The following is a 115,343-nucleotide window of genomic DNA, read 5'->3' on the forward strand; positions in this document are numbered from 1 at the left end:
CTGATCCCCGCCATGACCGATGCTGCCCCGAACAGGGCCGCACCAATCGCCATCTGTTCGGGCGTTCTGGCAAAGAACCGTGCACTGGCGGCAGGCACAATCAAAAGGGCCGTGATCAGAAGAACCCCGACAATCTTGATCGCCATGCCAATCACAAGCGCCATCAGCAACATGAAAACCAGACGCAGCCTCTCAACCGGAATGCTCTCAGCCGCGGCAATTTCCGGGCTGACGGTAAGCGCGAGTAACGGCCGCCACATCCAGACCAGAACGGCCAACGCCAATCCACCGCCCAGCCCCAAAAGCCAGATATCGGCAACATTGACCGCCAGAATATCGCCAAACAGATAAGCCATCAGGTCAACCGCAATCCCCTGCACAAAGGCAAGGGCGACCATGCCTAGCGCCAGTGTCGAATGCGCCAGCATCCCCAGAACCGTATCACTGCCAAGGCGGCTTTGGCGTTGCCCGATGGCAAGGATCAGGGCGGCGGCAAGGCAGGTGGCAATCATCCCGATCCGGACATCAACCCCGACCAGAAGCCCGAGTGCAACACCCAGCAACGCCGAATGCGCCAGCGTATCGCCAAAAAACGCCATCCGCCGCCAGACGATAAACGCCCCGAACGGCCCGCAGACAAATGCCAGCAAAATCCCGCCGATCACCGCACGGGTCAGAAAATCATCCATCATTGCGGCCGCCATATCCGATCTTTTTCGTCGATTTCTTCTTCATGATGATGCCCATGCGTGCATCCCGGCCCATGCACGTGCCCGTTATGGTTATGCCCATGATCATGATGATGATCATGCCCGCCCTCGACAATATGCCCGGCAAGGTCATGTTCGTGATCATGCGCATGGGTATAAATGCCAATCGCATCCGCCGCCTGATTGCCAAACAGGGATCTGTATTCAGGATGCTGGCGCACGGTTTCAGGAATGCCCGAACAACAGACATGCCGGTTAAAGCACACCACCTGATCGGTTTTCGCCATCACCAGATGCAGGTCATGCGATATCATCAAAACCGCACAATTAAGTTCCGCCCGGATATCATCGATCAGGCGGTAAAGTTCCGCCTGCCCGGTCACATCCACACCCTGGGTCGGCTCGTCAAGCACCAGCAATTCCGGGCGCAGCAACAATGTCCGCGCCAGCATCACGCGCTGCGTCTCGCCGCCTGAAAGGCTGCTCATCTGAGTATCGATCACATGGCTTGCACCGACCTGATCCAGAACCTTCTGGCAGTCGCTACGCGATGCCGACCGGGTCAGTGTCAGGAACCGCTTCACCGTCATCGGCAAAACCTGATCAATCGCAAGCTTTTGCGGCACATAGCCAATACGAAGGCCCGGCTTGCGGATCACCTCGCCCTGATCGGCGCTCTGAAGCCCCAGAAGGGTTTTGACCAGTGTTGATTTACCCGCCCCGTTTGGCCCGATCAGGGTCATGATCTCGCCCGCATTGATCGAAAGCGTCACGTTATCAAGCACCCGTTCATTGCCAAAGGACAGGATCAGTCCCCGCCCTTCAATGAGTGGTGCAGTCATGGCACAGGCCCTTGATTTCAACAGTGGTGGCTTCGATTTTAAATCCGACCTGTCTCGCCGCCTTGCGGACCGCGATGCTCACATCCTCATCCACCGTTTCGGCAACCCGGCCACATCGGGTGCAAATGAAATACTGCCCCAGATGATCGCAATCAGGCTGATCACAGCCGAAATAGGCATTAAGCGACTCAATACGATGCACCAGCCCAAGATCGGTCAGGAATTCCAGCGCCCGATAAACCGTGGGCGGCTGCACCCGCTGCCCCTCGGCCTGAAGCGCATCCAGCAGCTCATAGGCGGTCACCGCCTTGTGCGATTGCCAGATCAGGCTGAACACCTTGCGGCGCATATCGGTAAAACGCGCATTTTCCGCCTCGCAGACTTTCTCTGCCTGCGCGATTGCGCTATCGATACATCTGTCGTGATCGTGGCCCTTTTTCGGGAAAAGATCGGTCATGTCGCACATCCGAAGTCACGGCGGGCTATTTGCATTAATCTGCAAAAAGCCATGGCACAGGGTGATATGTTATAATATATCATTTCTTGACGCCACTGCCGCGAAAAGTCAACAACCATCGACCGGAGCCTTCGATGACCGAGACCACAACTGCCGCCAATTCAAAGATTGCCGACAAACTGAAATTCAATGAAAGCGGCCTGATCCCGGCAATCGCCCAGCAGCATGACAGCGGCGAGGTTCTGATGATGGCCTGGATGAACCGCGATGCGGTAATCGAAACGCTTGCAACCGGCCGGGTCTGCTATTACTCGCGCTCACGCGGCAAGCTCTGGCGCAAGGGTGAAAGCTCCGGCCAGGTGCAGAAACTGGTCGATTTCCGCTATGACTGCGATCAGGACACGGTTCTGATACAGGTCGATCAGCTTGGCGTTGCCTGCCACACGGGGCGTCGCAACTGTTTCTATTTCGCCGCCCGCGATGGCGAGGAAGTGGTGATTTCCCAACCCGAAATCGCCGTCGAAGACCTTTACGGCAAAAAGTAAGCATCAGACATGGCGATTTCCGACGAACAGTTTGACCGCGTTGCCACCACCGTTATCACGGGCTTCCTTGGCAGTGGCAAAACAACCCTTCTCAATGCCCTTCTCGCACAGGACGGCATGGCAAAGACCGCCGTTCTGATCAATGAATTTGGCGAAATCGGGCTTGATCACCTTCTGGTGCGCGAGGTGTCCGAGGATGTCGTGCTGCTGAATTCCGGCTGCATCTGCTGTTCGGTGCGCGGTGATCTGATTTCGGGCTTGCGCGATCTGTTTGTCAAACGCACCCGTGGCGAGGTACCGGAATTCGACCGCGTGATCATTGAAACCACCGGTCTGGCCGACCCCGCCCCGATCCTGCATACCCTGATGACCGATCCGTTGCTGACCGCCAAATTCCGCCTTGATAGTGTGGTCACCACCGTCGATGCCCTGCATGGCGCGGGGCAGCTTGATGACCATCCCGAAAGTGTAAAGCAATCCGCCGTTGCCGACCGCATCCTGATCACCAAATCCGATCTGGCCGACGCCGAAACGCTTGCTACCCTTGAATCCCGCCTGCGCCACCTTAACCCCGCCGCCCCGATCCATGCCGTCACCATGGGCGATATTGACCCGGCCAAGCTGTTCAATGCCGGGCTGTATGACCCGACGACCAAAAGCATGGATGTGCAGAAATGGCTGCGCGACGAGGCCTACGAGCAGCACGGCGACAATCATCAGGATCATCACGACGGGCATGATCACGCGCATGACCACCATGACCACGATCACGGCCATGATCACCACCACCACGCGCATTCCCACGACGTCAACCGGCATGACGACCATATCCGGTCCTTCTGCATCACCTTTGACGAACCGCTGCATTGGGATGCGTTTGTCACCTGGGCGGAAATCTTCACCCAGATGCGCGGCGAAAGCCTTTTGCGCGTCAAGGGCATCCTGAACCTTGTTGGTGAAAGCAACCCGGTTGCGATCCATGCCGTGCAGCATGTTTTTCATCCACCCGCCACCCTGCCCGCATGGCCTGACGAGGATCGCCGATCAAAAATCGTCTTCATCACCAAGGATCTCGGGCCGCAGGTCATCCGGGAATCGCTCTATCACCTCAATGCCGCCGTCTCGGAAACGACTGAGAATACCTGAAATCTTTCGGCATTTGAGCCACATCAAGGCATTCAACCCGAAATTGGATCAGATTGGGTCTTGGCTTGATACAGCCTCACTCTAAGTCCTGAACTTCGGGCGATCCCACATGTGGTGATCGCCCTTTTTCTTGCCGTTTTTCATCGGCATTCTATCCCCTCGCCAAACCGAAGGACAGCATCCACCATCCAACCGTACAGGTTGCGCTGCTGTTGCGCTGCACTAAATCTGGCGCAGGTTGGCAAAGCTGTCCTCAGTTTTCCGAAACTCTCAAAACAATCAATCAAATCAAATCGAAGGGGGTAGAACATCATGATTTTCCGGAACTGGCAGGGTACGAAAATCCCCGCACTTGGCTTTGGAACATACGAGCTCGATAACGCAAGTGCTGAACATATGGTGGCCGAAGCCGCCAAGATCGGTTACCGCCATTTCGATACCGCCCAGATGTATCATAACGAGGAAGGGGTTGGCCGCGGGCTCAAGGCATCCGGCCTTTCACGTGATGACTACTTCCTCACCACCAAAATCTGGCCCGACAATTTCCAAAGCGGCGATCTGCAAACCTCCGTGGTCGAAAGCCTGCGCAAGCTTGACCTTGATCATGTCGATCTGCTGCTGCTCCATTGGCCAAATGATGAAATCCCGCTGCGCGAAACCATCGCGGCCCTGAACGAGGTCAAAAATCTCGGCATGACGCGCCTGATCGGAATTTCCAATTTCCCGACCGCCCTGATCGAACGCGCCGTCGGCCACAGCAACCTTCCCCTTGCGGTCAATCAGGTCGAATATCACCCCTATCTTGATCAGTCCAAGGTGCTTGAATGCGTGCGCAGCCATGACATGCTGCTGACCGCCTATTGCCCGCTGGCACGTGCCAAGGTGATGAATGATGAAACGCTGGTTGCCATCGGCAAGGCCTATGGCAAATCGCCGGCACAGGTCACCTTGCGCTGGCTGCTGCAACAGGATGGCGTCATGGCGATCCCGAAATCCGGCTCACCCAAAAACGCCAAGGCCAATTTCGATATCTTTGATTTCGAACTCTCCGATACCGACATGGCCGACATCCACGAACTCGCCAAGCCCGATGGCCGCCTGATCGATCCCGATTTCGCCCCCGAATGGGATCAGGCCGCCTGAACCAGCGGCATAACGCATAAAACCATCAAGACCGGCCCCCGACAGGCCGGTCTTTTGCGTTAAATCCCCCCGCCCCGCCAAAAACCGCCGAATTTCCCCCGGTCACCACCCCCGGCTTGTTTCGCACATGCGAAAAGCGTAATTTGATAGCCTGTTCAATCCGTAACCGGCGATTCCTTCATGACCAGCACCACAACCAACACCGCCGAAACCACCAAACCCGATCTCGGCCACCGCCTGTACGAGGATGTGCTGGCGCTTCTGCTTGGCACCATGGTCGTATCGCTTGGGGTGATGCTCTATAGCGAAAGCGTGCTGGTCACCGGCAGCACGGCGGGCGCGGCCCTTCTGATCGAACATGCCACCGGCCTTGGCTTTGGCGTGATCTTCTTTGCGATCAATCTGCCGTTTTACGGGCTGGCCTTCAAACGCATGGGCCTTGCTTTCACGATCAAGACCTTCATCGCGGTCGGGCTTGTCTCGCTGTTTTCAAAACTGATGCCGATGTGGATCGATTTCTCGATGCTCAACCCGATCTTCGCCGCGATTTCTGGCGGTGCGCTGATGGGGATCGGTCTTCTGATGCTGTTTCGCCATCGCGCGGGGCTCGGCGGGATCAATATCCTCGCCCTCTATCTGCAAGAACATCTCGGCATCCGCGCGGGTTATTTCCAGCTCACCGTCGATCTGGTCATCCTCGCCTGCGCCTTCCTGACCCTGCCCTTTGACAAGGTCCTGCTCTCGATCCTCGGCGCGGTCGTGCTCAACCTGATCATCGCACTTAATCACCGCCCGGGTCGATATCTGGCGGCACGCTAACCCGTCCAAACGTCACCTTACTGATATTTCCACCGCCGGAAGTCCGGAAGATCAGCTGGCGCAAGCTTGTACCATTCGCTGTCCACAACGGCAGTTGCATTGTGATAAGCTCCAAGAACATTGGGGAATGGGGGAGAGTAAAACAGTATGAAATCTGGGGACTGGAATACGATATTACTGATCGTATTTGGCTGCCTTCTTGGTTTTGCGGGCTGCGTCATTTTCTTCCCGGGCTTCCCTCCCATGCCCGACGGCTGGGGAAGCATTTTAGGATCAACCCTTGGCGTTGCGGGTGCGTTCCTTGTCGCGAACTGGACCTTTACTCGCCGACAAAAGGCCGAAGATGCCAAATCTTGGCGACCGTTCCATCAGCGCTGCGAACTTGCAATGTACATGTTGCCCAAGGCCGAAACGCGGCTCCATGAGGCCACTGAATCCCTCAAAGAGCTTTATGACTTAGTGGCAAAGGCAAACTCCCATAGACCGTTACCATATCTTTTTGCCCCAAAAACTGTGGGGGAAATGAAGAAAGGTGCGTTAAACATTGAATTGCCAACACTGAAGAAAATTCATGAGGATAACGAGGAAATTCAAGATAAATTCCAGAAATTCTCTTATGATTCTTTAGACAATGCGATTTATAGCCTTCGAAGTGTTGGCGAAGCACTAGAATGGATAACAAAAAACATGGAGGAAACACTTCCTCCTATTCATATGTTTTCGATAAAAAATGCACTTCAAAATGTTCAATGGGCAAGGCACAATGCAGAGAGAGCACGAACTGGTCCTATGAACTGGTTTCTTTATACTAGCGACGAAAAAATTGATGAGAGAGAAGCTAAGGCTGTCTTCCTCGATGCACCAAATGCCGCATTTTTTGATATACAAAAAGCCATTGAAATTTTGTCAAAAATCAATTTACGCACTTAATTATTACCTCTGGAAAAAGGGGATAGTCCCCTTTTTGGTCGTTTCGGGAAACTGGCGCATCACCTTTACATGGGACGGCAAGGATATCGTGATCCTTGATCTGGAGGATTATCACTGATGAACGCACCCCGACCGCTTCGCCGCAATCGCCGCCCGACCCATCCGGGCGTGATCCTGCGCGAACATTACCTTGTCCCGCGCAAAATCCTGCAAAAGCATTTCGCCGATGATGTCGAAATCAGCGAAAAACACCTGAGCCGTATCATCAACGGCCATGCCCGTATTGACGCCCCACTGGCCGCACGCATCGCCAAAACCCTTGGCACCACCACACTCTTTTGGGTGAACCTTCAGGCATCGATTGACGCCTGGGACGGCGAACAGGCCGAAGCCGACTGGCAACCACAAACTGTGTATCCGCCGGAGCGGGCGGCGAGTTGACCATAGTGAAATTGTACACTCAAAAACTCAAAAAGTGGTGGCCTTTACCCGCCGCCTTCATTGCGAGCGCCGCTTTCTCCGCCGCTGGACTGATTATCGATCAATCATGTAGACCAATTGGCAATATGTTCTGCTCCATGTGGGTCAAATTTCAATGGGAGACGGTTTTGGCGGGCGGATTGGGGCTCATGGGCGGTATATTTGTTATTTTGTCGACCCGCGAACATATTCAGGCAAATCGCGAGGACGCCGTTAATCGCGAACTCGACCCTGTGGACAGGCTTTTGCGCGTTACTGACAGAACCATCAAAGACGCACAGGAACATATTGGAAAAGCACGCAAGACACTCTTAGCAACTCCTTACGCCGAAAGCGGCAAAGTCGAGAACAACTGGAACAACATCAGAGTTGACGTCAAAGGGGCTGTCTCTCACAGCAATCAAGCACAGACCATCGCGGCCAATACCGATTTTCCTAGATCGCTGCGAGATGCCGCAAAGGAAATCGTCGAGAAAACAAAGCCGCTTGGTGAACAAAAATACACCACTACTACTTCCCCCGCCGAAACCCTGGAAGCAATTGAGAATATTGCAAACAGCTTGATTGCTGCGAATGAAGAGCTGCGTAGCGAACGTCAGGCATATGCCAGTATACTGTTGAACAGATAAAGACACCGCATTGCCCACAGCCCCCAAGGGCTAGCCGTTTGACGCAGCGGCCTTTGTGCAAATTCATGCGGGCCGCCATCGCACCACCAACCTCATCAAAGATTCCCCCATGACGGGAGCATCCCGCGATAACGCGCCTGCGCGAAATGGAACCATGAATGGATCGAAATCGGCGCGATCACCGGCCATGAGGCCGGCGCAGCAGCCAAAGTGACTAGCGACCCCAATCCACAAAGACAGGAAAACTCGCAACACACTGAAAAACATAAAGAAAAATGGCGATCCCTGCAGGACTCGAACCTGCAACCTACAGATTAGAAGTCTGTTGCTCTATCCAGTTGAGCTAAGGGACCGCTGTGGGGGCCGGTTGGTGCCCCGGGGCAAAGCATTGGACGCCTGCCCGGCATGATAGAATATCTTTTCAGTCTTTAACGTCTTCTGTCAGACGAACGGGGCGGAAACCGCCCCGATGATGGTGATCGGCCGTCTTGATGGCCGAGGGATCAGACGACGCGTTTGAACGCGAAGTTATCGGCATAGGCCTGCACCCGGCGGACGCGCGATTTCGGCTGTTCGATATCGGCAATCAGCTTGTGACGGGCGGCAAATGCCTGTGCTTCCTCAAGACTATCGAAATACATGCGCACCTGACCACGGGTATCGGTCGAACCGATCCAGCCCATAAGCTGATCAGCAACCTTCTTTGCACCCGGTTCAAATTCCATCACCCAGTGTTTGGTCGCCGCACGACCGGACTGCATGGCGTTTTTGGCAGGTTTGTAAACACGGACCTTCATCGGGACCCTCGTCTTGACCGTCGGATAAGATGACATGAATGCGGGGCTCTCTAACACCCGCTGTCTCGTCATCTTTTACACCTTTTGCCGGCACATGAAAACGTGTCCGTATGGCAAAAGGGAAAAATGGTCGGGAAGGCGAGATTCGAACTCGCGACCCCCTGCTCCCAAAGCAGGTACGCTACCAGACTGCGCTACTCCCCGACGCGGATGTGGATTTAGCACCATAATTCCGCACGGGCAAGACCGCATTATGCGTTTTTTGCCCGGATTGGAAATAAAATGCAGCCCAAAAACCAAAGGCCGCAGAAATCATCCGCGGCCTTGCTATTGCTGATTGAGGATCACGTGGCCGCAACGGGCCTGTCACGATTGCTGTTACTATGTCTTAGCGCGGCAGCCCTTCGACCTTCTCGCCAACTTCAAATCCCAACCGGTCCGCCGAACCGCCATTAAGCTCCAGAACAAAGCGTACCGGCTTTGGCCCCGGAATGATGGTTTCGGATTTCGGCACCGTGCGTTTTTCAATCCCGACAATCACGCCATTCTTGTCGATAAACAGCATATCAAGCGAGATGAAGGTATTCTTCATCCACATTGAAATGTCGCTGGCGCGGCCAAAATCAAACAGCATCCCGGCATCTTCGGCCATTTCGGTGCGGAACATCAATCCGCGCGACCGTTCATCGGGTGTAACCGCCATTTCAACATTGAAAACCTTGCCATCCACCAGCAGGCGCGATCGTTCAAACCCCGTCGCCTTTGCATTCAGTCCCGCCATCACGGCAGCACTGATAAAGCAAACGACCAAGGTCATTTGAATGAACGACTTCATAACCCATACCCCTTCAGTCTTTGGACGCGTGTCCTGACTTCGTCACGTATGTCCCCGCCGCGCCACGGATCTTTAATGCTGGTCAGCATTTTTTCGTCCGGCTGCTTTCCACGGCTATGCGTCCATTTTACGGCACGCAGGATATTTTCCGCTGTGATGGTTAACACAGGTGGTATTTCGATTTCGTTTACAACCGCCCACACCCCGGACCAACAGCGCGCAACCCCATAAGGGTTATATCCTCCGCCCCCCAGTACCAGACACCTGGGTGCCATTTTGATCATGGCCCCGACCACGTCCCAAATGGCCTGATTGCCAAGCATCTGTCTGGATAATGGATCTTCTGCTAATATATCACATCCACATTGCAAAACAATGGCTTGTGGTGAGAACTTCTGCGCAAGCGGCATGAAATATTCATGAAGGACATAACGCATCTCGTCATCATGCATGCCACTTGGCATCGGCAGGTTCCGCGCCATTCCCCCGGCGACATCATCAATCGTCCCGGTGCGCGGCCATAACCCTTCTTCATGCATCGAAACCGTCAAAACACGGTCATCATCGGCAAAGGCAATCTGCACACCATCCCCGTGATGGGCATCAATATCAAGGTAAAGCACCCGATCCAGCCCCGAATCGAGCAGTTCAAGAATGCCCAGAACCGGGTCGTTGAAGTAGCAAAACCCCGATGCCCGATCACGCAATCCATGATGCGTGCCCCCTGCCGGGTGGTGGATGATTCCGCCATCGGCAATCAGCCGGGCGGCCATGATCGATGATCCGGCCGCCGTCGCCGGACGCCGGAAAATTTCCGGATAGATCGGATTGCCGTTTTTACCCAACCCGTATCTGACCATCATGTCCTCGGGCAGCATCTGGTCGCGTTCGGCCTGTGCCACGGCGGCGATATAGTCGGGATCGTGAAAGCGTGCCAATTGTGCCGGCGTCGCCACCGGCCCGGTCAAATAGTTTTCCCCATCGACCCAGCCCATCGCATGCACCATATCCACCACCAGCGATACCCGCGGGATCGACAGGGGGTGTTTGGGCCCGTAACTCGACCCGCGATAAATCTCGGCCGCGATCATGCGCGGACGAATATCGTGGCGGCGATGATCGGGATAATTCAGAACAGGTTCATCAGATGGCATCATGACCGATCATGCTTCATTCGGGCTGGGCTCATTGGGGCATCGCAGGATTGACGCGCAAACGCATCCGCGTAACTCTGCTCCCGGAACACTTTCTCTTTTCTTAAACGTCCTTTTCTTAAACAACAGGCCGCCCCATGCCGATCAAAAACTATGCCTTTCTGATCAAGGCCGACGGATATCCGGTACGTGGCACACAAACCACCCTGCCCGGCGATGGCTTCACCACCCATATCTTTGCCGCGTCAAATATCGCGGCCCTGATCGTTGCGGCGCAAAACTTTGCCCAAAACGGGATAGAGGTCATTGAAACCTGTGGCGGTTTTTCCGATACGGATTTTGATGCGGTCAAAAACGCACTTGATGGCCGCGTCGCCCTTGGCCGGGTCACGTTTGACACCGCCAATCAGGCCCTTCTGACCCGTTTCATGACATCGCCCTGATCGCTCTCAATCCATCGTCATCACCAACCCGTCGGAGCCCCGCCCGTGCCCCACAAAACCTCAAAACGCCACCGCCTTTTCGCGGGGCTTGCGATCCTGATCATCGTTATTGTCATTTTCGGCGGTTTTGCCCTTTCGGGGCTTGCCGATTTTGATCTTGAAGGCCGCAATACCCGCCTTGTCGAATTTGACGATCACGGCAACCGGCTTTCGGGCACCCTGATCCTGCCCGATGGTGCGGCGGCCGACACGGCCCCCATTGTCCTTCTGATCCATGGCGACGGCCCGCAGGACCGCTTTTCGCATGACGGTTACCTGCCGCTGATCAACAGCCTGCTTGATGACGGGATCGGTGTGTATAGCTGGGACAAGGCGGGTATCGGCAACAGCACGGGAAACTGGCTTGATCAATCCATGAATGATCGCGCCAACGAGGCGATGGCCGCCTTCGCCGCCCTTCGCAACCTTGATGGCAATCAAAACCGCAAAATCGGCTTTCTGGGGTTTTCGCAGGCCGGCTGGGTCATCCCCGATATCGCCAATCGCCTGCCCGATGCCGCCTTTCACATCCTGATCGGCGCGGCAGTCAATTGGCAGCATCAGGGCACCTATTACATGCGAACGCGCTTGGAAGCCCTTGGCACCCGGCCCGATGAAATCGCCATGCGCATTGAAACCGCCCACAACATGGATAACCGGATTTTCGGCCCCAACAGCACCTATCAGGACTATCTGGCCATCCCCCATGATCAGGAAGTCATGTCACAGGACCGCTATGAATTTGTGAAACGCAATATCGGATCAGACGCAGCACAGCAGCTTGAAACAGTCACATCGCCCCTGCTTGCCATATGGGGCGAAGATGATCTGAATGTTGATGCGGCTTATAATGCAACGATCTATCGCAAACTTGCCCTGCCGAACAATCGTGCAAACAGGGTCATCACCCTTCCCGATGCGACGCACGGGCTGCTGCGCAGCCACCTGTTTAATTATCAGCTTGCCGATCAGATGCCCGACATCGTCAAACTGGCCTTTGTCGTGATGGGGCGGCATGCCTATGCCCCGGGCGCGATGGATCACATCACCACCTGGATCAAACAGATCACGCAAAGCCCATAGCCCTAGCCCGGCGCGCTAAAGCGTTTTGTGTTTAATCCGCATCAAACCGGCAACATCATTGTCGTTGCCGTGCGAAACCCGAACAGATGGCAAAGCAGGCCAAGCTCCTGCACCTCGCCCGCCACAAAGCCGCATCGTTCATAAAGGGCACGGGCGCGCGGATTGGTATCGATCACGTCAAGCCGCACCTGCGCCAGATTGCGCGCCCGGGCTTCATGTGCAATCCCGTCCAGAAGTGCCGTGCCAACACCTTTGCCGCGCGCATCAGAATCAACAAAAATGCCGTCCATCAACAGCACTCCCTCGGACAAATCCCGTTCAAGGATATCGATCAAAACCCCGCGCCACAATCCGCCCCACGCGCCATAAATCGCGCAGATATCCGATAGCGTCCCGCCAATAAACGCCCCCGCGGGCGTTTTGAAACCGGCAATGCCCAGCAGATCACCATCGGGCGACACCGCACTGATCGCATGTGCCGGATCAACAACCCGTCTCAGGAACTGCAACGCCTTGTCCTCCGGCTTCAACACCGGGGCAAGCTTCTGGCGAAACGCCTGCCAGAAAAGATCAAGTGCCTTGTCGATATGGCCATCTTCGATGCCATGACAAATGGAAAAAGGCTGCCGGTCCTGCATCTGTACCTTCCGCGATCCTGTCGATCCGAAAAAGATAACCGGACGGCCTGATTTCACAAGCCAGGGATGTGATACCGATCACGATCCCGACTTGGATTTGTGCTCCGGCTTGCCCTTGCGCTGGCCCGATGCCAGTTCCTCAAGCTCCTCCTCGGACATGCTTTCTGCCATCTCGCGCGCAGCCCCGGTCAGTTCGCCCTTTTTCTGCTCGCCACGCTTGACCGAAAGCGCCAGACCGGCGGCTTTCTGCTGGGATTTCGATTTTGCCGGCATTGTCTCGTCCTTCGTTGCCGTTTGCCCTGTTTATCAAACAAACCAGACCGGCACGTGTTCCGAAAAGTCGACAAAAACGCGCACGCATGCTGCAACGCCCCAAACCGTCACTCCCGCGAACGCGGGAGTCCATCGCGCCGCAAATTCAATGCCCCCAAGACCACCACATGCCCACACCCTCACCCGGCCACAGCCGCCCGCGGCCGAATGATCTTGCCGCTTTGGCGCTGCTCGAACAGATGCGCGATCCAGCCTGCCATGCGGCCCACCGCAAAAACGCCAAGCCCCGCCCCCTTGGGGAGATCCAGTTCGCGTTCCAATAACGCCAGCCCGAAATCAAGGCTGGGATATTGCCCGGTTTCATCCGTCACCCGGTTCGCAATCCGCGCCCAGAACGCATCGCCGACCTGCCCGCAGGATTGCATGATCGCGCGCGTGCGCGGATCACCATCGGGATAAAGCGGATGCCCGAAACCGGGCGGCACACCATCGCGTACCGGATCGATATTTCGCCGTTCCACCCGGTCCATCCATGCCCGGCAACGCGGCGTTAACCCGCCATGCCGACTGCCCGATAATGTCGCCAACCCGGCCAGAAGGGATGCCGGGACACTCGCGCCTGCCGATGCTGCCACCCGCACCGCATAGGCCGACGCATTCAATTCATGATCGGCACACAGCACAAGTGCGCGGCGCAGCAAATCCACGGCCTCTGGCCTCTTTGACCACGCACGCGCCAGCATCACATGGATCGGACTTTCACCGTCATCGCGCATACCGGCCGCCGCCAAAGCCGCAAGCCGCATCAGCTTCGCCGCAACCGGGCGGCCATCCCCGGCAGGATGGTTTGTCACCTCGCCCGCCATCATCGCAATCATCCGGTCAAACGGGGTGGCGTAATCGGCCGGGATGAAATCCGGGGCGCAACACCGATCCTGATCGACCCGCAATCCCGCCAGAAGAAGCGCGGCATCTTCAAGCGTCATGGTCTCGGAAAGCCCCACCGCATCCCTGCCGCGATAGAAAAACCGGCCATCGGCAATGCGGGTGATTTTCGACACCAGAATGGGCTCACCCCAGTCAATCGTCGATGCCGCCACCGATTGCCGCGACCGGCCGCGTTTTTTGCCCTCGATGATTTTGCGCACATCGCGATGGTCATACAGGCTTTTGCGTGCATCACCGGGATGGGCAATGGCGCGCACGATCCCGCGGCTGACATAGGCATAAAGCGTATCGCGCGATATGCCGGTCGCCGCACAGACTTCCTGTGCCGACAGCGTGAAAAATGCGGTTTCATTCATCGGATCATCAAGATTTTTCATATTGATTATCTTGATCAAGATTGACGATTTGTCCAGCCCCGCGTGATCCTTGGGTGATCAATCCCCGCCCCGCGCCACCAGTGCGGAAAAAGGAGCCACCAACATGACCGCCATGACCAACAAGCCCAACCCGTTCATCACCCCGATTACCGATGCCCTTAACGCCGCCCTTGATCTTCCGGGCGGCACAAACGCCCTGCCCGATATCAAAATCACCGGCACGGACGCCCTGCCATCCTTCTTTGCCGTCACCGATCTTGCAACCGCGTCCATCGGCATCGCAGCCGCCATGATCTCGCGCTATCGCTGTTTGGCGACTGGCGATCTGGCGGACATCACTATTGATCAAAGGCTGACATCAAAATGGTTTGATATGACGATCCGCCCGATGGGCTGGGAATTGCCGCCGGTCTGGGACGCGATTGCCGGTGACTATCAAACCGCTGATGGCTGGATACGGCTTCACACCAACGCCCCGCATCACCGTGCGGCCGCCCTGTCGGTTCTGGGCGATTACACGGACCGCGAAGCCCTCGCCCCGATTGTCGCAAACTGGAAATCCGATGACCTCGAAACCGCAATCATTGCGGCGGGCGGCTGTGCCGCCACCATGCGTAGCCTGGGTGACTGGCAATCCCACCCGCAAGGGGTTGCGATTGCGGCCGAACCGCTGATCGGCTGGCAGCATCACGGCATCACCGCAAAATCCCGCCACGTTATCCGGCCGAACCGGCCTTTGGCCGGGATCCGCGTGCTTGACCTGACCCGCGTTCTGGCCGGCCCCGTCGCCGGGCGGTTTCTGGCGGCCTATGGCGCGGATGTCTTGCGCATCGATCCGCCCCACTGGGACGAGGGCGCGGTAATCCCCGAAATCACCCTTGGCAAACGCTGTGCCGGGCTTGACCTCAAAAGCACCGAGGATCGCAAAACATTCGAAAGCCTTCTGGCCGGTGCCGATATCCTGCTGCATGGCTACCGCCCCGATGCCCTGCCCGGCCTTGGCTATGGCGCGGACGAACTTCGCCGCATCAATCCCGGCCTGATAGATGTGACACTCTGCGCCTATGGCTGGACCGGCCCGTGGGCCAAACGGCGCGGCTTTGACAGCTTGGTCCAAATGAGCTGCGGCATCGCCGATTTCGGCATGAAACAGGCCGATGCGCCAAAACCAACGCCCCTTCCGGTGCAGGCCCTTGACCACGCAACCGGCTATCTGATGGCGGCAAGCACCATCCACGCACTGTTGCTCCGCAGCCAGACCGGCCAGATCACCACCGCCCGCCATTCGCTGGCCCGCACCGCCCACCTGCTCTGCCAGACTGCGCAACCAACCCGACCCCAAACCATCGCCCCCGAAACCGAAAACGACATCGCCCCGCATCTCGAAACCACAAGCTGGGGCAAGGCCCGGCGCGTTCGGTTCCCGGCCACGATTGATGGCGTCGCACATGGATGGGATCACCCGGCAGGCAAGCTTCGAACGGCCGATCCGGCGTGGTGATGCTGTTCCAAAAGGAACATGCTGGTCAGGTCCCCAAAATCAGTAATATCAATATCGCCGCCGCTTTCGACTGCGGCCCCGGCAATGACGATATTACCACCGACCGTGATCGCAGAAACTTTTGAAGGTCCCTAAAAGTTGGAACGGTGGCTGTAAATCAATCAGACTTTGCGTACTTTTTGTGGAGTTTGTCGAAGGAGATTTCACCGCGACGTAGCGCCAAAAACTCTTCCTCCGTTATCTTAGCGTTGGCAAATTTAGTCGCAAAGTGCCCGCTATCAAACTGGAAGAAATATGCACCATCTGCATAAAAAGCCTTGCAGTGTATTCCCAAAAGCTCGGTCTCGTTCCCTTGTGCATTGCAGAAATAATACTCGCCGTCCCTCAGATCTAGGTGTCGATCTCTTTTCGAAGTATCAATCTTCAAAGGCTTAAGGTTCACAATAACCTCCACTAGAATTCAATTTCGATAAGCGGTGCGTTTCTCAAGTCAACAACTGCCTCGGCAGTTCCACCCGATGCAAGTCCACCTGGCACCCACTGATTATTGGCTCCGCTCTCGTTTCCACTTGGGCCCGTAATTCCATCAAGATTTTGCGGTGGAATATATAGAGCGACTGCATCGCCATTTGAAAGTGCACCTGCATCTTGCCCCAATCTTTACCCGACCACTCCCATATTTCCACCAGTCTCATACTCGGTCTGTGCAACATCCCCCTAACGGGTCGTACTATTGCCGCCAAGCTAATGACCTCGGAATCCGGACGGGTGCAACGGCCCGGCACTCAGCCGCAAGCCACACTTCCCGCAACCGGAAAAAGAACAAACCTCGGGCTTTCGCAAGCCTCATCATCAGACAGCCTTCAGGCTCATCGCTCCCACCGGCTCCACCAACGGATATCCCAACGACCACCCACGGCCTTGTTGCCCGCCCCTCCCCCATCCGACAATGTCATGACCACCGAAGCCCGAACACACCTCGGGCCTCCAGCAACCTCGCCAACTGACGCCCCACGGACCGCCCGGCTGCTCATTGCCCGCCCCGGCCACGGCGACAACTTGCCATTCCAACATCCAGACACACCTCGGACCGCCGCCATTTTCACCCGCAGACGGATTTCGGGCGCACTGCGCCCAACCTGTCCACCACCGACGGGCCGCAATCCGATGCCGCCGCTGCTGCCATTGCTGCCGCTTCCGGCAAATTCGGGGTCCGTTCCCCGACAAGACGCACCTCTCCCGTCATGACAAACAAGCGCATTAAAAGCATATTAGAACCGGCGCGGAATGCCGCCGTAATGGCTCCGCCATCCGCCGACGCATATCCTGCGGGGTGCCCAGCCGCCCTGCCTCAATCCTTGCCGCTGCATCCTGATCCCCTCTTTGATCTGGTCCCAAACGCAAAAACCCGCGAGGCACAAGGCCTTGCGGGTTTCGGTCCGGGTACATTTCTCCCGTTGACTTTGTCTTTATGCCACAAATAAAAGAACAAATCAAGAACTTTTTTTTTAGGAAATATGAAAACCGCATACAGATCCAAAGGGACAGACTTTTTATACTTTAGGTTGCCCCAACCGGCCAAGATCACCAGATTGTTAAACGCCATGACAGCAAGCTTGCTTTAGGCAATAGGCCTAAAACCCGACATTGATGCCGATTGAAGAGCATTACAGCCTGTGCCCAAATTAAATCTGTCCCCTTTTTCTAAAGACTTTCACGTCTTTCGCACTATCTGAGACATGTCACGCCACTTTATCTCTTTGGGGAACGGTTCAGACTCAAAAAATGCTTTGAAAACCGCCACAACATCTTCAACGAACAACACCTCATCAGGCTCCATCGTCATGTGGCCGCCACCAAACATAAGAGTCTGCTGCCCTTTGAACGGGACCTTTGCCACCTCAAGATGTGCTCGCCAATGCCTATCGCTTGGCTTTTCACGCATTTCCAGTACGCAATTAACTCGACCGCCAGCAACTTGTAAGTAGGATCCATCCGGTTTCGTCAAGCTAGCATAGGATTGTGGCCCATAGCTTTTCAAAGCGCGAAGCGCTTTTTCGACCTTTGAAAACTCGTGAACTTGCGCAGGCTTTTTCTTTTCTACTTCAAGGAGCATTTTCATGGCAGATATATCGTAATGTTTCCGACTACAGTTTCACCAGCCAATTGTCCGACACCGTCAGCACCGAACTGGTTGATGTACATGTCATTGAAGTCTTGCTGAGGCGTTTTAGTTGCCCCGCCACTCTTGTATTCTATTCCCCATAATTCGCCACTGTCCGTACGAACGACTGCATCATAGCGCCGGTTTCCAACAGCTCCCCTGACAGTCAGCTCTTCACCCACTACATCGAATCCGTTGTCACGCAAATACTGGGTATATTCCTGAGCAGATTTCGTTCCCGGAGAAGGTAGCCCTCCCTGACTTGCAAATTTCCCGTCCGGCGTCCTAAAGCTTCCATCGGGGTACTCACGAATTGGAACACCATCTGCCGTATTTGGGGAATTTATACCACCATTCTTATGGTTTGCAATCTGCCGGGCAATATCGTCAACCTTATCGGTCAACCCAGCCTTGCGAGCAAGTTCATAGGACTTCTCAAGAATCTTGAGCTTGCCCACCGAAACATCAATGACCGCATTGAGGCCAGCCTCCAGAAGGGCATCTTCAAACTGCTCGTCGGTCAGTTCGCCATTGGCATAAGCAGTAACCAATTCATATGCGGTTGTCGCATTGTCATAAAGCTCATAAGCCGTCCATGCGATCATTGCCCCCTGAACCAGAAGAATGACAGCAGGAAGGATATTGTCCTCTGCAACACTCTGGCCCGCATCGGCCCCGATATAGACCTCGTTGCCGCTTGTCGCGATCAAGGCTGCCGATGCCGCACCAACCAGACGCCCAACATCAACCCCGTTCTGACGCCACTCTGCAAACATGGCATTCATGGTGTCGCGTTGTTCTGGCGTGATTTCGTCGGGTTTCTCCAAGTCAATTCCTGTAAAGTTCTGAATGTCTTGAAGGGTGCTCTCTTCAGTCATCCACTGATAGAGCTCGGCTGATACCGCACCGCCGACACCGCCTGCGGCCCCCGCCGCACAGCCGCCGGACTGCGAAATCTCGCCACGCGCACAGCCCAGTGCCGCATGGGCAACCTTGTGCCAAAGCCAGGTTCCCGGATCGACACTGGTTGTGCCGTCGGCATTGGTCGTCATCATAGAGTTGTATTCGGCACCGATTTCAGCCGCCAGCGACGCGCCTATCGTGCTGGCAGCCGCCAGACGCAGATTACCAATCAGACTGTCGCTAAAGTCTTCGCCGGTAATGGCGCTACCGATCCCACTACGGATAACACCATCAATGCTGTTATCCAGAAGTGTTGTCACAAATTCGGGAGACTTGCCCAAGTCCTCAAATCCGAAAGTATCGAGATTAATGGATTGCGTCGCACCCGCGGTCAGGGCACCTACAACAATGTTGCGCAAAGTATTGCTGGAGAATATTGACTGGAAAGCACCACGCATGTCGCCTGACACAGCACCGTTGGCAACAGAGGTGGTAACAGTGGTTGCAACTCCCGCCAACGCTGCGTTGATCATCGTCATCGCGGTGATCTGGGCAACCGATCCAGCATAGGTGACACCGGCAATCGTTACCGAAGCCGCACCGGCACCACCTGCAGTGGCACCGGTCATTGCCGCAGCCAACCCTGCCGTTGCCCCCGCTGTCAGAATGGCCGTCGCAATCGCGATAAGCGCCATCGCACCGCCGCCAAGGCCGGAGCTTTGGTCGTACCAGGTGCGATAGATTTCCTCCACACCCTGCCAGTCGACATTGTCCATGCCTTGCAGGTCGGCAAGATATTCAAGGCCGGGCGCCTCGGCCAACTGGGCGATGTCGGTGGCAAAATCGCCGGTAGAGCGGTATTCAACCACCACCCCGCCCGGGCTTTCGATGACGAAATCACCGCCCGATTCAAGGATGGCATGACGGACCACTTCCTTCTCGTGGCCATATTCCGTCATCGTCCACTTGAGCGTGCCGCCCTCATATTCCGAAACCGACAGGTAATCGCGTTCCTTGTCGGTCAGAAGCCAGAGCTTGGCATCCGGATCGGCAAACGGGCCCTTGCCAACACTGATGTTCAAATCGCCCCCGGCCGAAACCCGGCTGGCACGAATGGTGGTGTCCGATCCCGACTGGGTGGTCAGATCAGCAAGCGAGGTGACCTCGGCCCCCTTGATTTCCGTCAGATCATGGATTTCCGTGCGCGAGCTGGATCCCCCGAACATTCCGCCCAAACGCCCGGTTTTCTCGACCTTGTGTTCACGGTGATGCTGTTCCTGAAGGGATGTAATCGTCAGCCCGCCAAAGGCGGTAATGTCAATATCGCCACCGCTTTCGACTTCGGACCCGGCAATGGCGATATTGCCCATGGCATTGAGCGACATGTCATCGCCGCTCGACAGCACACTTTCCTGATAAGTCAGGTGGCTCTCGTTAAGGCTTTCGGATTTCTTCTTGCCAAAGAAACCGCCGCCGCCAGAGCTCGACTTGGAGGAATAGCTTGAATTTTCAGCACCCGCCACAATCGACAGGTCGTTAAACGCCATGACATCAAGCTTGCCATCGGCGGAAACCGTCGATGCCTCGATCCCGACATTGGTGCCTGAAAGATTGACATCACCACCGGCAACAATCGCCGAGGTCACCAGATCTTCGGAATGGGCCTTGGACGATGACTTGCCGCTAGTTTGGGAATAATCATGCACATTACGGGCGGAACCGATCAAAAGATCGCCAGAAGCCGAAAGGCTGACATCACCACCAACTTCCGCCTTGGTGCCAATCACGGCCACATCTTTAGCAGCCTCGATCTTAAGGTTACCGCCAACATCAAGCGCCCCGCCCTGATGGGTGACAGCCGTGCCTTTGCCACTGCCGGTTTTGACGCGCTTGGTTGTGAACTGTTCGCAATCTCCGTCCGAACCACAGCCAGGATTTCGGGTTGTCACATCGGAATAGAATTCGCGGGTGAATTCAGTCCGCTCTTCAATTGTCTCGATCCGGACATCACCGCTAGCACTGTTGATCGTGACATCATTACCGGCCGAAACATCGACAGCAGCAAGACGCACTTCCTGATCACCGGAAAGCGAGATATCGCCACCAGACTTAAGATCGCCGCGTTCAAGATCGATCGTATCGGCAACAATTGTGGTTTCGCTGTCGCTTGTGATCTGGCCACCGGCGATCTGCTTCACCTCTCCCGCGACGATATCAACCTTGTCTGCAGAAATCAGGGCACCGTTACGCTTGTCAAGAAACGCCGTCACAGAAGACAGGGGCTTTGCGCCATTATCCGTGGACGACGGAAGAGCAAGAGCAAGCTCAAGCTGCTCGCTGATCAAATCGTTTCGTGCCTGGGCCGCACCATTGCCGCCAAGAACCTGCGCATTGCGAATTTGCTGTGTTGCCCATGCCTGACGTACCGTCGGGTCGTTTGAGGCAAGAACTTCAAATGCCCGTAATTCATTCTGTTCAATCAGCGGTTCGAAATCGAGACGACTGAACAGGTATGGCGAGGACATGAATGCATCGAGCTCGCCAGTTGCGGGGGTCTCAAAATTCTCGTGCGCAACCTCAAGGACCTCTTCCAGCTCCTGCTTGAGATTATCAAGGGTCGATGTTGCTGCGCCGGGTGTCGAGATTTCCGCCGTAGGCGCGATGGTGCTTTTGGAGGGTTTTGGAACTTCCGCGGTCAGGCGATTGCTGGTGCTTTGCAGATGCACACCAATATCAGCCAACAGCTGCGCCGCACTGCGACTGCCGATTGTCATATTGTTCAAGGAATCGGTAACCGAAATATTCAGGTCACCATGGGCCTGTATCACCCCACCGAAAGTATCGGCAAAATCAAGAACCCCTTCATGACAGGTAAAGCATCCGCGTTTGTGCACTTCGTGGCGTGTCTGGCTGGCCCCGAACGAAGTGTTCGTAAGGTTTTCAGCGGTAATATCAAGATTTTCACCCGCCTGAATCGCGCCGTAGATATTGTTAATGTTTTTCGCTTCAAGGCGAATATTTCGCCCGGCCTTCAATTCAGCCAGAACACCATCATCGTTCAACGTGTCCTGGGTAATCGTGACCAAGATGGTATAATTTTCGCCCGATCCCGAACGGATCGATTTCCAGAGATTGCTGATTTCCGGCAGGATGGCCCCGTCCTTCACATAAGACGGGTTCAGGGCCGCAAGTGTTTCGGCACTGATAGCCTGCCCAGACGACAGGCTTTCCCAAAGGGCCAGATATTGCGGAAGATATTCCGCCTTGATGGAACCAGGCTCTGCCCCTCCGGTAACTGGCTCCGGAGCTTCAGGCGCTTCAGGCGCACCTTCCCCGCCTTCGGGAGAAGAAGGTTCTTCTGGCGCAACAACGGGTTCTGGCACACGCGCAGAGTCCGCCATCATGTCGCGCATGAATTCTACAATCGAAGGAACGCCTGCTTCGGATGCTTTACTGCTCAGACGACCGAAATAAGTAACCCAAGACGAGCCAAGCGTATTTCCACCACTTCCGATTGCCGATGATTGCAGCAGGGCCAGAATTTCCGGCTCAAGCTGCGTTGCATTTGTCAGGTCTCCAGAAAACAGCTGCTCCCAAAGTAAAGCATAGTCTTCTGTGTATTCCGTTTTCAGAGAACCATCTGCATTAAAGAACGTCGCAGAAACCAATCGACTGCGAATATCGCCATTTGGATTAACCGGCCCCGGCGTTTCGTAAAACTGATAGATATTCTCTTTGATATTGGCTGTCGGTGCAGTGCCTTGGTTGACAATATTCTGAGCCTTGATTTCAAGGTCACCGCTATAGGCTTCAATACGCCCGTTCCGGTTCAGAACATAATTGGCCCGACCATCATCTGCGGCGGCATATCCGATCTGGACATTATCATTGGCCCAAAGAATGCCGCCTTCATTCCTTACATCCGGCGCATCAATAGCGAGGTCACCATATGCGGCCACAACACCGCTGTTTTGTATGTTCTGACCGGCTGTAAGGGCTGTATCCCCGCTTGAACGGATCATGCCGGTGCTGCCAGATGCTATCGTCTCTTGGGCTGTCAGGCTTACATTGGCGTCCGAGTTCAGCTGTCCGCTGTTTTCAATATTTTTTGCCGACACAGAAAGTTCTTTGGCACTTTTCAGACTTCCCGCATTTTCAAAGTCGTCCGTCGTATTGATGGTCGTCGCCTCTCCGGACGAAACGACAGCCGATCCGCCAAGACTGATCTTGCCATTGGCATCAAGAGCAAGATTTCCCGCCGACGCGACAGCACCATTCATATTCACGCCAACCCCGTCATCCGTCGCGATGAGGTGAATATAATCAGCGTACATTCCGCCAAGTGCGGCAACGTCTATGGCAACTTCCGGAACGGCACCGCTTCCGGAAATCTCGCCGGTGCTCAAAGACGCGTAATCAACCGCATTGCTGCCCGCAATGACGTTAAGTTGTTTCGCCCTGACTTTGGCAGCGTCGCGAATGGCGATGGTTCGGGCAATCAGGTCAATCTGGTCGTTTGCCTGGTTGCCGCTAATGGCATCCAGCCCATTTCCGTTAATCAGAATATCGCCACGCGTAACGTCAAAACCCGCCAGATCACCAGAAGCATTGATATTTGCTTGCCCGGTGGAAAGGGTTGCCCTGCTCGTGTTGATGAAACCGCAACCATTACAGGTAATCCCATTTTCGTTCACGATAACGACCTGGGCTTTCTTGCCTGCAACCTCAAGCAGACCATTCATCTGAGAGCGGGAACCACCGATGATCTGGTGAAGGATCGTCGATGCTTCCTGTCCGGCGCGAAGGTTGGGGTTACCCTCGATATAACCCTTTTCAAGCTGCGAATAGGCAATCGTTGCCGAATTGTTATCGATTGCGCCCTGATTGGGGATATTAAAGCTGCTGTGAATGTTGTTCGACAGCCCTTTGGAGTTGGGCGTGTTGATATTGTAAATCGTAAGCCCGTTTCTCGACTGATCAACAGAAGAGCGGTCTGTATTTGCTGCTTGCTGGGCTCCTGCCACTACAGGAGAAAGCGTATAAAGCACTGCGGCAAGCAGTGCTGCGCTTTTCTGAATACCAGGAAACAATTTGCCAAGATAATCCATGACTTAATCCCCAACTCTGCAGCTAAAACGACAGAGACGCTTGCGCGTATTTGATTATTCCGGAATCCGTAAAGGCCTCGGGTCTGCGAAGAGCCCGGGCAACGACCAGATCAAGATTGAAAGCACCCAAAAAGTTGACCCGCAGCCCAAGTGACGTCCCGACAAGCAAGGGGGCGTCATAGGTTTCGCGATCATCTTTGCTTAGTTCGACATAACCGGCGTCCAGTCCCCAGACGACGTCGGCACTCGCGTCATTGTCTTGAAAAATGCGATAGCTGAGATCGTTGCGTGTCGATATTCCGGACCTTCCGGACAAACTGTCTTCTCTGAAACCGCGGATGCTGAAATACCCGCCACCAATTGCAAACTTGTCAGAACTCGCGAGATTATCTTCAGAGTATTGAGCATTGATTTGGTGACCAAGACGCACCTGTCCCTCTGCAAAACTGGCTTGAAGCGCAGAACTTGCAGTGAACAACAGGGGTTCAGGATTGATATCCGGATCAAGTGGCGGCTCTGCACCAAGCGCATCCAATCCGCGGATCGCGTTAACAGACCAATCGTGATAGCCATTTTCGAAATTCAGGCGCCCGCTTAGTCCAAATTTTGACTTGGTTGCGAAACGCCTCTGAACAACGACTTCAAAATCATCAAGGAAATTTCTGGATCGCGAAGTTTCAAGCCCGGCAACGGCATAAAATTTGGCCTTTTCTCCGCGCCAAATTAAGCGTTGAATATCCGTCGAAACCCAATGGCTTCGACCATAAACCGGCAGATTCTGATTGATGGCGGGCAGGATAAAACCGTATTCGCTGTATCCTGCTCCAACATTGAAACTCCAGTTTCCAAAAGGAACAAAATAGCTGCCGCTTGTACTTCTGGAATAGGTATCGCTGGACGTGAGCCCTTTAACAGTAGAGGACGCGCTTATCTGGATCGTGTCATTCAGGTTAAGAAGGTTGTCGTAATAAAGACTTCCCCCGGTTTTCTGGCGCCCTGTGTTTTTATAGCCGAAATTATTAAAAGTGATATTTCCGCCAAAGGGCAGTTCATTTGCCGCCGACAGACGAATTATCGAAGTACCCTGCTGCGCGCCCGGATATAGCTTGAACTGCCCTGATTGAGATCGCGGTGAATTAAAGTTTTCTAATGCCTGCTCAATATCCCGGAGATTAACGATATCCCCCTCCTTGAGCGGGAATGCCGAATAAATCCGAGAGTCGGCGGGCTCTCCGCCTTCATAATCAAATCCTTCAACTCTACCGGGAATTATTAGTATCTTCAGAATACCGGTTGAAAGATCCTGCTCTGGCAAATAAACACGTGTCGTTATATATCCGCGATCCGCATAAAATGCGTTCATCTCGTTCAGATAATCGTTCAGATCATTCAATCGAATACATTCGCCGTTCAGGCGGTCGAAAGTATCCGGCACAAGATCCAAACCCTCCAGCCCTTCTATTTCCGTAGTCTCGATAGGGAAACACGGCCCTACAGGCTGCCCCTCATCTTTGGATTTGGGTACAGGTGCATCCAACCTGATATCGGGCCTGCTTTGTGGCTGCGTATTGAAATCCCAATCGCGCTGCTGCTGACGGATTTGCTCTTGCTCTATTGATTTTTGGACGGCTTCAGGCACCTGTTGCGCATAAGACTTATCCGCATAGAAAGCCAGCAATCCGCACATCACTAAGGCACACCGGATACGCATCAGCTTTTCCGGACTTCTGCATAGCGCACAGCCGCACAAGCATGTTCTTCGCAGTTCGGCGCACCGAAAAGATCAGCGCCCGACGCAAATATTCCTAAAAACTCATTTACAACAAAGTTCAATGAAACCATATCAAAGCACGACGCCAATGAATCCCACCAACATTCATTTGCTTTGATTACAGTCATTAATCCTTTTAATGAGTGACAACCGTCACACATTAGAACACATACTTTAAAAAAATTTCTTATTACTTATACTCTGAAATATTAACCTCCACTTTTGAGCACCATGGCATAGGATAGTCCTATAAACTTTGGTATATATTTCGCTTGTCCCATTACGCGGATATCAACATTCAACAACGATACTTGACGTCCCGCCATGATCTGCGCATAGTCCCGTCATCTCCAGGGGGGCCGATCGTGAATCGGCTGAGAGGTTCGGTGTTGCCGGACGACCCTTTGAACCTGAACCGGTTAAGACCGGCGTAGGAAGGATCGCATGCGCAAGACAGAACCAGCGCCGACCCCGGCAACATCCCCAAATCCCCCCGTCATGCCGGGCAACGCAACGCCGTTTGATATTCATCTGCGCGGTGGTCGCGTGGCCTTTAACGGCGACGATATTTTCCATGATCTTGACCTGACCCTGCCCGCCAACAGCGTCACCTGCCTGCTGGGCCCATCGGGTGTCGGCAAAAGCACATTGTTGCGTTATCTCGCAGGGCTGGTCGATGGCGAGGCTGGCGGGGATATTTCCTGCTCGGATGGCAAGCCGCTTTTGGGCCGGGTTGCCTATATGGCGCAGCAGGATTTGCTTCTGCCGTGGCGGAACGTCCGGGAAAATGTGGTGCTGGGGGCGGTGCTTCGCAATCAGCGTCCCGACCTTGCGCGCGCCGATGCGCTGATTGCCAAGGTCGGGTTATCCGATGCCGCCCACCTGCGCCCGGCCGAACTTTCGGGCGGCATGAAGCAACGCGCCGCCTTGGCCCGCACCCTGATGGAAGATCGCCCGGTTGTCCTCATGGATGAACCCTTTTCTGCCCTTGATCCGCTTAACCGCATGCGCCTTCAGGACCTTGCCGCACGGGTATTGCGCGGCAAAACGGTTTTGCTGGTCACCCATGATCCGCTCGAAGCCCTTCGGATTGGCGACCGGGTTCATGTCCTGCGTGGTACCCCCGCGGTCCTGAGTGACGCCATGCTTCCGGCGGGCACAATCCCGCGCGATGTCACCGATCCGGAAATACTCCGCCATCAGGCCGAACTGCTCCGTCAACTTGGCGCCACCGCCGAGGAACTCAACCGGGCGGAGGATCTGGCATGACCAACCGAACAACGCCCCGCCCCCCGCTGACCGAACGGCGTCTGCTGAAACTCGCCCGGCCTTTCATCATCATTGCCGCCCTGATCGCGACATGGCAGATTGTTGTGTCTGTGACCGGCGCACCGAAATATATGCTGCCTGCCCCTTATGAAGTCTGGCTGACCCTGATCAAGCGTCATGACGTGTTGCTTGACCACGCCAGATACACGATTGCCGAAACAGTGATCGGGCTTTTTGCCGGGGCGTCACTGGGGGCCTTGGCGGCCCTGCCGATGGCACTTTTTGCACCCGTCCGGTTCTGGCTGATGCCGATCCTGCTGGTGTCGCAGGCGATCCCGTTTTTTGCGCTGGCACCGCTTCTGGTATTATGGCTGGGCTTTGGTCTGGGCTCAAAAATCGCGATGGCGGCCTTGATCATTTTCTTCCCCGTCACGGTCGCGTTTTTTGACGGGTTATCACGCACCGAACCGGGCTTCCTCGACCTTGCCCGCACCATGGGTGCCAGCCGCTGGCGGTTGCTGACCCATGTGCGCCTCCCCGCCGCATTGCCTTCATTTGCCTCTGGTTTTCGGGTCGCGACCGCGGTTGCCCCCATCGGGGCGGTGATCGGCGAATGGGTCGGATCAAGTCATGGCCTTGGCTATCTGATGCTGCATGCCAATGCACGGGTTCAGATCGACATGGTCTTTGCCTGCCTTCTGATCCTGTGCGCCTTTTCGATCACGCAATATTTCCTTGTCGACCGCGCCTTACGTGCGGCCTTGCCATGGCAGCCCGACAGCCTGAAACCGGCAAAATAAACCGAATTCCCCGCCCGAAACTGCGGGGCAGAACATCAAAAATATTCCGATATCCGATAGGAGGTTCATCCATGTCACGCCTGAAATCCATGATCACCGCGGCCACGATTGGCGCGGTTGCGATGGGAATGACCAGCCCGGCCTTTGCCGCCGACAAGCTCACCATACTGCTGGACTGGTTCGTCAATCCCGATCACGCGCCCCTGATTGTCGCCAAGGAAAAGGGCTTTTTTGCCAAGCATGATCTGGATGTTGAACTGATCGAACCGGCCGATCCATCCGCCCCCCCGCGTCTTGTTGCCGCCGGTCAGGGCGATGTTGCCGTCAACTATCAGCCGCAGCTTCACGTGCAGGCCGCCGAAGGCCTGCCGCTAACACGCATCGGTACGCTGGTCGCAACCCCGCTTAATAGCCTGATTGTCCTCAAAGACGGTCCGATCAAGGAAATTGCCGATCTGAAAGGCAAGAAAATCGGTTATTCGCTGGCCGGTTTCGAAGATGCGTTACTCGGCACGATGCTTGGCAAATACGGGGTTTCGATTGACGATGTCGAGCTGGTGAATGTCAATTTCTCGCTCTCGCCCTCGCTGTATTCCGGGCAGGTCGATGCGATCATCGGCGGCTATCGCAATTTCGAGCTCAACCAGATGGAAATCGAAGGCAAACCGGGCAAGGCATTTTATGTCGAGGAAGAAGGCGTTCCGCCCTATGACGAGCTGATCCTGACCGTGCGCAACGACAAAACCGATGATCCGCGCTTTGCCCGCATGCTGGCCGCGCTTGAAGAGGGCGTTCAGTATCTGGTCAATCATCCCGATGACAGCTGGCAGGCCTTTATCGCGGCCTATCCGAACCTGGATGACGAGCTTAACATCAAGGCATGGGCCGATACCCTGCCGCGCTTTGCGCTCCGTCCGGCTGCTGTTGACCGCACCCGTTATGCCCGCTTTGCCGATTATCTCAAGGATCAGGGCATTATCGAAACCGTTCCACCGCTTGACAGCTACGTGACCGTGATCGAATAGACCGATGGAAACGCAGGCCGGAACCTGCCCGGGTTCCGGCCTTTTCCATTGATCAGCCCGCACTTGCACAATTCCCGATCCGCGACACATTCATAAGATCGAAAACAACAATCAGCCGATCAGGGGATTTGACCGCGTGACTGACGAAAAACGCCCAACGCACCACACAGCATTCGGATTTGAAAACCGCTATCCCCTGCCGGAAACCGGCAAAAGATCATTCTGGCGCTTCCTGAAGCGGCGTTATTTCGGCTCTGAAAACTGGCCAAAAGCCAAACACCAGCACGGCAAAATCCCGACCGAGGCCCCGGATATGGACGCGATCCACAATCCCGATCCGGCGCGCCTGCAAGTCACATGGATCGGCCATGCAACGGCTCTGGTGCAATATGGCGGGCTCAATATCCTAACCGACCCGGTCTTTGCCAAACGGGCATCGCCGTTCCGATATGTCGGCCCCAAACGATACAGCCAGCCGGGATTGCGGATCGATCAGTTGCCGACGCTTGATCTGGTGCTGCTGTCGCACAATCATTACGACCATTTCGATGTCGAAAGCCTTGGAAAGATTGGCAATGGCCCGCGCTATATCCTGCCGCTGAAAAACGGAACTCTTCTGGAAAAGGCCGGAATCTCCCCCGACCAGTACGAAGAACTCGACTGGGACCAAAGCCTTTCGCATGGCGGCATTACCATCACCCATGTGCCCAGCAATCACTGGTCGGCGCGCACCACCAAGGACCGCAAGGAAATGCTGTGGGGCGGATATATCCTTGAATTCGCAGATGGCTATCGTTTCTATTTCGTCGGTGATACCGGCTGGAACGAACGGCTGTTTACCGAAATGGGCGAACAATATGGCGGGATCGATTTCGGCCTGATCCCGATCGGGGCTTACGAGCCCAGCGATTTCATGCGCAACGCCCACACCAACCCTGAAGAAGCCATTCAGATCATGCAGGTAATGGGCATCAAGCAGGCGCTTGCCATTCATTGGGGGACTTTTGTCCTGACCGCAGAACCGGTTGACGAACCGCCGGTGCGATTGGCATCGGCACGCAAGGATGCCGACATTGGCGAGAATGACTTTATTGCCGCCCCGATTGGGGCAACACGGTTTTTTGACGGCAAAACCAATCATCAGACGAATGATTTACCCGAAACCAAAGCCGCGCAATAGAGCATAACAGATAGGTGAAGACCGGCAACGTGCAGATCGTTGCCGGTCTTCGAAAGCCGAAACCCTGGCCGCAATGTTTGGGAGAACTGCGATCATGGTCCCAGCTTTAGGCGATTTGTGCTGCACCGAAAAGAGCCAGACCAACACCGGCGACCGATGCAAATTTCATCATGAGCCTCAAATTAAAAGTTACGTTATAACATAACATTTAATTGCATGACAGATACCCTGCGTCAAGACCGTTTGAAAACGATCCCGACGCCAGATTATTCCTCATACAAAAAGATCAGACCCGCGTGCGCGGTTTGCGGATGGTGCCGTCCTCAAACCGTGAAAGCGCCATCCCGGCAAGCGTAATGGATGGCTGTCCGGTCGTGATCCAGTCCGCCAGCACCTTGCCGACCACTGGCCCCATGGCAAATCCGTGGCCGGAAAAACCGGTGGCGACAAAGAAATGTTTTGGATTGTCGAACTGATCGATCACCGGTATGGCATCCGGGGTGACATCGATATCGCCCGCCCATTTATCAACAATACCCACCTGCTTGATTTGCGGAAAAACCTTTTGCAGGTTCGCCATCGCGTTTTTGACGCGCACCTCGTAAGGCTGCGCTTGATTTTCCCGCCGCCCGATCAGTAGTTGTTTCGATGCCGCCGATCCCGGCAAACGATCAACAAGGTCATCTATGAACCGTTTGTTCAGATGGAATTTGAAGGTGGCCCAATTGGCAAACAGGCCCGGTGCAAAATCGCGGGCATATTTGAACCGGCCCAATGTTAAATCCAGATCGGTCATGAATTCGTCAGCGATATTCATCGAGCCATCGGCACGTTGACGAAACGCCAGACCGGCGGCCAATGTACCGGCGGCTGAAATTTCCGGCACCGGGGTGGTGCGGATCACCGTGCCGCGCGTGGTTTGCTGCGGCAGGCGACGGCCGAATTTGGCAACGAATTTATGCGTCGCGGCCCCAGCGGCACAGATCACGTATTTGCATTTGATCTCGCCACGTTCGGATATGACCGAACTGATTGCACCGCCACTCGTTTCAATGCCAATGGCACCGCAACCTTCGGCAATAAAGGCGCCGAGTTCACCGGCACGTTTTGCGATTGCCGGGGCGGCCTTTTTCGGTTCGGCCTGCCCGTCAGACGGGGTATAAATCCCGCCAACGCCGGGGCGCGTGATGCCCGGTGCGATCCTGGCAACCCCCTTGGGATCAAGCACCTGCGTTTCGATATCAAATCCTTTGGCGTCTTCGATCCATTGCTCAAATTCCGCCATTTCGGCATCATCGCGCGCAACGAACATGACCCCGCCCTGCCGCCATTCCAGATCAGCATTCAGTTCCTGTTCAAGCCCCTGCCAGATGCGGTTGCATTCGATCATCAGGGGCAGTTCAACCGGATCGCGGCCCTGCTGACGCACGAACCCCCACGCCCGCCCCGACTGATGCGAGGCAATGGTGTCCTTTTCCAGAAGGACAACCTTCATGCCCGCCTTGGCAAGGTAGTACGCGCTGCTGGCACCATGGATACCGCCGCCGATAACGACAACATCGCATTCTTTGGGAAGGTCGAATTGGGGATCGTTCGTGATATGGGGCATCTGAATCAGTCGTTCTTTTGTTTTCGTTTTGGGATGTGGCGTGTTCCACGTTATGTTGCGCGGCAATAAATGACAACAAAATCAGGTGCCACCATGTCTGCCGATAACAAGAAACAGAACCCCGCAACCATCACGGCTCAGGCCCTGGGCTGGGTCGAGGAAACCACCCGTTCGGTCACCCCGCCGATCTATCCGTCGACCACGTTCGAACGCAATACCGATCTTAGCTATCACGATGGCCGATGCTATACTCGCACCGACAACCCGACCTATGATCAGGCCTGTGCAGTTCTTGACGCGCTCGAAGGTGGCACACAGACGCGGCTTTTCGCATCGGGCATGGCCGCCGCCGTTGCGTTGCTGCATGCCTTATCACCAGGCGATCATGTGGTCGCGCCAAAGGTAATGTATTGGGCACTGCGCAGCTTCATGCTCGATAGCGGTGTGCGCGCCGGTCTGACATTTGATTTTGTTGATAATGGCGACACGGCCCAGTGGGTGAAACATATCCAGCCTGGCAAAACCAGAATGGTCTGGCTGGAAACGCCCGCCAACCCGGACTGGCAGATCACCGATATCGCCGCCGTTGCCGATGCCGCGCACAAGGCCGGGGCGATTGTTGCGGTTGACAATACGGTTGCCACACCGCTTCTGACCCGCCCGATTGAACTGGGTGCAGATATCGTCATGCATTCGGCAACCAAGTATCTTAACGGACATAGTGATGTTCTGGCCGGCACACTTACCACTGCAAACAAGGACAGCGAATTCTGGCAACGCGTTTGCAAACAGCATGCAGGCGGCGGCGGTGTTCTGGGTGTGTTCGAAGCATGGCTGCTTTTGCGTGGTATGCGTACCCTGTCAATCCGGGTCGAACGGGCCAGTGCCAATGCCATGGCAATCGCCCGCCATTTCGAAAACCACCCTGAAATCGCGCAGGTCCAGTATCCCGGCCTTGAAAGCCATATCGGCCATGACATTGCCAAACGCCAGATGACCGGCGGATTTGGCGGCATGATGTCGATCCGGGTCAAGGGCGGCGGCAAACGGGCCGTGGATTTCCACAATCAGTGCAAACTGTTCAAACGCGCGACGTCACTTGGCGGGGTCGAAAGTCTGATTGAACACAGATCATCGGTCGAAGGCCCAACAAGCCCTGTGCCCGATGATCTGTTGCGTTTGTCCGTCGGTATCGAAGATGCCCACGATTTGATCCATGATATTGAAACCGCCCTGAATTTGAGTAAATAAAGTCGGAATGAAAATCGGCCAATCAACGGACTGGAAATTCCACGCGTGATGAAAACTGTGTTTCGTGCCCGCACACGATCTTGTTTCAAACAATCACTTTCGCTGTGTCTTGCTTTTGCAGCAATGATCGCGGCGACGGAATTTCCGGTTCGTTCGGCGCAGGCGCAAGCCCGCACCTCAAGCCAACCGGCAGGCATGCGTGATATTCCCGATGCCAATTCCCTGCCCCCGGCACCGGGACTGATTTTCGATATGGCCGGGCAGCGCTATATCATGTTTGACGACTTGGTTTCGCATCTTGCCGGGACGCGTTTTATCCTGATCGGGGAAAAACACGACAATCCGATCCATCATCATCATCAGGCACAATTGGTCCGCGCGCTAAGCAAACGCGAAGGCACCAAGCGTGCAGTTGTCTGGGAAATGTTTAATCGCGACCAGCAGGAAAGCCTTGATCTGGCTTGGCAGGCTGTACCGCCCGAGGAACTTGGCAGTGAAATGAAGTGGGGCGAAAGTGGTTGGCCATCATGGCATGACTATGCCCCGATTGCCGAGGCGGCAAAGGAAAACGGGCTGCCGATGGTTGCAGGCAATCTGCCCCGGGATGTCCTGCGGCCCATGATCAACGAAGGTATCAGCGCCCTGCCGACCGAGCTTGCGCAAAAGCTCTCCCTGCCGGCGCTACCCGATGATATTGCCGCACGATTTGATCAGGAAATTGCAGTCGGTCATTGCAACATGTTACCCAAATCGCAATTACCTGACTTTTCGCTTGTGCAGTTTGCCCGCGATGCGTCGCTTGCGCGCGCGATGATTGATGCGAACAAAACCATTAGCCCGGATGGCGCATTCCTGATTGCCGGTGCCATGCATGTGCGTGATGACATTGCGGTACCCTACCATCTGCGGCGTTATGCACCTGATATCGACGATAACGACATTGCAGTTGTCATTCTGGTCGAGGCAGATGACCCGGGTGAAGACCTTCCTGGTGTGCGTGATTATGCGCTTCGGATGGGATCAGAAAATGTGGCGGATTTCATGTGGTTCACAAATGATCTGCCACGTGCCGATCCGTGCGAAGACATTCAGATTGGACAATAGGTCCGAGCAAAAACCGAAAATTATTTGATTCGACGGGGCAACCAATCGGTGGTCGCAACCGGTTTGCCCTTATGCGAACGCATGACACGCGGGCGGACAACTTCTTTTGCCTCAGGCGTGGTGGCACTTTTACGGACCGAGGCATAGAAATCCACCATCACCTGAAACGGGATCACTGTCCCCGGCCCCTGTTTATATGCATCAAGATAAGGCGGATGATTGCGCACGGTTTCGCTAAGATGTTCGACAGAGTGATGACCAAACTGCGACCAGATACTTTCGATAAAATGCTGCGTTTTGGGATCAACCGATTTAAGCCGCACATCCGGACGACTTTCTTCCATGACGGCATAGACGTTCGGTTCAATCGGACCAATATCATCTGCGATGAAAACAGCGGGCATCAACATGCGACCGTGATAATTGGCCCCGTAATAGGCCTGCGCCAGATACAGCAGACGATGAAGCTTTTGCGGTTGCAGATATTCGTTGTCGTTTAATGCATGATCAATCAGGCGAAAAACGGCTTCGAATACGGAATTGAGGACCGGCTTGTTCTGCATATCTGCCCCAGCAAACGAAACGCATGGCGGATCACGATCATAATGCCGCTTGGGCACGACAACAAGGACCGGAACGGAATGTATTCACTTTTCAGGGAAATCCGGCAGGCGATCAGATCAAAGCATCAACCCGTGTGCCGCGAATACCCGCACCATGCACAACAGCATTAACCACCGCATAGAATGATGTTCCGCTATTCGCGCTTAGATCGAATGGAATTTCCGGATCAAGAAGGCTTACGAAATCGATATCGCTTTCGGGTGAAATCGCACCTTCGCGGTCGCTTGCCCGACGAGCCGCCGACAGACGGCTTTGTTCGGCGCGCTGGTCTTTCTGATCACCCGCACTTCCCTGCCCGGATTGCTGTTTGCCTTTGCCATCGATATAGGCATTGAACAGGATACCGTCATTATCCGGGTCATAAGTGTAATGTTCGCTGGGAGCCTGAATCTGGCTATTGCGGTCAACCGTCGCCACACCGCGCGCACCAGCAGCCGCAAGTCGGCCATACTGGCTGACCTGGCTTATGGACTGGTTGTTGACGACAGGTACGACCATTTTCCTCTCTCCAGCCGAAACCGGAACATGCTACAGCATTATTCAACCGTAAGATTATATCCGAATTACGGCTCAAAAGAGACAAGAATCGTCATTTTCAGTGGGTATCGAGCTATTTTGAAGCATTAGTCGCCGTCAAATTCGACCAGATGGAAGACATTGACACCGCGATCACGGATTTTTTGTGCCCCGCCAATATCAGGAAGATCGATAATAAAGGCACAACCGGCAACTTCGCCGCCTGCCTTTTCGATCAGATCAATCGCGGCAAGAGCCGTGCCACCGGTTGCGATCAGATCATCCATCACCAGAACACGCTGTCCGGGCTTGATCGCATCGGTGTGCATTTCGATCACATCCGATCCATATTCCAGTTCATATTCGACTTCGATGGTTTCAGCAGGAAGTTTGCCGCGTTTGCGGATCGGAACAAAACCGACACCAAGGGCTACGGCGACCGCCGGGCCGATGATAAAACCGCGCGCCTCAATCCCGACGATCACGTCGATCTGTTTATCCTGAAATTCGGCAGCAAAACTGTCGATCACATCACGCAAACCATCTGCATCGGCAAACAGGGTCGTGATATCGCGAAACATGATCCCCTTTTTCGGGTAATCGGGAATGGTACGGATCAGCGACTTGATCGACATGGGAGAACTCCGGCCGGGGTTAACCTGAAAAACAAAACCGCCATCTTTAACACCAGATGGCGGTTTAAAATCAAGCGTTCCCGAATATTGGCAGCAAATCGGCTTTGCCGCCTGCAATCGCAGCTAGGCCGCGTGCGCCGTGTTTCGATGCATTACGGCGTTGTTTGCCGTGACAAAGTCATTTGCAAGTTTCTTGCTGATTTCAGCACGTGTACCACGCGGCAAACCGGTCCCGGCGGCCTGCCGGTTACCCCATACTGCGCGATAAAGGCGGTAATCATGGTCATTGATCTGACCAAATACTTTTTCGACTTCCATCAAGGTCTGGACATAACTTTTGTTCATGTCAGCCATCCTGTTGCTCGTGATGTTCCGAATGACAATCCCCTTCGGAATAACGACGCCCGGCTTTGCCAGCGCATCGTCAAGCAGCGATATAATCCCCTAAAGGCCGCCTCTCAACGGCAGGACGGTGACAAGATCGGGAATATTTTGTGACACCTCGCCTTAATCGGAAAAAATGCAATCAGAACAAACTGCTATCAGACAGAAAAAAGACGCCAAACGGTGAATAGCCAGCCCGGTTCAGTGCATCTTTTTCTGGGCTTCGGCCTGACGCGCTTCTTCATCAAACTTCTTTTGCAGCGCATCGGCATATTCGCCGTAGATACGGCCTTCGATCGACAGCTCCAGAAACCGGATATAGTCCTGCTGGTTGTCGATTTTGGCGCGTGCAACCGGGATCACATCAAACGGACTTTCAGCATCCAGACCATATTTTCGGATCAGCTCCAGCATTTCGGTTGTGATCTGTTCGAGCTTTTTCTGCGCGTCCGAGAATGAAATGCTCATGATGTTTCCTGTTCTGATATGACAACCACGCGCCTTATGCCCTGCCAGTTACCAGATGACAAGTTTCCGCCCCCGCGAACTATACCGGCGCGCCCTTACCTATCCGAATGATCCAGCCATTTTGCCATCCGACTTGAGACAAATCAAAGACCTGCATCCCGCATGGTCCGATGCTGCATTCGGGACAGTTTGATACGGACCATCAGTGGATCATTGATGGTCTGTGCGCGTGCATTTGCATAATCCATTCGGGGATCAGTGATGAAGTTGTTATCGGCTTTCAATGCCATGGGCATTCGCAAACGCTTTATGTGGGCGTCGGCCTTCGGCGTTACTTCCACGGTGATCATCGCACTTGCCATGATGATGTTTGCCGAAGAAAAGGCAATGGATGCCAAGCTTAATCAGCTAAGCCAGAATGAACTGACATCGCTTCATGCGCTGATTGTAAATGTGATGGCCGCCCGTCCTGATGACTCTGATGACATCGGTATTGATGTTTTCAACAACTGGTTTGAAAGCCGAAATCTGGATTATCCCGGCGAATTATGGTCGGCATGGGGCCCGACCACGCTGGCCTATATGAAGGAATATGGCGACAAGGACCTGAAAACGCCGCGCGATGCGATTGATCAGGAAGCCATTGAAACCGGTCAAACCATTGGACGTTATACCGACGAAGGCACCTATCGCCTGTCGATGCCAATTGTTCTTGGTGTGACCAAAGGTGCCGAACGCGAGGTTTGCTTTAGCTGCCATGGCGCAATGGAAGCCGAAAAGGGCGACGTGATTGCAGTTCTGTCATCAAGTCTTTCGGTTGCCCCCGAACAGGCGAAAACCAATCAGATCCTGATCGGTATTGTGATTGGCGGCATCGTCATTGCACTTGCCACCATCTTTGGCATGCGGTTGCTGCTGTCGAAAATCGTTACCGAACCGCTTAGCAAGCTGGGTTCGGTGATGACCGAACTTGCCGATGGCAAAACCGACCTGATCATCCATGACCTTGACCGCAAGGACGAAATCGGTCGCATGGCACAATCGGTCGATGTGTTCCGCACCAATGCGATTGCAAAAAAACGCATGGAAGTCGAACAGGAAGCGGCATCGCGCAAGCGCGAAAAACGCATGAAAACGCTTGAAAAACACATTGGCGGGTTCGAAGGGGTAATTGCCAATATTGTCGGTTCGGTTTCCACATCGGCCGACCGGATGCAAAGCACGGCCCGTGCCTTGGTCGGTGCCGCCGATCTGGCAAGCAAAAGTGCCACAACCGTTGCTGCCGCCTCCGAAGAAGCCACGGTTAATGTCCGCACCGTGGCCGACGCAGCGGAAAATCTGTCGCATTCGATCACCCAGATCGGCAATCAGGCGCATCATTCAACCGAAATCACCGCCGAAGCATCGCGCGAAGCCGAAGTTTCCAGCAAGACCGTCGCCGGACTTTCAGAAGCCGCCGGTCGCATTGGCGAGATTGTCGAACTGATCAGTGACATTGCTGGTCAAACCAACCTTCTGGCGCTTAACGCAACCATCGAGGCCGCCCGCGCAGGCGAAGCAGGTAAAGGTTTTGCCGTTGTTGCCGCAGAGGTCAAAAACCTTGCCAACCAGACGGCACGCGCAACCAGCGAAATTTCCGAACAGATTTTGGCCATCCAGGAAGAAACCGGCAAAACGGTCCAGTCAATGGACGACATTTCCAACGTTATTTCGCGGATTACCGACATCACAAACACGATTTCCGATGCAGTTCGTGAACAGGCCGATGCCACCGGCGAAATTGCACAGAATGTCGAACAGGCCGCTATTGGCACGCAGGAAGTCAGCAGCAATATCGAACGCGTCAGCGATACGGTGGCCGAAACCGATCAGGCCGCCCACCAGGTCCTGAATGTGGCTGAAGAACTGGGGCAACTTTCGACAGAACTTCGCCGAGAGGTCGATAGTTTCCTGATCAGTATCCGGTCGGCTTGATCCTGAAATTTTCCGGAACTGCATTTTGTGCCTCGCACCATTTCTGGTGGTGCGGGGCTTGTTTTTTTGGTGTACAGCAATTCCCCGGCAAAATCTTGGCATCAAAATTAACCTGACGATAACCGCCAATTTGTCTATTCTGAAAAAAAGGTGTTAAACCTTTAAAATTCTAATCGGGTTGGGGGTATTCGAGCGGCTCACGCTTGGAGAAAATAAAAGACAATGTCTTTTACGACGATCTTGGGGATTCTGGTCGGTTTGGGGCTTTTTGTCGGCTCCATCTTTATTTCGACCGACAACTATTTTGTGTTTATCAGTCTGTCGAGTGCGTTGATGGTGATCGGCGGGACCTTGGCAGCGACTTTTATTGCCTACGAAGCACGCTATGTTCTGCTTGCGCTCAAGCTGATTTTCAAAATCTTTCGGGCACCGCAGATGGGCCGGGGCCAATTGACCGGCGAAGTCGGCCGTGTGGTCAAATGGGGCTATCTGCTTCAGAAAAAAGGCATCAACGCGCTGGAGCAGGAAGCACAGCGCGTCGGCAAGGACGAGCCATTTCTGGGCTGGGCGATGGAAGTCGTCATCACCGGTTATAACGGTGATGAAACCGCCGAAATGCTCCATAACGCGATTGAAAACGCGTTCAGCCGAAATCTGGTACCTGTATCCATCCTGAAAAGCATGGCGGGTGCCGCGCCGGCATTTGGCATGATCGGAACGCTGGTTGGTCTTGTCATCATGCTTGATAAAATGGCCGATGATCCGACACAGCTTGGTTCGGGTCTTGCGATTGCGCTGATCACGACCCTTTACGGGATTGTCGCCGCCAGATTCTTTTTCATGCCGGCCGCCAGCAAAATCCAGCAGCGCGAGGAAATCATGCGGTTTCGCAATTACCTGATTGCCGAAGGCCTGATCATGCTAGCCGATCGCAAGGGACCGCGCGCCATACAGGACAAAATGAATTCGTTCCTTGATCCGGCGATCCATTTCAATATCGACAAGTCCGCAAAATAGCGGCCACAGACAATATGCTTGACGACAGGAGGCCATGATGGCCCGACGCAAATCACCGATGGGGCGACGCCAGGAAGAACTGGTCGAAGAAGACTGGATCGTAACCTATGCCGATGCGATCACGCTTCTGATGGCGTTCTTTGTGATGCTGGTCAGCTTTTCCAAGGTCGAAATCCCTCTTTTCGAAAAAGTACAATCAGGTATTGCCGAACAGATTGGCAAACGCGAGATCGTCCGCCCGACGCAGGTTCTCGAAACCGATCTGAAGGATGTTGTGTTCAACACATCAATGGATAGTGCCGTCAATGTTTCGACCGACGACGAAGGTATTCTGATGGAACTTGGCGGCGGCGCATTTTTCCATCCCGGATCAGCCAATTTGACGCAGGATGCGGTCCTGTTCCTTAAAGATGTTGGGGACCTGTTAAAAGAACCCCGTTATCTTGGCTTTCAGGTCGAAGTGACCGGGCATACTGACGACAGCCCGATCAACACACCACGTTTCCCGTCGAACTGGGAACTGGCGGCCGGGCGATCCATTGCCGTTGTGCGCTTTTTAAGCGCGGTCGGGGTTGATCCGGAAAGTGACCGCATGCGGGCAATTTCCTATGGCGATACCAAGCCGAAATTGCCAAACCGCGGCGATGATGGCAACCCGATCGAAGAAAACCGCGAAGCCAACCGCCGTATTGAAATTCGCATTTTCCCAAAATATTCGCGCGTATTCTGATGTTGGTGGTGCGCGTTCTGCCGGGTACCCTATTCGATAACGACGACCATTTCATCGCGCGCGGCAAAGACATTTGACCATTGGCTGCGTGCCTGCTGTTCGATCCCGGCCATTACCGCATCATTGTGATCGGGCTCATGATGAAACAGGGCAAGCCGTTTGACGTTTGCCGCCTGACACAGCCGAACTCCTTCCTGCCAGGTCGAATGCCCCCAGCCAACTTTGGCCGGGAATTCATCGTCGGTGTAAGTGCTGTCATAAATCACGAGATCAGCATTCCGGATGAAATCAAGAACCACCTCGTCAGGTTGGCCCGGCATATGTTCGGTATCGGTGACATAACAGACAGACTTGCCGCCATGCTCCACGCGATACGCCGTCGCCCCGTTGGGATGACGCAACGGCGCGGTCCTAACGGCAATCCCATCGGCCGGGTATAAAACCGTCCCGACCGTGAAATCTTCGAATGTCAGTTTTGACTTCATGGCCGAAAGCGGTACCGGAAAGGTTGGATCCGCCATCTGGGCCGAAAACACGCGCTCGACCCCGCCCTGCTCTTTCAAATGTCCGGCCAGCACGTGAAAACGTGCAGCAGGATTATAGGCCGGGACAAAAAACGGGAACCCGTTGATATGGTCCCAGTGGGTATGCGTCAGATAAATGCTGGCTTCGGTTACCTTGCGCCGGATCAGATCCTTGCCAAGATTGCGAATACCGGTTCCGGCGTCAAAGATCAGGGTATGATCACCGATCCGCATTTCGACACAACTGGTATTGCCGCCATAAACAACATGGTCAGGGGAAGGACAGGCAATGCTCCCACGAACTCCCCAGAACTTTACATCAATTGCCATTCGCTGCCCTTCACATATGTCTGTGGCTGTCGTCCGCGACAGACGAATGCATCAATCCCGTTGAAATATAACACTCATTTCGCAAAAGAAAATTACCCGCGTTCTAATTCTGCGGCTTGATAAACACCGCTGTACCGATCTCAGCCCCGAACGCCTGATCGGCACGTCCACAGTTTACGGCAACCTCACAAAGTCCGATTGAATTTCGGTAATGAAAGCCCTGCCCCAGCGCGACATCGGAGAATGTCCGGGCAGGCGAAAGAGACTGTCCGTTGATCAAAAGCTTCAGATTGCGGTTCTGCCACCCCGGTGCGGCAAGAAGACCGGTCATCAGATTGCCATAGCTGTCGATATAAATGATTTCTGAAAGCTCATCCGGCCAGCTCTGGGGCGGGACATAACGCAACCCGACATCGATATCGCCAAGTGCCACAGGTTCACCCTTGGCAATCATGCAGGCCACCGGTGCGAAAATATCTCGCCCGTGAAAGCTTGCCGATGCATTTTCGGGATGCCAGTTGATCACTCTCACCCGGCATGTTTTCGACCGCCGGATCAGTATTTCGAACAATCCGTTGTCGGGACCGACGTAAAAAACGCCATCGCATTCAACAACAATGCCGCGACGCTGGCTGCCGACACCCGGGTCAACGACGCAAAGCACGACATCGCCCGGTTGAAATTCGCGCGACAATGCGGCCAGAAGATAGGCTGATGCACGTGGATTGCGATCCGGCGCATCGACCATCAGATCGCAAACCGTAATGTCGGGGGCATTGCGATGAACAACCGCACGCATCGCCCCACTATAAGGGCCGATTACGCCAAAATCGCTGAAAATCAGGATCATGTCGGACATCCGGATCGTCGGCAAACCTGCCTGATTTCAGTCAGGTTGCACGCAAAGCGCTGTTACTTGACCTCGCAGAACTGACCGCGACGTTTAAGCTCAGCACAGATTGCACTGGCAGAACTGTCACTAAGCCCGGTCGCCATCAAACGGAAATAGGTCCCCTTGCCAGGAATGTTTGCCTGCGTGACACCGTGCTGAAGTGGCGCAAGCTCGGCATAACGTTGTGTCAGGATTTGCCAACCGCGTTCGGCCTGTGCCTGATTGCGATAAGATGCCAGATGAAGGCTTTTGCCCCCGGCTGTTGCAGCAACCGGATTTGCCGTCCCCATGGTCGGGGCCGCTGCCATTTCGCCGCCCGACTGAACCGCACGGCTTTCGCCGGTGGCGACACGACGAACAGGCTCGCCCGCGCTTAAGGTCGTTACATTGGCCTTTGCCGGTTCGACAATGGCGGCTTCGATTGCATCACGCTCTCGTTTGAATTCGTCGGGCGTCACCAGTTTCATCTGCGAAAAATCTTCGATACGCGCGATCTGGCGTGCGGCATCCATCAAGCCTTGTGGTGCCGGCGGCGGGGTTGCGCGCTGGCGCGGTTGGGCCGGTAAAAGCGCATCCAGAATAGCGGTACGTTCATTGACATGTTCCTGCACCGTGATCGCCCCGATCTGAAGGGCACGGTTCAACTGGTTCAGGCGCTGCTCGATTTGCGTGCTGTCCGGTGGCGGATTATCCAGAAATGCCGCCGGTGCTGACTGGCTCATGGGCAGCAATGCCCCCAGATTGGCAGACCGGCGCGCTGAAAATTCCTCCGGCGTGACAAGGCCAGCGGCCTGTAAATCACGCAGAATGGCAAACCGCTTTGCGACGGCTTCGTCACCCGTGCTCAATGCAGCACCGGCAGGCATACCGGCACTTCGCGCACGCGGTTGACTGCTGGCGACCATCGGGGGTGCGACCATGGCATTCGACGGTGCCATGACGGATTGATTTGCCGTCCCCAACCCGGCCGGAGCCGTCGCAATCTGATCATTGATGCTAAGCGATCCCGGAAGACCGCGCTGCAAACGCATCAGGTTGAATTCAGCCGCATCGCGCAACGGGCGCGGTTGCGTGCCGTTGGCCGTTGTCATCAAAACCGTTCCGGGCGGGTTCATGGCGATCAGGGTATCGTATCCATCCCGCGCACGATCGGCACGGTTGGTGTTTTGATACATCACCGACCGCCACAAAAGCGCGTGCCCGTCCTGGGGATTTTTGCGCAATGCTTCGTCAAAGAATTTTTCCGCAGAGGCATAATCGCCGGTTGCAAGCTGCTGCAAACCATTGGCGGTATAATTTTCATCGGTAAATGAAGTCGCCTCGTCCCAGAAATCCTGATCAAGCAGTGGCGCACAGCCAGACACCCATGAAACCATGCCGACAACGGCAAGGCTTCTGCCGCCGATCTTCAGCCAGTTCCCGGTCCGCATTGCGGATACCTTCATGGTGTCAACCCCCTATTATTAAAAGACAATTCAGGGAGCATGTTTCGCAGGCTGTCGTCAAGTCCAACGCGCACCGCCCCATCATTTCCCTGATGGTGATCCAGTCTGCCCGATGGCTGCGAACAATTCGTTAAAAGCATTTTCCAATGTCAGAAACTATGCAATAGGACATGTCCAAAATATAATTCGTAAAAGTAAACTATATAACTGTCGCACCTGTTAACGCGGCATTCAGGGACAATATGGTTTGATAGATCGTCCCATACCATTGTATGAATTCAAAATATCAGGAATTAATCCTGTCTCTTTCGGGGAAGTAGATTGATTGAGCCCAAACAATATGGCCAACAGGCCCTTCAGGAATACCTGATGCTTGATTATGTCCAGCGTCTGGAAACCCGCAAATTCGGGCACCGCGCTGTTCATATCCATTTGTCCCGGCTCAAGCCATTTCACCGACGCGATTATCATATCCGGGTCGCGACCAATACCTTTGAAAGCTACGTAAAGCTTTATGTCGGCCGTATCTTTGTCCTAAGTAACGATGACCTTCTGTTCATCTGGAAAGACAAATCGATCGCCGACGTGGAACCGGCAGTTGACACGCTGCGCTACCTGTTCCGCGATGATCCGCTTTCGCAGGACGAAAGCGAGGAAACCGGATTCTGCACATGGTACAATCTGAATACGGAATTCCAGGAATTCCTGCTGCTGTGCCAGCATCTTGATGAACGCGCCAAAAAGCTGCAGCAAAGCAGCAATATGCGCCCGGCCCAGAAGCCAACCAATGTTCTGAGCCCGATCAATGCGGAAAATCTGGCCCAGTTGGAAGACACCATTCATTCGGCTGATCTTTCCGAACATATCCGCCAGCAACCTGTTTGCGTGTTTGCCCGCGCGGGCTCCAAGGAACTGCATCCGGTTTTTGACGAATTCTTTGTCTCGATCTCGGACTTGCGCAACGCGATCATGCCCAACATTGACCTTGCGTCAAACCGCTGGCTGTTTCAGCATATGACCGAAGTGCTTGATAAACGCATGCTGAACTATCTGTGCAAGCGGACGTTCAAGACACATGCCAGCTCATTCTCGATCAACCTCAATCTGGAAACGCTGACATCCAAGGATTTCGAGCGGTTCGATGAAGTTGTTCGTAAAAAATGGCCGGGCAATGTGATCATCGAGCTCAATCAGGTCGATCTGTTCTCAAACCTCGAAACCTATCTGCGGCTGCGTGACGAATTCCATGAACGCGGCTATCGCGTTTTGATCGACAATCTGACTGTCGAAGCCCTTTCGTTTGTGGATCGCAAAAGCCTTAAGGCTGATTTCATCAAGGTCGCCTGGCGCGAGGAAATGACAGACAACGTCATTCGCAAAAAATATTCCGAAATGGACAATCTTGTGAAAGACTCTGGCCGGGAACGTGTGATCCTGTGCCGTTGCGACAGCCCGACCGCGATCAAATTCGGTCAGTCGCTGGGCATTACCCTGTTCCAGGGGCGCTATATCGACAACATGATTGCCCGTCAACGCCGTGCGAAACGTGCGGCCGCAGCACAGAAACGCTAACCTCGCCCCAATCCGATTATTGCTCCTGACAAATCCTGTCACCTGACGGGGATTTGCCGCGTTTCTTTGCTTGGCATAAACGGAACAAAAGCGGTACAAATAAGCATGATCTATGCGCTTTGTCCCGATTGCCATCACAAATGGCGTTTCCATGCAGACCGGCCGCTCCCCAAAAGCGGCGAAGGGGCCTATGCCCCCTGCCCGGTCTGTGGCGGAAAACGCGGGATCGCGCATGCCGAACTGCCCGAACTTTTCATCGGGCACCTGGATTGCGATGCGTTTTATGCCTCGATTGAAAAGCGTGACCGACCGGAACTGATGGATCAGCCTGTCATCATTGGCGGCGGGCATCGCGGGGTGGTTTCCACCTGCTGTTATGTCGCGCGCAAATTCGGCGTGCGATCCGCCATGCCAGCCTTCAAGGCGCGCGAACTTTGCCCCGACGGTGTTTTCCTGAAACCCGACATGGCGAAATATCAGCGCGAAGGATACCGGGTACGTGACATGATGCGCGCCATAACCCCGGACATTGAACCGCTTTCAATTGACGAGGCGTTTCTTGACCTGACCAATGCGCAAGGAACGCATTGTAAAACAGCCGCCGAATGCCTGATTGATCTTCAGGCGGAAATCAGGCGCGAAGTCGGCATCACGGTTTCCATCGGGCTTTCCTACAACAAATTTCTGGCCAAGATCGCATCCGACCTCAATAAACCGTTCGGCTTTTCAATGATTGGCTCCGCAGAAGCCGTATCCTTCCTTACCGATAAACCGGTACGCATGATGTGGGGCGTTGGACCGGCGATGGAGCGCAAGCTGCGCGACGATGGCATCACCACCATCGGACAGATGCAACAGCTTGATATACATGCCTTGCAGGGCCGTTACGGCAGCATTGGCAAACGGTTCTTCTATTTTTCGCGCGGGCAGGACAATCGCCGGGTCGAACAAAGCAGCGAACGCAAAAGCCTGTCATCGGAAACAACCTTTAACGAAGACATTTCCGACCTAGATGAACTGGTCGATATCGCCAAACGCCTGACGGCGCGCGTCGCCAGTGACCTCGCACGCAAGGAAATCGCGGGCCATACCGTTGTTCTGAAACTGAAATCAGCCGATTTCAAAACCCGCACGCGCAATATGCGCCTGACCTACCCGACATTGCGCGAAGATCTGATCCTTGAAACAGCCCTGACACTTCTGAAAAAGGAAGTCGATGGCACGCGTTATCGCCTGCTGGGTGTCGGCGTTGCCGATCTTTTCCCGGCCGAAACAGCCGACCCTGCCGACCTGTTTGGCGAAGCCGAGGAAACAGCCCCCGTCGAATTGATCGAGGATAATGGCGAAAGCACCCTGCCCCCGGCCCGCCTGATCCCGCAAATCCCACGCCCGACGGCGGAGCAATTACGCGAAAGCCTGACGCGGCGGTATCGCCAGCACAAGAAAACATCGCGCCAGCATCGTTTCGGATTTTAGCGTTTCCATTGCCTGAACGGCTTGAAACGAAAAATGCCCGTCGCGAACCGAACGAGCATCACAGATTGAACAATCTTTTTAAGAGAAAGTGGCGTCCCCTAGGGGATTCGAACCCCTGTTGCCGCCGTGAAAGGGCAGTGTCCTAGGCCTCTAGACGAAGGGGACGCAGATCGCGGTACGATCTTATGTATGGTCTGCTTTGGTGGCGTCCCCTAGGGGATTCGAACCCCTGTTGCCGCCGTGAAAGGGCAGTGTCCTAGGCCTCTAGACGAAGGGGACACAGTCACCAAAATGCAGTCCGTGTTAACGAGTGGCGTCCCCTAGGGGATTCGAACCCCTGTTGCCGCCGTGAAAGGGCAGTGTCCTAGGCCTCTAGACGAAGGGGACGCAGATCGCGGTACGATCTTATGTATGGTCTGCTTTGGTGGCGTCCCCTAGGGGATTCGAACCCCTGTTGCCGCCGTGAAAGGGCAGTGTCCTAGGCCTCTAGACGAAGGGGACACAGTCACCAAAATGCAGTCCGTGTTAACGAGTGGCGTCCCCTAGGGGATTCGAACCCCTGTTGCCGCCGTGAAAGGGCAGTGTCCTAGGCCTCTAGACGAAGGGGACGCAGCGCGTTAACGAGGCCGGTTTTTAGCGATTGGGTCGGGCAAGGTCAAGCGCGTTTTTCGCCGCTGTGACGTTTTTTTTAATCCCCCACCGCAAATAGGGCGATAACACGCCAAAAGCCGGGAAATCCAAGCATCCTGTTTAACCGCAAGGATCATAGTCCGATCCTGCAATATCCTTGTCCAACACATATGCGAACGCATGTCCGCAACGACAACCGCAAAGGCACCCGCACAAAACCGCTTGAAATCAATTCGACCGTTTTCGGGTTCCCATCCAGAAGGCCGTTCCCGCAATCGCAAGGCAGACACCAAGGAAGGCAAACATCACGCGATAGCCCTCCGTTGCGCCCGGCTCAAACCGACCAATGATCACACCTGCAATCCCCTGAAGGACAAACAGCCCGCCAAAGGTCGCCAGATTGACCGTGGTCAGGGCACGGCCAATCAGATGTTCGGGCACCGCGGCCCGCGATGCGGCATAGTTAAGCGTTGCACAGCTGCCCAGAAGCCCATGTGCGACCATCAGGACCGCGGCGAGCCAAAGAGCTGTCGTCCCCAGCAGCGCCTGCAACAGGCACAGCACAGCCGCAATCAGAACGGCAAAGACGATCAGGGGATGTGCCGCACCGCCCATCAGGCGCGAAAGTTGCCCATAGGCGGGCGGTCCGATGATCATGCCGATTGTCATCACCAAAAGAACGTTACCAACATCCACCGCCCCGAGATGGAAGACGTCCTGTAGGTACGGCCCGCCCCAAAGCCCACGTACGGTAAGGATCGCCGGATAGCTGAAGAAGGCAACACCAACCAGAAACCAGACCTGCCGGTTTTTCCAGACAGAGATCATGCCGCGCAATGCCTCACCCACGGTTTCGCCCTTTCGGGAATGGAAGCTGTGCTTTGGCGGTGCGTCGCGCACCATGGTGAATGTCAGAACAACCGAAAGCGCGCTGAGCACGGCAAGCCCGTAATAAACGTCGCGCCAGCCGCGCAGTTCGATCAGGGCGGCCAATGGCGTTGCCGATGCCAGAACGCCCAGCAAACTGAACGCCACAATCAGGCCAGAAGTCGCGGCAAACTTTTCCGGTGCCACCCAACGCGATGCCAGCACCAATGCCGCCATGAAGGCCGCTGAACAGCCAAGGCCGATCACCGCCTGCCCGATCATCAATCCCGCCACACTATGCGCATTGGCAAAGATCAGAACACCGGCCACCGTGATGATCATCATCACACCATTGGTCAAACGCGGCCCGTAACGGTCCAGCATCACACCGACGGGAATTTGCATCAAGGCAAAGGCAAAATGAAAACTGCCCGATATCAGGCCAAGTTCCTCGGGAGAGGTCGAAAGCTCCGCCCGAAGGGATTCGGCCAGCAAGGCCTGTGCAGAACGGAAAAACTGGCTGAGCGAAAAGGCAAGCACGACCGGTGCCAGGATCCATAAAAATGTCCCTACCCCGTGCACGGCCTGCTTTGGTGTTTTTGTATGATCATTCATGATGCCAAATGGCATAATCCGATCACGGGATACCCGCAAGCCCCCGTAAGATATATCCTGATGTATTGCCGTGATACGTTTGGCGCAATGACACAGGCGGGTTCAGATCACCCTCTGTCGCGATCAACGCGTCATCAGATTGAATTCTTCACCTGACGGAACTTCGGCCCCCTCATGCAGCATCGAAACACCGTATTTTCGGCCGATTTCGGCAAATGTCCCGTCACTGCGCAGATCGTTAAGAACCATCTGCCATTGATCCACGATGAAGTCCGGCGTTTGCAGTGAAAATGCCAGATAAAGCTCGTAAATTCCCAAGCCGATAACCGGTTCAACTTCGGACCGGTCAATTCCGAACTTGCGACACTGATGCTCCAGAACCAGATCGGATGCTTCCCATAGGTCTATCCGGTCACTGGCCAGAAGCTGTAACGCATTCCCAGGTGTATAAAGTGCCGCAAGGTTTTTAAAGCCCTGTTCGCGCAACATTCGTTCCGCCGCACCGCCTGCCTGCACCCCGATGGCGGCAACTTTGCGTGCGTCACTCAAATCGCGGATTTCAAGGTTGCTGTCGGTCATTTTATAAAGCCAGCCACGCGTCACAATGATTGGCCCAACCCATTTATACTCATCTTCGCGCTCAGACGTTCGCACCATTGAAAAAACAGCCGTGCCGGGTTCATTGTCGACAATTTGCAGGGCCCGTTTCCACGGAAGCACCTCAAATTTTCCGTCATGCCCCAGACGCGCGGCCATTTCACGGACCACATCCGTCCCGGCACCGGTCAACCCCGTATCCGACATGTAATTAAAGGGTGCAAAATCCTCGGTATAAATCTTTATCGACCGGGCTGCGGCAAGCATATCCCCCGTCTGGGCAGCTGCGACCATACCGTGCGACCACAGGATGACGGCAGCAAAGGCAACAATTACGACAATGCGCCGCAAAATCGTAATGCCTCGCCGCTCCTTTGGATGAAAGAATATACCCGTCCGTCGCATATGTTTCCCTGTCAGCTATGAAATGCAAAAAGCCGCAAAAAAGAAACTTGCAGGACCGAAAGAACGAACTGTCACATAACCTGTTTATTCAACATGGTAGCCCGACATGTTGATTGCCAGTAACGTCGTACATATCTAGATTCAAAGGGAACCATCCATTTGAACAAGAATGCGCCTTCACGTGACGCTAACATGCCACGTGCAAGATGGATTCCGTCCGAAAGGGTAGCAGTCTAATTTTAGAACATGTTGATGTAGTATGCTGTTTTCGATTCTTTCGGCGCCCACTCTTCGCCGATCCCCAAGCCCGAACAACAAAACCAAGCCCTTTGGTTAAAAAAGCCAGTTAAAGTTGAACATGAGCAAGATTTACAACGAAAAAATTCGACATTCAACTAAAAAATTTCGTCACTCCGGCATTTTGCGGAAACCGGGTAACGACGTTTCACAGCCGGCAATATACTGCGTGCATCATGGATAGGCGGGATACAGACGCCCCTTTGCCCGTACTTGATAGCGCGCTTGGGGATCGCATTCGCCATGTCGTCGATATGTTTGATCGAAAAAAAGATGCGGCCCGGATCGCCGGTATCATCCCTGAACAATTGAACAGATGGTGTCAGGCACAATCGGAACCTCGCTTTGTCGGCGTTGCCCGCCTTGCCATTTCAAAGGGTATCTCTTTGCAGTGGATCGCAACAGGTGAGCCCCCAAGGGGAACCGCGAAGAAACCGAATACAGTGAACGAGCCTGAAACAACCCGGGCACCAAATCCATATTGTACCGGGCCAGCAGAACGCGAGGTCCTTATCGCCATCATAAGCGGATTTCTCGCAGCCGAAGGCATCACGAACAGCCCTCAAATTGCCAATGACATTATTGGTGCCTATGACCAGATCGTCGAGAACCTCGAAAATAATCGAGATAGCAGCGAGATGGCCACCATATTGTCGCAGGCGATCACCATTATTCTTGATCGGCAGCAAGAACGCCGCGCGGACAAAAGCTGAAAGAACGCCTAGGCAGTTTCCGCATTTAATTCCGCGCGTTACCGGGCCGCTTTAACGGCCCGGTACAAGGACCTGAAAATGTACCTTAGCCGAGAACCGGTAGGGCAATGTCGTCAATCATCAATTGCACACCATCACGCCCCTGCCAGCTGTCGCGCCGCAAATGGCCAAGGATATGCAAGGGCCGCCCGCCATGCTTCAGCAGAGTCTGGCCCATGTCATTGTCAAGGCTGCGAAATGCAATGGCCTTAAGGCGCCCCTTGCCATTGCTGCCCGATAATATGCAACGCACGTGATCAGCGCCCACTACGTCAGCCTTGACTACCCGGCATTCCGGGAAAACAAAGCGCGGCTCGGCATTGCCTGCACCAAACGGGCCAAGCTTTTCGAGGGCCTCGATCAGATCAAGCGTCGCCCCCATCGCATGCAGGCCACCATCAACCGTCATGGTCGGGCGAATATCATTTTCAGCGATGATTTTGGCAAACCGGGTTTCAAGAAATTCTTCGAATGCCGGGCGTTTTTCCGGATCAAGGGTGAAACCAGCCGCCATCCCATGCCCGCCGCCATTGATCAAAAGCCCCGCCTGCCGTGCAGCAATGATCGCGGCCCCAAGGTCAATCCCGCGCACCGAACGCGCTGATCCTTTGTAAACGCCATCAACCATGCCCATCACAAGGGCCGGCACGTGGTAACGATCCTTCAAACGGCTGGCAACAATACCGATCACACCAGGGTGCCAGTCTTCGCCGCCGACCAGCACCATTGCACCAACCTTTGATTGACTTTCAACCGCGCTGATCGCCTGATCAAGCACGATATCCTCGATCGCCTTGCGTTCACGGTTGTATTCATCAAGCTTGCGCGCGATATCCAGCGCCTGGGCGGGATCATCGCCCGAAAGCAACGTCGTCCCAAGGAACGATTCCCCGACACGCCCACCGGCATTCACCCGCGGCCCCAGCATGAATCCAAGATGATAGGCACTGGGCGTTTCATTTACCCCGGCAATATCGGCCAGCGCCGCCATGCCGACATTGTTGCGATGGCGCATGATCTTGATGCCTTGCGTCACGAATGCCCGATTAAGCCCGCGCAGCGGCACCACATCGCAAACCGTGCCAAGTGCCACAAGGTCAAGCCAGTTGCGCAAATCGGGCGCACGAATGCCTGCCTGTTCCAGCCAACCGCGCGAACGCAATTCGCGCAGGATCGCAACCGAAAGCAAAAAGGCAACACCCGCGGCGCACAAATGACCAAGGCCGCTTTCATCGTCAAGTCGGTTCGGGTTGACCACCGCAACGGCGGGTGGCAATTCTGGCTCGGCCGCGTGGTGATCGACGACGATGATCTCGATCCCGGCTTCCCTGGCATCGGTCAGCGGTGCATAGGCCGTCACCCCGCAATCGACCGTCAGGATCAGATTGGCACCACGACGTTGCAAATCCAGCAAGGCCGGACTATTGGGACCATATCCTTCTTTCTGGCGGTCCGGGATATGCACGACCACATCGCGCCCAAGGGCCGCAAAAAGGCGCTTTAACAGCGCGGTACTGGTCGCGCCATCAACGTCATAATCGCCAAAAACCGCGATATTCTCGCCCTTGATCACCGCATCGGCAATACGGGCGGCTGCCTTGTCCATATCCTTCAAGGTCGATGGATCGGGCATCAGGTCGCGCAAGGTCGGGTTCAGGAAACTTTCGGCATCATCCAGCCCGATATCGCGGGCCGCCATCACCCGCCCGACAACTTCGGGAACGCCAAAACGCTGGGCAATGGTGGTTGCCAGCCGATCATCCAGATTGCGTTCCCGCCACCATTTACCGGTAACGGATCGCTCTATTCCCAAAAATGTCTTTTCTTGCGCATGGTCTGTCATGCTCATTGAAATAGCCTAATCCGGGGCGCGCTTAAACCGGATATTTTAATCCATCAGCCCTTCGGATTATCACGGCACCAGCGCAAGACATTTTCGGCATCCTCGGCCGGGGCATCAACCGGATAGAAAACCTTGGCAATCCTGCCATCATCAATGATCATGGTCAGGCGTTTGAACAGCCGCATGTCATCAATGATGAAGTCCGGCATCGCCATGGATTCCTTGAACCGGTGATCGGCATCGGACAAAAGCGCAAATGGCAGATGCAGCCGTTCGGCAGCTTCCTTCTGATATTCCGTGGTCTGGCTGGAAAGCCCGAATAGGTGATCCACACCCACAGCCGACAGCTCCTTGGCGTGATCGCGGAAGGAACAGGATTGCGGCGTGCAGCCCTTTGCACCGGGGATTTCATCCCACCCATCGGGGGATGCCTTGTCAGGTTCGGCTGTGCGCGGATACGCATAGACAACGCTGCGCCCGGTCAGGATCGCAAGATCAACCGCCTGGCCATCGGTTGCCGCCAACGCAAGGGACGGCAGCATCTGGCCCGTCAACCGTGCAATAACATGTGCGTCACTTTCACTGCTCATCAATCATCCTCCCTGAAAAAGCTCATCGGGCCTTATACAGCAACGAATGCCCGCCCCTTGATAACCTGAAGATAAGTGTGATCGATCTTTCACAAAAAGAAGTGACGATTTCGCATCGTGAAAAACATGCGCCTGCCTGCAACTTCTTGCACACACGTCAAAGCTGTGCAGACTGCCGGGATAAACAAAAAGCGGATACGCGCAATGAACCATAGAAAAGGCCTTCGGATCGGCCTTACCGTCCTTTCCATTCTGGGTGCCTTGATGGCCGCCCCACTGGTGATGTTTTCACCGATGATATTCGATGCACCGGGCTCGGACGAAAACAACCTGACCTGGTTTCTGTTTTTTGCCGTTCTGGCGTTTCCGGTGCTGTGCCTGATGGGCGGCATACTGCCGTGGATTTTAAAGAACCACCCGAAATCGCTGTGGCTTTACGGCCTTGGCGTGATCGGGTTTGTCCTGATAACGGTGGCCGTGATCCTGCTTGAAACCCAGTGTCAGGGCAGTTTTAGTTGCTAAACGATCCCCTCATCCGCTGCAATTAGCGCAAGACCATGCGCAACCGACAGGAATGGTTGACCAATTTCGACCCGTTCCTGGCCAAAGCCGTCTTCAAAGATTTTGCGCACCGCCGGGACATAGGACGTCCCACCCGTCATGAAAACGCGTGATACTTCGTGGGCCTGAATACCCGCCTGCTCAAGACACAGCTTGGCGGCCTTTTCGATATCGGCGATATCAGGCGCAATCGCAGCTTCGAAATCGGCACGTGTCAGGCGTTCCTCGATCTCGACCCCGGCATGATTGAATTGCAGGATCGTGCTTTGCTCGCTTGAAAGCTCCGCCTTGGCTTTTGACACCGCCTGATACAGGTGGAAGCCCAGTTCTTCTTCGATGATTGTTACCAGATCTTCGATATCGTCGGGTTGTTCGGCGGTCCGGATCAGGCTTCTGATTTCGTTGATCACCTTGGGCTGGCGCATCATCGACAGGTAATGCCAGCGCGAAAACGCGGTGTAATACTGGCGCGGCACCGGCAATGCCGCCCCCATCGTGCGATATTCGCTGCCAAAACCAAGACGCGGCCAGATGGCTTTCTGGATGATGCGGTAATCAAAGCTGTCGCCCGCAATGCCAAGACCGGTATGCGAAAGCGCCTGAACCCCGCGAATCCCCATGCCCGGTGTAAAGCGGATCACCGAAAAGTCACTGGTACCCCCGCCAAAGTCGGCGACCAGAACGGTTTCGGGTTTATCAAGCTGCCGACCGTAATAATAGCTTGCCGCCAAGGGCTCGAACACCATGGCCTCGACCTCGAACCCGGCCTGCTCATAGGCCGCACGTAGGCGCATTTCGGCATAATCGTTATCGGGATTTGTTCCGGCAAACGCGACCGGACGCCCGGAAATCACCCGATAGCCAAGGCCGCCAAGGCTGTATTGCGCGTGATGATGTATCTGGGTCAGGAACGTCGCGATCAGATCTTCGATCGTATAGACATTGCCGAAAATCTCGGTGCCCTCGAAATCCTTGGACGCCAGATAGGATTTGATCGACTGAATCAGTCGGCAATCCTGACTTTCCCTCAGATATTCGGCCATGGCAAACGGCCCGGAACAGCTTTGCAAACTGATCGGCGCACCGGGTGTGGTCAGCTTCTGTTCTTCCCAGAAATACAGGATGGTTCGATAGGTATCGAAACTGTTCTGCCCGACCTCAAACGTTGCCGATTGCACATTGCCGTTGCTGTCGGCCACGGCAAGCACCGAATTGGTCGTACCAAAATCAAGGGCGATAATTTCGGACATATGGCGGCTCCGGCAAAGGCGTTTCATTTTCAAGGGGCGGAGGATGTAACCCGGACAGCCTATCCCCGCAAGCGATAAACGAAAAAAGGGAGCGCAAAGGCACTCCCTTGTTTTCGCGATCCGCTTTGGCGAATTACTTGTACCAGATTTTCCGGCTGAAATCGTGAACCGCGCGCACATAGCGCACCGTGCCCGACTGCGACCGCATCACGATGCTTTCGGTTTCCGCACCATTGGCGAAACGGCGCACACCGCGCAGCATTGCGCCATCGGTCACACCGGTTGCCGCAAACATGACATTGCCCTTGGCAAGTTCCGTCAGTTTGTATTTACGGGTCAGGTCTTCGATGCCCCATTTTTTGGCGCGCGCGATTTCGTCATCATTGCGGAAGACCAAACGTCCCTGGAACTGCCCACCGATGCAACGAAGGGCGGCCGCCGCAAGAACACCTTCGGGCGCACCACCGGTTCCCATATACAGATCAATACCCGACGTTTTCTGCGAGGTCGCGATAACACCGGCAACGTCACCATCACCGATCAGCATGATACGCGCACCGGCTTCACGGGTTTTGGCGATGATTTCCTGATGGCGCGGGCGATCAAGGATGCAAACCACCAGATCGGAAACATCGCAACCCTTTGCCGAGGCAAGGCTTTTCAGGTTTTCGGCCGGGCTGGCATCAAGGTCGACAACATCATCTGGCAGACCACCACCAACGGCGATTTTGTCCATATAGGTGTCCGGTGCGTTCAGGAACCCGCCCTTTTCCGCCATGGCGACAACGGCCAACGAGTTCGGGCCACCAGTCGCGCAGATGGTCGTGCCTTCAAGCGGATCAAGTGCGATATCGATTTCCGGGCCTTCGCCCGAACCGACTTCTTCGCCAATAAACAGCATCGGCGCTTCGTCGCGTTCACCTTCGCCGATCACGACGGTACCGCGAATATCCATGCTGTTGAGGGCATTGCGCATTGCGTCCACGGCGGCCTGGTCAGCGGCCTTTTCATCACCGCGCCCCATAAGCCCGGAACAGGCAAGTGCTGCGGCTTCGGTAACACGAACGGTTTCAAGCGCGAGATTTCGATCCATAACTTCATCCTCGTCATTAACGCGGGGTCTGGGGGCCCCGTCTTTCTGTTTCCCGGCGTGTCCCGTTTGGCTCGGGACTTATAATTACGCCTCGCGGTATTATACCTGCGAGGCGCATATGTCTTTTTTTTGTTTTGTTACGAAGTAAATCCTTCGATCCGCATCAGGACCGGCGGCTGCGAATTGCTTTCGAACGCCGAAATGTCGGAAAGCGCCCCGGACATCGCCGCTTCGCTGGTTTCGTGGGTCACGAACACCACCGGAACAACCCCACCCTCAGTCTCGGCCCGGCCATGCTGGATCATGGACGCCATCGACACACCATGCTTGGCAAGGGTCGCGGTGACCTCGGCCATGACACCCGGGCGATCCCATACCATCAGACGCAGGTAATAAGGCCCGACATGCTTTTCGAGCGAGGCCCGCACATTCTTTTTCAAACGATCCGCCGGAACACCAAAGACCGGCGCATTGCGCCCGGCCGCAATATCAACAAGGTCGGCAACCACAGCCGATGCGGTCGGACGTTCGCCCGCCCCACGCCCCTGCAGGACGACCGGCCCGACATAATCGCCTTCAAGCACGACTGCGTTAAACACACCTTCAACTTTTGAAATCTGGGTGCTGCGGTCAACAAGAACCGGTGAAACACGCTGCTCGATGCCCTCAGACGTCTGTTTGGCAATCGCCAGCAACTTGATGCGATAACCAAGTTCTTCAGCCAGTTGGATATCAAGGGCAGAAACGCTGCGAATGCCTTCAACCGCAATCGCGTCAAAGTCGACTTCGACGCCAAAGGCAAGGCTGGTCAGGATCGCAAGCTTGTGCGCGGCATCAATGCCATCAACGTCAAAGGTCGGGTCGGCTTCGGCATAGCCAAGTTTTTGCGCCTCGGCCAGAACATCGGCAAAGTCACGCCCCTGTTCGCGCATGGTGGTCAGGATATAGTTGCACGTCCCGTTCAGAATCCCTGTCACGCGAGAAATGACATTCCCCGCCAATCCTTCGCGCAGTGCCTTGATCACCGGAATACCGCCAGCAACCGCGGCCTCATAGGCGATGGTCACGTTGTTTGCATCGGCAATGCGCGCCAGTTCCACCCCATGCAACGCAATCAGCGCCTTGTTGGCCGTCACGACATGCTTGCCGTTTTCAAGGGCGGCCTTGCAGACGTCATAGGCAATGCCGTCCGAACCGCCAATGGTTTCAACAACCACATCGACATTCTTGTCAGTTGCAAGGTCACGGGCATCTTCGTACCAGGTAATGCCTTCGGTCGAAAATCCACGGTCCCGAGTTCGATCGCGCGCCGATACTGCTGTGACAATCATCGGGGAACCGGAACGGTCCGTCAGATTATCCCTGTGTTCGCTCAGCAGCTTAACGGTTCCGGCACCGACCGTACCAAGGCCTGCCACACCGATTTTTACGACGTTTTGCACGATAACTCCTCATGCCGTGGTTGGATTTGCGCATGCGCGACGGAGTCTTTTACAACATCTGATACGCACACAAAACTTCGCCCGGGACATGTCCCGGGCGAAACATAGAATGCTTTATCGAATATCAGACGGATTTCTTCAACAGTTCACGTGCAGATTCTGCATCGGGATATTTCTGGAAGAATGCCTTGATATTACGATTGGCCTGCCGGATGCGATGTTTGTTTTCAACAAGCGCGATACGCACATGGCGATCACCATATTCGCCAAAGCCAAGTCCCGGTGCCACCGCAACGCCCGCTTCCTGCAAAAGAAGCTTGGAAAAATCAAGCGATCCGAGTTCTTCAAACGCCTTGGGAATCGGGGCCCAGGCAAACATGGTCGCCGCCGGGACCGGAATATGCCATCCGGCACTTTGCATACCTTCGATAAAGATATCGCGACGGTCACGATACAGGTTACGGAATTCTTCGACACAATCCTGCGGGCCGTTCAATGCCGCCGTTGCCGCGACCTGAATCGGGGTAAATGCACCGTAATCAAGATATGATTTGATCCGCGTCAGTGCATTGATCAGCTTTTTGTTGCCGGTGGCAAAACCGATGCGCCATCCCGCCATCGAATAGGTTTTCGACAGGGAATAGAATTCAACGGCAATGTCTTTCGCCCCTTCGACCTGAAGGATCGAGGGCGGCGGATTGCCATCAAAATAGATTTCCGAATAGGCGATATCCGACAGGATATAGATTTCCTGCGCCCGGCAGAAATCGACAACTTCCTTATAGAAATCAAGGTCAACCACCAGCGATGTCGGGTTGGCCGGGAAGTTCAGGACCACCGCACTCGGTTTCGGGACCGAATGTTTCACCGCCCGATGCAGTTGTTCCATAAAGCTTTCGGCGTTGAATTCGCCCTGCTCGTCATGACCAATCGGAATGTGGCGCAACGCCGCACCGGCAATGATGAAACCGAACGCATGGATCGGATAGGACGGATTGGGCACCAGAATGATATCGCCCGGGCTGGTGATGGCTGCGGCGAGGTTCGCAAGCCCTTCCTTGGAGCCCAGCGTCACGACGGTTTCGGTTTCAGGATCAATATCCACCCCGAACCGGCGCCCGTAATAAGCCGCCAGCGCCTTGCGCAGACCGGGGATGCCGCGCGACATGGAATAACCATGCGTGCGCGGATTCTTGATCGTTTCAACCAGCTTGTCGACAATATGTTGCGGCGTGGCCGGGTCCGGGTTGCCCATGCCGAAGTCGATAATGTCCTCTCCCGCTCGCCGCGCCGCCGCTTTCATCGCATTTACTTCAGCAAATACGTATGGCGGGAGGCGTTTTATGCGATGGAATTCCTGGGACATTATCCTACATCCTCGTCATTTCGCCGATTTTCGAATTTTCTGCGAAAACCGGGTCGTCGAATTGAAAAAAATTGCGCGCCACACGACAAAATGCGGGTGGCGCGCCGTACAATTCGAAGGATGTACCTTTTTTAGGATCAATAATCCATAAAGATTTCAACACGGCGGTTTCCGGCTTCACCGGCAGGAACGCCTTCATAATAGCGCGGGTCAGCCGATCCGTCGGCCCCGACAAAGATCGTGTCAGGGTTAACACCGAGAGACACAAGCTGCGACACCACCGCCGAAGCGCGCTGTTCCGAAACCTGACGGTTGATCGCCAGATGTTCTTCAAGGCTCATATTCGCGGTACGCATCGACGCATGGCCGATAATACGAAGGATACCGCCGGTCTGACGCCAAGCCTGGGCAACCTGGCTCAGGACATTGTTATCCGTGCCCGACAGATTCGACGAACCATGGCCAAACTGGATTTGTGCGACCTGCACACCATTCACACTTGGTCCCAGCGTATCAACGGAACGCACACCAAGACGCGATGCCAGAACCTCGTTCGCGGTTTCGGCATAGGGCATGGCAGAATCGGACAGATAAGCATTGCCACCGCTACCAAGCTGGCTTTCATCGACAATTACCGCCCCGTTATCGGAATAGGCAGAATAGTCAAATGATTGTGCCGGCGGTTCATTGGCAAACACACCCTGCCCTTCTGCAAGACGCCGATTGTACTGGTCCATCACCGGGTCACCGGTTGATGATCCTGACGATCCGGGAGCGACTTGTGAAGACTCGGCTCTTTCCTGTTCAGATTTCAGAACATCGGGCTTCTCGGGCGCAGGTTGCGGTGTTGGAACGGGTCCAGACGCCGGTGCCTTGGCACTCCATTCATCGGCAATCCTAGAACCGGACTGCGCCGAAGTCACAGCACGGCCCGTTGTGGCACTAGCAGTTGCAGTTGCCTTGGTTTCAGCTGATTTTTGCGGCTCCGCCATGGCGCTACTGCTAACAGATGTGGTTGGTGCCGGCGCAATCGTCGGCATATCAACACTTTCGGCACTTTGCTGCGGCTGAAGCGCGTTGACCGGCGGCGTGCTTTGACGACGGCCCGACTGGGAATATTGCGCATTGGCGCGGTCTGCTGCCAAACCTGCGACAAGCGCATCACGTTCGGCATCACCGGTCACAACCGGCTTGGCCGGCGTATCGGCCAGACGCGGATAATCTTCGTCTTCACCCGGAATCGGCTGATCCGACTTGGCAGCAGTTTCCTCGTCGCCGTCAAAAGCATCACCAATCGATTTTCCCCATTCGACCGGATTGATTGCATCAGGGACCGAAGAACAGGCGCCCAGCATCAGCACAACAGCAAGCGCCGATCCCGCATGCAGCAAGGGCCGCAATTTAACTTTCGCGGACCCGTGCCCCGACCACCGCCATGTCGTCGATTTCAGAACGCCCATTTGATTTCGCTGCTCCAAACTATGTTATGTGTGACGTTGCCGTTGAAGATTGCGACAAATCCGTCACCTTATAATTCTTGTATTACCCCTCATCAGCGAGCTAGGCTAAGGCCATGATAAGCTTGGGATCAAGCAGAGTTTCAACCCAGCACGCAGTTTGAGAGCATTGGATCATAAAACGGGAAAATGATTGCGATATCGCAAAGATCGGATTTCCCGTTTTATGTTCCGATGCACCGGCGGCCGTATCATAAGGGAATGCGCCATGAACGATCAACAGGCCAAAGAAACCGAAATTCATCTTCCTGATCCCGAAGCACTGTCATCAGCGATGGCAGAAATAGCAGAGAGAAGTCAAAGACTTGTGTCAGACTTCCTTGCAAAACAGGCAGAAGACCCGGAAATTTCCGACCCGGACCCGCTTAATATCGGATCGGCATTTGTCGAACTGACCACCCATATGATGCAAAATCCGACCAAACTGGTCGAAGCACAAATGGACCTGTGGCAGCAATATTATATGCTCTGGCACAATACAACGATGCGTATGCTGGGGCAGGAATCGGAACCTGTCGCCTTCCCGCAAAAGGGGGATCGTCGATTCCGCGACGAGGCGTGGGAAAACAACGAACTTTTTGATTTCATCAAACAATCCTATCTGCTGTCCTCGCAATGGATGCAGAATGTTGTCCATGATGTTGACGGGCTGGATGAAAAAACCGCCCAAAAGGTCGAATTTTATACCCGGCAGTTTGCGGACGCGATTTCGCCGACCAATTTCATGATGACCAACCCGGAAGTCCTGCGCGCCACCATCGAAAGTGGCGGTGAAAACCTTCTTAAGGGGCTCAGCAACCTTCTGGACGATCTGGAACGCGGCAAGGGCAAGCTTCAGATCAAAATGACCGATCTGGACGCTTTCAAGATCGGCGAGAATGTCGCAACCACCGAAGGATCGGTGATCGGTCGCACGCAGCTGATGGAACTGCTGCAATACAAACCGGCAACCGACAAGGTCGCGAAACGGCCGCTTATGATCGTGCCGCCATGGATCAACAAATATTACATCCTTGATCTGCGCCCGGAAAATTCATTCATCAAATGGGCTGTTGATCAGGGCCACACGGTTTTTGTCCTGTCGTGGGTCAACCCGGACAGCAAACTTGCCGAAGAAAGCTTTGAAGATTACGGGCGTGACGGCGTGCTTGCGGCACTCGACATGATCGAAAAGGCAACCGGCGAAAAGGAAGTCAACGCAATCGGCTACTGCCTTGGCGGAACGCTTCTGGCGGCCATGCTGGCCTACATGGCCAAGATTGGCGATGAACGCATCAAATCGGCGACGTTCTTTACCACCCTGACCGACTTTGAAAAACCCGGCGAACTCTCGGTTTTTGTCGATGACGAACAGATCGAAAGCCTTGAAAACCGCATGTCGAAGGACGGCTATCTTGACGGCCGCGACATGGCGATGTCGTTCAACATGCTGCGTGCCAATGACCTGATCTGGTCATTTGTGGTCAACAACTACATGCTAGGCAAGGATCCCTTCCCGTTCGATCTTTTGTACTGGAATTCCGATTCGACCCGGATGCCCAAGGCAATGCATAGCTTCTATCTGCGCAACATGTATAACAAGAACCTGCTGCGTGAACCGGGTGGCATTACGATTCTGGGCGAAAAGATCGACCTTCGCGACATCAAAATCCCGGTCTATTTCCTCTCCACCCGCGAGGACCATATTGCACCGTGGCAGGCAACATATGCCGGAACCCAATTGATGTCAGGCCAGGTGAAATTCGTGCTATCGGCATCGGGTCATATTGCCGGTGTGGTGAACCCGCCCGCAGCCAACAAATATTGCCATTGGACTTATAATCGCAATCCCCCCAATCCCGATGACTGGCTCGCCAAGGCGGTCCAGCATGAAGGATCATGGTGGACCGATTGGCAAAACTGGATCAGCCGCCGTTCCGGGGGGCAAGTCGACGCCCGCAAACCGGGCGATGGCAAGCTTAAAGTGCTTGGCCCGGCACCGGGTGAATATGTCAAAGTGCAGCTTTCCTGATCATCTCTTGATAACTGGAATTTCCGGCCCGCCCGAGGTGGCGGGCCGTTTCTTTGGTCCGAAGGAAAATATCATGCCCCAGAAAATCGGTTTCCTAGGCGCAGGCCGCATGGCGTCTGCAATGATTTCGCGCCTGCTTGAACAAGGCTATCCGGTCAAGGTCTGGAACCGTAGTGCTGCCAAAATCGAACCGTTGGTTGCCAAGGGGGCCATTGCCTGCGCGACACCGGCCGAGGCAGCAAGTGATGTTGACGCGGTCCTTTCCTTCATGGCCGACGATATTGCATCTGAAACCGTTTGGCTGGGCGAAAATGGGGCACTTGGTGCAATGACGCCGGGGGCGCTTGCCATCGAGTGTTCCACCCTTTCACATGGGTTCGTTCTGGAACTGTCCGGCAAGATCATGACGGCAGGCTGCCTTTATATCGATGCACCGGTCACCGCTGTGCCGGCACAGGTTGCCGCGGGCGAAACCATGTTTTTAATCGGTGCAGCTGACGCCGTCCTGAAACAGGCACGCCCGATCATGGAAGCCGTTGCCAACCGTATCGTGCATTTCGGGCCTATTGGATCGGGGACAATCTACAAGCTGATGAACAACCTTTTGGGGGCGGTCCACATTGCCGCTGCCGCCGAACTGGTTGCGGTGGCACAAAAGGCCGGACTGGATGGCGATCTGGTTGCCGACGCATTTGCCAATGGTGCCGTTGCCAGCCGGGCCGGAGTCATGACGATCCCGGGCATGATCAGCGGCAATCACAATGAAGGCATCCATTTCACAACCGCGTTGCGCGCCAAAGATGCCGGTTATGCCATGTGGCTTGCCGATGAACTTGGCCTTGACCTGCCGGTTGGCAGATCAGCCACCGAAATGTTTGACCGCGCCATCGAAGCCGGACTTGGCGATCTTGCACAAAGTGCCGTGCTGGAAACCATCCGCGGCCGGTAATCCTATTTCTTCTTGGCCCTGGCTGCGACTTCTTCCTGCTCGGCCAGAAGCGGCTCGTAACGGGCGTCGGTCAGTGTTTTAAGGAACGCGACCAGCGCATCTATGCGCTTGGTATCAAGGGCGTCCCCCTGCTCCAGCTCTTTAAGGGAAATGGTCTCGGGGACTTCGGCATCGCCCCACGGCTGTTTGGTTTCCGGATTCAACTGGGCCGATTTCGCGCGACTGTTATATTTGTTGTAAAACTTGATCACCGTGCGCAAATCGGAAAACACACCGTTATGCATATACGGTCCGGTGACGGCGACATTACGCAGCGACGGCGTTTTGTACTTGCCCTTATGGGCCGGATCATCAATTGCCGGATTATCAAGCAATCCATTGTCGGTAAAATCCGGGTCCTTGGCATTTTCCAACCGCACGGCAACGTTTCTGGGGACGCCGATATTATGATATTCGTAATTTGTGAATGTCTCGCCCTCTGCCGTCGGCGACGATTTAAGTTGATGGCAGACATTGCAGTTGGTGAATTGCTGCGAGAAGAAAAGCACACGCCCCAATTCTTCCTGCGGCGTCATTTTGTATTCCCCGCGCAGGAAACGATCATATTTTGAATCAAAGGGTGCGAACTGATCGGTGCGTTCGAACGCGGCAATCGCATCGGTCATTGCAGCATAAGCACGGTCCGTATCGCTCCAGACATCGTCACCAAACAATGACTTGAAGCTTTCGACGTAATCTTCATCTTCCTGAAGGCGCGCGACAACGGTTGCCTTGTCAGGCATGCCCATTTCAACCGGGTTAAGCGGCGGCCCACCGGCCTGCTCGGCCAAATCCTTCGCACGTCCATCCCAGAACTGCCCGCCAACCGGCGTGCCGTCTTCTTTGAAATGGAAATCGGGTGCGAACTTCGCATATGCCGCCATCGGCGCATTGCGGTCGCCAAGCGACGCACCATCATCGCCAAGCGAATAGGCTCCATGGGCGATTTCGGAACGCGGATCACGGAACCCAGTTGTCGGTTCATGACAACTTGCACAGGCCTGCGTCCGGTTTTTTGACAGGTTGGTATCGAAATAAAGTGCTTCGCCCAGTGCCGCTTTATCTGCAAACGAAGACGTATTGCTTGCCAGTTCCGCCAGCAAGGCCGCGGACGAATTCGGCGCACCAAGGCCATTTTGCGCCTTTGCACTGGTAATCCCGACACCACCGGCACCAATCATCAGCATCGTAGTTGCAAAAGCACAACCAAGGTGAAGAAACCCGCGAAGGGGCATGCTGGAAACGCGCGACAAGACAGACATGTTCGATATCCGGTATTCACTGGTGGCCGCATGATCGCGACCAATAATCACTTACAATACCTTAATTGCACCCTGCCTTGATAAAGGTCAATGGTTACCGTCCTTTAATTCGGGGCGATGAAACCCCGGATATTGATCAAATGGCAACTTTGGGCCGACGCCCCATCATCGGCAACAACTGCACCCCAATGATCGCGGCAAGGATAACACCGCATCCGGCATATTCGGCGGGTGCCAACCGCTCGCCCAGGAAAAACGCCCCGGCAATTGCGGCAAATACCGCCTCGGCACTCATGATGATCGCGGCATCTGCTGCTTCGGTATAATTCTGCGCCACCGCCTGCAGGGTAAAGGCGATCCCGGCCGACATGATCCCGGCATAAAGGATTTCAAACCCGGCATTATGAATATCGGCAAAGCTGAAAGTCTCAAGCATGCCACCCATCACCATGCCGAAAATACCGGTAATGAAGAATTGCACCGTCGCGACCAGTGCCGGGGCGTTGGTGCGCGTTACCATTATACCGATCATCACCACCTGAACAGCCCAGAACAGCGCACTTCCCATCACCCAGAAATCACCTTTACCAAGTGCCGAGAGGTTCCCGCCACTCAGAAGATATGTACCAAAAACGCACATTATTCCGCCCGGCCAAACCGACCAATGCGGCTTTGCCCGGAAAACAGCGAAAGCCAGTACCGGTACCAGAGGCACATAAAACGCCGTCAGAAACGCAGCATTGGTCACGGTCGTATCCATGATGCCGATCTGTTGCAGGATGCTGGCCAGATACATTGAAACGCCGGTAACGATCAGGCCAAGCGTGTTGCCCCTCGAAAGCGTCCGTCCTTCGCGCTTCATTTTGCGCAATTCACGCAGCGCAAACGGCAGCACCACGAACGTCCCCAAAAGGAACCGCACACCGGTAAAATATTGCGGGCCAATATTGTCCATGCTGGTTTGCTGGACGACAAAAGTCGTACCCCAAATAAGGGCAACAAAGACGATTACGGCATTCGCCTGCCAACGCGTCATTTCCCGGTTCCGTTTCCTGATCGCCGGGCGTGGTGGCGCGCGGCCTGTTCATATGGTTTTTCTGAATTACTTGCTATCGTAGCGTCCTGCCACAGGCAAGAAGATCCTCTGCGTTTGACAATCGCGATTGTTACTCAGATTTCAGGTCATCGGGAATTGTCACACGATATTCCTGCGCAAGATCGGCATAACGATCCGCAGATACTTTGAAAAACTCGATTTCTTCCTGCGTCAGATCTCGCACCTTGCGTGCCGGGACACCGGCCCAAAGTTCCCCCGCCGGAATGCGTTTTCCGGGTGCCAAAAGCGCCCCCGCCCCGAGCATTGCGCCCTGCTCGATCACACAACCATCCATGACCGTGGCACTCATGCCGACGAAACTTCTGTCTTCCAGTGTGCAGGCATGGATGACGGCGGAATGGCCAATAGTAACATCGTCGCCGATATAGGTTCCAAACTTTCCCTTGGCGACATGCACCATGGTCAGGTCCTGAATATTGGTCCGCGATCCGATGCGAATTTCATGCACGTCACCACGAATGACGCAGCCAAACCAGATCCCGGTCTCCGCCCCGATTTCAACATCGCCAATGATGGTCGCATTCGGCGCGATAAAGGCCGTCTCGTCAATAGTCGGGCGTACCCCGCGATAGGACAGGATCATGGTCTAACGACCTTTCACTTCTGGGATCGGTTTTCACTGGCACTGCACTTGCCCGTTACCGGGAAAATAGCGGCATCTTGATTTGGCAGTTTAAATTCTAACATGTGGATATGGAAACCCCGTTCTCATTCAAATCGTGAAGATGCACGCAATTCAGTATTTTTCCCTCTTTGCAGGCTTCCGTCACGCCAGCATCATGATAATGATGGCGGCAACGGCGTTTTGCGGCACAATCCTTACGAATGGCGATGCGTACGCGCAGTCCACCGGGCCAAGCTCAAGCGAATTGCGCGTGGCATTTTCGGTCTGGGAACCATTCGTGATCGACGATGAAACAGGACGACACGGGATCGACATGGCGATCCTGACAGAACTGTCCCATCGCATGGACAAGTCTCTGTCGCTACATCCCTGCCCGTGGCGGCGATGTCTTAAAATGCTTGAAGATGGCGATATCGACATTCTTTCAAGCTTTGCCTACACCGCCGAACGCGAAAAATTCGCGTTTTACATCAAACCACCTTATAGCCGCGTCAGCCCGGTTTTCTATGTCCGGCAAGGCAAAAATACGCACATCGCGCAATATGCCGATCTTAAAACGCTTGCAGTCGGGGCGGTCGTTGATTCCCGCTATTTCGAACCATTCGATAGCGATAGATCGCTGAACAAATTCGAAGCCAGCAGCGAAATGCTGCTTCTGCGTATGCTTGAGGCAAATCGCGTCGATACCATTGTCGGGTCTGATGCCAATGTCGATTTTGAAATCCGGCGCAACAACCTTGATGATATCATTAGCAAGGCCGCATTTCGCCCGGACCATCACAACGACATCCACATTGCGGTATCGCGCAATTCCCCGCTAATGAGCCAGACAGACCAGATATCGAAAATCATCACCGACCTGCGCGAAGAGGGTTTTATTGCCAGGGTACATGCACGTTACTGGCCTGCCAGTGACGATGCAGCGGATGCAGGCAAACCAATCCACAGCGAATGAATAAAGCCGCCGCCCTATCTGGAAAACCGCTTTGCCCCGGCAACACAGGCAACGACCCCGACGGTGACCGCCATCATGGTCACGCCAACAGGTTCCGCCAAGACGATCCCCGCCAAAAGCAGACCAAAGAACGGCTGCAACAATTGTAATTGCCCGACCCCGGCAATGCCGCCAAGCGCCAGTCCCCGATACCAGAAGAAAAAACCGATCAGCATGCTGAACAGAGAAACATAACCAAGACCAAACCATGCCGGACCGCCAACTCCAGCAAAGCTAACTGGCAAGGTCGCAACGCAGAATGCCGCCATCGGCAAAAGCGATATCACCAACGCCCAGCAGATCACCTGCCATCCACCAAGACGGCGCGACAGTTTTGCACCCTCGGCATAGCCAAGCCCGCAAACGATAACCGCGCCAAGCATAAAAAGATCACCGCGTAACGCCCCGGCACTGCTTCCTGTGGCGGCAAATCCGGCGACCAAGCCGCTACCGACAATCGAAAACAGCCAGAATACGGGTTGTGGCCTTTCACCACCGCGCAAGACGCCAAAAATCGCTGTCGCCAAAGGCAGCAAACCGATGAAGACAATTGATCGTGCTGACGTGATATGTTCAAGCGCAAGGGCCGTTAACAATGGAAACCCGACAACCACCCCACCGGCAACCACCAGCAACGACATCCAGTCTGATTTCTGTGGACGGTTTGGCCGCGATATCAGAAGCAAAGTCGCGGCAAGCAGTCCGGCAATCGTTGCGCGCGCCACCGTAAGAAACAGCGGATCGAAATCCATGACAGCAATCCGGGTCGCAGGCAGCGATCCACTGAAAATCAGGATACCGATCAACCCGCTAATCCAGCCGCCACTTGATCTTTGAACTGCAATTGCCATCAAAACCTCCGTCATGTGCGAAGGTTTATCTATGGCTTGCCAGCATCGAACCGAACAGACACAATAAAATACAATTTGAACAAACTGTACTGATTACAGGAACAATACAGTGGCACCTGACGGGGCATCAAAACAACCCGATGACGGAACACTTGTCACCCGCGTCATGAATGTCATTCGCGACCGGATTGGCACGCGCAACCTGCTTGCGGGGGATCGTCTGCCATCCATCCGTGGCTTTGCCCGTCAAATGAAGGTGTCGAATTCGACGGTTGTCGAAGCCTATGATCGACTGGTGGCCGAAGGCGTTATTCAGGCCAGACGCGGATCGGGGTTTTATGTCGCCCCTCATACCGCCCCGCTTTCAATCGCCCGGATCGGACCGAAACTGGATCGGGCGATTGATCCGTTCTGGGTCTCACGACAGTCGCTTGATGCGCGCCCAGATATGCTAAAACCCGGTTGCGGCTGGCTTCCGGCGGACTGGATGCCCGAAACCGCAATCAGGCGCGCATTGCGCAGCCTGTCGCGCGCCGATGACGCCACACTGGTCGATTACGGAACTCCGCTTGGCCTGGCATCCTTGCGTCATTTCCTGTCCCGTCGCATGGCGGGATACGGCATTGATGCCCATCCCGACCATCTGCTTCTGACAGAGTCAGGAACCCAGGCAATCGACATGCTGTGCCGTTTTTTGATCGCACCGGGCGATACGGTTTTGGTTGATGATCCGTGTTACTTCAATTTTCAGGCATTGCTGCGCGCGCATCGCGCCAATATCGTTGGCGTCCCCTTTACCGAAAATGGCCCGGATGTGGATGCCTTTGCCCGGATCGCCGCAACAACGAAACCGCGCCTTTACATTACCAATTCCGGCTTGCACAACCCGACCGGTGCGTCACTTTCCCCAATGGTTGCGCATCAGGTTTTGAACATCGCCGAACAGCACGACCTGATCATCATCGAAGATGATATCTTTGCCGATTTCGAAAACACCCCTGCCCCGCGGATGGCGGCACTGGGCGGGCTAGAGCGCGTAATCCATATCGGCAGCTTTTCCAAAACTCTCTCGGCGTCGGTTCGATGCGGGTATATCGCAGCCTCTCCGGACTGGATCGACGGTCTGACCGATCTTAAAATCGCAACCGGTTTTTCCAGTCCGAATTTATCCGCCGAACTGATTTTTGCGGTTCTCAAGGACGGCACCTATCGCAAATATATGGAAACCCTGCGCGATAGACTGGCACGCACGATGACCATCACAGAAACCCGGCTTCGCAACCTTGGCATCACACCGGCAATCAATCCCGATGCTGGTCTGTTTTTATGGTGCCGCTTGCCCGATCACATGGATGCGGCAACCCTGGCCCGAAACGCGCTTTCCGATGGTGTGGTTCTTGCCCCTGGAAATGTTTTCAGCATCTCGCAAACAGCTGGAAACCTGATGCGCTTTAACGTCGCCCAATGTCAGGATGAACGTATCTTCAGGGTGCTTGAACGCGCGCTTGAAAAATAAAACGGGGCGCAATCCTTTTGGACAGCGCCCCATTTTTTTCTGTTTTGACGATCCGATACCGGATTACGGGAACAGCGGCTCGATCTCGAGCCCCATGGTTTCCGGCAGGCCCAGCATGACATTCATGTTCTGAACTGCTTGGCCAGATGCCCCTTTAACAAGGTTGTCTTCGACCGCCACAATGATCACCCGGCCCGGCACCCGATCCTTGACCACCCCGATCAGAACATAGTTTGATCCACGTACGTGACGTGTCTGCGGGGTTACGCCAAACGGCAGGACCCGCACGAACGGCTCATCGGCATAACGTTTTTCAAGGGCGGCCTGAATGTCTTCGGCCGTCGTGCCATCGGTCATTTTGACATAGATGCTTTCAAGGATGCCCCGGCTCATCGGCATCAGATGCGGGGAAAAATTCACCACGACATCCCGCCCTGCGGCCCAGGCAAGGCCCTGCTCGATTTCTGGCGCATGGCGGTGCCCGCCGGTGCCATAGGCATGAATGCCTTCGGTGACCTCGGCATACAGAATGCCTTCCTTGGGCGAACGGCCCGCACCGGTGACACCGGATTTCGCATCAATGATGATGTCATCGGCATGCACCAGCTTCTGTTCCAGAAGCGGTGTCAGCGAAAGCTGCACCGGGGTTGGATAACATCCCGGATTGGCCACCACACGCGCCTTTTTGATCTTTTCACGGTGCAGTTCAGTCAGGCCATAAACCACATCCTTCTGCAAATCCTGTGCGGCATGTTCCGCCCCGTACCATTCCTTGTAGGTCGCGGCATCAAACAACCGGAAATCCGCCGACAAATCGACAACTTTGACATGATCAGGCAAACCGGCAATCACTTCCTGTGTCGTGCCATGCGGCAGCGCACAGAAAATCACATCGACCATCGACCAGTCGGCATCCTCGATCCGGATCATGGTCGGCAATTTCAGATGGGCAAGATGCGGGAAAACCTCCCCGAACGGACGCCCGGCGCGTCGGTCTGCGGTCAGCAGGGTGATTTCAGAAGCGGCATGGTGCGCAAGAATACGAACCAGTTCCGCCCCGGTATATCCGCTGGCACCGAGAATTCCGACTTTGACCTTAACGTCGCTCATTTCAAATCCTGCTCCTTTAGGCTCGCCCGGACCTTTATGGTCACCGGGCGCGATTAACGGGCGGATGTTGGCAAACAAGCCCCGCAGATGCAAGCCCTTAGGCGGCTTTTCCCCTGCATTGCGCGATCATGCCCCATGCAGGGATGACATGCATCACAGGGAAAAGTTGCCTTTTACGGACGTCGGGATTTGCGCACATTGGCCGGACAGGCGCGCTTATCCTCAGGCAGAACAGTATAAAACCGTTCGATTTTCTCAAACCCCGTCGGTGCTGCCACCGGATAATCCGAAACATATCGATGATCCGAAAGACCAAAATCGCTGGCTTTCAAGCCCGATCGCTGTTGCCAGATACGGCGATGGGTATCGGACAATGTGATTTCCGGATCATCAATCAGGAAAATCGCATCACGTGCGATCCGGTCGTTATATTTGTGCTGGGATGGCAACCACGCGGCAAGCTGACGGCGCAATTCTCCCGGGCTTGGCACCTTGCGCGTCCGGCTGGCAAACCTGACCATCTTTGCCGACAGATCGGAAACATTGCCGGGCGGGGCCATGCCATGTGTCGCCATGTCGATAAAATAAGCCAGATCAATTTCCGTCGGATCACGACCGATAACAGGCTTTAGCGCAGCATAAATCTTGAAAAACCGGGCGATTTTTCCGCCATCGGCATTGGCTGCATCATAAACGCGGCGATAGGCACGCTGCACTTCGGGCAATGCACCATATCGTGCGAACCTTTCGGTGAAATCGGCCCGACGTTTCGGATCGATCCAGATCGCACACAGGATATCAAACGCACTTTGATTATTGCCCAGCGCCAACCGGTGAATCGCATCGGTATGCGGGCCAAAGACGGCATTGAGCAACCCGGGATTGGCCCGTTCGGCGGCAAAGACAATCTGCTGGATTTCCGCCCCTGCCCCGGCGGTCGCCCCGCGCGGCCCCCAGGTCAGATAGGCATTGGGATCGTTAGTATAACACCACGGATCCCCTTCCAGATATCGCTTGCCGCTCCTCGGGTTGCGCGACTGGCAGAAATTGAACTGGATGGCGTCGTAATCCGTGCCTTCCAGTGCGAAGGTCAGATGATTGGCCCGCGTGATCGCATCGGGAAAGGGCTGTTCTGCCGGCATCAGCAACCTCCAGAGCCCGACCGTGATCGCGCCGGGATTCGCACCACCGATGGCCGCTTTAACACTCGGATCAAGACAGGGCTGTAAATCCATGATCGCGTTGCGCGTCTTGGCGCCAACAATACCATCCGTCGCGCCATAGGCCGACGTGCTGCCGCGCTTGCAACTTGCCGCGGCCACAAACAACCGACCCTGAAAATCGGCAACCGCGCCATATTTCCCCAAAACCAGCGGCCTGTCTTCAAAACGATACAGGACTTGGGATAAATTCTGTGCGGCTGCATCAACCGGCATTATACCGGCAAATAGCCCTGCCACCAGTCCAAGGACCGGCAGCAGGATTTGTTTAAAACGCAGCAATCTCTCAGGCCCGGTCACGGGCGCACCTCACGGACATGAAATCGGTTCGGGCAGCTTAACCGGGCTCGCCAACAACGCCAAGCGATACGCGCCGCCACATTCGAACCCGATGGCCTCATAAGCCTTTGCCGCCGCTGGGCTATCCGTTGACAACACAGCACAGGTCACGCCGCGCGCCCGTGCCGCCAGAAGCGTTTTCGCGACCAAGATACGGGCATAGCCATTGCCGCGCTGTTCGGGCGGCGTCCAGACCGGGCCGATCTGGACCATGTCGGGCAGTTCGGCGTTGAACCCCGAAAGACTGACCGGCACACCATCCACCACAAGCACCCACATGTTGCGGTCATTTAGCGCATGGACAAGGCGACTGGCGATCCGGCTATCAAGGGCTGGCGTATCCTGCCCGCCCAATGCCTCGATCTCGTAGGCGCGCAGCCAACGCAGCAGCGTATTGCGATCAATCCGTTCGGCATCAACCATCTGGAAACTGTCCGACCGCACATTTTGCGGCAGGATCAGGTTGGCAAGATCAAGCCGATAAAAGGCATCGCATGCATTGATTGCAAATTCCGCATCGCCAAGCCCAAGCATCTCGATCACGCTTTTCGCCTGATCCGCCGGACCATAGAAACCAGCCACCGCCTGCGTATTTTCGGAACGAAACAGATCAATCAAACCACGCGGCACCGGTTTACCGCCGGTTTGCACAAAGACATTACCGTTGCCAAATATCGTCAAAACCGCCGTCACCGCCCCATCGCTGGAAACTTCACCGTAATAGCAGCCTGAAAGCGGATGATGACGTCGGTTCATGCCGGTTTTTCGCAAATTGCTGCGCAGGACCATGCTGGTTTCGGCATGGGTCGCGAGAAATGCGTCAAGGGCATGAAGATCATCATCTTGCAGCTTTCTGTACTGCATATCGTGGGTCCCTTTCTTTGGGCTTCAGGTAATTGCCAACCTTCCGAATTGGCATAAAAAAAGACCGCTCCGTCAGCGGCCCTTCACTTATCGCAAGGTAATCCAACAGAGGTTCAAACAATTATGTCTTGAAAGCTCGTCGCATTGTTCCAACCATCGGATGTCACCTTAAATTCAAAAAATATCTCTTCGATGGATTGTTATTATCACAACCTTTCGAATTTTCGATCCTTCTTTTTAAAATTCTTTTCCGACCACAACATCACCCTGATTCCGGAATACGGAAACAATTTGGGCCCTACAAGAAGCTGATTTTCAATTCGGTTTGCGATAACCTCCGAAACTGGTATTACCATTACCGAGCGCATTTTATTCGGAGTTGACCTCATGCCAGTGATTACCTGCGTCGAAGACCTGAAACGCATCTATAAACGTCGCGCACCGCGCATGTTTTACGATTACGCAGAATCCGGAAGCTGGACCGAGCAGACATTCCGTGAAAACACCACCGACTTTCAGGATATTCACCTGCGTCAGCGGGTCGCGATCGACATGGCCGGGCGCTCGACCAAAAGCCGGATGATCGGTCAGGATGTCGCCATGCCTGTCGCCCTTGCCCCGGTCGGACTGACCGGCATGCAATGCGCAGACGGCGAAATCAAGGCTGCCCGCGCAGCAGAGAAGTTCGGCGTCCCTTACACATTGTCGACCATGTCAATCTGTTCAATCGAAGATGTTGCCGAGAACACCTCCAAGCCCTTCTGGTTACAGGTTTACACACTCAAAGACGACGATTTCATGAAGCGGCTTTTTGACCGGGCGAAAGCAGCCAAGTGCTCGGCCGCGGTCATCACGGTGGACCTTCAGATGCTTGGGCAGCGCCACAAGGACCTGAAGAACGGTCTGTCTGCCCCGCCCAAGCTGACCGTCAAATCGGTCGCCAACATGATGACAAAGGTGCAGTGGGGGCTGGGTATGCTTGGCACCAAGCGCCGCTTCTTTGGTAACATCGTCGGCCATGCCAAGGGGGTTGCCGACCCCTCTTCACTAAGCACCTGGACCGCCGAAGCGTTCGATGAATCACTTGATTGGGACCGTATTCGCGAGTTCCGCAAAATGTGGGATGGGCCCTTGATCATCAAGGGGATCATTGATCCGCGTGATGCCCTGGAAGCCCTTAACGTTGGCGCAGATGCCATCATTGTTTCCAACCATGGCGGACGCCAGCTTGATGGTGCCTTGTCCTCAATCCGTGCATTGCCTGCCATCATGGATGCCGTCGGTGACAAGATCGAGGTCCATCTTGATAGCGGGATCCGTTCCGGCCAGGATGTGCTGAAGGCACTGGCACTGGGTGCCAAGGGCACCTATATCGGGCGCGCTTATGTTTATGGTCTGGGCGCAATGGGCGAAGCCGGTGTGACCAAGACGCTTGAGATCATTCACAAGGAACTTGAAGTTTCCATGGCGCTTTGCGGCCATACTGACGTGACCAAGGTGGATCGCGATATTCTGATGGTCCCGCGCGATTTCTCGGATCGTTGGCAGTAATGTGGGTTTCGGTGCGTGTGTTGGCCAAGTTAACCGCCCTACCGCCCCGCTGACCCACAGAACGATCTAACAACGAAAATACGGCGTCTTTACAGGGTAAAGACGCCGTATTTCATTTGGAGCCAGAAGTAGTGCCCAAAGTCGGCAAAATGATGCTGGTTGATTGTCCATCTTCCGTTTCATTTCTGTGCCTTGGCATAACCCAATCCACAAAAGAAAAAGCGCCCCCCCCCCAAAAGTGACGCTTTTCCTGTAATGGATCATCAGCCCGATAGCCTAAAATGAGTTAACGCTTCGCTACTAGAAACAGCATTTTTTATAATATCTTACAGTATATTGTAGTTTCCGCGTGATAGCTATGTGGAGCACTTAATTATTCCAACTTTAGGTTCCCAATTTCGTCACCCTGCATCCAAACCTTCACGTCATCTCCATCTACGGAAAAACATATATGTACTCCATGCTCTGGGTCTGTTTTTTCACATGGAATTGGTCTGGTAGCTATCTGAAATCCCTTTCCAGAAATTCCCTCCACATCCAGCACTAGTTCTCTTTCTGGGGTTTTAGAAATACTGATCCGCATGTTGCCATTCACCATAGGCGGAAAGACAACCGGCTCACCGTTCGCAAACCAATCCGGATGCGTATCGCTCTTCAGCCAAAAACTTATCGCCCCCTTGCCGTCAGTAAACTCCGGTTTATTTACCTCAATGTCTGCAACTTTCACACCGTCGACAAATTGCTCTGACAGCCCCTCCGCCCCAAGCTGATTAGAAATTGCATCTCTTAGTGGAAATAACCCTGACAAGACCGTTCGAATCAAACTTCCCAGCAGAGCAAATACCGCGCCCTCCCCATTGGTTTCCATTAAGTGGTCCATTTTGTTGTAGGTAGCAACATCATTCTTCCCGTATCCAAGATGCACGCCACCGTAATTATTTGAGACGTATTTGATTAATTTTCTCGCCGTTATGTCCTCCCCGCTGACCACGCCCAATGAATGACCTAAAAACTCTTCCAGTTTAAGAGGAACCCAGTGCTGACCTGATGGTGCACGTTCCCCATTGTTTTTAATATATTGTTTCATGCCTTCTGGAAGCTCTTCTAGTTCATCAGGAGCATCCCCCCATCCTCGCACGACAAACCGTAATGGGATTTTTGTTCTTCTGTTAGCCACATGAGCAAGGACATCTCCATCGATCAACAGCTGCCTCAAAAGACGCCCGGCATTAATCCTGTGGTAAAGGTAATTGCTATCCCTCAGGTCCCATAAATCTTTGAGAACATGCAAAAATAGTCTCTCAGCAAACACTTGATTAGTTGGGAATTTTTTATCGCTCATAAAACCATCAACCACTATGCACAATTAAACATCCTATAATTGTTTCAAACCATACGATACAATCTTTCCGTTCAAGTTTGGAAGGATGGCAAATGGCACCACACACTATGGAGAGCATAGCACAGGAGTACAACAACGAGGTGATCATCCCCAAGGGGTTTTGGATAGCTGAGGAAGCTAGCAAGGATATATTCGATAGAGACGATTGGCTTTTTCTAAAACGGATAGCCCAACTAGGACCAACAACTGATACCAAAATCAGCGACGTGAAGGTGGGTGATAAAAAACTCAACTGCATGCATAAAACCCAACCCAAAAGGAATTTATCTATTTTTTATCGCCGCATAGACACAAACTGCATCATGGTTATTGGAGTTGGGCGTCATGAAAAGACAAACAAAAAATATGATGTGAACTGGTGTGATGGAACACGCAAAATGATTGACCTAAGCAAAACCAATCAAAATGGCTCTGAATATCTTGCCAACCCAATCGGGGGAACGTTTTCATTCCAAACACTGGATGTTGTGATTAACAAAGATTTTCTCGAACCATAGTCGACCTAAACTCGACGGTGCGCTGTCTTCCATTCGGGCGCGTTTGTCTATGGTCTGGGCGCAATGGGCGAAGCCGGTGTAACCAAGGTGGATCGCGATATTCTGATGATCCCGCGCGATTTTTCGGATCGTTGGCTGTAACGCAGTAGAATCTATTACATACCGCTGGACCAAACAAAAAGCGGCGTCTTCCGTGGTGAGGACGCCGTTTTTTTGTTGTCCTGACACACGATCCCGCAAAAAGAAAAAGCGCCACCCGAGGGTGACGCTTTTCCAATAAAATCGCGAGCCTGTTGCCCGAAAACGACTTAACGTTTCGAGAACTGGAAGCTACGACGTGCTTTGGCGCGACCGTATTTTTTACGTTCGACTGCACGGGAGTCACGGGTCAGGAAGCCGCCTGCCTTGAGCGACGGACGCAGTGCCGGCTCAAACAGGGTCAGCGCGCGCGAGATACCGTGACGAACGGCACCGGCCTGACCGGAAAGACCACCACCGGTAACGGTGCAAACGACGTCGAACTGATCTTTACGGTTGGCAACGCCGAACGGCTGGTTGATCACCATGCGCAGAACCGGACGTGCGAAGTAATCTTCGAATTCGCGGCCATTGACGGTAACTTTACCCGAGCCCGGTTTGATCCAGACGCGTGCAATTGCGTTCTTACGACGACCGGTTGCATAGGAACGGCCCTGTGCGTCGATCTTCGGTTCCGGCAGGGTGCCTTCTGCAGCAGCAGCTTCACCGCCCTGTGCCAGATCCTTGAGATCTTCAAGAGTTTTGGTGTCGGCCATTACTTAGCACTCCGCTTATTCTTGTCGTTCATTGCGGCAAGATCGAGAACTTCCGGCTTCTGTGCATCATGCGGATGCTCGGTACCGGCATAGACGTGCAGCTTGGAAAGAACCTGGCTGCGCAGCGGACCACGGGACATCATACGCTCGACAGCTTTGATGATCACACGTTCCGGATGCTCGCCATTCAGCAGCTTGTCCATGGTGCGTTCTTTGATGCCGCCCGGATAACCGGTGTGCCAGTAGAACTTCTTATTCTGAAGTTTACGGCCGGTCAGTTTGACTTTTTCGGCATTGACGATGACGATGTGATCGCCACAATCCATGTGCGGGGTAAACATCGCTTTGTGTTTACCACGAAGACGGTTGGCAACAACGGCAGCAAGACGGCCGAGTACGACGTCTTCTGCGTCGACTACAAACCATTTGCGCTCGATGTCACTCGGTGTCGCAGTGAAGGTTTTCATAATTTAATACTCGAAAACTGGGTTCCACGGAGGGAATCGCCCCTCGTTGAAAGTCGGCGCAGTATGCCAGCATTAAACAGGAAAGCAACAGGAATATTTCGTTATATTTCAACAACTTAAATCAATAGGTATTATTTTACCACATTGATTTTCATCATTTTCATACCGGTTTCGGCTCCGCCCCCTTTTCCGGCGGCATGGCATAGGTCCCGATGACATGCGCGCAAAGTGCGCCATCAACAGCCGACCGGATATGGCATTCCGCAATCAGAAGCCGCTTCCCGGCCTTGAGGATTTTCGCCTCCGCCAGCAAATCACCCGGCTTCGCCCCGGAAAGGAAATGCACCGTCGCCTCGGTCGTCACCGCCAGATCGGCCTTGGGTACCACAAGCCACGCCACCGCATAAAGCGCAATATCGGCCAGCGCAAAGATCGCCGGGCCACAAATCACATTGCCCGGCCGGATATGCCGTTCGTTAAACGGCAGGCGCAACAAGGCGCGCCCCCCCGAAAGTTCTTCGGTTCGTACGTTCATATCCCCGACAAACGGAACTTTCTCGCGCATGATCACATCAAAATCAGCAGGCGTTATACCCGTGCGGGGTGGCATGGCTGTCATTGCGGGTTCCTCCCTGTCGCCACCCTTGCCTTTGGTAGCACTGTTTCCTTTGAACACAGCCTGACATAACGTTTACGTTAACGTCAATATTTTCGAAGAACCAGACACCCTTGATGATCACAACCGGTGCCGCATAGAAACGCCCCCGAAAATCCCCTCTCCTACCCGCCAAGAATTGACGAAAGCTCGATCACCGTTATCCAGATCACGGCCAAAATCACAATGACCGTAATCAGGAAGGATCCGATATTGGGCAACCACTTTTCCCCTCCACGCCGCTTCACGGCAGCCCCAGACAATGCAGTCGGCCTGAGCGCATTTGCGTGGACAGGAATTTCTGGTGGATGCCCCGGCAAGGCTTCGGAAAACACACCGGGCCGGGTTTGTGGGAGCTTGGAATGCATCGTGTCGTCACCATCTTGGGTAATGGAGCGGTGTCCAAAGGGCGTCAGGATCGAAATGAAATCAGCAAACGGTTTAACGTCTTCGGATATCGTTTCGGTCGCTGCGGTACTGGGATTTGTTTTTTTGGGTTGCTCGCCGCTTTCGCGCGGATCACTGTCGCGGGCATCCTGATCCGGGTTAGGATCAATCGGGTCCTGCACCCACGATATATTACCATCTGGCTGGTTATTATCCATGCCCTGCATGTGCGCCCGACGGCGGACACCGGCCGACACCAGACGCGCTGGCGCCGCGCGATCCACCCCTGATATACGTGCCATCATCGTGATAACAGAACAGCAAGTTCTGAATAGGTCGCGAGGATCACACTCGCAATTACGATACTGACAATCAGGGATGCACTGGCGCGCGGTAATTTTTTCCGCAACCAGTCATTCAGATCGAAATTGGAATTGATATCGGATGTGGGTCGTTCAAATCTTGGCCTGACCGGACCACGCAGGATAACTGTGGGCTTGTCCACTTCATCGTTGGACGCCCAGTGATACCGGTTTTCCGGAAGGTAAACCGGGTGGCGGTCTTCCTGACCTTTTACGTCACTTTTCATGGCGACTACGGCGCTACCTCCGCCGTCTCCTGCAACAAGGGTTAATGTCACATTCCAGCCCCTGCCTTACCCGGCATACCTTGCCAGCCAATACAGGGTTCCCCCTCGTCTTGCACTCTCCCCATTACGCATAATTACGAATCATAAAATCCCCTGTCACACGCTTAAGCGTGCAACACGGTATAATAGTCCCCACATTTAGGCAGGTTTGAGGCAAAGTTCAGGAATTGATATTCTATTCTGGATTGCTTTCACGCTATCCGCTGATCAATTTGCCAAGCTCGGTATAAACCAGCACCAGAACATAGCCGACAGCAATGGCTGCAACCATATATGCACCCAGCTTCGGCAGGACTTTATCAAGCGCCAAAGCATTTCTGCGTTCCGTTGCTTTTTTGTTGGCCCGGCGCTGCTTGGTGGCTTTCCGGCCGCCCACGCGTGCCGAATGTGCCGGCGATACGATGCCGGCATTAAGTCGACGGGCTTCTTCCTGACTAAGCCAGTTTGCACTGTTATCAGGCAGATCGATATTGCCAGATCCATTGCGCGATGTGGATTTCAGATCATCTACACGACCGGCAATATCGTTATGCATATCCATGCCGGTTTGCGCCCCATCGCCCAGACTTTCCAGATATTCCCTATACGCACTTCCTGTCCCGTCATCCCCGCCCCGCAGGTCTTCCTGCGCGGCATTTGTCTGCGCCCCATTGGGTTGGGCCTGATACAGGGCGGCATTTCCGGCAAGGACGTGACGATTGGGTTTCGGCCTGTCGCCCGGTTTACCGGTACTGCGCAGATCATTTGCGGTAACCGGCTTTATCTTTTTCGGCGCGGCGGGTTTCGGTCCCGCCATTGCCGTCCCGGAAATATCACGCGCCATATCGGGATCAAGGGCGCTGACATCCGGGTTATCCGGATCTTTTTCCGGTCGGCGGGGCTGAAGGATTTCGGGAACGTCAAACCCGCGGCTTAACAACCGGGCGCGTGCCTCGGCGCGCTGACGTTCCATGTCCCAGTCTATGGCCTCCTTACGGTCATAGCGTTTCATTTTCGTCTTGGCGACCGGCGAAACCGGCTGGCGCTTTTTAACGATTTCCTTGGTCGTGACAAAACGACCAGGAGCCCGCTGTGGTTTACGTTTTTCGTCGTCGGTCATTTCCCACTGCCCATAAACGGGACCGCCCCACAGGTCAGGATCATTATTGTGGTATTTTTAGTTTCCAACAAAACCGGGACGTGAAATTCTACAACGACAGTATATTGACGTAAAAGTAAAAAACATACAGTGCGCGCCATCACAGGGAGGCATAAATGACCAGAAACTCGCCCAACAGCCACACAGATGAAACCAGCCTTGTACTGCGCAAAGACGAGGGCCCGGTCGCAACCCTGACCCTGAATGCCGCCAAAAGCCGCAATGCCCTTTCCGGGGCGATGATGGCGGCTCTGCACACGGCATTGGATCAGATCGCAGGCGATCCTGCCATTCGCTGTGTGATCCTTGCGGCAAACGGTCCGGCTTTTTGTGCCGGTCATGACCTTAAGGAAATGAACGGCATTTCCACCTGCGACGGCCATGCGGCCCTGTTTTCCCAATGCAGCGCGCTGATGATGCGGATTGTCACCCTGCCCCAGCCGGTGATCGCACGCGTTCATGCCGTGGCGACCGCGGCTGGTTGCCAACTGGTGGCAAGCTGCGATCTTGCCGTTGCCGGAACATTTGCAAAATTTGCCACACCCGGCGTCAATATCGGGCTGTTCTGTTCGACCCCGATGGTCGCACTCAGCCGCAATGTATCGCGCAAACATGCCATGCGCATGCTGTTGACCGGTGACCCGATTGATGCCCGAACCGCGTGGCAGATGGGGCTGATTTCCGATGTCGTCGAAGATGACGACCTGATCACCGCAACTGACGACCTTGCCAAACGCGTCGCATCACGTTCGGGCATGACGGTAAAACTGGGCAAGGAAGCATTCTACCGCCAGCTCGAAATGCCATTGTCCGACGCTTATGCCTATGCATCCGGGGTGATGACCGACAACATGCAAAAACACGATGCGCGCGAGGGGATCGGGGCATTCGTTGAAAAACGCCATCCGGAATGGCGGCATGAATAGGCGCGATATTGCCCGTTACTTTGCCCTCGACTTCCCCTGTCGGCTCTGGCTTGATAATTGCTGAAAATCACCCGAAGGAGGGGAATGATGAATTTGGAAATCTGGCTTACCTTCGTTCTGGCCTGCTCAATCGTGCTGGCCATTCCCGGTCCGACCATCATGCTGGTGGTCAGCTATGCCCTTGGCAAGGGCCGCCAGACCGCATGGGCGACGGTTCCGGGTGTTGCGCTGGGCGACCTGACCGCGATGACGGTTTCGCTGGCCGGTGCCGGTGCGTTGCTGGCGGCATCGGCAAATGCGTTTACGGTGCTGAAATTATGCGGCGCGGGATATCTGATTTATCTTGGCATCAAGATGTGGCGCGAAAAACCGGGATTACTGGAAGATAACCCGGATGCCAAACGCAACCGACCGTCACGCATGTTCCTGCAGGCCTATATCGTGACGGCCTTAAACCCCAAAGGCATCGTGTTCTTCATTGCCTTTGTGCCGCAATTCGTCAATGCCTCGATGCCCATATTGCCGCAATTCGTGATTATGACCGCGACCTTTGTCTCGCTGGCGGCGGTCAATGTTGCGATCTGGGCAATCATGGCCGGTGCCCTGCGGGAAAAATTCCGCAAACCGACCGCCATGTTGCGCCTGACCCGTGCAGGCGGTGCCGTCATGATCGGTGCGGGCCTTCTGACCGCCCTTACCCGCCGCGCGAACGCTGCGGCCTGACCGACAGGGATGATGCGATCTGGCCCAGCCATTCACGGCCGATCGCATCACGCCCGAACAGGCTGATCACCACGACAACCAATCCGCACAGCAACACATTCCATGCCGGTCGCAACGGCCACATGAATTCCAGATTGGCGACCAGAACGGCCGACGGCGGCACACCGGTCGCAAACCCATACCACGCATATTCAATCCCTGCCGTTGCCAGCCCGGCCAGAACCGCGATTGAGACCAGAACGAACGGCGATCGCAGCGACAAGTCGCGCGCATGCGCCGCACGATACAGCATAAGTGCAACAAAAAATCCCGACATCAGGGTCGCTTCGCTGACATCGATCTTTGACTGCATAAAGAAATGCAGGGCCGCCAACACGCCAATGCCATAACTGATCTTGTGCAACCGGGTCCAGTTCCTGCCAAGCTTGCGCATGGCTGATTTGGTCGATGTAATCCCAAGAATGACAAGCCCCGTCAGCGCAACAAAGCCAATGGTCAGGTAAATCCGTACCAGAATTTCATTAGCCACGCGCAGCACATCCCATGACTGGCTCAGCATATATAACAACAGATGGGTTAAGGCATATCCCAACGCCGCCAAACCAACCTGACGGCGAATTTGGACAAGCTTGCTGGCACGTGTAATCCTGCGAAGCGGCGTGATCAGAAGCGAGATCAGCAACATCCGGATCGCCCAGTCCCCGCTTTCAAGGATCGCTTCCTTGACCGGAATGGTCGCCCCGCCTTCGGCAATCACCGGCCAGAGAATGAAACAGCCCGGCACAAGCAGCAGCACAAACACGGTCAGCTTAAAAACCGAAAATCTGCCGGACGGATCAAGCCATGGAAACATGCGGGATACCTTTGGTGTTTTGGGTAATGGGCAATATATCCCCTACTCAACCCTGTTTCGTTCAATCCGTCAGTTAAATTTGCCATCAACTTTCTGCGAGCGTCGCGGCATCACATAATCCCGACGCCAGAAGATTGCAGCAGCAGATCAAAACCTTATGTATCATACAGACATAACGATGCCGCATCGCAAACCAAAGGCAGATGACATGAGCGATTTCAAAAATCCCGACGACAATGCCACGCAGGCATTGCTTGAACGTACCAAGACAATTGCGCTGGTCGGCGCCAGCCCGAAACCCGAACGCCCGTCAAACGGTGTGATGAAGTTCCTTTTATCGCGCGGCTATCACGTCATTCCGGTCAATCCCGGCCAGGCTGGCGGTGAAATCCACGGTCAAAAGGTCTTCGCAACCCTTGGCGATATTCCTGAGCCGGTCGATATGGTCGATATCTTCCGCAATAGCGAGGATGCCGGTGGCGTGATTGACGAGGCCATTGCGATTGGTGCCAAATCCGTCTGGATGCAGCTTGGCGTCATCAACATCAGTGGTGCCACCCGCGCGCAGGATGCCGGGCTTGATGTCGTGATGAACCGTTGCCCGGCAATCGAAATCCCCCGTCTTTTCGCCCCGGACTGGAAAGTCGCCTGACACGGCGCGCCGGACCGACGCCAAAAACACAAAAGGCACCGCGTGATGGCGGTGCCTTTCATTTCATACCAAGCAGGCCGAAATCAGCCGCGACCGCACATTTTCATCAAATCGGGAACCAGCCCCTGATTGCCGATGAAATCCGGCTGCACGGCACTGGTCACCGTGTAGGTCGTCGTCGCTTCGTCAACCAGCGGATCGTAAAGTCCCGACGTTTCCATCACAAGCGACATCACGCCATCGGACTTGATCCGTAGCGCAGCAAAGCCATTGGCATATTCGGTACGGGCGCATTCCTTGCCAAGAATCTGGTCAAACTGCCCGACAAGCGCATAGCGCGGGTTTTCGATCAGATGGTCACGTTTGGCAACAGCACCGGCAATCAGACCGGGACGGGGAATATATTTGCCAAAACGAACCTGTGACTGGACGATATAACCGTCCGGGAAATAAACTGCGACGTCCTCGGCAAGAAGGATGCGATCACCGATGACCTGACCGGACCGCAAAAGTGCCTTGATCCGCTTGCCCGGAATTTCGCCCGAAAAGGCATTGAAACGAAGATACTTGCCGTCACCGCGCTCGGCGGCATAAAGCTTTTCAAATGGTACTGGTGGCGTTTTATCTGCAGCAGCCCCTGGTCGGGCAAAACTTCCGGCCATGATAACAACGGCCATCGCGCAGATACCGGCACCGCGCAATGAACGGCACAAATTTCTGATCATCTTCCCCCGTCTCTCCCTTTCACGGCTCGGATACCCCGCAGACATTAGGTGTATTGCGTCCAATTTCAACCGTTATTCACAGGATTAAATCTGTATTTAATCGACTATCCATAAAAAACAACGGGGTGGCATTATGCCACCCCGTTGCCGAAGATTTGGTAAACGATCGCGTATTAGTCGATCGAGATGGTCACGCGACGGTTACGCGGTTCACGAACACCATCCGGAGTCGGGATAAGCAGATCGCTCTCGCCAACAGCTTCGCTGTCAACCATGTCGCCTTTAACACCACGTTTGGTCAGCTCTGACAGTGCCGAAGAAGCACGACGCTCCGACAGACCCTGGTTATAAGAAGCCGCACCCGACGCATCGGTATGGCCAACGACGGTCACGTTGCTCATGCTCGACGCCCACTGCTCGGCAGCGGCATCAAGAACACGCTCGGAAACCGGGGTGATCGCGGTGCTGTCAAAGTCGAAGAAGATGGTGAACAGACGCGGCGCGGCTGCAACCGGTTCCGGTGCCATTTCTTTCGGCTCTTCCGCACGCAATTCTGACATTGCGGCTTCGAAATCTTTCCAGCACTGGCTGATCAGATCGGTCTGCCAACCTTCTTCGCTTTCTTCGATCCAGCAATCGAAACGAGCCTGCGCAATTGCGGCCGTATCCGGTTTTGCTTCACGCTTGCCATCGTCAAGAAGAGCGATCAGTTCATCACGAACGGCGCGCTTCTGTGCGATTTCTTCGGCGTCAAAACGCCAGTTGGCCGGATCTTCCGGAAGAATCGTTTCGTTTTCAGCGACCTTGCCTGCTTTCTTCGCAAAGAAGTCGGCGTCGAAGAAATCGTACCATTCATCGGCTTCACGCTGTGCGTATGCGATATATTCGGCTTTAAGCGCCTTGCCGAACGCAGTTGAAGGTTCCGCGCCGGTAATCGCACCATTCACGGAGTTACCGTAAGTAAACGGGTTACCGCCATACGGGACTGCCGTACCCGAGTTGTCGACACTGCTACACGCGCTAAGAAGGGCGATGCCCCCGATAGCACAGATAAAAGACGGACGAAGCTGCATGTTTTTGCCCCTATAGTTCAGGTTGTTATTCACTAACCAACAATATCACCAATGATGGTCATATTATGTCTCTAAACGACCGAAAATACGAAAAGTTCCATAACACTAGGTTCAGGTGGTACTTTGAGGTCACTTTTCAAGATCGCCTAAACCTGCGATGCTGAAGCATCATAAGCTAGTATGTGGGCTTTATACTACAACCCATGTTAGCAGCACATACAATCTCTGAGCAAGTGAGGTTTAAATGATGGAAACAGATATGGCGACGATTGCCGAAATGCTAAAGGCATTTGCGCTGGGCTTCGGGATGGATCTGCTGGGTGCGGTTCTGATTCTGATTGTCGGCTGGTGGGTCGCTGGTCGCGCCTCCGCCCTGGTCCGCCATTCCCTGAAGAATGCAAAATTTGTCGACGCGACGATCAAACCCCTTGCCGCAAACATTGTGCGCTACCTGATACTGATCTTTGTCCTGATCGCCGTTCTGTCGAATTTCGGCGTCCAGACCGCAAGCATCATCGCCGTACTTGGTGCCGCCGGTCTTGCTATCGGCTTGGCCCTGCAAGGGACATTGTCCAACATTGCCGCTGGCGTAATGATCCTGATCCTGCGACCAATCAAAGTCGACGAATTCATCGAAGCGGGTTCTGTTTCGGGCACCGTGGTTGAAATCACCCTGTTCACGACGCTGTTCAAAACGGCAGACGGGGTCTATGTTTCCGCTCCGAACTCGCAAATCTGGAACAGCGCGATCAAAAACTATTCGCGCAATCCGACCCGTCGTCTGGATATCAAGGTTGGTATTTCTTATGACGATGATGTCGATGCCGCACTTGATTTCCTTAAAAATCTGGTTGCAAGCGATCCGCGCGTTCTAAAGGACCCCGAACCCATGAGCTTCGTTGCCAACCTTGGCGAAAGCTCTGTCGATCTGACAGCACGCGGCTGGACCAGCACGCCCGATTACTGGGCGACTTTCTGGGATCTCAGCCGTCGTTCGAAAACGGACCTTGAAGCCGCCGGTTACGCGATTCCCTTCCCGCAGCGCGACCTGCATATCAAAGAAGGTGTCGAAACCGCATCAACGGCCCTTCCGACAAAGGCCGCCCCGGCGAAAAAGCCTGCAACACGCAGCACGGCAGCAAAACCGGCGACCAAGGCGACGGCGGCCAAAGCCACAGCAGCCAAAAACCCCACTGCCAGCAAATCAACAACCACCAAAAGCTGATTTGTCATAAAAATTTGATCTGCCAAAGGCGGCCCCATCCGGGCCGTCTTTTTTTGTTTCACGCAATCCGTTTCGCCCGTTTTGACGCGTAGTAGCCCGCTGTTACCCGCTGATCCCTGCCATGATCTATAGTTTTCAGATCACAACAAACGGGAGGATAAAATAATGTCAGCGAAAAAAATCCTGATGCTGGTCGGCGATTATGCCGAAGATTACGAAACCATGGTTCCGTTCCAGACGCTGCTTGCCGTTGGCCATTCGGTTGACGCCGTCTGCCCCAACAAAAAAGCCGGTGATTCGATTGCGACCGCCATTCACGATTTCGAAGGCGATCAGACCTACAGCGAAAAGCGCGGGCACAATTTTGCGCTGAATGCCGATTTCGAAAAAGCCCGGGTGCAGGACTATGATGCCCTTCTGATCCCCGGCGGGCGGGCGCCGGAATATCTGCGCTTAAACGAGGATGTCATCCGTCTGGTTCGTGACTTCAACGATGCCGACAAACCGATTGCCGCGGTCTGCCACGGTGCGCAAATTCTTGCTGCGGCGGATATCCTCAAAGATCGCCGTGTATCTGCCTATCCGGCCTGCGCCCCCGAAGTACGCCTTGCCGGTGGGACTTATGCTGAAATCGCGATTGATGATGCCTGCATCGACGGCAATCTTGTCACCGCACCGGCATGGCCGGCACATCCAAAATGGCTGGCCGGTTTCCTGACCCTGCTTGGGACTGAAATCAGCCTCTAGAACAATCGGCGATTGCCTTTCGGCACGGTTTGCCGGACCATGACCCTGTAACCAGCCACCGACGTTCCATCGTCGGTGGCAAAAACAGGAGAGGTCGTCATCATGTGTCAGATCTATTCCGGCACCAACCCCGAACTCTATCAGTCCGTCAGTCGATCTTTGCGCATCAATGGCGTTGTAACCAGTGTCCGCCTTGAACAGCGATTCTGGCAGATCCTTGATGAAATCGCCGCGGGCGAAGGCTTCAGCACCCCGCAATTTCTTGGCAAACTGCATGATGAAGTTGTCAGCCAGCGCGGCGATATTCCCAATTTCGCATCGCTTCTGCGCGTCGTCTGCACAGTTTATCTGGAACATCAGGCAGGCTTGGCCACGCAGCCCCCGGAAACAACAAAACCCGCCAGTCGTCTGGCTTAAATCAGTTCAGCCAGGATGAAATTTCACGTGAACTGAACCCGCCACTGGCCATCATCGACGGAACGCTTTGCCGTTTCAGCGTTGGCTGCTGGGGCTTGATGATCGCATTGCGGCTTTGAAGCCCTGCTGCGGCACCGTAATCAAGTGACGAACCGCCAAACCAGTTTTTCGATGTTTCCGACGCTTCTGGCGTGGTCTTTTCCCGCGCCTTGCTTTCGTAGATCCAGCGCAGTTCCTGTTTCAGGGTCTGGTATTCCGGCGTATCCGGCGCAGAGTTAACCTCGTTAACAATCTGCAGCTTGACCATCTGCGGAAATTTATCAAGCCGCTCCAGAAGCATGAATTTGACACTTGGGCGCACGGCGTCGGAACGCATCAGCTTCATCACCAGACGACGATAGATATCAATCCGCAGATTGCCATGCGATGCCAGTTCGATGAATTCCTCGACAAATTCGCGCGCGGCCATCTTGCCATCCAGAAGCGCACGCAAATTGCCCGCCATCGCCCGGCGATAGGCTTCGCGAATTTCGACAACATGGTTGCTTGCACGGTTGCGCACCAACTGGAACGCTTCCGGGCTGAACGCATTCCGCGACAGAAGCTTGGCGCAATCGGCCACCAGTTCATGCTTGGTTGCTTCTGACACCACTTCAAAAACGCCGGTAATAAGTTCCTTGCACTTGGCGTGCGGTCCCATACGGATCGCTGCGGCCAATGCCATCGGGCTTTCCGGATCCTTGGTTGCAATCACCGCAAGTGCCAGCGGATCATCATACTGCATCAATGCCAGATCATTGCTCAGCAAATGCTCCGGCATCAGAAGCCGCTGCTGCGCCCCTGCCCCGGTAACGGTCAGCGGCTCGCCACTGCGATAATTATCTTTGATGGAAAGGGCATATTTCAGCCCGTCATAGGAGATTCCGAGATCCTTGCGCATCCCGTTTACTCTCCCTTCGGCCCCTGGGGTCGTTCATCCGGCAAGCGGCGTGTACGACCAGACTTTTCGGAACCGTGCGGCGATGCCGCAGCCGTCGTACCCGCCGCACGACCACGCGGCCCGGAAGGCTGAAGCTCGTTAAAGAAATCGATATACCAATCCATATCCGTCGATGCCATGGCATAACGGCCACCCGCCGCCGGGCGCTCGATGCTGTCTTCGGGGATCGCAGCGCTCATCTGAAGGACAACCGCCGACGGGGCACTCATACCCGCGCGCCAGGCCAGGGCGGTAATGGCGCGCGCACTTCCCGAATCAAGGATTTTGGAAACGATTGCAGCAGGCATCTGCGCATAATGCGCAAGGCTCTGAACCACCAGCGCGTCTTCGTTACGCGACAAAGCATCAAGAATGTAATGATCGATGGTGACCGGCTCGACCGGTCCGCCCTGCTCGCCCGCATCGTCATGCATCACATCGTCAAACTCATGTTCCACCGGAACCGGTGCCGTGCGGCTTACAATGCGACTCTCGAACTTTGCTTTTTCAATACGCTGGCGCACTGATTGGCGCATGGCCCGTGCCACTTCGGCCCGCATGCGACCGCGTTCGACCAGCGTGTCGAACAACGATGCCAGAATGAAATGCGCCACACGGCGCTGCGCCTGACGGGAAATCTTGTTGCGACCATCCGCCATTTCATCATGTGGCGTCTTGCTGGCGGCTTCTTTCCTGCTGCCGAATTTCGGGGTCAGGGCCACCACATTGCGCGGCGCGTCATCCGATGACAGCAACCGGTTAAGCAACCCGCCCTTTTCCTTTTCCCAACGATCCCGTGCCAGACGTGCCTGTGCCGCGGCCTCCTGTTCGGCTTCCAGCTTCTCGGCGGCTGTTTGCACAAACTCGCCACGCCCACGCAGAATATCAAGGAAATCGGCATCGCTTAAAAGTTCGACATATTCGCCAAGCGACACCCGGCCAATCGCCGCAATATCCTGACGCAAACGCATCGCGGCCTGGCGTGTCATATAAGGTGTATGGCTCAGTTCCTGCTCAATCAGGGCAATGACCTGCGGGCGATAACAATCGGCCATATTGCCGATCGCCGTTACGAATTCCTCGACCATATCAAGGCGTTCGGACGGGCTAAGATCATTCAGATGACGGCGCAGGCGGCGCGCAACATCCATGCGGACGTCGCTGTCAAAATCCGGCTGGCCGTCTTCATCTTCGTCATCATCGGCAAGGTCGGCCGACAGGCGCGCGGCATAATCAAGGCCACTTTGCGCCAGTTGACCATCGGAATCTTTTTTACGCGGGATACGGGGGGCACGCGAATTTGCCTGTTCGGCCGCGCCAAACTCGTCTGGCGCGATGCTCCGGACCGTTTCCGCCAGATCACGAAGTTTCGCCGCCGACTTGTCGTCAAGCGCGCCGTCATCCTTCGATTTCTGCCGATTGAACATCCAGTTCAGCATTATCGCAGTAATTCCCCTGTCCCCTGCCTTTCGGCAAATCGGCGTCAACCCCTTGCAACGCCAACATTTTTTATCTGGCCTTGGATCGCTTATAGCAAAGCAATCCACCCCAAACAACAATACAAGAGCCAAAAACCTTTTAAACTCATGGTCATGACCGTTTCTCGGAAATACCAAGGATACAGGTCAGAACACTTTGACTATCACGGCAAACACTCAAAAAAACATTAACAATACAAACCACTATCCGGCGGTATGGCCGGTATTTCAAACATCGCGAAACTCTCGCACAAAAAAACGGGCGGCTTGTTGCCGCCCGTCTCGTTTCGTCACGCAATAGTCTGATCAGTTTTTCGCGGACAACCACGCAATGCGCAGGATATTGGTCGCCCCTGGGGTCCCAAACGGGACACCTGCGGTAATCACCAGCGAATCCCCAGCCGCAGCAAACTCTTCACGTTTGGCCACCTCGCAGGCAATGCCGACCATCTCGGCAAAGTTGGTCGCATCACGGGTAAAGACCGCATGCACGCCCCAGCACAACGTCATCCGGCGTGCCGTCTGGATTTTCGGCGTCAGTCCAAGGATGGGAACTTCCGGGCGTTCACGCGCCGCACGAAGCGACGTTGAACCCGACGTGGTATAGGTCACGACCGCCTTGGCACCAATCGTTCCGGCAACCTGACGGGCCGCAGCACTGATCGCATCCGGCGCATTATGCTCGGGATCCGGACGGTTGGCATCGCGCAGACGATAATAAAGTTCGTCCTGCTCCACCCGGATCATGATCCGGTCCATGATGCTGACGGTTTCGATCGGATATTTGCCCACCGCACTTTCGGCTGACAGCATCACCGCATCGGCACCGTCATAAATGGCGGTCGCAACGTCGGATGCTTCGGCACGGGTCGGGGCCGGGTTGCTGACCATCGAATCCAGCATCTGGGTCGCAACAATCACCGGCTTGCCAGCTTCGCGGCACGCCTTGATGATGCGTTTCTGCAGGATCGGAACATCTTCAGGCGGGCATTCAACACCCAGATCGCCACGTGCGACCATGATGATGTCCGAAAGTGCCACGATTTCATCAAGATGCTCAATCGCCTGCGGCTTTTCCAGTTTGGAAACGATTGCCGCACGACCATTGATGATCTTGCGCGCCTCGGCAACGTCTTCGGGACGCTGGACGAATGAAAGTGCGACGAAATCAACGCCCATCTCAAGACCGTAATCCAGATCAATACGATCCTTGTCGGTCAGGGGCGACATCGGCAGCATCACGTCGGGCAGGTTAACGCCCTTGCGGTTCGACAGCGGCCCTCCGGTAATAACGGTGCACTCGGCTGATTTGCTATCGCATTTTTCCACCCGCATGCGCAGCTTGCCATCGTCAAGCAACAGGTTCGCACCGGGCTTGAGTGCTGCAAAAACTTCGGGATGGGGCAATGAAACGCGGGTTTTATCCCCTGGTTTCTTGTCCATATCGAAATGGAAGGTCGCACCGGCTTCAAGTTCGATCTTTTCGTCGGCAAAGGTACCGCAGCGGATCTTTGGTCCCTGCAAATCCATCAGCACGCCAATCGGACGGCCAAGCTTGGCCTCGACTTCACGGATTGTTTCAAAACGCGCCTGATGCTCTGCATGTTCACCATGCGAGAAATTCAGCCGGAACACATCAACACCCGCCCTTACGATCTTTTCCAGAGTTTCCGGATGAGAGCTCGCTGGCCCCAGGGTTGCGATGATCTTCGCCTTACGTTGTCGGCGCATCGGCTCTTACCTCTTGTTTTTTGGTTTCCATTGGGTCTCTCCGCTTCGGCCATAGCTTCCCGGCGAGGCGTCGAGACGTCCTGATTTTTCTCTGGGGGTACCCCCTTAATAGTCAATCAAGCCCTGTTTGAACAGGGACTTTTCGCTAAATGCCTTTACAAAAATGTGATTTTTCTCTGGACAATTACAAGCAGGCACTCCTTTAAAGAAGCAGTGCAGCAATCAATTGCTGGCAGGCGGCCCTGCCCGGCAATCGCTTTTGATAACCGCATATTTACAACCGTGCGCGAACACATCGGGGATCGGACAAATGAGCAAATGGCATCATCGCTTCCTGGGACTGGCATCCCATATTGCCGAATGGTCAAAAGACCGTAGCACCCAGGTCGGCGCGGTTGTCATTGGCCCGAAAAAAGAAATTCGCGCCGTTGGCTATAACGGGTTTCCCCGCGGTGTCGATGACAATGTCGAAAGCCGCCATCAACGCCCGGAAAAATACGCCTATACCGAACATGCCGAACGCAATGCGATCTATAATGCCAGCTACACCGGCACATCGCTTGATGGCTGCGCGCTTTATGTCACCCATTTCCCCTGCTGCGACTGCGCGCGCGCCATCATTCAGGCCGGCATCGCCGAAGTATTTGTCGATAAAAGCAAACTGACCCCCGATTTTCTCGAACGCTGGCAGCAGGACATGACCATCTCGACCGAAATGTTTGGCGAGGCGGGCGTGGCCGTTCAGGTCATTGACGAAGAAGGCACAACCGAACCCCTGCCCGACACCGTTCCCGATCATTCCTGATCTTGCCCTTTTAATTTTGCAGACCCGCCCAATATAGGGTGATCTGTGGGATCATGAGCATGAACAAAAAGAACGTAAACGTCGTTTGTTCAATATCTGCACAAGGTTAGGCGTCAGTATTTGTCAGAATTCCAAGCTGACAAAACGCCGCTTTAGCCTTGCTGCTAATCAGACAAAGGTATAAGCAATTAGGATCACGCTAGTACGATCATCACGCAAAAAAAGGCCCTGACCAGAACAAGGACCGGGACCGTGACGACGCACAGGATAAAAGGCCGAATGAGCGCAAAGATCGATTTCAGTAAAATCAGTTTTCTGGTCGTCGATGGCGACAAGATTTCGGCCCAGGTAGTTTTCGATACACTTTCGTATCTTGGTGCGACAGCCGTACAGCGTGTCCGCTCCCCGAACGATGCGTTCGATGTTCTCCGGACCCAGCAGATTGATATCATCGTCACCGAATGGCGTCTGCGCGGGATGGATGGCCTTGAATTCCTTGATGTTCTCAGGAATTCGGTCAATTCGCCCAACCGGTTCATTCCGGTAATCATGTTGACAGCACATTCGGAGCAGCGATACGTCACCACTGCGCGTGACCTCGGCATCACGGAATTTCTTGCCAAACCGTTCAATGCCAAGGCACTTTATAGCAGACTGGTATCGGTCATCACCCGTCCGCGGCATTTCGTCAATACCGGCACCTATTTCGGGCCGGATCGCCGCCGCAGACAGGTCGCCTTCGACGGCCCCGACAGACGGAGCCCCGATGATTAATGACCCATTTTGACTGGGGGACCGGAGCAATCGTGACGCCCGAAAAGAAAAAGAAAAAAGCCCAGATCATTCCGCCTCAGACGGATCTGAAGCGACGTACGGTCAATTTCGTCAAGGGCTTTGACATCAATCTGTCCCCTCAACAGCTGGACGAACTTGAGCAGGTCGTCCAGCGCAGCACGGAAACCTTTGTTCGCGATATAGGCAAGGACCTTGCCGACTGCCGCAAACTGGTCGTTGCCGCCATCAGCGATAATTCAAAGGCATCAACCGCGCTGGAAAACAGTGCCGACCTTGCCTATTCGGTGAAGGCACTGGGTGGAACATTCCAGTATCCGCTGATGACACAGATAGCAAAGTCACTTGAAATCTTTGTCGCAGACCGGACCACCGCCAATATGAAGCAGCTTCTTGTCATTCAGCTTCATATTGATTCTCTTTACGTCATTCTGGCAAGCCGCGTCACCGGGTTTGGCACCACCGTCGAACAGGCAACCGTTGCCGCACTGACCAAGCTTGCCGAACGCTACGAGCTGCCACGCGAATAGCCTGCCAGCAAACCAGCCATCAAAGGCCTTTGCCCGCATCGGGCAGGGATGCTGGCGATGCATGCCATCACCGTGCGTTCCCGTTCACAGCGAAAAGCATGATCTGTCCCGCCGCGTCACGCTCATTGTCATCAATGGCATGCTCCATGCGCGCCTCGATCCGCTCCAGTCGCTCGGTAATTTCGGGCAGCTGATCCATGATCCATTGACGGACTTCGTCACTCCCCCCGGCCAAGGCGGCGTTCTGCCCACTCCACAGCAAAATCAGGCTGCGCACGATCCGCAGATCGCACGTCACGCCGCCTCTGGGGCGGATTGCAGACGATATCGCGTTTGATCTCGTCGCAAGATCGGCTTTTAACCCGGCATCTATATCATCAAGCACGGCAAGGATCGTGTTCCCCATGAAGCCCCCGCTTCGGTTATTCCCTGTCAGGGCCCCGCACCCTGTTTTTGAATCATCCCAAACTTTTACATCTGCTTACCGACCTGTACTTTGATCAGCATCAAACAGGTCCCGGAAACGATCTGCAGCAGATATCCATCACCTCAAGGATATATTTTGCACGACACAAAACGCGCCATGGTGGCGACAGCCAAAAAAGTATCGAACACGATCAAAAAAGGTCTTGCGCCCCCTCGGACCTGCTGTTAGAAACCGCGCCACACACCGAGCGGGTGTAGCTCAGTTGGTTAGAGCGCCGGCCTGTCACGCCGGAGGCCGCGGGTTCAAGTCCCGTCACTCGCGCCACTTTCCACCTGATGGAAAGTTCAAAAAAGACGCCACGGTTCGCCGTTGGCGTTTTTTTGTTTCTCATCCCCTTTTTCGTATTGAACTGACATGCCTACGAGCGACGTGGCGTCCATCGCTCATGCGCAACCCGTTGCAAAACAGACAAGTCGATTTCCCAATCCTGTGCCGCGCGAAAACGGCATTTCTACCCCACCGCCCACGCATTCCGACACCCGGTTTTCAACGCATTTGCAAAGCCCCCTTTACCCTGACCAATCAGGGCTTCATTTTTTTGAAAAAAAGCCCTTGCCAGACCGAACCACCCCTTATATAAACCGCGCCACACCAAGCGGGTGTAGCTCAGTTGGTTAGAGCGCCGGCCTGTCACGCCGGAGGCCGCGGGTTCAAGTCCCGTCACTCGCGCCACTCTTTTTAAAGAGTACGGAAAGTCGCTTTAACAGCGGCTTTTTTTGTGCCTGAAATCAGGCCCCTCCCATCTCCTGCCCCTCACCAACCAGACCATCACAACCCAAACGTGAACAGGCAAGATACCACACAATATCTTGCGTGCTTTTTAGGCATTCCTGACCGTCTGGTCATTGATTAATCGTATAATTTATGCTTCGCTCTACAGGTTCTAGTCGAAGATCCTACAGGTCGCCCCACACAGAATGACCTGTTGATCCAACAAGCAACAAAACGGGAGGCGCAAAATGCGCAAACTGATCGCAGGGCTGGTTCTGGGAACCGCACTGGCTACCGCACCAATGGCGGCACAGGCAGAAACACCGAAAAACGCCCTCGTCATGGCATTTGCCATCGACGACCTCATCACACTCGATCCGGCCGGGATGTTCGAATTTACTGCCTTGGAATATGCTGGCAACACATATGACCGCCTGATTGGCTTTGATAATGACGACGTCTCGAAAATTTATGGTGTCGTCGCCGAAAGCTGGGACGTCTCCGAAGACGGCCTGACCTTTACCTTCAAGATTCGCGACGGCATCAAATTCGCATCGGGCAATGACCTGACCGCCGAAGACGCGGCCTTCTCGCTGCAACGCGTCGTCCTGATGGATCAGTCCCCGGCCTTCATTCTCGGCCAGTTCGGCTTTACCGCCGACAACGTCAAGGACAGGATTCGCGCGACCGACGCAAACACGCTGGTCATGGAAGTCGATAAGCCCTATGCGCCTAGCTTCGTGCTATACTGCCTGACCTCGGGCGTGGGCGCTGTTGTCGACAAGGAACTCGTCCTTGAACATGAAAAGGACGGCGACCTTGGCGCAGAATGGATGAAAACCAACTATGCCGGTTCCGGTCCGTTTGTCCTGAACAAATGGACCCCGGGCGAAAGTCTTAGCCTGACGGCGAACGAGGAATACTGGGACGGCGCACCAGCCATGAAGCGCGTCATCATCCGCAACGTCAAGGAAGCCGCTTCCCAGCAGCTCCTGTTGCAGAAAGGTGATATCGACATTGCGCGTAACCTCGAAGCCGATCAGCTTGCCTCGGTCAAGGGTGACGAAAACATCAAGCTGCTGTCCAAAGGCAAAGGCGCACTCTGGTATCTTGGCCTGTCACAGAAAAACGAATTCCTGTCCAAACCGGAAGTTCGCGAAGCGCTTAAATACCTCGTCGATTATGATGGCATTACCGAAACCATCATGGCGGGCCGCGCCCAGACCCATCAGGCATTCCTGCCCGAAGGTTTCCTTGGTGCCTATAACGAAAACCCCTACTCGCTTGATATCGAAAAGGCCAAGTCGCTGCTTGCCGACGCTGGCCTTGCCGATGGCTTCAAGGTGACCATGGATACGCGCAACACCACGGCAGTGATGTCGATGGCGCAGTCGATCCAGGCGACCTGGGCACAGGCAGGTATCAATCTGGAAATCATTCCGGGTGATAACAAACAGACCCTGACCAAATACCGCGCCCGCCAGCACGATATCTATATCGGTCGCTGGGGCCCGGATTATCAGGATCCGCACACCAACGCCTCCACCTTCGCGTGGAACCCCGACAATTCCGACGATGCATCGGCCAAGCCGCTTGCATGGCGTAACTCCTGGAACCCGGGTGACATGACCGCCGAGGTCGACAAGGCCATTCTTGAACGTGACGGCGAAAAACGTGCTGCAATGTATGTGGACCTTCAGAAAAAGGTTCTCGAAAGCGGTCCGTTCGTAGTCATGTTCCAGGAAACCGAAATCGCCGCGATGCGGGACAATGTGAACAATTTCGTCCTCGGTCCGTCGTTCGATAACAACTATTATCGTTTTGTCACCAAGGACTAGGGAGGCAACGGTCGGATGACCGCAGCTACGCGAAAATCACGGGACGGGCGCACACGCGCCCGTCTCTTTTCCAGCACGGGCGCAAGCCTTGTGCGTATTGCTTCATCGCTCGCCATAACCTTTTTCGGGCTTTTGCTGGTCACCTTCCTGATCGGGCGCGTTTTGCCAATCGATCCGGTACTGGCCGCTGTCGGCGATCATGCCTCCGAACAGGTCTATGAGCGCGTCAAAGAAGAAATGGGCCTGAACCTGCCGCTTTGGCAGCAGTTCTTTGTCTATATCAGCAATGTGGTTCAGGGTGATTTCGGAACGTCAGTTCTGACATCAAACCCGGTCCTCGAAGACATCAAACGCGTCTTCCCCGCCACATTGGAACTGGCAACCCTTGCCACCGTCATCGGTGTTTTCCTTGGCGTTCCGGCCGGTGTTTTTGCCGCGATCAACAAGGGCAAATGGCCCGACCATATCGTGCGCATCATCGGGCTTGCCGGGTATTCGATGCCGATCTTCTGGCTGGGCCTGATGGGGCTTCTGGTGTTTTACCTGAAACTCGACTGGGTTGCGGGTCCGGGCCGACTGGATGCCTTCTATGTCGATTTCATCGAACCGACCACCGGTCTGATGCTGATCGATACCCTGATCGAGGGCGATATGGACCTGTTCTGGAATGCGGTGTCGCATATCATTCTGCCGGCTTCGATTCTTGCCTATTTCTCGCTGGCCTATATTGCACGCATGACCCGCTCTTTCATGCTTGAACAGCTCAGTCAGGAATACATCCTGACCGCAAGGGTAAAGGGCATTTCCGAAACCCGCATCATCTGGCGTCATACCCTTGGCAATGTGATGGTGCCCCTCGTCACCGTGATTGCGCTGTCTTACGCCAACCTGCTCGAAGGATCGGTTCTGACCGAAATCATCTTTGCCTGGCCAGGACTGGGTCTTTACATCACCAATTCGCTGCTCAATGCCGATATGAACGCGGTTCTGGGCGGTACCGTCGTCGTGGGTGCGGTGTTCATCGGGGTCAATATGCTGTCCGATGTGCTCTATCGCCTGCTTGACCCGCGCGCACGGAGATAGGTCACCATGAATATCACAAGCAACGCCGTTAAACCCGGCCTGAAACAGTGGCTGACATCCGACACCCCGCAATCACGCTGGCAGGCCAAATGTGGCCGCGCATGGCTGGGCTGGCTTAAATTCACCGAAAACAGGCTCGCCATGATCGGTCTTTCGATCGTGCTTGCCCTGATCCTTGTCACCATATTTGCCCCGCTTCTGGCACCTTATGATCCGCTGGCCGCCGACCTTGCCAATCGCATCCAGTCGCCCAGTGCCGAACACTGGTTTGGCACCGATCAGCTGGGTCGCGATATCCTGTCGCGTCTGATTTACGGCGCGCAATACACCCTGATGATCGTGGCCCTTGTGGTGATTACCGCGGCCCCCGTCGGGCTTCTGGTCGGAACCGCTGCCGGGTTCTTTGGCGGCTGGATTGATGCGACATTGATGCGCATCACCGATATTTTTCTGGCCTTCCCGAAACTGATCTTGGCCCTTGCCTTCGTTTCTGCATTGGGACCGGGGATCGAAAATGCGGTTCTGGCCATCGCGTTGACCGCATGGCCACCCTATGCCCGCATTGCACGCGCCGAAACCATCACCGTCCGCAGGTCCGACTATATCGAAGCCGCCCGGTTGCAGGGTGTCTCGAATATGGGTCTGATCCTTGGTCACATCACCCCGATGTGCGTAAGCTCGCTTGTTGTGCGTGTCACCCTTGATATGGCGGGCATGATCCTGATTGCGGCGGGTCTTGGCTTCCTTGGCCTTGGCGCACAGCCGCCCATGCCCGAATGGGGCGCAATGGTGTCCGAAGGCCGCCAGTTCCTTTTGGAACAATGGTGGGTGTCGACCGTACCGGGCCTTGCGATTTTCGTGGTCAGCCTTGGTTTCAACCTTCTGGGCGATGGCCTGCGCGATGTTCTTGATCCACGTGGGGGCGACTGATCATGACAAACGAAACCCTTCTGTCTGTCAAAAACCTCGCCATCACCTTTTCCACATCCAAGGGGCCGGTCCATGCCGTGCGTGGTGTGTCCTTCGATCTCGGACGGGAACGGCTCGGTATTGTTGGCGAATCCGGTTCCGGCAAATCCCAGACCGGGCGCGCCATTCTGGGCCTGACGGCGGCAAACGGCAAAATCACCGCCGATCAGATGCAGTTCCACGATCTGGACCTGCGCAACCTTTCGAAACGCGACTGGCGCAAGGTCCGTGGTGCGCGTATTTCCATGATCATGCAGGATCCGAAATATTCGCTAAATCCTGTCATGACCATCGGTGATCAGATCATCGAAGCCTATCGCGAACATCACAAGGTTAACGCGACCGAGGCCAAACGTCGCGCCCTTGATATGCTCGCCGCGGTCAAGATCCGCGATCCCGAACGCGTGTTCAAATCCTACCCGCACGAAGTATCGGGCGGGATGGGCCAGCGCGTCATGATCGCCATGATGCTGATCCCCGATCCGGAAATCCTGATTGCCGATGAACCGACATCGGCCCTTGATGTCACGGTACAGCTCCAGGTAATGGCGATCCTTGATGATCTGGTGCGTGAACGCGGCATGGCGCTGGTTTTCATCAGCCACGACCTGCATCTGGTCTCAAGCTTCTGCGACCGGGTTCTGGTGATGTATCAGGGCCATGTCGTCGAAGAAATCCGCGCATCCGAACTCGATCAGGCCAAACACCCCTATACGCAGGGCCTTCTGAACTGCCTGCCGAAGATGGATGGCAACCACGCCGAACTCCCCGTCCTGACCCGCGAAGCAAGCTGGGCGGAGGCCTGAGATAAAAATGACTGCAATGATTGAAATCACCAAACTCAATGCCTGGTTTGACGACAACCACGTGCTCAAGGATGTCGATATTTCGGTCCCGGCCAACGGATCGTTCGGTCTGGTGGGCGAATCCGGTTCGGGCAAATCAACCGTCCTTCGCACCATCACCGGTCTTGTCGATGACTGGGAAGGCAATATTATCGTCAATGACAGGGAACTGACCCAAAAGCGCGACAAGACATTTTACCGTCTGGCGCAAATGGTCTTTCAGGACCCGTTCGGATCGCTTCATCCGCGTCACACCATTGACCGCATCCTGACCGAACCGGTCAATATTCACGGGCTCGGCAATTCGGATGCCCGCGTGGTCGAGGCATTAAAACAGGTCGGGCTCGATAATTCCTTCCGCTTCCGCTACCCCCATCAGCTTTCCGGCGGACAGCGCCAGCGTGTCGCGATTGCCCGTGCGCTTATTCTCGAACCGAAAATCCTGCTGCTTGATGAACCGACATCAGCCCTCGATGTCTCGATCCAGGCCGAAGTGCTCAACCTGCTGACCCGGTTGCGCAATGATCTGGGACTTACCTATATCATGGTCAGTCACGATCTCGCTGTGGTCGCCCATATGTGCGACGATATCGCGATCATGAACCACGGCCGCATCGTCGAACGCGCCACCGCCGCCCAGCTTGCCGACGGCAAACTGGAAAACCCTTATTCACAGCAGCTTTTCAAGGCCGCCGGGGGATATGACCGCGCCGTCATCGACAGCTTCGTGGATTGGGACTGAATATCGGCCCCGCACGCGCCAGAAGAACCACGCGCCAGAAGAACAAGGGACATCATGAACGTCACCACCGCCCCGCATACCACCGCCACCCCGTCACGCCATCGCCCCGCTTTCACGTGGGATGCGCATGCCTGTCTGCCGCTTGATCCCAAAACACCGATCAGCCTGCTTGATAACTATGTCGCGGGTGATGTTGACTATGTCTGCGTCAATGTCGGCATGGATATGAATTCCGTTGCCCATATCCTGCGCGTGATTGCCGCCTTCCGGGCCAAAATCGCCGCCCACCCCGATAAATACATGCAGATCGAACGTTTTGATGATCTGGCAATCGCCAAATCAAAGGGCTTGCTGGGGGTTGGTTTCGACCTCGAAGGCTCGGTCATGTTGCAGGACATGCCCGAAATGGTCCCGGTCTTTGCCAAACTGGGTGTCAAGCAGATCCACTTTGCCTATAACCGCAACAATTCGGTGGCCGGTGGCTGTCATGATGATGATATCCCGCTGACTTCGCTGGGCCATGCCATGGTCCGGGCTGTTAATAACGGCGGCATGATCATGGATTGCTCACACACCGGCCGTCAAAGCAGCCTTGATATCATGCGGGCATCAACCAAACCGGTCGTCTTCAGCCACGCCAACCCCAAGGTGCTTGGCGGGCATGAACGCTGCATCGATGATGAACAGATCAAGGCCTGTGCCGATACCGGCGGGGTGATCGGCATTTGCGGCTTCCAGCGCTTCATCAAATCACCCAACGCGCCCGAAGTCCCTGACATGATCCGCCATATCGACTATGCGGTAAAACTGGTCGGTGTGGACCATGTCGGCATCGGCCTTGATACGATGCCCAGTGTCGCGGGCACCAACGACTTCCCCGATGGCGTTGACCGCGCCTTTTACTGGCCCGCCGAACGCGGCTATGGCCCCGGTGCCGGTGGTGCCGCCGTGTTTGATCCGAAAAAACTCCCCGCCCTTGCCGACGCCCTGATCGCCGGAGGCTACAAACCCGACGACGTTGATAAAATCATGGGTGAAAACTTTGTCCGCGTGGCAAAGGCATGCTGGTAATGGATTAAGTCTCGGCAATGAGAACACAAAACGGCCTTCCTGATATCGTGACACATAATTACGATCCCATCAGGGGCCGTTTCCAGAACATCTGCGATTTACCAAGATCAGAAGCTGAACTCATTCTTCAGGAAATACGTAAAGCCCACCAATCAAGACTTAAGGCAAACTATCTTGATCGTCGTTTCAAAGTAGAAGAATGGTTGCGATCTGAACGTCACAAACTGATTGGATCAACAAATCGAAAGACGCCAATCTATTTTTTTGTCGGTGATTTTGCAGACGGCAAGGACCCGTTGCGCCCCAAATCGCTTCGAATGCGTTTGGACACCTTTCCAGAAGATGTTGTTACCTTCACCTACTCAGACAGCATGAGCTGCTTCGAAAACACGAACGCTGGCGACGAACAATCGCCACCTTTCCCCAGAAAGCTGTTCACACTGAAAAGTTTGAAAGAGGCCGTTCAAAATTGGGGCATGCCGACAAACTTTTCCTCTACGCAGTCCGGGCGGCAGCCATTCATTGAAATGCAGTTATGGGACGACGCGCCGCTGCACCAGTTTCCGACTTAAAGTCCTGCCTGACAGCATCGTAATCACAAAAGCACGTTTCGGATGGGATGCGCCAAAGCAGGACTCCTGAAACTGTTGGCAGGCAAACTCAGACCGCAACCTCATCCTTGCGCACCGGGCGCGGGCGGCCTTCGGCGTCAATCGCGACAAAGGTAAAGGTTGCCTCTGTCACCTTGATGCGCGGCGGCTGGTTTTTGCGCAGCACCCAGCTTTCAAGATGCAGCACCATCGATGTATTGCCGATCCGTTCGATATCGCCATACACGCACACCACATCCCCGACATAGACCGGGCGATGGAACGTCATGCCATCCACCGCCACCGTGGCAACGCGTCCCTCGGCGATCTGGCTTGCCATCACACCGCCCGCGATGTCCATCTGCGACATCAGCCAGCCGCCGAAAATATCGCCGCTCGGGTTGGTGTCGGCGGGCATGGCAAGGGTTCGGGTGCACATGTCGCCGCGCGGCATGCTGTTGTCGGTACCGTGTGTGATCTCACTCTCATTCGCCATCGGGCTTACTCCTGTCTGAGCCGGTATTTTTATTGGACCTGACGGTCTCGGTTTTCGCGACAAGTCTGGCACCGTTTTCTGCGCTGCCACAACGAAATTATGATCTCTGGCAAGACCACTGCTTGCATTCACGCCCAAAAAACATTTTTATGGGTCGCATCTGAAAACATATGATACTCGTTAAGCCTAAAGGCATCCAACCCCGTAAAATCAATCAACAGATATGCGTCGTTGGACCTTGTTTTAACATAATAAAGAAGTTGCGTTCCGGGGCATGACCGACCTTTTCGAAGATTCAAACCAATCGACCACAAACGCCTATTCCGCCAAGGATATCGAAGTTCTCGAAGGCCTGGAGCCTGTGCGCCGCCGTCCCGGTATGTATATCGGGGGCACGGACGATGCCGCACTGCATCACCTGGTTGCCGAAATCCTCGATAACTCGATGGACGAGGCCGTCGCCGGCCATGCCGACTGGATCGAGCTGGAACTCAGAACCGACAACACCGTCATGGTGCGTGATAACGGCCGTGGTATCCCGACCGATCCGCATCCGAAATTCCCCGATAAATCGGCCCTCGAAGTCATCCTGACCACGCTTCATTCGGGCGGCAAGTTTTCGGGCAAGGCGTATGAAACCTCCGGCGGTCTGCACGGGGTGGGCATGTCGGTGGTGAACGCGCTGACCGACAAATTCCGTGTCGAAGTCGCACGCGACCGCAAACTGGTGTTTCAGGAATATTCCAAAGGCACCCCGCTCGGTCCGCTTCAGGATGGCGGTGCGGTCAATAACCGCCGCGGCACCACGGTCATCTTCCGCCCCGATCCCGAAATTTTCGGCAACCGGGCCAAACTGAAACCCGCCACGATCTTCCGTATGGCGCGGTCCAAGGCCTATCTGTTCAAGGGTGTTGAAATCCGCTGGTCGGTCGATCCGGAATTGCTGACCAGTGACGATCCGACGCCGCAAAGCGAAGTCCTGAAATTCCCCAACGGGATTCTCGATTACCTGAACATGACCATCGAAGGTCGTGATCTGATCACCGAACGTCCGTTCGCCGGCGAAGCCAAGTTTTCCGAAAGTGCCGGTCGCGTTGAATGGGCAATTGCATGGCCGGACGGCGGCGAAGGGTACTTCCATTCCTATTGTAACACCGTCCCGACCCCGCTTGGCGGCACGCACGAGGCCGGTTTCCGCTATGCCCTGACCAAGGCGATCAAGACTTATGGCGACATGGTCGGTCAGAAAAAGGCCGCTGCCATCACCGCCGAGGACGTCTTTGGCGGTGGCTGCATCATGCTATCGGTCTTTATTCCCGATCCGCAGTTCCAGGGCCAGACCAAGGAAAAGCTTGGCACCGCATCGGCAACCAAGCTGGTTGAAACCGCGGTTCGCGACCATTTCGATCACTGGCTGACCGGTGATACCGAAAATGCCAAACGCCTGCTTGAACGCATCATCCTGCGCGCCGAAGAACGCCAGCGCCGCAAGGAAAAGAAAGAAACCAAACGCCAGTCGGCAACCCGCCGCCTGCGCCTTCCGGGCAAGCTGGCCGACTGTTCACGTTCCATCGCCGCCGGCACCGAAATCTTCCTTGTCGAAGGTGACTCGGCAGGTGGTTCTGCCAAACAGGCACGTGACCGTGAAACACAGGCCGTTCTGCCGCTGCGCGGTAAAATCCTTAACGTGGCGTCCGCGACGCGTGAAAAGATGATGGCCAACCAGGAAATCAAGGACATGATCGAAGCCTTTGGCTGCGGTTCCGGGTCCGATTTCCGGCTTGCCGATCTGCGTTATGAACGCATCATCATCATGACCGATGCGGACGTCGACGGCGCACATATCGCATCGCTTCTGATGACCTTCTTCTATCAGGAAATGACCGGCCTTATTGAAAACGGTAACCTGTATCTTGCCATGCCGCCGCTTTACCGCCTGACACAGGGCGGAAAGTCCATCTATGCGATGGATGACGCGGAAAAAGAGGTCCTGCTCGATACCGAATTCAAAAACCGCGGCAAGGTCGAGATTTCCCGATTTAAGGGTCTGGGTGAAATGCCGCCCCCGCAGCTTCGCGAAACCACAATGGCGCCGAAAAAGCGGACATTGCTGCGTGTCTGCCTGCCCGATGCGGCCGAACCCGATGCCCGTGGCCAGACCAAGGATCTGGTCAATCGCCTGATGGGCAAAAAGCCGGAGCTCCGCTTCCAGTTCATCCAGGAACATGCCCGCTTTGTCGAGGATATCGACGTCTGATCGGATTAAAATTCTTCATCATCAAACCCGGTGCCCTGCGCCGGGTTTTTTGTCCCTGACAGCCTGATAAACAAAGCGGACACATAATGACCCACAATTATGCCGCCATCCTCCAGGATATTTCGGACGCGATCCACCAGACCGATTTTACCGACGCCCGCAAGGTCGACTATATCCCGGCCCTTGCCAGCGTCCCCGACGATCATTTTGCCATGGTTCTGCGCACCGCCGATGGAAACGAACTTGCCATTGGCCAGCCCGACCTGCCCTTTTCCATCCAAAGCATTTCCAAGGTCTTCGCCCTTGTGCTGGCCCAGCGCGCGCATGGTGATGATCTGTGGAAAGCCGTCCGGCGCGAACCATCCGGTTCGGCCTTCAATTCCCTGATCCTGCTCGAACAGGAACACGGCATCCCGCGCAATCCCTTCATCAATGCCGGGGCGATCCGTGTTGCTGATCTGATCGCGTCGCGCTACGCCAACCCGGATCGTTCGGTGGCCGAATTCCTTGGTCAGCTTTGCGGCAACCCCGGCATTCGCGTCGATAACGATGTCTATCTGTCCGAAGATCAGCACGGGGATCGCAACCGCGCGATTGCCTATCTGATGAAAAGTTTCGGCAAGCTCGACAACCCGGTCGAAGACGTCGTGCGCGCCTATTTCAAGCAATGCTCGGTCGCGATGACGGCCCGTGAAATGGCGCGTGCGGCCTTCTTCCTTGCCAACAAGGGTGTCGGCATTGATGGTCGCACCGTGATCACGCCCGAAGAAACCAGCCGGATCAATGCCCTGATGCTGACTTGCGGGATGTATGACGGGGTGGGCGATTTTGCCTTTACCGTTGGCATCCCGGCCAAAAGCGGGGTTGGCGGCGGCATCATCGGCGTCATTCCCGGTGAATTTTCCGTCTGTGTCTGGTCGCCGCGCCTTGATACACGCGGCAATTCCGCCGCCGGCATCAAGGCGCTTGAAATGCTGATCCGCGCCATCGGACGATCCGTTTTCTGACCGGGTTTGCCGATCAAAAAGGATCAGGAATCGCGCCTTCGCAATGACGGCACATAACGCGCCAGCACATCATCATGGCGGATATAATGGTGCCAAACGGCGGCAATCACATGCAGCACCACCAGCGTCACCAGAACTGGCACGAAAAATTCGTGAATTTCCTCGGCCCCTTCATGCAGCCATTCGATCCGCCCCAGATCCGGCAGGGAAAATAATCCGGCGACTGGAAAATTGCGTCCCGATGTCATCACCGCCAGAAGCCCGGTGACCGGCATCGCAATCATCGCCAGATACAGCAAACCATGCGCAATGCGCGCCATGATTTTAACCAGACGGGGATCGTCCTGTACCGCTGGTGGGGACAGGCGCAAAACCGCCAAAATCCGCGGTAGGAACAGGACCAGTACCGAAATACCAACAAGCGCGTGATATCCCATGATTTCAGCCCGTTCGGCACGCGGGACTTCTTCCATGACCTGACCGATGCCAAAGGCGGCCGCCATCAACAATGCCATGATCCAGTGTAGCGCCGGAACAAACCAGTGCGGCCATCGCGAAATTTGCGTTTCAGAGACATCTGACATAATTGTAACCTCATTGCTGACTATGACGGAACTGATCCCGGCACCAATCTAGCCGCAAAGTTTCGCAAGGTTTTGTCGCATCTGTATCAATTTGTCGCAGACCGGACTTTTATCGCCCCGCACCCGCAAGGAGCCCCCATGAGAATCCTTTTCAATGCGCCCAAACGATTGTCTCCGCGTGTCACCTTGCGCGTGCTTGCAGGGGGCATTTTGGGAAGTGCCCTGCTGCTGGCGGGATGTGGCAACATCACAACGATTGAACCGCCAACCTATCAGGTCAATGATGTGCAGACCTTCAAGGTTTACGGTGCGCCAAACCAGATCATGATGGTCGAAGTCCACGACAAGCAATCATCTGTATCGCCCGAAACATGGGCATCCGCCCTGTCCGGTCACGGATTTCCCCCGCGCCTTGATTTCATCACCGATGCCACCCAACTCGGCCCGAATCAGGTCCTGCGCGACGGGTATCGTGTTGTCGTCGTCGTAAGCCCGTCACAAGCCACGATGGGTGAAAAAATCTGCACCACGCCCGAGGCTACCGACTACCCCGCAGATACAACCAGAATCCCGACACGCATTGCCTTTTGCGCAGGCGACAAACCGATCTCGGAACTGCGTGCGAATTTCGTAAAAGCTGATCTTGAACAACAGGTTACCAATAATGGTGGTAGCATCATCGCACAGCTTTTCCCACGCGAAATCCGCGATGACAGTGATCGTCGTTGCGGCATGTTCCGTGCCGGTTGCTAAACCCGAAATAGCAATTGGTATAATTTTGCCCCTATCATGCTTGCTCTTGCCCTTTATTCCGGGCACCCTGTTGCCAACTACTCTGAAGGGTAGGTTTCAGGCATGAAAATAAGTGCCGATAAAAACAGGGAAGACTACTCGAATGGGGAATAACCGTTGCCAGAAATGGCACGTATCGGCAAATTGCGCGCGCCCATCTGGTTGCCTCTGGCACTGGCTGGCGACCCTGAAATGAAAAACAGGGTACACTTGACGTCGCATATTCTGTCCGTCTGGCAATCGATCCGGCCATCCTTGTTCCGCATGGCATGTGCCGGTCTTGTCATCGCCGTTGCAATCACCGGTTTTGGCGCGGGGGCAAAGGCCAGTGATGGCCATCCCGATGTTGCGCCCGATGCCGCCAATGCAACCAGTGCCGATGACCTGCATCTGACCGTGCTTGCCGATCAGGAATTCTATCCGCAAAGCTATCAGCTTAACGGCCATGCCAATGGCGCGCTATACGATCTGCTGCGTGATTTCAGCAAGCTTCAGCAGATCGATATGTCCTTTCAGCAATTGCCGCTCAAACGCGCGCTTGAAAACAGCAGCAACAATCGCGCGGGCTTCATCGGCATTCCCGGCAACACGGCAAGCAATACCGTTATCTTTTCGGACGGTATCAGCACGACAAGCCTTCTTGCCCTTACCCTTAAGCAGCGCGACCTGAACATAACAACCGCCGCCGACCTTGACGGGCTTCAGGTTTCCATCGCGCGCGGCCTTGAACTGCATGGCCCCTTGGCCCGCCATCTGCGCGACGGTCGATTTGATATCACCCGGTTCAATTCAATTCGACAGTCAATTGCCCTGCTGCTTGCCGGGCGGGTTGATGTTGCGCTGATCTATTGCGGATATGCCCAAAAGGCATCGCTTAAACAGATCGCCCATTTGACCGATGATGAAATTGCCGCATTGTCGATCCACCCGACATCACTGATGAATACGATCAACCGCCTGATATTGCCCGCCACCCCCGACAATGCCCGCCTGATGCGGCACTTTAACAGCTACCTCGCCAGACAGCGCAGCAGTGGCGCATTGGAAAAACTCTATGCGCAGTATCTGACCAATGAAAACACCATCGAAATGGTCCTGAGCGATACACTCACCCCGTCCGACACCAAAACATCAACGCCCTAGGTAATTAGCGCACAAAGCGCATCGGCGCATATATCGGGCTGTTCCAGCGGCACATAATGCCCTGCCCCGGCAACCTCGATCATGCGTGCACCGGGAATGCGGGCCGCCATGTCATGATGCGATGCCGGGCTGATCACCCGATCAGCCTCCCCCACCATCACGGTGCAGGGGATATCGAGTTCCGGCAACAACGCCATGCTATCCGGGCGGTTGGCAACGGCTATGATCTGGCGCTTGAAAACATCCTCGCCCAGATCTTCCGCCATATCCGAAAGCAGGCCGACAAGTTCGCTATTGTGCCGATGATCGGGATGGAGCATGTCATCAAGCATCGCGTCATTCACCCCCCTGAACGGCAGGTTCACACCCGAAAGCCGGGCAAGCAAAAGCCTGCGCCGACGCATTACCGGATCATCGGCCGTCGCGCGCGTATTGACCAGCATCAGATGCGATACCCGTTCCCGCGCCATGCGCAGGATTTCAAACGCGACATACCCGCCCATCGACATCCCGACCAACACAAAACGATCCGGCACCAGATCAAGGACATCCCTTGCCATGGCCTGCACATCGTCCTTGGTATCAAGTGCCGGGATCATCGGCGTGATCGCCGGGGCAACACCCCGCCGGCCACGCGCCTCCATGCGCGCGATCACCGGCTGCCACATCCGCTGATCGGCCAGCATCCCCGACAGAAAGACAACCGGAATGGTCGTATGGGGATTGGCCGTCATTTAATCAGTGCGCTCAGTTCCTTGAATTCCGGGGTTCCTGCCACGCGCAGCCATTCAAACATCACGCTTTCCCGCGTCACGATTTTCGCCCCGGCATCGCGCATGCGTTCCAGGCCGAAAATCTTGTCATGCATGCTGCGCGATGTCACCGCATCGGCCACCACATAAACCTCTCGCCCGCGATCAATAAGCTCCATCACGGTCTGAAGCACACAGACATGGGTTTCCATCCCGGCAATGACGATCTGGTCGCGGCCCGGTGTTTCTTCGATCTTTTCCATGAACCCATCGGCCGGCACACTTGAAAAACTGACCTTGGAAACGACATTGCCACCATCGACCGTATCGGATGCCTTCATCACCAGATCAAGGATCGGGGCCGCCGTATGGCCAAGCCCCTTGGGATATTGTTCCGTCACAATGACGGGAACATTCAAACGATTGGCGCATTTGACAAGAAAGCAGCAATTCTCGACGGTCTGATCAGGGTCCTGACACGCCGGATAGAGTTTCTCCTGAACATCGATAATCACCAGACTTGCACGTGATGCATCCATCAACACCGTTTTTCTCCCCGTTTCATTGTCTATTTCACCAGATTACGCTTCCGGTCTGTGGCAAACAAGCCTCTCGCACCGGGTTAATTTGCCTCTTTAACCCTTTTTTGAGGCGTTTTTCTTGACTTAATTAAGGCTTCGCTTTACGACGCAAGCTGCTTTATCGCAGCGATAATCACATCATAACGCATTCTATTGCGGGAAAACGAACCATATGAATTTCGCCGATCTCGGTCTGAGCGAAGATATCCTCAAAGCCGTCGCAGACGCCGGCTATGATACCCCGACCCCCATTCAGAGCCAGGCCATTCCGTCCGTCCTGATGGCACGTGACATTCTGGGCTGTGCACAGACAGGTACGGGCAAAACAGCCAGCTTTACCTTGCCGATGCTCGATATCCTGCATCATGGCCGTGCGCGCATGCGGATGCCCCGTTCGATCATTCTCGAACCGACCCGCGAACTCGCGACCCAGGTAGCAGCAAACTTCGACACCTACGGCAAATACATGTCGCTGTCCAAGGCACTGATCATCGGCGGGGAATCCTTCGTCGAACAGCAGAAAATCCTTGAAAAAGGTGCCGACGTCATTATCGCGACCCCGGGTCGCCTGATCGATACCTTTGAACGCGGCAAACTGCTTCTGTCAGACTGCAAACTGCTGGTGATCGACGAAGCCGACCGCATGCTTGATATGGGCTTCATCCCCGACATTGAAAAAATCGTCAATATGCTGCCCAAGCAGCGCCAGACGCTTTTCTTCTCGGCGACCATGCCCAAGGAAATCCGTCGCCTTGCCGACAAATTCCTCTCCAATCCCAAGGAAATTACCGTTTCCCCGCCATCGACCATGGCGACCACGGTGGAACATAAACTCCTTGTCATGGATGAAATGGACAAACGCGAAGCCCTTCGCAAACTTGTCCGTCAGGAAGACGTCAAAAACGCCTTTGTGTTCTGCAACCGCAAAAAAGACGTCGATATCCTGTTCAAATCGCTGACCAAGCACGGCTTCAATGCCGGTCGCATGCATGGCGATCTGGTCCAGAGCGAACGCACCGAAACGCTTGATAAATTCAAAACGGGCGAAATCACCCTGCTGATCTGCTCGGACGTTGCCGCGCGCGGCATTGACGTTGCCGATGTCTCGCACGTCTTTAACTTCGACGTGCCCTTCAACGCCGAGGATTACGTCCATCGTACCGGCCGTACCGGTCGTGCAGGTCGCGCAGGCAAGGCCTTCATGCTGGCCGTACCCGAAGACGGAAAACTTGTTGCTGCGATCAACAAATCCATCAACATGGATATTCCGCTGACCGAGCTTGAAGGCATCGAAACCCTTGAACTCGACTTCACCGGCAAGAAACGCCGTGTGAAGAAAAGCCGCAAGGCGCCGCAGCGTGATGCATCCCCGCGCAATGATCGTCCGGCGCGCAACAATAACCGCGACAACCGTTCCGAACGCGATAACAAGGCGGCCAGTGCCCCTGCCGCGCCGGAAACAAAACAGCAGGACGCACGTCCGGCCCAGCAACCGGGTGACAACGCGCCGCAGCGTGACGCAAAACCGCGCAACGAACGTTCGAACCGTCCTGAACGTCAGGATCGTAATGATCGTTCTTCTGGCCGTTCCGCGTCGCGTCGTGATCGCGATGATCGTTATGACCGGCATGACCGGCATGATCGTGACGACAAGCCGGTCATCGGTTTTGCGGATCATGTTCCGGCCTTCCTTCTGACCCCGGTCCCGGCCTCTAGCCTTGGCAAGCCGCGCGCCGACGAGGTCGAGAAAAAGGCACCGGCCAGAAAAACACCGTCAAAGGCCTCTGCCGAAAAAGTAACGGCTGAAAAATCCGCGTCGGAAAAAACGGGTACGGCGAAAACCGCACGCGCCAAACCGACCCGCACCAGAACCACACGGGCAACCGCAAAAAAGGCAAGCCCGGCAGCAGAGCCCAAGGACGAGGCAGCAGCCGTTTCTGCTCCTGCTGCATCTCCGGCTCCAGCTCCGGCTCAGGAACCTGCATCTGCACCGGTGGCTGATGACGCGCCTGCCAAGGAAGAAAAACCGAAAGCCGCGCGTCGTCCGCGCAAAAAACCGGCCCCGAAAAAGGCCGCCAAAACCGAAACTGCGGACGCCGAAACGACCGGCAGCGAAGGCTGATCCCTACCGGTTCATCGAATGCGAAAAAGGCCGTCAGATTGCTCTGACGGCCTTTTGATTTTGGTGCGATTATCTTAAATGGCGGCTTATACCGCGCGGAACAATCCTGTCGACCGCGGTTTTTCCGGGCGGCGCTTGCGCATCAGTTTCAGCATGGTTTCAATCGAAATCGACAGAAGCGTCGCATGGGTGATTTCCTCTATCTCGTCCATCACCTGCGACAGCGCGACACCAGCATTGGTGTCCTGCACAATGCCGCTTGTCGGGCCTGCACCGACCTCCTCAAACAGCCTGACAACATCAAGCAACGTCGTGCGCTTGGCATTGCCGCAGAAACGATAACCGCCACCGGCCCCACGGACCGATTCAACCAGCCCCGCCCGGCCCAGATCGCGCAGGACCTTTGCCAGATGGTTGGTCGAAATATTGTATCTCTCGGCGATTTCGGATGCCGAAAGCTGCCGGTCGGTATCCTCGGCCAGTTCCAGCACGGCATACAGCGCAAACAGGGTCGCCTTTTGCAAAGACATCATGGCGTTACACCCCTTCGTCCATATCGGTTTCAAGCTGGATAAAGGGTCCGGCCATCATACCCTGCGCGCGGAAGAACGACATAAGGTCGGTCGCATCGCGCGGGATCATGGTGCGGATCTTGGTCACACCGGCCTTGCGGAAACAGCGGCAGATTTCCTTGTAAAGAATGCTGCCGATCCCGCCCATGCGCAAATTCGGCTCGACACTGACAGTGCCGACCCAGCCGCACGGGACCGAGTTGAATTCCCATGACCGGACTTCCCCGAAAATGCAGCCCAGCAACGTATCGCCTTCTTCGGCAATCAGGAAAAACCGGGAATCCTTACGATTGCCATAACGGGTGAACAGGTCATCCCAATATTCCGGCTTGCGAAGGCCCGTTGTGCGGTCGTCAAGTGCGACCACATTGGCAAGGTCATCCTTGACCGCCGGACGGATATTGATTTTATGCTCGCCAATCGAGACTAGGTTATATCCCGGTGTATCTTGCGCAGCGTCCACCACGTAATGCCTTTCTTGTCCTGCAGGTTGGCAAAACCCCAACCCCCCAGCTCCTGACAGGAGAATAACCACCGTAAAAATACGTAAATTGGTACGATTATACTACACTGTCATTACCACGCGCGGCAACGATAAGTTCCGCCGCAAGTGCGAACAAAGCAAAGCAATGCAAGGATTTGAACGACATAACGCCGATATTTGTTCCATGCAAGTCCTAACGCTTTTCGCACTGCAAACCAGACTGTTTTGCCCTGCCCGGCAACCGGGAATTTCGGGGTCTTTTGGTCCGGCTTCGAAATCACAATCTGTTACCGTAAAAACATCACGCCCGGATCACGCAAGGATTGACAGGAACGCGAAGTCATGGCTTATCGCGCAGCATGATTTTTGCGCTGGCGGGTAATTTATGCAAAGCCCGCAATGCGGCAAAATCAACCCGGATCACAATAATATCCATCGAGTATAAGGAGTGGGGCACGCCATGGCGCGCAACGGTTTCGACGCAATTGATCGCAAAATTCTTCGCGAGATTCAGGAAGACGGGCGCATCTCGATGGTCGAACTGGCCGATAAGGTCGGTCTTTCCGTGTCCCCCTGCCTGCGCCGCCTGCGCAAGCTCGAAGAAAGCGGCGTAATCCGCAAATATGTCGCCCTGCTGGCCCCGTCACATCTGCGTCTGGGTGTGAATGTCTTTGTCACCGTGTCCCTGACCCAGCATGACGAACCGTCGCTGCGCCGTTTTGAAACCGCGGTGCAATCCCACCCGGAAATCGTTGATTGCTATGCCATGGTCGGCAATCAGGATTACATGATGCGCATCGTCGTGCAGGACCCGGCCGCCTATCAGCGTTTCCTGTCCGACGTCATGATGAAGCTGCCTGGTGTCGCCAACATCAAATCAAGCTTCACCCTGCACGAAGTCAAAAACAGCACCACCCTGCCCGTGCCAGAGGCATAAGGGACACGCGAACCCCTGCCCTAAACCGTGGCAACCCGGCGGGCAGGAATGATCGTCGGGAACAGCACCGCCAGCGTCACCCCGCGCAGCAGGAAGAACGCATTGAACGACGCCCAAAGCAGATGATTGCTGTCTGCCACCACCGCCCCCCATGCCATCCCGGCATAGATCGCCACCGACAACAGCATCATGTTCCGCCAGTGCTTGGTCTGCATCGCACCCAGAAACACCCCGTCGAACTGAAAACCAAGCACCCCGGTAATCGGCAACATCACCGCCCATAACAGATAGCTGTATGACGCATCGCGGACTTCCGGGATCGACGTCAGGCCATCAATGATCCACGGCCCCATAAGGCCAAAGATCGCCGCCATAACCACCGCCGATACAATCGCCCAGATCGTTGTTTTGCGCACCGCCCAAAGGAACTGCTTGCGCCGTTCCGCCCCATAGGCCTGCCCGACAAGCGTTTCCGCCGCATGGGCAAACCCGTCCAGCGCAAACGAGCCAAACATCAGGAAGTTTTGTAAAACCGCATTCGCTGCCAGTGTCACCTCGCCAAAGCGGGCGGAAAAACTGGTGAAAATTGCAAAGGCAGATGTCAGCGCCATGGTGCGCACAAAGATATCGCCATTGATTTTCATCAGGCGCGCCATTTGGGTTCGATCAAAAATACCAATCCCGCGCCACGTTCCGCCAAGCCGTTTTAAATGCGGCTGCATCAAAAACCAGCCCAGCATCACACCGGAATAATCGGCAATCACCGTGGCCCCTGCCACCCCCTTGACGTCCCAGCCAAAGC

General features: G+C 54.9%; 110 protein-coding genes, 9 tRNA genes and 1 riboswitch (1 of these 120 running past the window's edge). Of the genes, 53 read left to right on the top strand and 66 right to left on the bottom strand.

Annotation, left to right across the window (positions count from 1 at the left end; all coding sequences use genetic code 11):
• The 3 genes from SMB34_RS03390 to SMB34_RS03400 all read right to left on the bottom strand — a co-directional run.
• A partial coding sequence (locus SMB34_RS03390; protein WP_037987683.1) for a metal ABC transporter permease occupies positions 1-704 on the bottom strand: 704 nt, incomplete at its 3' end.
• Entirely contained in the window at positions 689-1,552 is an 864-nt protein-coding gene (gene znuC, locus SMB34_RS03395) for a zinc ABC transporter ATP-binding protein ZnuC (RefSeq protein ID WP_037987684.1), read from the bottom strand. The genes znuC and SMB34_RS03390, both read right to left, overlap by 16 nt.
• Positions 1,533-2,009 (bottom strand): Fur family transcriptional regulator, encoded by a 477-nt coding sequence (locus SMB34_RS03400; protein ID WP_051682109.1) that lies wholly within the window; start codon positions 2,007-2,009, stop codon positions 1,533-1,535. Before SMB34_RS03400 ends, znuC begins: the two co-directional genes overlap by 20 nt.
• A 134-nt stretch (positions 2,010-2,143) precedes the next feature.
• Between SMB34_RS03400 and hisI the strand changes: the two genes are divergently transcribed.
• From hisI to SMB34_RS03435, 7 genes are all read left to right on the top strand, one after another.
• Complete coding sequence (gene hisI / locus SMB34_RS03405; protein ID WP_037987686.1) at positions 2,144-2,554, top strand: phosphoribosyl-AMP cyclohydrolase; 411 nt, start codon at positions 2,144-2,146, stop codon at positions 2,552-2,554.
• 9 nt (positions 2,555-2,563) lie between these two features.
• The gene (locus SMB34_RS03410) at positions 2,564-3,700 is read left to right on the top strand and encodes a CobW family GTP-binding protein (protein ID WP_051682099.1); all 1,137 of its coding nucleotides are present in this window, start codon (positions 2,564-2,566) and stop codon (positions 3,698-3,700) included.
• A 312-nt stretch (positions 3,701-4,012) separates the two neighbouring features.
• On the top strand, positions 4,013-4,843 hold the full coding sequence (locus SMB34_RS03415) for an aldo/keto reductase (protein ID WP_037987687.1): 831 nt from the start codon (positions 4,013-4,015) through the stop codon (positions 4,841-4,843).
• A 180-nt stretch (positions 4,844-5,023) separates the two neighbouring features.
• Positions 5,024-5,662 carry a YitT family protein gene (locus SMB34_RS03420; RefSeq protein WP_037987688.1) on the top strand — a complete coding sequence of 213 codons (639 nt, stop codon included), beginning with the start codon at positions 5,024-5,026 and terminating at the stop codon, positions 5,660-5,662.
• Between the two features lie 147 nt (positions 5,663-5,809).
• Positions 5,810-6,592: a hypothetical protein gene (locus tag SMB34_RS03425; protein WP_037987689.1), complete on the top strand. Its 783-nt coding sequence runs from the start codon at positions 5,810-5,812 to the stop codon at positions 6,590-6,592.
• A gap of 117 nt (positions 6,593-6,709) precedes the next feature.
• Positions 6,710-7,033, top strand: coding sequence for a HigA family addiction module antitoxin (locus tag SMB34_RS03430; protein WP_037987690.1), 324 nt, complete (start codon positions 6,710-6,712; stop codon positions 7,031-7,033).
• Entirely contained in the window at positions 7,030-7,701 is a 672-nt protein-coding gene (locus SMB34_RS03435; RefSeq protein ID WP_037987691.1) for a hypothetical protein, read from the top strand. Before SMB34_RS03430 ends, SMB34_RS03435 begins: the two co-directional genes overlap by 4 nt.
• Before the next feature lie 276 nt (positions 7,702-7,977).
• Here SMB34_RS03435 and SMB34_RS03440 read toward each other — a convergent pair.
• From SMB34_RS03440 to SMB34_RS03460, 5 genes are all read right to left on the bottom strand, one after another.
• Positions 7,978-8,054 (bottom strand) — tRNA-Arg (locus SMB34_RS03440).
• Between the two features lie 150 nt (positions 8,055-8,204).
• Positions 8,205-8,498: an ETC complex I subunit gene (locus SMB34_RS03445; protein WP_007090043.1), complete on the bottom strand. Its 294-nt coding sequence runs from the start codon at positions 8,496-8,498 to the stop codon at positions 8,205-8,207.
• Between the two features lie 127 nt (positions 8,499-8,625).
• A tRNA-Pro gene (locus tag SMB34_RS03450) sits at positions 8,626-8,702 on the bottom strand.
• Between the two features lie 184 nt (positions 8,703-8,886).
• A complete protein-coding gene (locus SMB34_RS03455) occupies positions 8,887-9,333 on the bottom strand; it encodes a DUF192 domain-containing protein (protein ID WP_007090044.1) in 447 nt (148 codons plus the stop codon).
• Positions 9,330-10,490, bottom strand: a complete 1,161-nt coding sequence (locus SMB34_RS03460; protein WP_051682100.1) for an acetoin utilization protein AcuC — start codon at positions 10,488-10,490, stop codon at positions 9,330-9,332. Before SMB34_RS03460 ends, SMB34_RS03455 begins: the two co-directional genes overlap by 4 nt.
• Positions 10,491-10,624: 134 nt before the next feature.
• On the opposite strand from SMB34_RS03460, the gene SMB34_RS20570 reads away from it, so the two are divergent.
• Positions 10,625-10,930, top strand: a complete 306-nt coding sequence (locus tag SMB34_RS20570; RefSeq protein ID WP_051682101.1) for a DUF6506 family protein — start codon at positions 10,625-10,627, stop codon at positions 10,928-10,930.
• A gap of 45 nt (positions 10,931-10,975) precedes the next feature.
• Positions 10,976-12,052, top strand: coding sequence for an alpha/beta hydrolase family protein (locus SMB34_RS03470; RefSeq protein WP_037987692.1), 1,077 nt, complete (start codon positions 10,976-10,978; stop codon positions 12,050-12,052).
• 41 nt (positions 12,053-12,093) lie between these two features.
• On the opposite strand, the gene SMB34_RS03475 is transcribed toward SMB34_RS03470, so the two are convergent.
• From SMB34_RS03475 to SMB34_RS03485, 3 genes are all read right to left on the bottom strand, one after another.
• Complete coding sequence (locus tag SMB34_RS03475; protein ID WP_037987693.1) at positions 12,094-12,690, bottom strand: GNAT family N-acetyltransferase; 597 nt, start codon at positions 12,688-12,690, stop codon at positions 12,094-12,096.
• Between the two features lie 78 nt (positions 12,691-12,768).
• Complete coding sequence (locus tag SMB34_RS03480) at positions 12,769-12,963, bottom strand: DUF3008 family protein (RefSeq protein WP_037987694.1); 195 nt, start codon at positions 12,961-12,963, stop codon at positions 12,769-12,771.
• A gap of 179 nt (positions 12,964-13,142) precedes the next feature.
• Positions 13,143-14,288, bottom strand: a complete 1,146-nt coding sequence (locus SMB34_RS03485) for a citrate synthase family protein (protein ID WP_051682102.1) — start codon at positions 14,286-14,288, stop codon at positions 13,143-13,145.
• Between the two features lie 103 nt (positions 14,289-14,391).
• On the opposite strand from SMB34_RS03485, the gene SMB34_RS03490 reads away from it, so the two are divergent.
• Positions 14,392-15,789 carry a CoA transferase gene (locus SMB34_RS03490; protein ID WP_037987763.1) on the top strand — a complete coding sequence of 466 codons (1,398 nt, stop codon included), beginning with the start codon at positions 14,392-14,394 and terminating at the stop codon, positions 15,787-15,789.
• 157 nt (positions 15,790-15,946) lie between these two features.
• Here SMB34_RS03490 and SMB34_RS03495 read toward each other — a convergent pair whose 3' ends face one another.
• The 4 genes from SMB34_RS03495 to SMB34_RS20575 all read right to left on the bottom strand — a co-directional run bounded on the left by SMB34_RS03495 (position 15,947) and on the right by SMB34_RS20575 (position 25,675).
• Positions 15,947-16,231: a hypothetical protein gene (locus SMB34_RS03495; protein WP_062959631.1), complete on the bottom strand. Its 285-nt coding sequence runs from the start codon at positions 16,229-16,231 to the stop codon at positions 15,947-15,949.
• A gap of 1,272 nt (positions 16,232-17,503) precedes the next feature.
• Complete coding sequence (locus SMB34_RS03510) at positions 17,504-17,911, bottom strand: hypothetical protein (protein WP_007092564.1); 408 nt, start codon at positions 17,909-17,911, stop codon at positions 17,504-17,506.
• Positions 17,908-23,964, bottom strand: a complete 6,057-nt coding sequence (locus tag SMB34_RS03515; RefSeq protein WP_037987698.1) for a two-partner secretion domain-containing protein — start codon at positions 23,962-23,964, stop codon at positions 17,908-17,910. Before SMB34_RS03515 ends, SMB34_RS03510 begins: the two co-directional genes overlap by 4 nt.
• A gap of 22 nt (positions 23,965-23,986) precedes the next feature.
• Positions 23,987-25,675, bottom strand: a complete 1,689-nt coding sequence (locus SMB34_RS20575) for a ShlB/FhaC/HecB family hemolysin secretion/activation protein (RefSeq protein ID WP_084716472.1) — start codon at positions 25,673-25,675, stop codon at positions 23,987-23,989.
• Between the two features lie 402 nt (positions 25,676-26,077).
• A riboswitch (TPP riboswitch) is annotated at positions 26,078-26,189 on the top strand.
• Between SMB34_RS20575 and SMB34_RS03525 the strand changes: the two genes are divergently transcribed.
• From SMB34_RS03525 to SMB34_RS03540, 4 genes are all read left to right on the top strand, one after another.
• A complete protein-coding gene (locus tag SMB34_RS03525) occupies positions 26,180-27,004 on the top strand; it encodes an ABC transporter ATP-binding protein (protein WP_156962632.1) in 825 nt (274 codons plus the stop codon). It overlaps the preceding riboswitch by 10 nt.
• Entirely contained in the window at positions 27,001-27,804 is an 804-nt protein-coding gene (locus SMB34_RS03530; protein WP_051682104.1) for an ABC transporter permease, read from the top strand. The genes SMB34_RS03525 and SMB34_RS03530 overlap by 4 nt, the downstream gene beginning before the upstream one ends.
• A gap of 71 nt (positions 27,805-27,875) precedes the next feature.
• Entirely contained in the window at positions 27,876-28,829 is a 954-nt protein-coding gene (locus tag SMB34_RS03535) for an ABC transporter substrate-binding protein (protein WP_037987700.1), read from the top strand.
• A 136-nt stretch (positions 28,830-28,965) separates the two neighbouring features.
• Positions 28,966-30,009: an MBL fold metallo-hydrolase gene (locus SMB34_RS03540; protein ID WP_037987701.1), complete on the top strand. Its 1,044-nt coding sequence runs from the start codon at positions 28,966-28,968 to the stop codon at positions 30,007-30,009.
• A 286-nt stretch (positions 30,010-30,295) separates the two neighbouring features.
• On the opposite strand, the gene SMB34_RS03545 is transcribed toward SMB34_RS03540, so the two are convergent.
• Positions 30,296-31,618 (bottom strand): NAD(P)/FAD-dependent oxidoreductase, encoded by a 1,323-nt coding sequence (locus SMB34_RS03545; protein WP_051682110.1) that lies wholly within the window; start codon positions 31,616-31,618, stop codon positions 30,296-30,298.
• A 93-nt stretch (positions 31,619-31,711) separates the two neighbouring features.
• On the opposite strand from SMB34_RS03545, the gene SMB34_RS03550 reads away from it, so the two are divergent.
• Both SMB34_RS03550 and SMB34_RS03555 read left to right on the top strand, forming a co-directional pair.
• Positions 31,712-32,869, top strand: a complete 1,158-nt coding sequence (locus SMB34_RS03550; RefSeq protein WP_037987769.1) for a trans-sulfuration enzyme family protein — start codon at positions 31,712-31,714, stop codon at positions 32,867-32,869.
• 48 nt (positions 32,870-32,917) lie between these two features.
• On the top strand, positions 32,918-33,973 hold the full coding sequence (locus SMB34_RS03555; RefSeq protein WP_037987702.1) for a ChaN family lipoprotein: 1,056 nt from the start codon (positions 32,918-32,920) through the stop codon (positions 33,971-33,973).
• Positions 33,974-33,993: 20 nt separating this feature from the next.
• Here SMB34_RS03555 and SMB34_RS03560 read toward each other — a convergent pair whose 3' ends face one another.
• The 5 genes from SMB34_RS03560 to SMB34_RS03580 all read right to left on the bottom strand — a co-directional run bounded on the left by SMB34_RS03560 (position 33,994) and on the right by SMB34_RS03580 (position 36,600).
• The gene (locus SMB34_RS03560; RefSeq protein WP_007091596.1) at positions 33,994-34,536 is read right to left on the bottom strand and encodes a Panacea domain-containing protein; all 543 of its coding nucleotides are present in this window, start codon (positions 34,534-34,536) and stop codon (positions 33,994-33,996) included.
• Between the two features lie 112 nt (positions 34,537-34,648).
• A complete protein-coding gene (locus SMB34_RS03565; protein WP_037987704.1) occupies positions 34,649-35,095 on the bottom strand; it encodes a hypothetical protein in 447 nt (148 codons plus the stop codon).
• A 125-nt stretch (positions 35,096-35,220) separates the two neighbouring features.
• A complete protein-coding gene (locus SMB34_RS03570) occupies positions 35,221-35,748 on the bottom strand; it encodes an adenine phosphoribosyltransferase (protein ID WP_007091598.1) in 528 nt (175 codons plus the stop codon).
• A gap of 123 nt (positions 35,749-35,871) precedes the next feature.
• Positions 35,872-36,093 (bottom strand): hypothetical protein, encoded by a 222-nt coding sequence (locus SMB34_RS03575; protein WP_007091599.1) that lies wholly within the window; start codon positions 36,091-36,093, stop codon positions 35,872-35,874.
• 240 nt (positions 36,094-36,333) lie between these two features.
• On the bottom strand, positions 36,334-36,600 hold the full coding sequence (locus SMB34_RS03580; protein ID WP_037987706.1) for a hypothetical protein: 267 nt from the start codon (positions 36,598-36,600) through the stop codon (positions 36,334-36,336).
• 261 nt (positions 36,601-36,861) lie between these two features.
• Between SMB34_RS03580 and SMB34_RS03585 the strand changes: the two genes are divergently transcribed.
• The 3 genes from SMB34_RS03585 to SMB34_RS03595 all read left to right on the top strand — a co-directional run bounded on the left by SMB34_RS03585 (position 36,862) and on the right by SMB34_RS03595 (position 40,321).
• Positions 36,862-38,574, top strand: a complete 1,713-nt coding sequence (locus tag SMB34_RS03585) for a methyl-accepting chemotaxis protein (RefSeq protein ID WP_240478737.1) — start codon at positions 36,862-36,864, stop codon at positions 38,572-38,574.
• Positions 38,575-38,796: 222 nt separating this feature from the next.
• A complete protein-coding gene (locus tag SMB34_RS03590; protein ID WP_007091602.1) occupies positions 38,797-39,591 on the top strand; it encodes a motility protein A in 795 nt (264 codons plus the stop codon).
• 37 nt (positions 39,592-39,628) lie between these two features.
• The gene (locus SMB34_RS03595) at positions 39,629-40,321 is read left to right on the top strand and encodes an OmpA/MotB family protein (RefSeq protein WP_051682111.1); all 693 of its coding nucleotides are present in this window, start codon (positions 39,629-39,631) and stop codon (positions 40,319-40,321) included.
• Between the two features lie 29 nt (positions 40,322-40,350).
• On the opposite strand, the gene SMB34_RS03600 is transcribed toward SMB34_RS03595, so the two are convergent.
• The 3 genes from SMB34_RS03600 to SMB34_RS03610 all read right to left on the bottom strand — a co-directional run bounded on the left by SMB34_RS03600 (position 40,351) and on the right by SMB34_RS03610 (position 43,512).
• Positions 40,351-41,175 (bottom strand): MBL fold metallo-hydrolase, encoded by an 825-nt coding sequence (locus SMB34_RS03600; RefSeq protein WP_037987710.1) that lies wholly within the window; start codon positions 41,173-41,175, stop codon positions 40,351-40,353.
• Between the two features lie 103 nt (positions 41,176-41,278).
• Positions 41,279-42,025, bottom strand: coding sequence for an SAM hydrolase/SAM-dependent halogenase family protein (locus tag SMB34_RS03605; protein ID WP_037987774.1), 747 nt, complete (start codon positions 42,023-42,025; stop codon positions 41,279-41,281).
• Between the two features lie 62 nt (positions 42,026-42,087).
• The gene (locus SMB34_RS03610; RefSeq protein ID WP_037987712.1) at positions 42,088-43,512 is read right to left on the bottom strand and encodes a tetratricopeptide repeat protein; all 1,425 of its coding nucleotides are present in this window, start codon (positions 43,510-43,512) and stop codon (positions 42,088-42,090) included.
• Positions 43,513-43,833: 321 nt separating this feature from the next.
• Between SMB34_RS03610 and SMB34_RS03615 the strand changes: the two genes are divergently transcribed.
• Positions 43,834-45,084 carry an EAL domain-containing protein gene (locus SMB34_RS03615; RefSeq protein ID WP_007091607.1) on the top strand — a complete coding sequence of 417 codons (1,251 nt, stop codon included), beginning with the start codon at positions 43,834-43,836 and terminating at the stop codon, positions 45,082-45,084.
• Positions 45,085-45,189: 105 nt separating this feature from the next.
• Positions 45,190-46,560, top strand: a complete 1,371-nt coding sequence (locus SMB34_RS03620; RefSeq protein WP_037987713.1) for a DNA polymerase IV — start codon at positions 45,190-45,192, stop codon at positions 46,558-46,560.
• 89 nt (positions 46,561-46,649) lie between these two features.
• Here SMB34_RS03620 and SMB34_RS03625 read toward each other — a convergent pair.
• The 7 genes from SMB34_RS03625 to SMB34_RS03655 form a co-directional block, all read right to left on the bottom strand.
• Positions 46,650-46,725: transfer RNA gene (locus SMB34_RS03625), tRNA-Glu, on the bottom strand.
• A gap of 38 nt (positions 46,726-46,763) precedes the next feature.
• A tRNA-Glu gene (locus tag SMB34_RS03630) sits at positions 46,764-46,839 on the bottom strand.
• 32 nt (positions 46,840-46,871) lie between these two features.
• Positions 46,872-46,947, bottom strand: a tRNA-Glu gene (locus tag SMB34_RS03635).
• 38 nt (positions 46,948-46,985) lie between these two features.
• Positions 46,986-47,061 (bottom strand) — tRNA-Glu (locus SMB34_RS03640).
• 32 nt (positions 47,062-47,093) lie between these two features.
• Positions 47,094-47,169 (bottom strand) — tRNA-Glu (locus tag SMB34_RS03645).
• Positions 47,170-47,418: 249 nt separating this feature from the next.
• The gene (locus tag SMB34_RS03650; protein WP_139328168.1) at positions 47,419-48,672 is read right to left on the bottom strand and encodes an MFS transporter; all 1,254 of its coding nucleotides are present in this window, start codon (positions 48,670-48,672) and stop codon (positions 47,419-47,421) included.
• A 123-nt stretch (positions 48,673-48,795) separates the two neighbouring features.
• The gene (locus SMB34_RS03655; RefSeq protein ID WP_037987714.1) at positions 48,796-49,620 is read right to left on the bottom strand and encodes a substrate-binding periplasmic protein; all 825 of its coding nucleotides are present in this window, start codon (positions 49,618-49,620) and stop codon (positions 48,796-48,798) included.
• A 554-nt stretch (positions 49,621-50,174) separates the two neighbouring features.
• Between SMB34_RS03655 and SMB34_RS03660 the strand changes: the two genes are divergently transcribed.
• A complete protein-coding gene (locus SMB34_RS03660) occupies positions 50,175-50,684 on the top strand; it encodes a hypothetical protein (protein ID WP_037987716.1) in 510 nt (169 codons plus the stop codon).
• Positions 50,685-50,769: 85 nt separating this feature from the next.
• On the opposite strand, the gene recJ is transcribed toward SMB34_RS03660, so the two are convergent.
• Both recJ and SMB34_RS03670 read right to left on the bottom strand, forming a co-directional pair.
• The gene (recJ, locus tag SMB34_RS03665) at positions 50,770-52,572 is read right to left on the bottom strand and encodes a single-stranded-DNA-specific exonuclease RecJ (protein WP_084716476.1); all 1,803 of its coding nucleotides are present in this window, start codon (positions 52,570-52,572) and stop codon (positions 50,770-50,772) included.
• 47 nt (positions 52,573-52,619) lie between these two features.
• On the bottom strand, positions 52,620-53,156 hold the full coding sequence (locus tag SMB34_RS03670; RefSeq protein WP_007091613.1) for a peroxiredoxin: 537 nt from the start codon (positions 53,154-53,156) through the stop codon (positions 52,620-52,622).
• A gap of 204 nt (positions 53,157-53,360) precedes the next feature.
• On the opposite strand from SMB34_RS03670, the gene SMB34_RS03675 reads away from it, so the two are divergent.
• The gene (locus tag SMB34_RS03675) at positions 53,361-53,678 is read left to right on the top strand and encodes a hypothetical protein (protein ID WP_007091614.1); all 318 of its coding nucleotides are present in this window, start codon (positions 53,361-53,363) and stop codon (positions 53,676-53,678) included.
• Here the strand turns inward: SMB34_RS03675 and SMB34_RS03680 are convergent.
• The 5 genes from SMB34_RS03680 to SMB34_RS03700 form a co-directional block, all read right to left on the bottom strand.
• Complete coding sequence (locus tag SMB34_RS03680) at positions 53,675-54,967, bottom strand: Hsp70 family protein (RefSeq protein WP_037987717.1); 1,293 nt, start codon at positions 54,965-54,967, stop codon at positions 53,675-53,677. The two genes, SMB34_RS03675 and SMB34_RS03680, sit on opposite strands and share 4 nt — an antisense overlap.
• 133 nt (positions 54,968-55,100) lie before the next feature.
• Positions 55,101-56,060, bottom strand: coding sequence for a class II fructose-bisphosphatase (glpX, locus tag SMB34_RS03685; RefSeq protein WP_007091616.1), 960 nt, complete (start codon positions 56,058-56,060; stop codon positions 55,101-55,103).
• A gap of 137 nt (positions 56,061-56,197) precedes the next feature.
• Complete coding sequence (locus tag SMB34_RS03690) at positions 56,198-57,502, bottom strand: homoserine dehydrogenase (protein WP_037987720.1); 1,305 nt, start codon at positions 57,500-57,502, stop codon at positions 56,198-56,200.
• A gap of 124 nt (positions 57,503-57,626) precedes the next feature.
• Positions 57,627-58,868 carry an LL-diaminopimelate aminotransferase gene (locus SMB34_RS03695; RefSeq protein ID WP_007091618.1) on the bottom strand — a complete coding sequence of 414 codons (1,242 nt, stop codon included), beginning with the start codon at positions 58,866-58,868 and terminating at the stop codon, positions 57,627-57,629.
• A 137-nt stretch (positions 58,869-59,005) separates the two neighbouring features.
• Positions 59,006-60,328, bottom strand: coding sequence for an OmpA family protein (locus tag SMB34_RS03700; protein ID WP_037987721.1), 1,323 nt, complete (start codon positions 60,326-60,328; stop codon positions 59,006-59,008).
• Positions 60,329-60,593: 265 nt separating this feature from the next.
• Between SMB34_RS03700 and SMB34_RS03705 the strand changes: the two genes are divergently transcribed.
• Complete coding sequence (locus SMB34_RS03705) at positions 60,594-62,396, top strand: PHA/PHB synthase family protein (RefSeq protein WP_037987782.1); 1,803 nt, start codon at positions 60,594-60,596, stop codon at positions 62,394-62,396.
• Positions 62,397-62,469: 73 nt separating this feature from the next.
• Entirely contained in the window at positions 62,470-63,345 is an 876-nt protein-coding gene (locus SMB34_RS03710; protein WP_037987785.1) for an NAD(P)-dependent oxidoreductase, read from the top strand.
• Positions 63,346-63,347: 2 nt separating this feature from the next.
• On the opposite strand, the gene SMB34_RS03715 is transcribed toward SMB34_RS03710, so the two are convergent.
• From SMB34_RS03715 to SMB34_RS03725, 3 genes are all read right to left on the bottom strand, one after another.
• Positions 63,348-64,646 carry a cytochrome-c peroxidase gene (locus SMB34_RS03715; RefSeq protein ID WP_240478738.1) on the bottom strand — a complete coding sequence of 433 codons (1,299 nt, stop codon included), beginning with the start codon at positions 64,644-64,646 and terminating at the stop codon, positions 63,348-63,350.
• Positions 64,647-64,782: 136 nt separating this feature from the next.
• Positions 64,783-65,682, bottom strand: a complete 900-nt coding sequence (locus SMB34_RS03720) for a DMT family transporter (RefSeq protein WP_037987723.1) — start codon at positions 65,680-65,682, stop codon at positions 64,783-64,785.
• A gap of 130 nt (positions 65,683-65,812) precedes the next feature.
• On the bottom strand, positions 65,813-66,346 hold the full coding sequence (locus SMB34_RS03725) for a gamma carbonic anhydrase family protein (RefSeq protein ID WP_007091625.1): 534 nt from the start codon (positions 66,344-66,346) through the stop codon (positions 65,813-65,815).
• 202 nt (positions 66,347-66,548) lie between these two features.
• On the opposite strand from SMB34_RS03725, the gene SMB34_RS03730 reads away from it, so the two are divergent.
• Positions 66,549-67,343 (top strand): substrate-binding periplasmic protein, encoded by a 795-nt coding sequence (locus SMB34_RS03730; protein WP_037987724.1) that lies wholly within the window; start codon positions 66,549-66,551, stop codon positions 67,341-67,343.
• A gap of 14 nt (positions 67,344-67,357) precedes the next feature.
• Here the strand turns inward: SMB34_RS03730 and SMB34_RS03735 are convergent, their stop codons facing one another.
• The gene (locus SMB34_RS03735; protein ID WP_037987787.1) at positions 67,358-68,233 is read right to left on the bottom strand and encodes a DMT family transporter; all 876 of its coding nucleotides are present in this window, start codon (positions 68,231-68,233) and stop codon (positions 67,358-67,360) included.
• Positions 68,234-68,342: 109 nt separating this feature from the next.
• Here SMB34_RS03735 and SMB34_RS03740 point away from each other — a divergent pair, with 109 nt between their 5' ends.
• Positions 68,343-69,749 carry an aminotransferase-like domain-containing protein gene (locus SMB34_RS03740; RefSeq protein ID WP_037987725.1) on the top strand — a complete coding sequence of 469 codons (1,407 nt, stop codon included), beginning with the start codon at positions 68,343-68,345 and terminating at the stop codon, positions 69,747-69,749.
• 63 nt (positions 69,750-69,812) lie between these two features.
• Here the strand turns inward: SMB34_RS03740 and argC are convergent, their stop codons facing one another.
• The 3 genes from argC to SMB34_RS03755 all read right to left on the bottom strand — a co-directional run bounded on the left by argC (position 69,813) and on the right by SMB34_RS03755 (position 73,282).
• Positions 69,813-70,859, bottom strand: coding sequence for an N-acetyl-gamma-glutamyl-phosphate reductase (gene argC, locus SMB34_RS03745; protein WP_037987726.1), 1,047 nt, complete (start codon positions 70,857-70,859; stop codon positions 69,813-69,815).
• Between the two features lie 173 nt (positions 70,860-71,032).
• Positions 71,033-72,361 (bottom strand): hypothetical protein, encoded by a 1,329-nt coding sequence (locus SMB34_RS03750; RefSeq protein WP_037987727.1) that lies wholly within the window; start codon positions 72,359-72,361, stop codon positions 71,033-71,035.
• A gap of 27 nt (positions 72,362-72,388) precedes the next feature.
• Positions 72,389-73,282, bottom strand: a complete 894-nt coding sequence (locus SMB34_RS03755) for a GNAT family N-acetyltransferase (RefSeq protein ID WP_037987728.1) — start codon at positions 73,280-73,282, stop codon at positions 72,389-72,391.
• Between the two features lie 387 nt (positions 73,283-73,669).
• On the opposite strand from SMB34_RS03755, the gene SMB34_RS03765 reads away from it, so the two are divergent.
• Positions 73,670-74,833 carry an alpha-hydroxy acid oxidase gene (locus SMB34_RS03765; protein ID WP_037987730.1) on the top strand — a complete coding sequence of 388 codons (1,164 nt, stop codon included), beginning with the start codon at positions 73,670-73,672 and terminating at the stop codon, positions 74,831-74,833.
• Between the two features lie 373 nt (positions 74,834-75,206).
• Here SMB34_RS03765 and SMB34_RS03770 read toward each other — a convergent pair whose 3' ends face one another.
• Positions 75,207-76,175, bottom strand: coding sequence for a hypothetical protein (locus tag SMB34_RS03770; RefSeq protein WP_037987731.1), 969 nt, complete (start codon positions 76,173-76,175; stop codon positions 75,207-75,209).
• Between the two features lie 92 nt (positions 76,176-76,267).
• Between SMB34_RS03770 and SMB34_RS03775 the strand changes: the two genes are divergently transcribed.
• On the top strand, positions 76,268-76,732 hold the full coding sequence (locus tag SMB34_RS03775) for a hypothetical protein (protein ID WP_156962633.1): 465 nt from the start codon (positions 76,268-76,270) through the stop codon (positions 76,730-76,732).
• A gap of 308 nt (positions 76,733-77,040) precedes the next feature.
• On the opposite strand, the gene rpsI is transcribed toward SMB34_RS03775, so the two are convergent.
• From rpsI to SMB34_RS03805, 6 genes are all read right to left on the bottom strand, one after another.
• Positions 77,041-77,526, bottom strand: a complete 486-nt coding sequence (gene rpsI, locus SMB34_RS03780) for a 30S ribosomal protein S9 (RefSeq protein ID WP_007091635.1) — start codon at positions 77,524-77,526, stop codon at positions 77,041-77,043.
• Positions 77,526-77,993 (bottom strand): 50S ribosomal protein L13, encoded by a 468-nt coding sequence (gene rplM, locus SMB34_RS03785; RefSeq protein WP_007091636.1) that lies wholly within the window; start codon positions 77,991-77,993, stop codon positions 77,526-77,528. The genes rpsI and rplM overlap by 1 nt, the downstream gene beginning before the upstream one ends.
• A 160-nt stretch (positions 77,994-78,153) precedes the next feature.
• Positions 78,154-78,612, bottom strand: coding sequence for a PaaI family thioesterase (locus SMB34_RS03790; RefSeq protein ID WP_037987788.1), 459 nt, complete (start codon positions 78,610-78,612; stop codon positions 78,154-78,156).
• A 161-nt stretch (positions 78,613-78,773) separates the two neighbouring features.
• Positions 78,774-79,337 carry a hypothetical protein gene (locus SMB34_RS03795; RefSeq protein ID WP_156962634.1) on the bottom strand — a complete coding sequence of 188 codons (564 nt, stop codon included), beginning with the start codon at positions 79,335-79,337 and terminating at the stop codon, positions 78,774-78,776.
• Positions 79,337-79,624 (bottom strand): hypothetical protein, encoded by a 288-nt coding sequence (locus SMB34_RS03800; RefSeq protein ID WP_037987734.1) that lies wholly within the window; start codon positions 79,622-79,624, stop codon positions 79,337-79,339. The genes SMB34_RS03795 and SMB34_RS03800 overlap by 1 nt, the downstream gene beginning before the upstream one ends.
• Positions 79,625-79,880: 256 nt before the next feature.
• Entirely contained in the window at positions 79,881-80,783 is a 903-nt protein-coding gene (locus tag SMB34_RS03805; RefSeq protein WP_037987735.1) for a hypothetical protein, read from the bottom strand.
• A gap of 155 nt (positions 80,784-80,938) precedes the next feature.
• On the opposite strand from SMB34_RS03805, the gene SMB34_RS03810 reads away from it, so the two are divergent.
• Together SMB34_RS03810 and SMB34_RS03815 are read left to right on the top strand one after the other, a co-directional pair.
• Positions 80,939-81,748 carry an enoyl-CoA hydratase gene (locus tag SMB34_RS03810; RefSeq protein ID WP_037987736.1) on the top strand — a complete coding sequence of 270 codons (810 nt, stop codon included), beginning with the start codon at positions 80,939-80,941 and terminating at the stop codon, positions 81,746-81,748.
• Positions 81,749-81,835: 87 nt separating this feature from the next.
• Positions 81,836-82,471 (top strand): LysE family translocator, encoded by a 636-nt coding sequence (locus SMB34_RS03815; protein ID WP_037987791.1) that lies wholly within the window; start codon positions 81,836-81,838, stop codon positions 82,469-82,471.
• On the opposite strand, the gene SMB34_RS03820 is transcribed toward SMB34_RS03815, so the two are convergent.
• Entirely contained in the window at positions 82,443-83,324 is an 882-nt protein-coding gene (locus SMB34_RS03820; protein ID WP_037987737.1) for a protein-methionine-sulfoxide reductase heme-binding subunit MsrQ, read from the bottom strand. The genes SMB34_RS03815 and SMB34_RS03820 overlap by 29 nt on opposite strands.
• Before the next feature lie 208 nt (positions 83,325-83,532).
• On the opposite strand from SMB34_RS03820, the gene SMB34_RS03825 reads away from it, so the two are divergent.
• Complete coding sequence (locus SMB34_RS03825; protein WP_051682113.1) at positions 83,533-83,976, top strand: CoA-binding protein; 444 nt, start codon at positions 83,533-83,535, stop codon at positions 83,974-83,976.
• Between the two features lie 83 nt (positions 83,977-84,059).
• On the opposite strand, the gene SMB34_RS03830 is transcribed toward SMB34_RS03825, so the two are convergent.
• A complete protein-coding gene (locus SMB34_RS03830) occupies positions 84,060-84,701 on the bottom strand; it encodes a hypothetical protein (protein ID WP_007091645.1) in 642 nt (213 codons plus the stop codon).
• 173 nt (positions 84,702-84,874) lie between these two features.
• Positions 84,875-85,774, bottom strand: coding sequence for an OmpA family protein (locus SMB34_RS03835; RefSeq protein WP_076519535.1), 900 nt, complete (start codon positions 85,772-85,774; stop codon positions 84,875-84,877).
• Positions 85,775-86,018: 244 nt separating this feature from the next.
• On the opposite strand from SMB34_RS03835, the gene SMB34_RS03840 reads away from it, so the two are divergent.
• The 3 genes from SMB34_RS03840 (at position 86,019) to SMB34_RS03850 (ending at position 88,163) form a co-directional block, all read left to right on the top strand.
• A complete protein-coding gene (locus SMB34_RS03840) occupies positions 86,019-86,999 on the top strand; it encodes a mechanosensitive ion channel family protein (RefSeq protein ID WP_240478739.1) in 981 nt (326 codons plus the stop codon).
• Between the two features lie 165 nt (positions 87,000-87,164).
• Entirely contained in the window at positions 87,165-87,746 is a 582-nt protein-coding gene (locus SMB34_RS03845) for a DJ-1/PfpI family protein (protein WP_037987738.1), read from the top strand.
• Positions 87,747-87,848: 102 nt separating this feature from the next.
• Complete coding sequence (locus tag SMB34_RS03850) at positions 87,849-88,163, top strand: ribbon-helix-helix domain-containing protein (RefSeq protein WP_037987739.1); 315 nt, start codon at positions 87,849-87,851, stop codon at positions 88,161-88,163.
• 1 nt (position 88,164) lies between these two features.
• On the opposite strand, the gene SMB34_RS03855 is transcribed toward SMB34_RS03850, so the two are convergent.
• From SMB34_RS03855 to pyk, 3 genes are all read right to left on the bottom strand, one after another.
• On the bottom strand, positions 88,165-89,103 hold the full coding sequence (locus tag SMB34_RS03855; RefSeq protein ID WP_037987740.1) for a hypothetical protein: 939 nt from the start codon (positions 89,101-89,103) through the stop codon (positions 88,165-88,167).
• Between the two features lie 5 nt (positions 89,104-89,108).
• Positions 89,109-90,581, bottom strand: a complete 1,473-nt coding sequence (locus SMB34_RS03860) for a DUF2336 domain-containing protein (RefSeq protein ID WP_037987741.1) — start codon at positions 90,579-90,581, stop codon at positions 89,109-89,111.
• Positions 90,582-90,926: 345 nt separating this feature from the next.
• Positions 90,927-92,351 carry a pyruvate kinase gene (gene pyk / locus SMB34_RS03865; protein WP_007091652.1) on the bottom strand — a complete coding sequence of 475 codons (1,425 nt, stop codon included), beginning with the start codon at positions 92,349-92,351 and terminating at the stop codon, positions 90,927-90,929.
• A gap of 310 nt (positions 92,352-92,661) precedes the next feature.
• Between pyk and SMB34_RS03870 the strand changes: the two genes are divergently transcribed.
• From SMB34_RS03870 to SMB34_RS03880, 3 genes are all read left to right on the top strand, one after another.
• Entirely contained in the window at positions 92,662-93,156 is a 495-nt protein-coding gene (locus SMB34_RS03870; protein ID WP_037987742.1) for a deoxycytidylate deaminase, read from the top strand.
• Positions 93,157-93,435: 279 nt separating this feature from the next.
• Positions 93,436-93,930 (top strand): response regulator, encoded by a 495-nt coding sequence (locus SMB34_RS03875; RefSeq protein ID WP_037987743.1) that lies wholly within the window; start codon positions 93,436-93,438, stop codon positions 93,928-93,930.
• Positions 93,930-94,478 carry a hypothetical protein gene (locus SMB34_RS03880; RefSeq protein WP_007091655.1) on the top strand — a complete coding sequence of 183 codons (549 nt, stop codon included), beginning with the start codon at positions 93,930-93,932 and terminating at the stop codon, positions 94,476-94,478. Before SMB34_RS03875 ends, SMB34_RS03880 begins: the two co-directional genes overlap by 1 nt.
• A 67-nt stretch (positions 94,479-94,545) precedes the next feature.
• Here SMB34_RS03880 and SMB34_RS03885 read toward each other — a convergent pair whose 3' ends face one another.
• Complete coding sequence (locus tag SMB34_RS03885) at positions 94,546-94,884, bottom strand: hypothetical protein (protein WP_037987744.1); 339 nt, start codon at positions 94,882-94,884, stop codon at positions 94,546-94,548.
• Positions 94,885-95,152: 268 nt separating this feature from the next.
• Between SMB34_RS03885 and SMB34_RS03890 the strand changes: the two genes are divergently transcribed.
• The 9 genes from SMB34_RS03890 to SMB34_RS03930 all read left to right on the top strand — a co-directional run bounded on the left by SMB34_RS03890 (position 95,153) and on the right by SMB34_RS03930 (position 102,796).
• A tRNA-Asp gene (locus tag SMB34_RS03890) sits at positions 95,153-95,229 on the top strand.
• Positions 95,230-95,560: 331 nt separating this feature from the next.
• Positions 95,561-95,637, top strand: a tRNA-Asp gene (locus tag SMB34_RS03895).
• A 287-nt stretch (positions 95,638-95,924) separates the two neighbouring features.
• On the top strand, positions 95,925-97,514 hold the full coding sequence (locus SMB34_RS03900) for an ABC transporter substrate-binding protein (RefSeq protein ID WP_037987745.1): 1,590 nt from the start codon (positions 95,925-95,927) through the stop codon (positions 97,512-97,514).
• Between the two features lie 15 nt (positions 97,515-97,529).
• A complete protein-coding gene (locus SMB34_RS03905; protein ID WP_084716482.1) occupies positions 97,530-98,597 on the top strand; it encodes an ABC transporter permease in 1,068 nt (355 codons plus the stop codon).
• 6 nt (positions 98,598-98,603) lie between these two features.
• Entirely contained in the window at positions 98,604-99,527 is a 924-nt protein-coding gene (nikC, locus tag SMB34_RS03910; protein ID WP_051682105.1) for a nickel transporter permease, read from the top strand.
• A gap of 2 nt (positions 99,528-99,529) precedes the next feature.
• Positions 99,530-100,372 carry an ABC transporter ATP-binding protein gene (locus tag SMB34_RS03915; RefSeq protein WP_007091935.1) on the top strand — a complete coding sequence of 281 codons (843 nt, stop codon included), beginning with the start codon at positions 99,530-99,532 and terminating at the stop codon, positions 100,370-100,372.
• 7 nt (positions 100,373-100,379) lie between these two features.
• On the top strand, positions 100,380-101,153 hold the full coding sequence (locus SMB34_RS03920; RefSeq protein WP_037987746.1) for an ABC transporter ATP-binding protein: 774 nt from the start codon (positions 100,380-100,382) through the stop codon (positions 101,151-101,153).
• 54 nt (positions 101,154-101,207) lie between these two features.
• A complete protein-coding gene (locus SMB34_RS03925) occupies positions 101,208-102,224 on the top strand; it encodes a dipeptidase (RefSeq protein ID WP_051682107.1) in 1,017 nt (338 codons plus the stop codon).
• A gap of 17 nt (positions 102,225-102,241) precedes the next feature.
• The gene (locus tag SMB34_RS03930) at positions 102,242-102,796 is read left to right on the top strand and encodes a hypothetical protein (RefSeq protein WP_037987748.1); all 555 of its coding nucleotides are present in this window, start codon (positions 102,242-102,244) and stop codon (positions 102,794-102,796) included.
• A gap of 88 nt (positions 102,797-102,884) precedes the next feature.
• On the opposite strand, the gene SMB34_RS03935 is transcribed toward SMB34_RS03930, so the two are convergent.
• Positions 102,885-103,310: an acyl-CoA thioesterase gene (locus SMB34_RS03935; protein WP_007091942.1), complete on the bottom strand. Its 426-nt coding sequence runs from the start codon at positions 103,308-103,310 to the stop codon at positions 102,885-102,887.
• Positions 103,311-103,584: 274 nt separating this feature from the next.
• Here SMB34_RS03935 and parE point away from each other — a divergent pair, with 274 nt between their 5' ends.
• Both parE and SMB34_RS03945 read left to right on the top strand, forming a co-directional pair.
• A complete protein-coding gene (gene parE / locus SMB34_RS03940; RefSeq protein WP_037987749.1) occupies positions 103,585-105,567 on the top strand; it encodes a DNA topoisomerase IV subunit B in 1,983 nt (660 codons plus the stop codon).
• Positions 105,568-105,653: 86 nt separating this feature from the next.
• The gene (locus SMB34_RS03945; RefSeq protein WP_037987750.1) at positions 105,654-106,574 is read left to right on the top strand and encodes a glutaminase; all 921 of its coding nucleotides are present in this window, start codon (positions 105,654-105,656) and stop codon (positions 106,572-106,574) included.
• Between the two features lie 23 nt (positions 106,575-106,597).
• On the opposite strand, the gene SMB34_RS03950 is transcribed toward SMB34_RS03945, so the two are convergent.
• Complete coding sequence (locus SMB34_RS03950) at positions 106,598-107,158, bottom strand: cytochrome b (RefSeq protein ID WP_084716484.1); 561 nt, start codon at positions 107,156-107,158, stop codon at positions 106,598-106,600.
• 138 nt (positions 107,159-107,296) lie between these two features.
• Between SMB34_RS03950 and SMB34_RS03955 the strand changes: the two genes are divergently transcribed.
• Both SMB34_RS03955 and SMB34_RS03960 read left to right on the top strand, forming a co-directional pair.
• Positions 107,297-107,911 carry a hypothetical protein gene (locus SMB34_RS03955; RefSeq protein ID WP_037987751.1) on the top strand — a complete coding sequence of 205 codons (615 nt, stop codon included), beginning with the start codon at positions 107,297-107,299 and terminating at the stop codon, positions 107,909-107,911.
• A gap of 165 nt (positions 107,912-108,076) precedes the next feature.
• The gene (locus SMB34_RS03960; protein WP_037987752.1) at positions 108,077-109,093 is read left to right on the top strand and encodes a substrate-binding periplasmic protein; all 1,017 of its coding nucleotides are present in this window, start codon (positions 108,077-108,079) and stop codon (positions 109,091-109,093) included.
• On the opposite strand, the gene SMB34_RS03965 is transcribed toward SMB34_RS03960, so the two are convergent.
• Complete coding sequence (locus SMB34_RS03965; protein WP_037987753.1) at positions 109,090-109,827, bottom strand: alpha/beta fold hydrolase; 738 nt, start codon at positions 109,825-109,827, stop codon at positions 109,090-109,092. The genes SMB34_RS03960 and SMB34_RS03965 overlap by 4 nt on opposite strands.
• Positions 109,824-110,384 carry a hydrolase gene (locus SMB34_RS03970; RefSeq protein WP_007091949.1) on the bottom strand — a complete coding sequence of 187 codons (561 nt, stop codon included), beginning with the start codon at positions 110,382-110,384 and terminating at the stop codon, positions 109,824-109,826. Before SMB34_RS03970 ends, SMB34_RS03965 begins: the two co-directional genes overlap by 4 nt.
• A 214-nt stretch (positions 110,385-110,598) precedes the next feature.
• Between SMB34_RS03970 and SMB34_RS03975 the strand changes: the two genes are divergently transcribed.
• Complete coding sequence (locus tag SMB34_RS03975; RefSeq protein WP_037987755.1) at positions 110,599-112,548, top strand: DEAD/DEAH box helicase; 1,950 nt, start codon at positions 110,599-110,601, stop codon at positions 112,546-112,548.
• A gap of 86 nt (positions 112,549-112,634) precedes the next feature.
• Here the strand turns inward: SMB34_RS03975 and SMB34_RS03980 are convergent, their stop codons facing one another.
• Positions 112,635-113,081, bottom strand: a complete 447-nt coding sequence (locus tag SMB34_RS03980; protein ID WP_007091951.1) for an Rrf2 family transcriptional regulator — start codon at positions 113,079-113,081, stop codon at positions 112,635-112,637.
• A 4-nt stretch (positions 113,082-113,085) separates the two neighbouring features.
• A complete protein-coding gene (locus SMB34_RS03985; RefSeq protein WP_223305055.1) occupies positions 113,086-113,583 on the bottom strand; it encodes a GNAT family N-acetyltransferase in 498 nt (165 codons plus the stop codon).
• 481 nt (positions 113,584-114,064) lie between these two features.
• Between SMB34_RS03985 and SMB34_RS03990 the strand changes: the two genes are divergently transcribed.
• Entirely contained in the window at positions 114,065-114,541 is a 477-nt protein-coding gene (locus tag SMB34_RS03990) for an Lrp/AsnC family transcriptional regulator (protein ID WP_007091953.1), read from the top strand.
• A 20-nt stretch (positions 114,542-114,561) separates the two neighbouring features.
• Here SMB34_RS03990 and SMB34_RS03995 read toward each other — a convergent pair whose 3' ends face one another.
• Positions 114,562-115,343, bottom strand: the 3' portion of a protein-coding gene (locus tag SMB34_RS03995; RefSeq protein WP_037987756.1) for an MATE family efflux transporter. The gene runs 556 nt beyond the window's last position; 782 of the gene's 1,338 nt are visible here — the last part of the coding sequence; its start codon lies beyond the right edge, outside the window — the gene reads right to left on this strand; it ends in the stop codon at positions 114,562-114,564.

Source organism: Thalassospira permensis NBRC 106175 (genome assembly GCF_000714555.1).
Classification (GTDB): domain Bacteria; phylum Pseudomonadota; class Alphaproteobacteria; order Rhodospirillales; family Thalassospiraceae; genus Thalassospira; species Thalassospira xiamenensis.

Coding starts and splice junctions, on each gene's coding strand:
- znuC (WP_037987684.1), bottom strand. CDS start 1,552: ATGACTGCACCACTCATTGAAGGGCGGGGACTGATCCTGTCCTTTGGC.
- SMB34_RS03400 (WP_051682109.1), bottom strand. CDS start 2,009: ATGACCGATCTTTTCCCGAAAAAGGGCCACGATCACGACAGATGTATC.
- hisI (WP_037987686.1), top strand. CDS start 2,144: ATGACCGAGACCACAACTGCCGCCAATTCAAAGATTGCCGACAAACTG.
- SMB34_RS03410 (WP_051682099.1), top strand. CDS start 2,564: ATGGCGATTTCCGACGAACAGTTTGACCGCGTTGCCACCACCGTTATC.
- SMB34_RS03415 (WP_037987687.1), top strand. CDS start 4,013: ATGATTTTCCGGAACTGGCAGGGTACGAAAATCCCCGCACTTGGCTTT.
- SMB34_RS03420 (WP_037987688.1), top strand. CDS start 5,024: ATGACCAGCACCACAACCAACACCGCCGAAACCACCAAACCCGATCTC.
- SMB34_RS03425 (WP_037987689.1), top strand. CDS start 5,810: ATGAAATCTGGGGACTGGAATACGATATTACTGATCGTATTTGGCTGC.
- SMB34_RS03430 (WP_037987690.1), top strand. CDS start 6,710: ATGAACGCACCCCGACCGCTTCGCCGCAATCGCCGCCCGACCCATCCG.
- SMB34_RS03445 (WP_007090043.1), bottom strand. CDS start 8,498: ATGAAGGTCCGTGTTTACAAACCTGCCAAAAACGCCATGCAGTCCGGT.
- SMB34_RS03455 (WP_007090044.1), bottom strand. CDS start 9,333: ATGAAGTCGTTCATTCAAATGACCTTGGTCGTTTGCTTTATCAGTGCT.
- SMB34_RS03460 (WP_051682100.1), bottom strand. CDS start 10,490: ATGATGCCATCTGATGAACCTGTTCTGAATTATCCCGATCATCGCCGC.
- SMB34_RS20570 (WP_051682101.1), top strand. CDS start 10,625: ATGCCGATCAAAAACTATGCCTTTCTGATCAAGGCCGACGGATATCCG.
- SMB34_RS03475 (WP_037987693.1), bottom strand. CDS start 12,690: ATGCAGGACCGGCAGCCTTTTTCCATTTGTCATGGCATCGAAGATGGC.
- SMB34_RS03480 (WP_037987694.1), bottom strand. CDS start 12,963: ATGCCGGCAAAATCGAAATCCCAGCAGAAAGCCGCCGGTCTGGCGCTT.
- SMB34_RS03485 (WP_051682102.1), bottom strand. CDS start 14,288: ATGAAAAATCTTGATGATCCGATGAATGAAACCGCATTTTTCACGCTG.
- SMB34_RS03490 (WP_037987763.1), top strand. CDS start 14,392: ATGACCGCCATGACCAACAAGCCCAACCCGTTCATCACCCCGATTACC.
- SMB34_RS03510 (WP_007092564.1), bottom strand. CDS start 17,911: ATGAAAATGCTCCTTGAAGTAGAAAAGAAAAAGCCTGCGCAAGTTCAC.
- SMB34_RS03515 (WP_037987698.1), bottom strand. CDS start 23,964: ATGGATTATCTTGGCAAATTGTTTCCTGGTATTCAGAAAAGCGCAGCA.
- SMB34_RS20575 (WP_084716472.1), bottom strand. CDS start 25,675: ATGCGTATCCGGTGTGCCTTAGTGATGTGCGGATTGCTGGCTTTCTAT.
- SMB34_RS03525 (WP_156962632.1), top strand. CDS start 26,180: ATGCGCAAGACAGAACCAGCGCCGACCCCGGCAACATCCCCAAATCCC.
- SMB34_RS03530 (WP_051682104.1), top strand. CDS start 27,001: ATGACCAACCGAACAACGCCCCGCCCCCCGCTGACCGAACGGCGTCTG.
- SMB34_RS03535 (WP_037987700.1), top strand. CDS start 27,876: ATGTCACGCCTGAAATCCATGATCACCGCGGCCACGATTGGCGCGGTT.
- SMB34_RS03545 (WP_051682110.1), bottom strand. CDS start 31,618: ATGCCCCATATCACGAACGATCCCCAATTCGACCTTCCCAAAGAATGC.
- SMB34_RS03550 (WP_037987769.1), top strand. CDS start 31,712: ATGTCTGCCGATAACAAGAAACAGAACCCCGCAACCATCACGGCTCAG.
- SMB34_RS03555 (WP_037987702.1), top strand. CDS start 32,918: ATGAAAACTGTGTTTCGTGCCCGCACACGATCTTGTTTCAAACAATCA.
- SMB34_RS03560 (WP_007091596.1), bottom strand. CDS start 34,536: ATGCAGAACAAGCCGGTCCTCAATTCCGTATTCGAAGCCGTTTTTCGC.
- SMB34_RS03565 (WP_037987704.1), bottom strand. CDS start 35,095: ATGGTCGTACCTGTCGTCAACAACCAGTCCATAAGCCAGGTCAGCCAG.
- SMB34_RS03570 (WP_007091598.1), bottom strand. CDS start 35,748: ATGTCGATCAAGTCGCTGATCCGTACCATTCCCGATTACCCGAAAAAG.
- SMB34_RS03575 (WP_007091599.1), bottom strand. CDS start 36,093: ATGAACAAAAGTTATGTCCAGACCTTGATGGAAGTCGAAAAAGTATTT.
- SMB34_RS03580 (WP_037987706.1), bottom strand. CDS start 36,600: ATGAGCATTTCATTCTCGGACGCGCAGAAAAAGCTCGAACAGATCACA.
- SMB34_RS03585 (WP_240478737.1), top strand. CDS start 36,862: ATGAAGTTGTTATCGGCTTTCAATGCCATGGGCATTCGCAAACGCTTT.
- SMB34_RS03590 (WP_007091602.1), top strand. CDS start 38,797: ATGTCTTTTACGACGATCTTGGGGATTCTGGTCGGTTTGGGGCTTTTT.
- SMB34_RS03595 (WP_051682111.1), top strand. CDS start 39,629: ATGGCCCGACGCAAATCACCGATGGGGCGACGCCAGGAAGAACTGGTC.
- SMB34_RS03600 (WP_037987710.1), bottom strand. CDS start 41,175: ATGGCAATTGATGTAAAGTTCTGGGGAGTTCGTGGGAGCATTGCCTGT.
- SMB34_RS03605 (WP_037987774.1), bottom strand. CDS start 42,025: ATGATCCTGATTTTCAGCGATTTTGGCGTAATCGGCCCTTATAGTGGG.
- SMB34_RS03610 (WP_037987712.1), bottom strand. CDS start 43,512: ATGAAGGTATCCGCAATGCGGACCGGGAACTGGCTGAAGATCGGCGGC.
- SMB34_RS03620 (WP_037987713.1), top strand. CDS start 45,190: ATGATCTATGCGCTTTGTCCCGATTGCCATCACAAATGGCGTTTCCAT.
- SMB34_RS03650 (WP_139328168.1), bottom strand. CDS start 48,672: ATGAATGATCATACAAAAACACCAAAGCAGGCCGTGCACGGGGTAGGG.
- recJ (WP_084716476.1), bottom strand. CDS start 52,572: ATGAGCATGACAGACCATGCGCAAGAAAAGACATTTTTGGGAATAGAG.
- SMB34_RS03670 (WP_007091613.1), bottom strand. CDS start 53,156: ATGAGCAGTGAAAGTGACGCACATGTTATTGCACGGTTGACGGGCCAG.
- SMB34_RS03675 (WP_007091614.1), top strand. CDS start 53,361: ATGAACCATAGAAAAGGCCTTCGGATCGGCCTTACCGTCCTTTCCATT.
- SMB34_RS03680 (WP_037987717.1), bottom strand. CDS start 54,967: ATGTCCGAAATTATCGCCCTTGATTTTGGTACGACCAATTCGGTGCTT.
- glpX (WP_007091616.1), bottom strand. CDS start 56,060: ATGGATCGAAATCTCGCGCTTGAAACCGTTCGTGTTACCGAAGCCGCA.
- SMB34_RS03695 (WP_007091618.1), bottom strand. CDS start 58,868: ATGTCCCAGGAATTCCATCGCATAAAACGCCTCCCGCCATACGTATTT.
- SMB34_RS03700 (WP_037987721.1), bottom strand. CDS start 60,328: ATGGGCGTTCTGAAATCGACGACATGGCGGTGGTCGGGGCACGGGTCC.
- SMB34_RS03705 (WP_037987782.1), top strand. CDS start 60,594: ATGAACGATCAACAGGCCAAAGAAACCGAAATTCATCTTCCTGATCCC.
- SMB34_RS03710 (WP_037987785.1), top strand. CDS start 62,470: ATGCCCCAGAAAATCGGTTTCCTAGGCGCAGGCCGCATGGCGTCTGCA.
- SMB34_RS03715 (WP_240478738.1), bottom strand. CDS start 64,646: ATGTCTGTCTTGTCGCGCGTTTCCAGCATGCCCCTTCGCGGGTTTCTT.
- SMB34_RS03720 (WP_037987723.1), bottom strand. CDS start 65,682: ATGACGCGTTGGCAGGCGAATGCCGTAATCGTCTTTGTTGCCCTTATT.
- SMB34_RS03725 (WP_007091625.1), bottom strand. CDS start 66,346: ATGATCCTGTCCTATCGCGGGGTACGCCCGACTATTGACGAGACGGCC.
- SMB34_RS03730 (WP_037987724.1), top strand. CDS start 66,549: ATGATGGCGGCAACGGCGTTTTGCGGCACAATCCTTACGAATGGCGAT.
- SMB34_RS03735 (WP_037987787.1), bottom strand. CDS start 68,233: ATGGCAATTGCAGTTCAAAGATCAAGTGGCGGCTGGATTAGCGGGTTG.
- argC (WP_037987726.1), bottom strand. CDS start 70,859: ATGAGCGACGTTAAGGTCAAAGTCGGAATTCTCGGTGCCAGCGGATAT.
- SMB34_RS03755 (WP_037987728.1), bottom strand. CDS start 73,282: ATGCAGTACAGAAAGCTGCAAGATGATGATCTTCATGCCCTTGACGCA.
- SMB34_RS03765 (WP_037987730.1), top strand. CDS start 73,670: ATGCCAGTGATTACCTGCGTCGAAGACCTGAAACGCATCTATAAACGT.
- SMB34_RS03770 (WP_037987731.1), bottom strand. CDS start 76,175: ATGAGCGATAAAAAATTCCCAACTAATCAAGTGTTTGCTGAGAGACTA.
- SMB34_RS03775 (WP_156962633.1), top strand. CDS start 76,268: ATGGCACCACACACTATGGAGAGCATAGCACAGGAGTACAACAACGAG.
- rpsI (WP_007091635.1), bottom strand. CDS start 77,526: ATGGCCGACACCAAAACTCTTGAAGATCTCAAGGATCTGGCACAGGGC.
- rplM (WP_007091636.1), bottom strand. CDS start 77,993: ATGAAAACCTTCACTGCGACACCGAGTGACATCGAGCGCAAATGGTTT.
- SMB34_RS03790 (WP_037987788.1), bottom strand. CDS start 78,612: ATGACAGCCATGCCACCCCGCACGGGTATAACGCCTGCTGATTTTGAT.
- SMB34_RS03795 (WP_156962634.1), bottom strand. CDS start 79,337: ATGGCACGTATATCAGGGGTGGATCGCGCGGCGCCAGCGCGTCTGGTG.
- SMB34_RS03800 (WP_037987734.1), bottom strand. CDS start 79,624: ATGAAAAGTGACGTAAAAGGTCAGGAAGACCGCCACCCGGTTTACCTT.
- SMB34_RS03805 (WP_037987735.1), bottom strand. CDS start 80,783: ATGACCGACGACGAAAAACGTAAACCACAGCGGGCTCCTGGTCGTTTT.
- SMB34_RS03810 (WP_037987736.1), top strand. CDS start 80,939: ATGACCAGAAACTCGCCCAACAGCCACACAGATGAAACCAGCCTTGTA.
- SMB34_RS03815 (WP_037987791.1), top strand. CDS start 81,836: ATGAATTTGGAAATCTGGCTTACCTTCGTTCTGGCCTGCTCAATCGTG.
- SMB34_RS03820 (WP_037987737.1), bottom strand. CDS start 83,324: ATGTTTCCATGGCTTGATCCGTCCGGCAGATTTTCGGTTTTTAAGCTG.
- SMB34_RS03825 (WP_051682113.1), top strand. CDS start 83,533: ATGAGCGATTTCAAAAATCCCGACGACAATGCCACGCAGGCATTGCTT.
- SMB34_RS03830 (WP_007091645.1), bottom strand. CDS start 84,701: ATGATCAGAAATTTGTGCCGTTCATTGCGCGGTGCCGGTATCTGCGCG.
- SMB34_RS03835 (WP_076519535.1), bottom strand. CDS start 85,774: ATGCAGCTTCGTCCGTCTTTTATCTGTGCTATCGGGGGCATCGCCCTT.
- SMB34_RS03840 (WP_240478739.1), top strand. CDS start 86,019: ATGATGGAAACAGATATGGCGACGATTGCCGAAATGCTAAAGGCATTT.
- SMB34_RS03845 (WP_037987738.1), top strand. CDS start 87,165: ATGTCAGCGAAAAAAATCCTGATGCTGGTCGGCGATTATGCCGAAGAT.
- SMB34_RS03850 (WP_037987739.1), top strand. CDS start 87,849: ATGTGTCAGATCTATTCCGGCACCAACCCCGAACTCTATCAGTCCGTC.
- SMB34_RS03855 (WP_037987740.1), bottom strand. CDS start 89,103: ATGCGCAAGGATCTCGGAATCTCCTATGACGGGCTGAAATATGCCCTT.
- SMB34_RS03860 (WP_037987741.1), bottom strand. CDS start 90,581: ATGCTGAACTGGATGTTCAATCGGCAGAAATCGAAGGATGACGGCGCG.
- pyk (WP_007091652.1), bottom strand. CDS start 92,351: ATGCGCCGACAACGTAAGGCGAAGATCATCGCAACCCTGGGGCCAGCG.
- SMB34_RS03870 (WP_037987742.1), top strand. CDS start 92,662: ATGAGCAAATGGCATCATCGCTTCCTGGGACTGGCATCCCATATTGCC.
- SMB34_RS03875 (WP_037987743.1), top strand. CDS start 93,436: ATGAGCGCAAAGATCGATTTCAGTAAAATCAGTTTTCTGGTCGTCGAT.
- SMB34_RS03880 (WP_007091655.1), top strand. CDS start 93,930: ATGACCCATTTTGACTGGGGGACCGGAGCAATCGTGACGCCCGAAAAG.
- SMB34_RS03885 (WP_037987744.1), bottom strand. CDS start 94,884: ATGGGGAACACGATCCTTGCCGTGCTTGATGATATAGATGCCGGGTTA.
- SMB34_RS03900 (WP_037987745.1), top strand. CDS start 95,925: ATGCGCAAACTGATCGCAGGGCTGGTTCTGGGAACCGCACTGGCTACC.
- SMB34_RS03905 (WP_084716482.1), top strand. CDS start 97,530: ATGACCGCAGCTACGCGAAAATCACGGGACGGGCGCACACGCGCCCGT.
- nikC (WP_051682105.1), top strand. CDS start 98,604: ATGAATATCACAAGCAACGCCGTTAAACCCGGCCTGAAACAGTGGCTG.
- SMB34_RS03915 (WP_007091935.1), top strand. CDS start 99,530: ATGACAAACGAAACCCTTCTGTCTGTCAAAAACCTCGCCATCACCTTT.
- SMB34_RS03920 (WP_037987746.1), top strand. CDS start 100,380: ATGACTGCAATGATTGAAATCACCAAACTCAATGCCTGGTTTGACGAC.
- SMB34_RS03925 (WP_051682107.1), top strand. CDS start 101,208: ATGAACGTCACCACCGCCCCGCATACCACCGCCACCCCGTCACGCCAT.
- SMB34_RS03930 (WP_037987748.1), top strand. CDS start 102,242: ATGAGAACACAAAACGGCCTTCCTGATATCGTGACACATAATTACGAT.
- SMB34_RS03935 (WP_007091942.1), bottom strand. CDS start 103,310: ATGGCGAATGAGAGTGAGATCACACACGGTACCGACAACAGCATGCCG.
- parE (WP_037987749.1), top strand. CDS start 103,585: ATGACCGACCTTTTCGAAGATTCAAACCAATCGACCACAAACGCCTAT.
- SMB34_RS03945 (WP_037987750.1), top strand. CDS start 105,654: ATGACCCACAATTATGCCGCCATCCTCCAGGATATTTCGGACGCGATC.
- SMB34_RS03950 (WP_084716484.1), bottom strand. CDS start 107,158: ATGTCAGATGTCTCTGAAACGCAAATTTCGCGATGGCCGCACTGGTTT.
- SMB34_RS03955 (WP_037987751.1), top strand. CDS start 107,297: ATGAGAATCCTTTTCAATGCGCCCAAACGATTGTCTCCGCGTGTCACC.
- SMB34_RS03960 (WP_037987752.1), top strand. CDS start 108,077: ATGGCACGTATCGGCAAATTGCGCGCGCCCATCTGGTTGCCTCTGGCA.
- SMB34_RS03965 (WP_037987753.1), bottom strand. CDS start 109,827: ATGACGGCCAATCCCCATACGACCATTCCGGTTGTCTTTCTGTCGGGG.
- SMB34_RS03970 (WP_007091949.1), bottom strand. CDS start 110,384: ATGGATGCATCACGTGCAAGTCTGGTGATTATCGATGTTCAGGAGAAA.
- SMB34_RS03975 (WP_037987755.1), top strand. CDS start 110,599: ATGAATTTCGCCGATCTCGGTCTGAGCGAAGATATCCTCAAAGCCGTC.
- SMB34_RS03980 (WP_007091951.1), bottom strand. CDS start 113,081: ATGATGTCTTTGCAAAAGGCGACCCTGTTTGCGCTGTATGCCGTGCTG.
- SMB34_RS03990 (WP_007091953.1), top strand. CDS start 114,065: ATGGCGCGCAACGGTTTCGACGCAATTGATCGCAAAATTCTTCGCGAG.